Origin of the sequence: Halocatena salina (assembly GCF_023115355.1) — an archaeon.
Classification (GTDB): Archaea; Halobacteriota; Halobacteria; order Halobacteriales; family Haloarculaceae; genus Halocatena; species Halocatena salina.
This window is the reverse complement of record NZ_CP096019.1, coordinates 57,672-172,588: the sequence shown is the minus strand read 5'-3', so window position 1 is coordinate 172,588 and position 114,917 is coordinate 57,672. Positions and strand designations below refer to the sequence as shown.

Genomic DNA, 114,917 nt, shown 5'->3' with positions numbered 1-114,917 from the left:
GGCGTGTCGGCTCGCGCTTGAGCACCACGACATCGCCACCCATATCGAGACCGTGATCGGACGGGACACAGTCGTAACGCGGAAACCGGATCCAGAGCCGCTGCTCGCTGCCGTTCGAGGGCTCGACAAAACCCCAGAAAAAACGCTGTTCGTCGGTGATTCACGACGGGACGAACTGACCGCAGACCGAGCCGGGACGGCGTACAGATACGTCTGAGACGCTACGTTTGCCCTTGCGTTTGGCGAGCGTACAGAAAGACGGAAATCGCAGTGACGATCCACACGACCGAACCGACCCGAAGGGCGAACGCTGCACGGTCGGTCCACGTGGGGAGTGGCCCGACGTTCAGAGACAGCACTGCAATCGCGGGCGCGCCAAGGAGGATCGTTACCACGAACGTGACTTGCATCACCCAGCCGTAATCTACCCCCTCCGGTGTCGTCGTCTCGATGTGCTCGGGCATAGTGCTCTTCTTGGATCTAGATGGACGTACATGCGACGTGACGGCGAATAAACCTACTCGTTCCGTCGTGGACACCGACGTTAAGCGCACAGCGACCCAACTGATCGTATGACCACCGACGAGGGGCGAGACTTCGATCCGGAATCCCCCGAGGAGCGCGAAATCGGCCGCGAAATGGTGGATCAGAGCGTCGGTCTCGGCTCGGTTGCCGCGCATCTTTACCGGGGGGAAATGGACCGCGTCACAACGTGGCGGCAGCGTCTCGATGAAACGATCAACTGGGTGGTTACGATCCTCGCGGCGATCATCGTCTATGCGTTCTCGGCGCAAGGCAGAGACGAGATCATCCTAGCTGGCATCGTAGTCATCACTGTCTTCTTGGGAGTCGAAGCGCGCCGGTACCAGGATTACGACGTGTTTCGCGCCCGTGCGCGTATGCTCCAGCAGAACCTCTTTGCGAACGCGCTCGATCCCTCTCTAGGAGTCGAACACCGGACGTGGCGGCGTGACCTCAGCAACGACTACCGCCACCCGACGACGAAAGTCCCGTTCGCCGAGGCGCTTGCTCGCCGGCTCCGTCGGGTGTATCTCCCCCTCATCACGCTGCTGATCGCGTCATGGTTGTTCAAAGTTACGGCGCTCTCGACTGATTCGTGGGAATCGACGGCCGCCGTCGGAACTGTTCCTGGGACCGTGATCGGTGTCGTCGTCGCACTCTACTACGTCGCCGTCGTCCTGATCACGGTGTGGCCACGAGATCGACAGGCCAAAGGCGAATTCGAGGATCGGGAGTACGGCGAATGGAAGAGAAACGAGTGATGCGTGATCGCAAAAGCGCGAATCGAACACGTTTACCTGACGCGGTAGTCACTATCGGTTATGCCGTCAGTGACAGCGATCCGTTCGATGGCAGGATCCGAGTCGGTAACGATGCTCACAGCCTACGACGCCCCGACAGCACGTCTCGTCGAGGAGGCTGGGATCGACATCATCCTCGTTGGTGACAGCATGGGCAACGCTGCGCTCGGGTACGAATCGACGTTACCTGTGACCGTCGATGAGATGGCGAGTCATACGGAAGCAGTCGCTCGTGCCACCGAGGAGGCGCTCGTCGTTGCCGACATGCCGTTTCTGTCCTTTGGGGTCGAACAGGCCGAGAGCGTGCGCAACTGTGGCCGGATGCTCAAAGAGGCCGGTGCCGGTGCAGTCAAACTCGAATCGGGACCCCACACAGTCGATCTGACCGAACGCCTCGTTCAACTCGGCATTCCAGTCATGGCCCACCTCGGGTTGACGCCCCAACGGGTGAACGAACTCGGCGGCTACACCAGACAAGGCACCACTGAAAAAGCGGCTGAGGAGATCCTCGATCTCGCCCATGCACACGAAGACGCCGGTGCGTTCTCGCTCGTTCTCGAACACGTGCCCGCGAATCTCGCGGCCCACGTCACTGACGAACTCGACATCCCGACGATCGGCATCGGAGCCGGACCCGATTGTGACGGACAGGTGCTCGTGTTCCACGATGCGGTCGGACTCAGCGAGAGTCCACCCCCGTTTGCGACGGCGTTCGGGAACGTCCGAGAGGAACTACAGCACGCACTCGACGGATACGTTGAGGCGGTCGAATCCGGAACCTTCCCAGCCGAGGAACACAGCCACGTCGAAGACGCCTTGGACGAGCTGTATTGAGATATTACACTGTTGAGACGAACGATCGAACGGTGTCGTTCCATCGTTCAGGCTGTTCGAGCATCGAGAGGTGTGCTGCGTCCGGAACCGTCACTTGTTGACAGTTCGGGATATTCTCCGCGAGATATTCGTGGAACCGCACGGGAGTGAGCCGATCGTGTTCGCCTGTGATAGCGAGACAAGGTATCGAAATCTCTCCCAACCGATCCCGCACATCGAAGGCATCACAGCTCAGGAAATCCCGCCGAAGTACGTCTAACCCCACAGCACGCATTGCTTCTTTGGAAACGCTCTCGATGTCCCCGTCGGCGTCGTGAAACAGCATATCTGTTCCGTGGAGCAGTTCCGTCGATCCATCGAGATCCGACGCGAGCAATTCGAGAAGCCCATCGTTCACACCCAGTTTCGCGCCCGTTCCGCACAGAACGAGTCCATCGATGGCAACGTCCTCTTCGAGAGCGAGCCACAACCCGACAGCGCCACCGAGGGAATTACCGACAACCACACCGCCATCGACCGCACGGACGACGGCGCACACGTCATCCGCGTACGCCGTGATCGTTTCAAGTCCCGGTTCGGTGTCGGTGTCCTCGCTTTTCCCGTGGCCGCTCAGATCGAGAGCCACAGCCGGACGGTCGATCGTGTGGGACCCGTACTGCTTAACCCACACCTTGTGAGTGCCACCGCTGCCATGAACGTACACCACTGGCTTTCCTTGTCCGAGATCTGTCCGTCGAAACGCCGTCTCACGTCCGTCGTGACGAACGGTCTGCATACCGAAACTACGCCGACAGTTCCATAAACACCGCCCCTCTAGATGTAACCCACTTTTCGCTCTCGATGCGTCCGAAGATCCGAACCGCATTTCTATCGATGTTCGGATTGACGATACCGTATTGCGTCTTTCGGCAGAAGATTTATATAGTGCTATGACTAACTTAGAGTTAGCATGAACGACCAACAGCGGTTCACGAACAAGGGAGCACCCGTTTCCACATACGAGTACGACGATGCGATCGTGTTCGTAATGGACGTCGGTGCTGGTACCGACGCCTCGATCGACGTCGTCGACGGAACAGCAATGTTCGCCGTTGCGGACAAACAGTACGATATCGACCTTCCAACCGGTGATGCGCAAGCGTTTATGAAAAACGGGATCGTTGGTGTAGAGGTGGAACGATGAAACTCACAGTTAAATTCCTCAAACAAAAAGACGCAGGGCGAGGACTCGCAGCGATCGACCGCGAAGCGATGTCCGAACTCGATCTCGAAAACGGGGATTACATCGTGATCAGCGCAGGTGATGGCCGTGCCGTCGCCCGCGTCTGGCCGGGCTACCCGGAGGATCAGGGCCAGGGGATCATCCGGATCGACGGTCGCCTCCGACAGGAGATCGGCGTCGGGATCGATGACAGCGTCACCGTTGAGAAGGCGGACGTCAAGCCCGCAAAAAGCATCACAGTGGCGCTGCCCCAAACCCTTCGAATTCAGGGTGATGTCGGGTCATTGATTCGAGATCAGCTGAGTGGCCACGCGGTGACGACCGGGCAAACCGTTCCGATCTCGTTCGGTCTGGGACCATTATCCAGCATGTCCGGACAGAGCATCCCACTGAAGATTGCAGACACCAGCCCGAGCGGGACGGTGGTGATCACCGATTCGACGGAGATGCATGTGAGCGAGAAACCCGCCGAACAGATCGTTTCCGAGGAACCAAGCGATCGGGAAACACCCAATGTCACCTACGAGGACATCGGCGGACTGGACGAGGAGCTAGAGCAGGTCCGAGAGATGATCGAGCTGCCGATGCGCCATCCGGAGCTGTTCCGGCAGTTGGGGATCGACCCGCCAAAGGGAGTGCTGTTACACGGTCCACCCGGAACCGGAAAGACGCTGATGGCCAAGGCGGTGGCCAACGAGATCGACGCGTACTTCACCAACATCTCCGGCCCGGAGATCATGTCGAAGTTCTACGGCGAGTCCGAAGAACAGCTCCGAGAGATCTTCGAGGAGGCCTCGGACAACGCACCCGCGATCGTATTCATCGACGAACTCGACGCCATCGCGCCAAAACGTGGTGAGACGACTGGTGACGTCGAGCGCCGCGTCGTCGCCCAGCTTCTCTCGCTGATGGATGGGCTTGAAGAGCGCGGACAAGTGACTGTCATCGGAGCAACCAACCGCGTCGATGCGCTCGATCCCGCGCTTCGCCGTGGTGGTCGATTCGATCGAGAGATCGAGGTCGGGGTGCCCGACCAAGAGGGACGCAAAGAGATACTTCAGGTCCACACCCGGGGAATGCCCCTCACCGACAACGTAGATCTCGACGTGTACGCCGAAAACACCCACGGATTCGTCGGGGCGGATCTCGAATCACTCGCCAAAGAAGGAGCCATGACCGCGTTGCGACGGATTCGCCCCCAGCTGGATCTCGAAAGCGACGAGATCGACAGCGAGATGCTCGAAGACTTGCGTGTGATGGACGACGATTTCCGGGAAGCGCTCAAGGGCATCGAACCGTCCGCGCTCCGGGAGGTGTTCGTGGAAGTCCCAGACGTCACGTGGGACAGCGTCGGTGGACTCGAAAACACCAAAGATCGGCTCCGGGAGACGATCCAGTGGCCGATCGACTACCCCGAGGTGTTCCGGACGATGGACATGGCTTCGGCCAAGGGGGTTCTCCTGTACGGCCCACCGGGAACAGGGAAAACGTTGCTCGCAAAAGCCATCGCCAACGAGGCCAACAGCAACTTCATCTCGATCAAGGGACCGGAGCTGTTGAACAAGTACGTCGGTGAATCCGAGAAAGGGGTCCGAGACGTTTTCTCGAAGGCCCGAGAGAACGCACCAACCGTAGTGTTCTTCGATGAGATCGATTCGATCGCAGGCGAACGCGGGCAGCGCATGAGCGACTCCGGTGTCGGTGAGCGCGTCGTCTCACAACTGCTGACGGAACTTGACGGCGTCGAGGAACTCGATGACGTCGTCGTCATCGCCGCGACCAACCGACCGGATCTCATCGACAGCGCCCTGCTTCGTCCCGGACGTCTCGACCGGCACGTTCACGTGCCAGTTCCTGACGAGGAAGCCCGGCGGGCGATCTTCGAGGTCCACACCCGCGACAAGCCACTCGCTGATGCTGTCGATCTCGAACGGTTAGCACGGATGTCTGATGGCTACGTCGGAGCGGACATCGAGGCCGTCTGTCGGGAAGCCGCGATGATCGCTACCCGCGAGTTCATCGGCCGTGTCGATGCTGAAGAGATCGAAACATCGGTCGGAAACGTCCGCATCACGATGGATCACTTCGAGCAGGCGCTTGAGGAAGTCAGCCCGAGCGTCACCGATGAGGTTCGCGAACAGTACGACGAGATCGAAGATCAGTTCGGACGCGCCAGCGAACCGACCGACAGAGAAAAGATCAGCCGAACGTTCCAGTGACGTGACCGGACCGATCGGATTTCGTCCCTCAGGTCCGGACGGGAACGTCACGCGCATCGAGGTGGGATTTGACGTCCTCGATGGTGTACTCCTCGAAGTGGAAGATCGATGCTGCTAGCGCCGCGTCGGCACCGGCTTGGGTGAACACGTCGTACATGTCTTCGGGACCGCCACAGCCCGATGACGCGATTACGGGCGTCGAAACGGCATCACAGATGGCTTCCGTGAGTGGAATATCGTATCCGTCCTTCGTTCCATCAGCATCGATGGAGTTGACAAACAACTCGCCTGCTCCGCGTTCGTCGGCTTCGCTGGCCCATTCGATGGCATCGACGCCGGTGCCTTCGCGGCCGCCCTTGACCGTACATTCGAACCAACATGACTCTCCATCGATCTGAGTGTACTGTTCGCCCGCTTCGTCGAACCGACGCCGAACGTCGACACTGATAACGACACACTGGCTACCAAAGGCCGCTGCTGTCTCCGTGATGAGTTCGGGCTGTTCGAGGGCCCCCGTATTGATCGACACCTTATCGGCCCCGGCACGGAGTGTCTCCTTTACGTCCTCTCGAGTCCGGATCCCCCCGCCAACGGTCAGTGGAATGAACACTTCGTCCGCAACACGCGAAACCGTGTCCAACATCGTCTCCCGTCCTTGGGCACTCGCCGTAATATCCAAAAACACGAATTCGTCCGCGCCCGCCTCATTGTACCGGCGTGCCATCTCGACCGGATCACCTGTATACCGGAGATCCTCAAAGTTGACGCCCGTATAGACGGCGGCGTTCCCCTCATCGTCGAGATCCACATCGATACAGGGGATGATCCGCTTGGCCAACGTCATGTTTGGAGATACGATTCGCGGTATTAAAACGGCCCCGACTCACACAGCATCCAGCGCACGGCTGTTCCAACCCAGTAACGATGGCTACTCGACCGATTTGAGCCGTACTACGCGCTTTACCCGGTTTAAACCACAGTACAGTGTTCGAAAATATGTAATGAGATATTAGTTATCGGCTGCTGATTTACTCCGTGTGATGGAACGATCCCGTGTGGGGAGCTGGTATGCCGTCGTTGGCATCCTTGTGTTCGTCCCTATCTACGCCACCTACGTTCTGACCCACGAGTATCCATCGCTCGGTGGTGGCCTGTTCTTGATGATGAGTGAGGAGATCACGGCCCATGGATATACGCTGCCTGCGAGGATTCCACACTACACGTCGGGAGGAATCCCCTTCAGCTATCCGCCGCTCATGCTGTTCGTCGTCGGACTCTTGCTCGACATCGGAGCGCCACCGCTCACGCTCGCGCGCCTCCTTCCGGGAGTGTTGGTCGCGTGTGCGCTCGTTGTCTACGCCGTAGCGACAGCGGAACTGCTCCAGAGCCGTCGACAGGGAGCGTTTGCGGCGATCGTGGTTGCAACCGCCCCGTCGGTACTCCATCTGACCCTTACTGCGGGTGGAACCGTTCGTGCAGCGGCGTTGTTGTTTACGAGTGCTGGGATCTACACTGGCGTTCGTCTCTTTAAAACCGGTTCACGGACGTGGCTGCTCACTTCGATCGGTTTGTTCGGAGCGACACTGCTCACCCACCCGTTGTACACGATATTCTTCGGCACGAGCTATCTCGTTTTTTACTTCTGGCTCGATCGAACGGCATACGGACTGCTTCGGGGGGCTGCCGTCGCGGCTGGTGGCGTCGTTCTCGCTGCCCCGTGGTGGTTGCCCGTTGCCAGCACGCACGGATTCGAGGTGTTTCTGCAGGCGAGCACTACCCACGACGGTATCGGCTATCTCAGCTGGTATCAGGAGTTTCCCACGGAGACGGTGTCGGTACCGTCGCCGTGGCCACCGCTGGCCATCCTCGGTGGGCTGTTTCTCCTCGTGCGTCGAAAGCCGTTGCTCCCTAGCTGGTTCATCACCGCCGGGGTTCTCACTGGACGCGACGAATTCCTGCTCGTCATTGGCGCGATGATGGTCGCTGCGTCGCTGTTCGAGGGAGTAGTCCCCCTCCTTCGACGAATCGAAACCACAGTTTTAGAGACGATCGAAACAAAAGACGGGACGGCATTGTCCGTCTGTAAGCGAGGAATAGTGCGACTGCGATCCATCGGACCACACGTTTGTGTGCTGGCGATCCTCATCCTCGGATTGATCGCAACCTACGGCACGTCGTCGGCAGCGGTGTACGTTGCTGGAGGGGAAGCGGACGATGAGTTACCGATGTTCGTTCACGACGCGGATGTAGCAGCGACGAAGTGGATTCGATCGAACACGACGAAAAACGCTTCGTTCGTCGTCATCGGCGACGTTGCGGAATGGTTCCCACTGTTCACTGATCGGACGAATCTCGTCGTTCCCCAAGGGAGCGAGTGGGAGGGAACGAGAGACCGACAGATGCACATGCGAGACCAGTTACGGCCGTGTCGCGACGCTTCCTGTCTCACGGCACGGTTCGATCAGTTCGGCCTCAAACCGGACTACGTGTATCTCACCGCTTCGGGATACGCTCGCAAACAGGGCCCCCGAGCAGGAGAACACCGCTGGACACGTCTCGGACACAGTTTGCGTCAATCACCCGAGTACGAAGTCGTCTTCGAGAACCAAGGCGCGTTGATCGTTCGGCGGAAATGAGTGACCTGCACAGAAATCGCGTCTCGATCCCGGATACAGGGATCTCCAAGCGTACGCCGGATCGACCGATTTCGAGGTGTGCCACCCAGAACAGTACTGACCATCACCAAACACGGTGTGTACAATCATTATCGCACCAGAAACATCGGACCGACAGCCCAAAGTACAGTCCCGCCACAGCACAGACATGGCCGAACACGAGAGCACAGCGATCGATACGGACCACATTGAGCGCCAAACCGCCCCTCAGCAGTCGTACACCATGCGCGACGTCGGCATTGGCATCGTCGTTGCGATCGTCGGGATGGCGATCGTCTTCGGCGTGCCGGTTCTCACTCACCTCTGAACCCAAGCACGAGACGGAGGCTCACCGGAACGTCGGTCTTGGTGTCTACGTCAGCCTTGACGCTGCCCTCGAACTGAGCGGTCCCAACGGCGTCGACGGTCCCATCACCGTTCGCGTCGACCCTGACGGTCACCGTGTTCGTCGTCGTATTGCGCTTGATGTCGACATCCGTAGCTGAGGCGTTTTCGGCTTTGACCGTAACGTTGACGGTGTTGTCAGGAGGGAGTTCCACCGTCGTTTCGTTGGCCACCTCGTCAGGATCACCGGTGCTGACAACCGTACTGATCGAGGCGCTCTGGACGGTCATCGGAACGGCCGTCACGCCGACGAGACTGAACAACACAACGGTTACCACTGTGAGCGATGTGAGCGGTCGGCTCATACTACAACCCACACCATGATCCGGAATATCTTAAATTCAGTTCATGGTCTTTTATGCAATTATTACATCGAGTCGAGGTCAAAAAAGAGTTCTCAGCCGATCATCGGTTACTCGAGTTCTCGATCGAGCACTCCCCGAATCGCCCGAACGGTCCCCGCGTCGTATTCGAGCCGTTCTCCGTTCACCGTCAGCGTGAGTTCACCACTCGCGTCGGTGTGACCGACGTTCTCGACCGGAGTATCGTCCGGGAACGCTGCTTGGACGGCGTCTGGTGCGGTGGTTTCGATGACAGCCCGCCCCGTTCGCTCGTGGAACAACAGCCCTGCGCCGTTTTCGTCGCCGGTGAGCGTCACCTCTGCGCCCCTGCTCTCGGAGATCATCTCCGCAAAGGTGACGGCGAGACCGCCGTGGCTCACGTCGTGCACCGCTCTTGTGTGCTCGTCGGTTGCGACCGACGCGATCGCCTCGATGAATCCCGTCGCTTCGGTCTCCTCGGGTGGGGTGGGAAACGCATCGGTGCCGTCGAACTGGGCGAGATACTCCGATCCTCCGAGTCGCGGCGTTCGTCCGGACGCGACCGCGTGGTCTCCGACGAGGAGGATCGTCCCCGGTTCGGAGGATTCGGGGAAGCCGAGTGGAGGCGCGTCGTACTCCGTTGTGGTCCCGACCATTGCGAGCGTCGGCGTCGGGGGGATCGGACCGCTGGTAGAATCGTTGTACAGAGAGACGTTTCCCCCAACGACCGGCACCGACAGCGTTCGGCACATGTCGGCTAGCCCGTCGACGATCCCCTTGAATCCGCCGTACACGCTTGGTGTTTCGGGATTGCCGCCGTTGAGACAGTCCACGGCGGCCAACGGCGTCGCTCCTTTGGCGGCTAGGTTCGTCGTGACTTCAAGCGCCACCGCACGAGCGCCCTCGTACGGATTGAGCGACGTCCAGTTGGGATTGCTTCCGGCGGCAATCGCGATCCCTCGCTCGCCGTCACATTCGCGGGCAGCCAGCACCGCAGCGTCATCACCGGGACGAACGATCGTCCGCGTTCCGACCTCGTGGTCGTACTGACGGTACACCCACCGCTTGCTCGCCGTGTTCGGGCTTGCGAGCACCGACTCGAACGCGGTCTCTAGCGTCGGTGTCGGGAGTTCGGTCTCTTTGGGTGGCGTTGGTGGAACGCTGTCGAGATCGTTCATCGGCGCACCCTCGGCCAGATACTCGGCCGGTACGTCGACGACCGTTTCTCCATCGAACGTACAGACGTAGTTGCCCTCCGTCACGGTCCCGATGACCGAACTTCCGAGATCGAACCGGTCTGCGATCTCCCGAACGCGATCGACATTTTCGGGAGCGACTTCATAACACATCCGCTCTTGGGATTCGGCGAGTAGGATTTCGAGCGCGCTCATGTTCGGCTCACGCTGGTGGACGCTGCCGAGTTCGATACGCGCACCCAATTCACCCTTTGCGACCAGTTCGCTCGATGCCCCACCGAGTCCCGCTGCGCCGAGATCGCGCGCCGACTCGACCAATTCCTCATCGAGTAACGTTTCGTTCGCTTCGATGAGGAGCTTCTCGGTGTAGGGATCACCGACCTGTACCGCCGGTCGGTCCTCGGTTTCGGCATCCTCGCTCAGATCCTCGCTCGCAAAGCTGGCTCCACCGAGACCGTCACGACCAGTGGCGTTGCCCACGAGCATCAACGCGTTGCCCGATTTCTGGGCTTTGGCAGTAACCAACCGATCAGGAGACACCACGCCGACACACGCAACGTTGACCAGTGGGTTTCCCTCATAATCAGGATGAAAAACGACGCTGCCGCCGACAGTCGGAACGCCGATCGAGTTGCCGTAATCGGAGATGCCCTCCACGACGCCCTCGAACAGATACCGGGGATGTTCGTCCTCGAACGGTCCGAAATAGAGGCTGTCCGTGAGTGCGATCGGATACGCCCCCATCGACATGGTGTCACGCACGATTCCCCCGACCCCTGTCGCAGCACCGTCGTAGGGATCGACGTACGAGGGATGGTTGTGGCTCTCGATCCCCAGCGTGATGTACACCGAATCGGAAAGAGCAACCACGGCGGCATCATCGCCCGGACCGACGACGACATCCTTGCCGTTGCTATCGAACGCCGACAGCAACGGACGTGAGGAACGATACGCGCAGTGCTCGCTCCATAGATTCTCAAAGAGCGCTTCCTCTGCTGGTGTCGGATCGCGGCCGAGTTCCGAAACGACGAGTTCGTAATCCGACGCGGAGAGGCTCATTGCCCGATGTCGGCCAAGCCCGGTGAAAGCCCTTTCTATGTCGTCCAACCCTCTGCTCCAGTGCAGCGGTGATCGTCGGGAATGATATTGGGTGACATCTATCGATCGAATCGAGTATCGTATCGCTTTTGCCAGCAGCGACCAACTGCTGGATGTGCTTTCGGTCGAGCTACACACCCACTCCGACCGTTCGTACGACGGCCGCGATCCGATCGATATGCTACTCACGCAGGCAGAAGCGATCGGACTCGATGCGGTCGCAGTGACAGATCACGATCAGATCGACGCGAGTCTCAAAGCCTCGAAACTGGCCCCCGAATACGGATTGATCGGAATCCCGGGGGCAGAAATTACGAGCACTGCGGGCCACGTACTCGGATTGGGTATCGAAGAGCGTGTGCCGTCGGGACTGACATTCACAGAGACGGTCGAGCGAATTCACGATCTCGGGGGGATCGCTGTCGTTCCCCACCCGTTTCAGGGCGCTCGTCACGGTGTCGCACCGAACGTCTCGTGCGAACAGTTGGCTCGCGCTGATGCCATCGAAGTGTACAATTCTCGACTGCTCACCGGACGCTCGAACCGGAAAGCAAAACGCTTTGCAGCCGACCGTAAACTACCGATGACAGCCGGCAGCGACGCCCACATCGCAGAGATGGTCGGACAGGCAATCACCCACGTTGGCAGCGAGAAACGGACGATCGACAGCATCCTTCAAGCCATCGCCGACGGGGAAACCACGGTCGTCGGCGAGCGGACTCCGTGGCGGATCAGCCTCCGTCAGGCTGGTGGTGCCGTCAAACGACGCATCAAATACGCTGCGGAGGATTTTTTTACTGACGTCGGGCGAGGCTTGCTCTGATCGGGGCACACGGCTCCGTGAATCCCCGATCGTAGTGGAACGATCTCTCCGTCTCCATCGAAATTCGTAGGACGTTTGCGGTATCGAAACGCTTAGTGGTCGGCCCGGACTGATCCCGTGTATGAGTGAGGACGCCGTCGACGCCGATGCAGTCCATCACGTGGCGGATCTCGCACGGGTCGCCCTGACGGAGTCGGAAGCCGAACGGTTCGAAGCACAGTTTGGAGATATCCTTGGTTACTTCGATTCGTTGGATGAGGTCCCCGAGATCGAACGGGAGAGCGATCTCGTGAACGTCATGCGACCGGACGAGCAACGCCCGAGCCTGAATCAAGACGAAGCGCTCGACAACGCTGCTGAGACCGAAGACGGCTATTTCAAAGGCCCCCGGGTATCATGAGCACGGAGTACAACGCCTTCATCACCGAGACGACGATCGAACCCACCAGCGAAGGACCGCTGTCCGGTCGAACCGTCGCCGTCAAGGACAACATTTCGACTGCTGATGTCCGTACGACCTGTGGTTCTGCGATGCTCGAAGAGTACGTCCCATCATACGACGCCACTGTTGTCGAGCGACTCACAGCGGCAGGTGCGACGATCGTCGGAAAGGCGAACATGGACGAGTTCGGAATGGGTGGGACGACCGAAACCTCCGCGTTCGGACCGACCGAGAACCCACGCGCTCCGGGACGTGTCGCCGGTGGCTCCTCGGGTGGGAGTGCTGCCGCCGTCGCGGGGGGAAAAGCGGATCTGGCGCTCGGAACCGATACTGGAGGCTCGATCCGTAACCCGGCAGCGTTCTGTGGCGTTGTGGGTCTCAAACCGACGTACGGTCTCGTCTCCCGATACGGGCTGATCGCGTACGCCAACAGCTTAGAGCAGATCGGACCGATCGCGCCGACCGTCGAAGAAACCGCCATGCTGTTGGATGTGATCGCCGGACCCGACGAGAACGACGCGACAACCCACCAGAACGGGACCGACGCTGACTACGCCGCTGCTGCCGATGGCAACGTCGATGGCATGACCGTTGGTGTGCTTGAAAGCCTCCGGGACGGAGCCGACGACCGAGTCGTGGACGCATTCGATGACGCAGTGGCCGAATTGGAAGCCCAAGGTGCCACCGTGGTCGAGATCGAACTTGATTCGATCGACCACGCCCTCGCGGCATACTACGTTATCGCCATGTCGGAAGCCTCCTCGAACCTTGCACGCTTTGACGGCGTCCGGTACGGCGTCTCCGGAGGGTACGAAGGCGACTGGAACGAGGCGTTTGCCATGTCCAGAGAGAAAGGGTTCGGTGAGGAAGTCAAACGCCGCATCCTCCTTGGAACGTACGCACTCTCAGCCGGGTATCACGAGAAGTACTACAAGAAAGCACAGGACGCCCGTGCCTGGGTGAAACAGGATTTCGACGCCGCATTCGAGAAGGCTGACGTGCTCGCCTCCCCCACGATGCCCGTGTTGCCCCCAGAAATCGGCGACAGCCTCGATGATCCGCTCCAACTGTATCAGATCGATGCTAATACAGTTCCTGTAAACCTCGCTAACCTCCCTGCGATCTCCGTACCGGCGGGCCGTGCTGATGGATCCCCCGTCGGCGTGCAACTCGTCGGTCCCGCCTTCGACGAACACCGACTCATCCGCGCTGCGAGCGCACTTGAGTGACCGATTCGATCGATCTGGCGACATACAGCAGGCAAATCGGAAACGGGAACGACGAAACCCCGACTGATTTTAATATGGCTTGTTATAGTGGAAATAAAACCAAATCGAATATGCATAAACTATTAAAATACACTCATGTGTATTGGGGAATATTGTTTGGATGCGATGTCCGAGCACACGACACTCGTGGAGTATCTACACGATCGTCCGAGGGTAGCTGGTGTACTATTTATGACGCTGTTGTTGTTGTCACAGGCTGGTGCGGCCCAAGCCAATGCATTGACGTATTACGCCGGACCGTAGTCGACGCTACAGTTCGTTCAGAGCGACCGCATCGCTCCAGAGCAGATCGTCGTCCATGATGATGGGGATCCGTTCGAGGCTGAGAAAGCGTCGGATTTCCGCTGTCGACAGTTCATAGCTGTTGCTATTGCTAGAGAGGAGCCGATACTCCGTTTCCCCGTCGATGAACGGGTGAACGATCGTCCCCATGCCGGTGTGGGTCGTGGGATAGGCGGTGATATCCAGCTCGAATCGTTCGTTTCCGGTGGGTGTGATCTCACCGAGTATCGGGATTCCGCTTTCGGACTGGGTGATCGCCAAGCTGCCATCTCCTACGACGAGATACTTGTTGCTGATGAGACTCTCCCGACGAGCGATGTTCAGTGCGGCCCGGAGTGGAAAGCCACAGTTGAGCAACTTCGCTACGCTGTATCCGATCGTGACCGCGCCAGTATTGATGACGTTGCCAAGCGTGACGACACCACCGATCGCACCGGCATCGATAATCCCCATTCCCTGCTCGTAGGACTGACAGGCGTTCAAAAAGAACGCATCCACGTCGACCGTATCGAGCGTTCGCGCGTCGAACCGGCCGTTTGGACACCGAAAACCGTCCTCATCGATGTGTCCGATGTAGTGAAGGAAGTCGGTCGGTCGTTCAAATACTGCGGCGAGTTCGTCCGTCGATAGTCCTCGATGGATTCGAACCGTCAAGGGGTGGTCCGACTGGGAGTCGTACACGCCATCGATGGCGTCGCATTCTTCAGCCATCGTCGGCTCGTTACACACGACCGTGATCGTGATGTCACCATCGGTCGGTGTTCGATCGAGACGGTTCCGAAAGGCGGTCGAAGTCGCTTTGCTTGCTCCTAGCGGCGTTGCGTCCCCGACCCAAACCTGTTCGAGCGACTCTGTCGTCTCCGGTTGGACGTACTCTCGCTGGTCGATTGTGTCTGTCATCGTGCTCCGTGTCATTGCACCGTCCCGTACGAACTCCGAGATGGCATCTATCTGTTGGTGATGTCGGTCGACTTGTTTACATTCTGGGGTTCGGATGACCGCCAGATCGTTCACGAGAAATGGGATCGTCTCGATGGTGTCGGGGCAGAGAGCGACGTGTGAAGTTATCTTCCAGTTGGGAACGTACTGTTCGATGTCGGCGTACGGAACTGAAAGATACGCTTGGAGCTGGTCGGCAATGGAACGGTCGTACAACTCCGGTAGTGCGATCGGAAGGCTCGCTTCGAGCTTCCGCCGTTCGTACAGTTCGATCCCGGCTTCCCCGGTCGTTCGGGTTAGACAGTCGAGAAACAGGACCTGCTTTAACACGCGTTCGATTTCCGCTTGCACGCCCCTTTCGGAGTCGAGCCGGTGTTCGAAACCGGTTGACGTGAGTATTACGGGCGTGCTTCCAGGACGGACTCTCGCACCGAGATAGTACGCTAACGATGCGACAGCATACACGAATCGGTGTTTTGGGGGAAGTTCGATCGTTATCCCCGTCTCTGGAGGCGTCAGTCCCTCCGGAACATCGAGCGTTTCCCCGTGTTCGATCAGCGGTGGATGCCCACGAAGCGTGGGATAGGAGCGCTCACACGCCGTGGTCTTGAGTGCCGAGCTGAACGTGGACACCGCGGTCATCATGTCCGTCGGACAGTCGGTCGTGACGACCGTTCCAGCAGGCGATTGGTGACGTGAACGCGCACCGATCGCCACAGTGGCCACGTTCTCGAATTCGATCCGGGTTCGGGTCGTATCCGTAGAAACGCTGACAGCGCTGTCGACGACGAGATACAACTTGAGTGGTGTGGACAGTTCGAGTGCGTACCGGTCTGGTGGACGCGATTCGTCTGCACCCTCCTCGATCCTCGTAAGCACCGCTCCCTCCGCATTCCGGATGTTTACACCGGGGACCATAGGCACCGTGATGGCAGACGTACGAATTGTGAAAGCGCTATCGACCGGGTAGTTGAGTCGATCAGCAGCGATGGGCACCGGTGTCGCCGGAGACGGCGTGTGGAGTGTGCATCGACACCGATCGATCTCGTCGATCACCACGATTCCGGGGGGATTTTCCGTCCGGGTCCACGAAATCGTTTCCTGATTATTCATCACTTCGCCTCCCTTCAGACGGTGGCTGGACAGTGATAGCCAGCGGATCAAGGAGGCTGTGTGATTCGGGGGACCGAACGAGGAAGCGACGCAGAGCAGATCGGTTACAGGCAAGAAGAGTCATTCCGTTCGAAGTCTGGACGACATCATTCATTGAGATCCGTCCAATTCGACGTTATCGAGGGATCGGTGAGATGCCAGCGCTGCTGGGGTGTTCCATCCGCAACGCGGAGCTCTACGACAGCGTCCACCAGCGGCTCGAACAGCGTCGTAATCTCCGAGTCCCGAGCGATCGGAAGGTGAACGTGGACCATTCCGCTCCGTCGCTGTGTTGCGATGCCCGTGTACCGGACGAGGCGTAGGGACACGTCTCTCTCGTTCGACTCGATAAACGTCGACAGCGAGTCGACACACACCCGAAGCTCTCCGGCCGCGAGTGGCTCAGCAGCGCGTTCGATGGAACGAATCGTGCCGATGATCTTGGCGACGAGCGACGATGGAGTGTCCGCTGTGGTGTGTGAGACGTCTACCGAACCGGAACTACTCAGCTGACAGTCCGTACTTCTGAACTGCGTTACGTAATCTACGATATGATTTCGGTGGTAGGTGTCGTCCGTAATGGCCGATCGCGCGTCCGTTCCTGAGCCGTCTGTCGTGACGTACAATCGCTGGCGATGCATACTTGGATCGCCCATGAGGTGCCGACACGCCAGCTGGTGAACCTCGGGCGCGACGTTCCCCACCACGAGTAATGTACTGCCACGCTGCTTCAGACGGCTGAGAGCTGCCGCAAACTCGGCTGATCCCAGCACTTCCCCATCGAATACCATCAACTATTCCCTGTGAACAGCCTGAAAATAAACGTTATGGTCGTCTCGTCCCTACACCGGCATTATCTTTTAATGGAATAATTGCACGGAAAATATTCGCCAAGACGATATTATTCTAGTGAAGCTGTCCTGGAGAGACAATCGTCGAATAAATCTATAAGTGATCGTCGATACTACTCGATATCGTATGTGTTATCGCTGTCCCAGTTGCGAAGGAGAACTACAACAAGAGTATCGGTCGTGGATCTGCCAGGAGTGTGGTTATGTGCCGGCTCACGGCGCGGATTGATCAAGCACGGATCGAATCAGTGATGAGAGGGACACGTCCGTAAGCATCGCTCGGTGAACGTGCGTACAACGCGTTCATCACATCCAATCTCACGCGACAGATACTGTGTATAGTCCATACTATTCCATAACCATAGTATATATTATAATTATAAATAAAATATACTTTTGAATCACATATGTAGTATGATATCGTGGTGTAATAGCTGTATCGCATCAACAAACGCTGTATTTCCTATATTATCGTCTTATCTGAATTAGCTACCCACATATCACCCAAAACTTTAATAACTGTTCTTTCGAGGTGTTCATCATCATATGCTCGAAAGAAGTAATGACATCAATATTTTACGTGTGTCGTTTTCCGACGAACGGTTATTTCCACGGAATTGGTGGGGTGGTCCACGAGTCGATACGGCGACGAGCGCACAGACACCATCGATTCACTCAGACAGCCGATGACGAACACAGATATAGACGACATCAGTTCGAAACGAGGACGACGCGATTTCCTTCGATCGATGAGCGGGCTGGGTTTGTTCAGTTCGATCGGTCGGCAGTTCGATGTGGGTATCGATAGTCTCATCCCAGTAAACATCGGCTACCGCGATAGCGGTGGATACAACGCTGCGACGGAGATCGCAGACGAGGTAATTCGAACCTTCGGGTTCAACGCGGCGACGATGACGATTCCCCAACGACTCTTGACGGAGCAGGGAATCGATAGCATCCTAACCGATCAGCCGATTCGATACCTCGAACTGGATAGACCGATGGTTGCCCACCAACAGTACACGCCGTGGGGCATCGATCGAGTCGGTGCCAAGCAGGCTCATACTGGGAGAATCAGCGGTCGGAACATCGATATCGCAATCCTGGACAGCGGGATCGACGAGACGCATCCTGATCTTCAAGAGAACGTCGGTGCTGGAAAGTCGTTTCTCAACACCGTTGGATTGTTGTCAGGAAGTGAACAGTCGAACGGCACGTCCATTTTCGAGGGCGTTCGGTCGGCGTTCGAAGCACCTCACGGGTTGCTCGACGCCCGATCGAGAGCTCGAGACCGATCGGAGGAGTTCAGTTCTAACGCTCCCGAGTGGCACGACGCCGTCGGTCACGGCACTCACATCGCAGGGATTGCTGGAGCGATCGACAACTCGGATGGAGTCGTTGGTGTCTGTCCCGACGCGACGTTACACGCCATCAAGGTCTTGAGTTCTTCCGGTGTTGGGTCGGCCTCCGACATCGCGGCTGGCATCGACCACGTCACAAACCAGGGATGGGAGGTCGCAAACCTGAGCCTCGGCTCTTCGTACGATTCGAAGCTGGTTCAGGACGCGTGCTCGTATGCGGTCGAACAGGGCACACTCCTCGTCGCAGCGACGGGGAACATCGGGCCATGTACGGACTGTGTGCGCTATCCCGCCGCGTATCCCAGCGTTGTCGGTGTCGGAGCAACCACCCCCGACGACACGCTCGCGTCTTTCTCGGCGACCGGACCCGAGACCGATCTCGTCGCACCCGGCCAGAACATCAGATCGACGTACACCACCGATATTCGTCCCTACGAAACGCTGTCTGGCACGTCGATGGCAGCGCCACACGTCGCGGCAGCCGGTGGACTCCTCATGGCGGAGGGGTATGAGAACACGACTGCAGCCGATCGCCTCATAGAAACGACAGAGGATATCGGTCTCTCCGAAAACGACGGCGGAACCGGCCTGCTCGATATCCCCGCCGCACTCGGGCTGTGAGTGGTGGTCCGATGTGACGGTCGTCAAGACGGCTCCGTGAATCCATCGAGCAGGGTGAGCGCTTCGATCGTTCCGGCGTGGCGTTGCATGGCCGTTTCACCGGTGTAGAACTCGCGGTCGGCGAATCCGCCGGCAGTGGTCTGTCGTGCGCCGAGGAGGCGACGGGTGGACTGATGATCGATCGAGTCGACCGCACCGGCCACAGCCAATCCGGCCACTACGTGCCGTGCTTCGGCTCTGTTGGTGTACTCATCCTCCTGCTGTCGGCTTCTGAGATAGGCGATCGCCTGCTTTCTATCGATGTCGTCGAATCGATCGATGTGAGCGAGCGTTTCGAGGGCGTATCGTGTCTCACACACCGCGCTCATCGTGTCGGGTGATGACTCGGAGACGTGTCCTCGGTCTGCCTGCTGATCGGCGAGATACGTCCCGACGCCAGCGAGATCGATACGGGACAGCTTTTCGGCGGCGGCGAGCGCACGGACCGCGAGCCATGTCGTCTGCGGGGAGGGCGAACCAGTCGTGGTGTCGGTTCCAGCCGTGTTGGTGAACCCGCCACGTTCGTGTTGGTGATCGATGATGAACGTGGCTGCCGCCGCGTGATCGACGGCATCGAGTCGGTCGAGGCGATCGAGTGCGAGCACTGCGAGAGCGGTCTGTTCGACAGTCGACTCAGCGGACCGATCAGGATGGGTGAGCGCACCGTCGTCGCGCTGTCCGTTGGCGAGGGTGGCCACGAGAGCGTCCCGTGGCACCCGGCCTCGTTCATCGAGCAGATCGAGCGCACGAATCGCTGCCTCCGTATCTACCAACGACGACAGACTGCTCGGCCACGGACCGAACCCCTTCGTTCCCGGGTGTTGACAGGCTGTGAGGAACTGTTCTGTGGCCGACCGATCGATCCGTCCGAGCGCGCCGACCGCATCGAGTGCGATCGCTGCAAACGCCGTGTTGGGCAGATAGTTCGTCACTGCCGGAGACCGGTCCGGTGCCGTTTCGAACCCGCCGTACAGCCGTTCGTCCGTCGGATTCTGAAGCTGTCGATCGGCGAGCCAGTCTGCGTGCACGTCCTCTGAGAACCGGGACAACCGATCAAGCCACGAGAGTGTAACGAGTGCTTGTGCGGTGGATCGCGTCGTTGCCGCCGGATCGAATCGACAGATCAAGGACGAACAGTCTACAGATTCGAGGGTGTTTCGGAACCCCCCTGCGGGTCGTTGTACCGTGCGCAGGAATCTCGTCACCGCCCGAGTCGTAGCAGGAGTTAACTCTCCCAACACCGATAATGTGATGACAGCATGATATGTTCCTTCGACGGTTGGGGCGTCCTGCCGTCGAACGGACGGCCATCCACCAGTCGAGTGCTGGGTGTCATTGAGAAACGTTAATACCTGCTCGCGGACCGACTGTGATACCGCGTCCTGCTCGGTGAGCGCGACTATTGACTTGTGGGTAGCTTCAAGCGTGCTGACGATCGATCCACCCGCAAAACCGGACCGGGGAGCGAACCCTCCCGCATCGGTCTGGTGATCGAGAAGAAACTCGACGGCAGCAGTCTCATCCACGGAGACAGCGGACTGCCGGGCCAACGCGAGAGCGTGGTATGTGGCAGTGGTCCACGGTCCCAAAAAATCCCCGTGTTGGCGAAAAAATCCTCCACTCGACTGGTCTTGAAGGCGGGCAGCTGCGCGCGCTGGCCCGTCTTCGAGGGCTATCCGGGAATCGATCGCTTGGATCGCTTTGAGGGCAATGTGAGAGTATTTCGGAAAGACGACCTGTCCGGGGAACTCCGTCGAAAGCCCCGTCTGTCGCCACAACGCTCCCGTGAGCCATTCGATCGCAGCCGTCTTTGAGGGTGACTCGGGATCAGTCGCTGGGTTCGCATCATCCGTTCGACGGAATGGATGAGCGTTCGCTTGTCCGATCGCCGTGAAACCGGCTGATCCCGCTACCTTCAAGAGCAGACGGCGCGACACACCATACACATTATTATTTGTCATTTCAGATCAGCGTAGATACCGGATGGATCGTCGTCCCCGGTGTTAAAAGTCGGCTATTGGGATCGTTCTCGGGGTACTAGAGTCGGTTATGGACAGGGGCTAGTTCGTTCTAGGATGAGTGTGTACTGCTCGGGACCGAGATCCTGTTCGTCGCCGTACTGTACCGTACGAGGGATCACCCCGACACGAAGCAGTTCTGGGAGAGGTGACTGGGACCGATTTCGATCGAGAAATCGGGGTCGCTGTCCGAACTCGGCAGCCACTTCGTAGCTGTCGTTCGGATCGGTCACGAGCGAACGAACGTACTCGATTTCGCGGTGATGGTCCGCATAGAAGTTTGCTCGTCCGTTCAGATCCGGTGGGGCGAGCCGAAGCAGATCCTCGCGCGTGAGCTCGATGTACTCGGGACAGCGATCTGGCATGTTCTGCATCCACTCGCTGTACGTTTTTTCGGTTCGGGTGAGCTCTCCGTCGGCTCTGTGAGTGTAGTGGCTCATGTTCATCCCGTGTGGGACCGCTGCGACTTGTGGATGGATCTGGTACAGTTCGATCGTCGCGTCTTCGGGAGCGTTGGTAGCCAACCAGTCAGTAGCCTCCGCCCTCGGCTGGTCGGCATATCCGAGAGTTCCGTAGCCGGTGTACAGCGCGCTCGATACGAGCAATACGACAACGACAGCGCGCGCTACCGTCTGTGTGCGTTCGCGGAGCTGTTGTACCACGATCGAGACGAGAATCACGAGCGGTGGGATCGTCGGAAGAAGATGATGCATCCGGATGTACCGCCACCACGAGAGCAGCCCGAGACAGCTGACGACAGCCACGACCAACAGCACTAGCCCGTCAGTCCTGTCGGACCGGGTTCGTAACTGGGGAAGGATCGCTGCCACGCTCCCGATCACGGCGAGAAAGAGCACAACCCCAAAGCCGTTGAGATAGCTCCGAACTATCCACCACCACGATGGCACATCCCGTCCGCCCGGGATCGTCGCTTTGTGTGTCGTTCCCCGCGTAATCCGATCGAGGAGTGCCTCCGGTCCCGACAGCAACACGGAGGGATATCCGACGACGATCGCCCCTAGTCCGATGAGCGCCCCACCCACCAGAAATCGGGGACGGAGCAGCGCCCGGATCCACTCCGACTCGACCTTTCGGGCGCGGAGGAGATGTGCCGTTGCGAGCAGTATGACACCGATGCCCGCCGTGAGCTTGAACGCCATGGCCATCCCACCGACGCCACAGCCACCGTAGAAATACCAGTCTTCACCCGTTTCTACGTATCGGAGCGCGAGATAAATGATGAGCAACAACAAAAACACCGATGGGACGTCTTCGCCCCCCTCATGGGCCATCACGACGAAGCCGAACGTGAGCGACAGAATGAGGGCAGCCAGCCGTCCGGTCGTCCGATCGCGGATCTGGGTTGCGATCCGATAGACAAGATACACACACCCGAGGGCGAACCCGACCGAAAACAGCCGGATGATCACTAGACTAGATGTCCACACCCACCGCGGTGTGCTGTGCCAGAGCAACCATAGATCCGTATCGGTCGTCCAGACGTTCGTCGCCGTATCCGGGCGGTAAAACGGTTCGAACAGTGCTAGCTGGTCTGTAACGGCTGCGAACAACGCTGCTGGAAGGAGCGCGATCGCGTTCAGATAAAACGTCGCACCGTATATTCGGCCCTGAGTCACCCCGTCTTGGACCGCTTCGAACCCGGAATCACTGGCGAGCCCTCCGATCGCTGGCATCACGTCAATGAGCCGTGTGAGCTCGTCGTGGGTCGCGAAATTCGGAATCAGATGCCAAAACCAAAACCCGAATACCACGACCGGGATCACGAATACGTACCGGAGATACGGATCCGTCCTGACGTCCCGTATCACGCGTCGCTTCGTATGACCCACCAAACGCACGACTAACCGCAGATCCATACACGTACCTCTCCAAACAGAGATAAAAATTCGTCTATCTTATCCGTCCAATACTACGTATCTACGATCGTGTTCGAAACCGGCGTCACCGGAGCCAGGTGACGAAGATCGTTCGGGTGAGACCGAACGCGTACCCGAGTTTGGGCTTTTTCGTTTCGCCGGCCGCTCGCTGTGCGATGGTGATGGGGATCTCCTTGATTCGGAGACCGTTTTTGCGGGCTTCGATTAGCAGCTCCGGCGCACTGAACCGTTCCTCCGAGAGAGTCATTTTATCGAGCTGCGTGGCTCGAATCGCTCGGTATCCGTTGGTACAGTCCGTGATATCCGCCTTCGTCATCACGTTTATGAGTGCTGTGAACACCCGAATTCCGAGCCGTCGAGTGGCGCTGTTGTTGGATTCGTCCACTCCCGTGTACCGGGATCCGACGACGTAATCGGCTTCATCGTCGATGATCGGTTCGACCAGTCGCGGAAGTTCTTCGACGGGGTGTTGCCCATCGGCGTCCATCGTGACGACGATGTTAGCGCTGTGCTGTTCAGCGATCGAAAAACCGGTTCTAAGCGCGCCACCCTGTCCTTGATTGATCGGATGATCCACGACGATGGCGTTCGTTGAGCGAGCGGTGTCGACGGTCGCGTCGGTCGACCCGTCCGAAACGACGAGCGGTTGCAGCACATACCCACCGATCGCGTCCGGCAGCGACTCCACGACGCTCCGGATGCTCTCAGCCTCGTTGTAGGCAGGGATCACGACGTACACCGACGCTGATTCGGCGTCGTCTGTGGTCGCTTGATCGATCGCCAAGTTTCGTGTAAGCGTCGCCACCGACTGCTGGTTGTTCCGCGTTCGCGCGAACAACACCAACACCAGACCGACCAGCGTGACGTTCGTGATCAACGAGATCGCAAACGGCCGACGGTCGATCGCGAGGATCTCTCCGAAGGCCTCGAACAGATCCGGAAACAGCCCGATGGCGAAGATACCCACTGCAAGGACAACTGAGACGAGAAACTCCGATTTCGAGAAATTCGTGCGGTATCGCTCGAAACCCCACAGTAACACACCTCCAGCAAGCACGATGAAGGCGGCCGTCAGTTTGAGACTGTCCAACCCGGAGGTCTCCATCACGATCGGACTCAAGGCCACCCCCTCGACGCTGATAGCTTCCGATACTCCCTTCATGCGCTTCTATTGCTGAGATCTTGACGACGTGGTATATGCATTGTGGAATCGCGCTTGTGGGACAGCGAGCGCTGTCGAACACTGAGATGGTTCGAATACCGAAGCCTCGACGCGAGGGAAAGAGCTAAGTAGGTGTAAAGTTTCCTTTACTGTAAAGCTTCCTTGACGACAAGAGAGTTTTACACCAATCATGATACGAATTGACATAGCATCAATGAATCGACTCGAAACGAGACGCTTTTACCGTCGTTTGATGAACGCTTGCATCAGCGGGGGGATAGTCGCGTATCTCGCTGGGGTGCTGTCGGGATACGTCACCCTCGGGACGATCATCTACTGGGCAGGCTTTCTGGGGATGGTCGGGATTTGGAGAGGGACTTCGATCGAGCTGTACGACGAGCGCGAGCAACAGATCGACCGCGAAGCCGCTGGATTGACGCTCTGGGTGTTTTCGTTCGTGCTCGTTCTCGGTGGCCCCGCGCTGTTCGCGCTCGAAACAGTCGGCTCCTATGATATGCCGCCGGAGTTGTGGGGTGCGTTCTACGCGTACTGTGTGGTGTATCTGGTCTTTGGTGCGATCTACACCGTGCATCGGAAGCGATCATGAACAACGAACTCAGTGAGTACCGGGCAGACGCCGGTTTGAGTCAAGCCGATCTCGCAGAGCGCGTCGGTGTCTCTCGTCAGACGATCAACGCCATCGAGCGCGAACGGTACGATCCCTCACTCGAACTCGCGTTCGAGCTGTCCGATCATTTTGACTGCCTGATAGAGGATCTCTTCGATCCGGAACCGGAGAAAATGGATGACTGAGACCACACGTAATACGCACCCCCTGCCGAAACTCGCCCTCGGCGTCGTTGTCGGATGGATCGCTTTGGAACTACTGTTGCGCCGCGGCGTCGTTTCCGTGGTGGTTTCCTCGGTCGGTTTCGGCTTCACGGCCGATTGGACCATCCTTCTCCTCGGATTCCCAGCGATGGCCGCCGTGCTGTCGGCGGTCACACTCCGAGCCGGCCGCGACTCAAGTCGATGGGGATACGAGTGGTCGCTTCGGGCGGTCGTCGCTGGTTTGCTGGGCGTCGTCGTCGCCATCGGTCTCATGATAATAACCAGCCAGATCGACGCCGTCCTGTTCGGATTGGAAGAAACTACTGCTACCTTTGGTACTGCGGTCACCGAAGTGCTCCGGAGAACACCACCGCTAGCCGTGGTGTTTCTTCTCGGGAACGGCGTGGCCGTCCCGATCGCTGAAGAACAGGTGTGGCGTGCCGTCGTCCAGTCCGAATTCGTTGCCAGTTGGGGAGCGGTGGTCGGCATACTGCTCACGGCGGTTCTCTTCGCGTTGAAACATGTCGTGGTTGATGGATCGGTCGTGCGCCTCACGACACTTGTCGGGCTGGGTCTCGTGCTCGGACTCCTCCGCCACCGGTATGGAACCGTCAGCAGTGTCGTCACACACATCGGAATGAACCTCTACAGCACCGCGGCGATCGTGCTGATCGCGCTGGCATAGCTCCAGCGCAACGAGCGGCTTTTTTCGGCGGAGATCGTATCGAGCACCCAATGGATCGCCCGAATGCTGTACTTTCGGTGGATATGGAGTGGTTCTCTCACATTCCGGCGTACCGCAACGCCCGTGGATCGATGACGGAAAACGATGTGGGTCGCTCAGGAGTAGAACTGCTGTTGGAACTGTTCGGGAACGCGGACGCCACCTCGACGTTTTTCGTCGTTGCGAAGATCGCAGAGCGCCACCCCGAACTCCTCTCGCGCATCCTCGAATCCGGACACGAGATCGGCTCACACACGTACGATCACGTTCATCTCACAGAGGTAGACGAAAACGACCGTCACGAGCAACTCCAAGCATCACGAGAAACGCTCGAAGACGCGACGGGCGCGTCGGTCACGGGGTTCCGCGCGCCGTCGTTCGACATCGCAGAGGACCATTTCGAGACACTCGATGTGACTGGTTACGACTATGATTCGAGCATCGTGCCGTGTCGGTCGATCCCCGGGTGGTACGGTGGCACACACACCGTTCAGAGACCCGTTCCGGCCGACCAGGCTGTGGACGGCGCATCATCGTCGATCACGGAGCTACCGGTCGCTGTCATGCCCGGACTCCGGTTACCGCTGACTGGAACGTGGCTCCGATTTTTCGGTGTCAGATACGTACTGTGGGGAATGCGGCTTCTCTCCCATCGGGGAATCACCCCGATCCTCTACGTCCATCCGTGGGAGCTGGTGGATCTGCCTGCCGTCGATGGCGTCCCCCGGCGCGTTTACTGGCGCACCGGGGCGTGGATGCGACGGGCGATCACGAGAATCCTCAACTCGCGCTTTGCGTTCGTGCCGATGCGGTCGCTCACGGAGACTGACTGAGCCGTCGCTCACCCGGCGTCCGTGTAGCCGAGATTCCGTAAACGCTGCTCGATTTCGGGAGACACGTCCGATCGACTCGCTTCTGCCCGTCCCGCGTCGCTATCGAGGGAGACGTCCGCGTCTTGGGCAACCAGCTTCTTGGTGCCGTCCTGGATGGCAACCGTTGCCTCCTCGTGCCACGGGGCGACCGTGATCATCGTGTCCGAGCCGCCGTCTACAAGTCGCCGTCCGTGCCACTCCTCGGGAATGTCACCGCCAGCATGGTCGACGATCGTCGGTGCGATGTCGAGCGCGCTGAACCGTTCAGGTGGCTCGACATCGAACCCGTCCATCACGACCGGCACCTCGATCAGCGTATCTACGACCCGCCGACGGAAGCCCTGGTGGTAGAAATACCCCTCCTCGCCGAGTTCGTCGCCATGGTCGGACGTGAACACGAACGTCGGATCGGCGTTGATCTCGGTAAGCAACCGATCGATCTCGCCGTCGACCCGATCGATCGCGTCCCGATAGTATCCGTCTATTTCTTCGATCTCCTCGTCGGTGACGGAAACCGACCGAAGCAGCCCCTCGTTGCCCGCTGCGCCGGCTCTCCGGTCTAGATCCTTCGGAAGCGCTTGCGAACCGGTTCCGTACGGGCGGTGGCTCTCCATCAGATGCACCCAGAGAAAGCGGGGAGATGTGGCCTCGTTGAACCGCTCGATCGCCATGTCGATCACTTCCTCGTCGCTCGGGATGTCCGACAGTACGGCTTCCATCGGAACCAATCGCCGGTACAGTCGTCGAACCGAATCGAACCGCCCGAGCGACTCCCGGAGCCAGCTCCGTCTGTTTTTGAGTGGGTTGTCACCACCCCCTTCGCTGAACGTCTCGTACTCATCGAAGCCGTCGCCGAAGCCGAAAGCTGGATCGGTTTGTGGCGTCGGAGCCAGTCCGATACAAGTGTATCCCAGATCGCTCAACACGTTCGGAATCGTCGGACCAGCGATCCGTGACTCGATCGCGGAAACCAAACTCGATGACAGCAGTCCTGCAATGCTCGGTCGGGTGTAGTGAGCGGCTGTCACCCCGATCTGCGAGCCGAGCGATGAAACGAACTCCATCTCGTCGACGTGATCGTATCGCACCGAATCGGCGGTCACGAGAACGATGTCGTTCATTGGTCTATACCGATCCCTACCGTGAAATACGTCTTGGGATTCGCGGTCGGACTGCGTCCCTGAGGAATCGAACTGGCCACGCTCAAACTGGTGTGGAAGACGGAGGAGACATATCGATAGAGAGTCGTGTTGGCAATGAATAACGAATGCGGTGGCATGCTTCGCTCCGATCGGTTGGTACGTTCACGAGTAAATACTTCGTCGTCTGGGTGGTGATCGCCGTTCCTATCGCGCTGTATTCGCCCCAGACGTTCACACCGATCGCGGCGTACATCACGCCGCTTTTGGGGATCATCATGCTCGGGATGGGACTGACGCTGACACCCGCGGATTTCCGGCGGATCGGAGAGCGACCGCGGGACGTGTTCGTGGGCGCGATGGGCCAGTGGCTCTTGATGCCGGTGTTCGCGGTCGTTCTCGTCGGAGTACTCGGGTTGCCGGAGGAAGTGGGGTTGGGGCTGCTCCTCCTCGGTGTAGCTCCGGGGGGAACCGCCTCGAACGTGATGACGTATCTCGGCAAGGGTGATGTCGCACTCTCGGTAACGATCACCTCGGTGACGACGATCGCTGCGCCGCTCGTGATGCCGACGTGGATCGTGGTGCTCGCAAACGAGTCTGTTTCTGTCACGTTCGGACAGATGGCCGGTTCGATCGTCCAGATCGTCCTACTTCCGGTCGTCGCGGGGGTGTTTCTGCGCATTGTACTCGACAGATACGCCCCGACTGCTGCCTCGATCGGGCTTTCGATCTTCCCAGCGATCAGCGTGCTCACGATCGTCGGTATCGTCGCGGCCATCGTGGCGGTCAACACGGGGACGATCCGTAGCGCCGGAAGTATGGTGTTTCTCGCGGTCGTTTTACACAACGCGCTCGGTTTGGCTGGCGGCTATGTCGTCGGACACACATCCGGAATGGATGAGGATCGGGCGCGAGCGTGTGCGTTCGAAGTCGGTCTCCAAAACAGCGGACTGGCTGTGGCGCTCGCGGGCGAGTTCTTCGCTTCGCCCGCTGTCGCCCTGATCCCGGCGCTGTTTAGCGTCTGGCACAACGTCTCTGGGCCGGCGCTCGCAACGCTGTTCGTGCGGCTCGACGACGACTCATCCGTCGACGAAGCCATAACGCCCAGCGACTAACCTACCGAGGTCGCTTGGAGCTTAATCCCCGGATATATCCGGCCGAAGACTTCCCCACTCCGGGGATGAAGGCGGACTGATGAACGATGCGATGCCTTCAGTCGAGCTGCTGACCGACGTTCACGACGTCACCCACGTCTACGTCGATGGCACAGACGACTACGTCGAAGAAGAGGAACTGTACGCGCTCTCGTATGCTAATGGCTACGTCCAAGCGCGTGACCGGCTGTTCGAGATGGACGCACTTCGCCACATCGGCTACGGCGACAGCGCCAGCGTGCTTGGTCCGATGCAGCTCGCATCTGACATCCAAGTCCGGCGCGATCTCTACACCCGTGAAGAACTCAACGCCCAGTACGAGGCTGCGAGTACTACTGTGCAGGTGTCGCTACAAGGGTTTGCCGACGGCGTGAACCGACAGCTCATACAGCGCCTCGTTGACCGGGAGCTCCCGGCCGAATTCGTTGCGCTGGGCCATCCCCCTGAACCATGGTCACCGGTCGACAGCATTGCAGTGGTGGCGTACATGGTCGGCTACTTCGGTGTTGACGGCGGCACGGAGCTGAAAAACGCAGAGACGTTCGCCCAGCTGACCGACAGCCTCGGCGATGAACGAGCGGCCTATGAAGCCTACGAGGATCTGAACTGGCTGTCAGTTCCCGAAAACCACTACACCACGATCGACGCGTCGGAACTGACGGTGACGGACAGTGAATCGATTCCCGACTACGAGACCGTTCCCGACGAACAGATAGCGCTCGCACACGCCGCAGCTGACACAACACCATGGGGCATCGACGGCGACCTGCTCGATGGAGCCACCCCGTCGGTCCGTCGGGCGATCGGCGCGCTCTCTGGCTTTCGGTGGGGGAGCAACGCACTCGCCGTCGACGGAGAACACACCGAAACGGGAGCACCGATGCTGTTCGGTGGTCCACAGATGGGGTATTTCGCCCCACCAGTGATTCACGAGATCGGGCTGCACGGCGCGGGGTTCGACGTTGCGGGAATCGGTGTCGTCGGTACGCCCGGAGTGGTGATCGGCCGGACACCCGAGTTCGCATGGAGCGTCACCAGCGGCTACGACGATCAGGTCGACACGATCGCTGTCGAACTCCATCCCGAGGACCGACACCGATACCGATGGAACGGGGAATGGCGACGGATGGAAACCGAAACGGTCGTCCACCGTCCATCGATGCTCGGTGCACTCAGCAATGGCGATCGGCCACGAGGCGCTGTTGAGCAGGAGATCGCCCGCATCGAGGAACGAGGGGATTCGATGCCCGTCATCGCGTGGAACCCCGACGAACGGATCGCGTGGTGTCAACGCACCACGACGCGCGGTAACGAACTAACTGGCGTGTTCCAGTGGGCCGAACTCGGTCGACAGGAAAGCTTTGAGGAGTTCGAAACCCAACTCGCTGAGTTCCCGTTCACGTTCAACTTCATCTACGCCGATGACGAAGCGATCGCGTACGTTCACACCGGATCGGTCCCGGATCGAAACGATGCGCTCGATCCCCGATTTCCTGCACCCGGCTCGACCCACCGTTGGAAGTCGATCACAACCGGAACGGGGCTGACGATGTCCGTTCGAGATCCCGAGCGGGGATACGTTGCCCAGTGGAACAACGCGCCAGCCGCGGGATGGCGGGCCGGCGATGTCGCGGGACGCTGGGGATCGATCCATCGCGTCGAACTGCTCGACCGGGTGACACGGGACACGGTCGACGACGGACCGCTCTCGATCGAGGACGTCGCGGGGATCGTTCAAAAAACCGCGACCCGGAGTCCGATCGCAAACGCGACGACACCGGCGTTCATCGAAGCCGCTCGTGAGGGAGGAATGGACGCACTCGGGAACGAGCTCGAACGATGGGCGAACGCGGAGTACACGTGGCGTACCGAGAACGGTCGCCACCATCCCGGTCTCGTCATTTGGGAAACGGTTCGTCAGGAGCTACAAGAACTCGCTTTCGAGGAGGAACTCGGGAAGCTCGCGCCTACCCTCCAGTTCGACCCACCAACGGAAATCGATCTCGACGAAAACGAGGATCCCCACGCCGGCGACCACGGTCGAGCGTTGCGGGAAGTGACCATCGCCGATGCGCTTGCCGAACGCACGAATCACGAGTGGCTCGGCGAGAATCCTGATGGCACCGTCCGGACGGCGATCGAACGCGCACGGAACAGTTTAGCCGATCGGTTCGGTACTGACGACCCGACAGCGTGGCGGATGGAACGACGGACGACCGGCTTCAAGGCGATCTCCGCGGCGGATGGGCCGGAGATCGATCTCGTCAATCGCGGGAGCTGGAACTTCCTCGTGTCGTTGGGCACTGGAGCCGGCCGATCCGTCCTGGCCCCCGGGAATTCGGGACATCTCTCCGTCGGTGAGCTTTTCGGGACGATCAGGGGATCGCCACCGGATCGACTCACCGATCAGCTCGAACTGTACGAACGCTTCGAGTACAAGCCGTTCCCAGTCGAGCGGGCGGCCGTCGTGGCCAACGCCGAGCGGAGCGGCGATCTCTCCGTATGGCGTCGATCGGGAGCCAACGGTCAGGCGTTCGCATTGCTCTCTCGATGGCTCCGAAACTGATCGTCGTCGATCGGACGCTGATGTGTCCTCGAATCAGGACTCCGGCTGAGAGGAAGTGACTGCCTGGTCCCCGCGCCCACCACTCACGTAGAGATACGCTGCGGCGACGATGAAGACGGCTTCGGCCGTTTTCGAGGCGATCGCGAGATTGCTGAGTGGTCCTTCCAACACGAAAAACGCGATAATTTGGGCGAGCGAGAACAAGATCGCAACCGGATAAAACTCCTGCCGCCAGTACCGGGTCAGAAACACACCGATTCCGCCGATAAACCCGAGCGCGGCCAGAACGAACAGGACCGCTTGCATCGTATCGAACTCGATCACCACTGGGGCGAGCCACAAGTGAATGGCGGCTGAGACGAGTGCAGCGAGGATGGCTACGTACGGAACGATACCCGACGGAAGCCCGGTGAATGTAGACGATTTTCCTGTGGTAGCTGCTTGGCTGTTAGACATGATTCAAATAACACACAGCCACAGGAAATACGCTATCGAAGCGGCAGACACCACCGAAACCACACAACGCATATTTCTCCCTCGTCGGCAGATCGGAACCGGAACAGCCGAGTAGTTCCTCCGACCATCACACGGATGAAGGGGACGATGATCGCATGGGATTGATCTCGGGATCGAGCTACCGGTGGCTGCTCAAACTGTTTCAGTACGCGCTCGGTGGAGCTGCGTTGCTCTGGTTGGTCGTCAACGCCGAATGGGAGCGTGTTCTGACAGTGATAGACGGAATACACTACGGCGTCGTGGCCGTGATTCTCGCCGCAAGCGTTGCAGAAACCCTCTGTCGGTTCTCGATGTGGCACGTGTTGCTCAACGGCGTCAGCACGACACCGTTTTCCACTGCGGCTCGCACGACGTTGATCACCAACTTCGTTAACCAGATCCTCCCATCACGCTTGTCCGGTCGGTCGATCGCACCTCTCGTCCTCCGTCATTACACCCGGTACGACTGGAGTGAGGTCGTCACGATCGCCGGCGTTCATACGGCGCTGTACGCCGTTTGTAACGGTTTCGTCGCGGCGATCGGACTGGCGTTCTTTTTGCCTGAATTTTCTCCCGGACTGTTGATCGTACTCGCTGGTTCGATCGCGCTGTATCTCTTCGTCGGCGTCGGTTCCTTGCTAGCTGGCTGGCAGTTCGACAGTGTCACCCAGATTATCGGCAACGTTCGTAGTCGACTCGAACGGATACCGTTGGTTTCAGGGGGTTTCTCTGCGGTGGCGGGACGACTACCCTCGTTCAGCGACGGGGTTGCCGACGTGTTCGACACGCTGCTGACCGATCATCGCGTTATCGGACTGTACACCGGCGGATGGATCGCGTCACGAATGGTCTTTCCAGGGCTGCGAGTGGGGCTGTTGCTTGACGCGCTCAACGTCGGATTCTCTCCGGTGATGCTGCCAGTCGTGTTGGTGACGGCCTATAGCGTGACGTTGCTACCCATCACGCCCGGTGGAATCGGCGTCGCGGAAGCATCCGCAACGCTCGTATTCGGCGCACTCGGCGTAGCTGAGCCGATCATCGCGCCGGTGATCCTCGTCGATCGCTTTCTCAGCGTCTACCTCCCCTCGCTCGCTGGCTGGTATCCCGTCACGCGTCTCGACCTCACCGCGATCGCGGCCGGAGAGCAGTAGTCTCGGAGCGCGCTGAGGACTCTTCGAAAAGGCAAGGACTATCACCAGGTGGGTGGTCGCTGTGGACATGAGCCGGACGTTCGTCGTTGGTCTCGATGGAGCGAGTTGGCGGCTCCTAGACCCGTGGATCGAGGCGGGAGACCTCCCAAACCTCGCTTTACTCAGAAATGAAGGCGTGTGGGCCGAACACAGGAGCTGTCTTCCTCCAGTGACGTTTCCGAACTGGAAATGTTATTCGTCGGGAAAAGATCCAGGTGGCTTCGGCGTGTACTGGTTCGAGCGTGTCGATCTTGCCAACGGTGAGATCACGACGGCCGACAGCCGGGACTACCGAACCGCTGAGCTGTGGGATTATCTCAATGATGCAGGCCTGTCGACCGGTGTGATCAACATGCCGACGATGTATCCGCCCCGCGAAATCGATGGGGTCCTCGTTTGTGGCGGTCCAGCGACGATCGAAGGTGAGTATCGGTCGATCGAGTCGGGGTACACCTATCCCAACGATCTCGCAGACTATCTCGAAGCGGAGTTCGACTACCGCGTCCATCCCGAGCCACTCATCTCCTCAAACGATGAGCGTGGCGCGGAAGTCGAGGAAATCCTTTCGCTGTTGGACGCGCGCTTTGAGGTCGCGCTCGATCTCTTCGAACGCGAAGAGCTGGATTTCATGCACGTAACGCTGTTCTATCTCAACGTGCTCCATCACTTCTTCTGGGACGACACGCCGACCAAACGGGCGTGGACGCTCGTCGATGAGTGGCTTGGACGACTCTCCGAGCTGGAAGATACGAATCTCGTCGTCGTCTCCGATCACGGGAGCGCAGCGACCACGACGGAGTTTTACATCAACGAATGGCTCGCCGAAAACGGATATCAGGCGCGCCAGCGCACGATTGAGGATCTGTTCCGTCCGCTGGGTATCAACCGTGAAAACGTCCTTTCCGTGGCGAAACGGATAGGAATCGTGGATCTGCTAGCCGAAACGGTTCCAGAACGCATCCAACAGCTGGTGCCTCAGAGTGCAGGCGTCAAACGGGGGCGCAAGCTCGATGCGATCAATCTAGACGGAACGAAAGCTGTGGCGAGCGCCCAAGGTCCGATCTATCTCAATCCCGAGTTCGACACTCAGTCGGTGGCAAAACAGCTCATCGACGATCTCAAGGACGTCTCCGATGCGGACGGACCGTTGTTCACTGCCGTCAATCACGGCCACGATGTCTACACAGGACCGTACACCTCCGAAGGTCCCGAAATCGTCGTGGATCAGCGGCCGGGCGTCCACGTCAATGACGGCGTCGGTGGGGGAACGGTCCAGACGGGACCCGACCGCTGGGCCGCCGAAAACACGCCCCATGGCATCTTTCTCGCCGCTGGACCTGAGTTCGACGAACAAGGCGAGATCGATCCAATCAGCATCCTCGACATTGCACCCACATTGCTCGTCTCCGCCGGTAGCGATGTTCCATCCGATATGCATGGTGAGGTGCTCCCGATCTTCGATTCGACGCCGTCCTGGGACAGAAGGGATCCGATCGATCCCGAGAAACGGGACGACCCACAACAGGACGACCACGTCACTGATCGGCTCAAACAACTCGGCTACATGGAGTGATGCTTCTCCCCATCGACGGACATCGCACATCACTATAAACATAAATAAATACACCACCTATATAGCGAGAATTCTTGAGAATTACATAGAAACTCCCTAAACACGCTCATCAGCACTATACACTATAAATAAAATAAATATTATAGAGAAATCGTCGAAGGATTGTCCATACGCCAGAGAAGTGCAATAACATATATTTATTCATCTGAATATCCTATAAACCTATAATATATTAATATAGAAACAAATCTGGAAATAACCCACAATCCATATGTATTGATTGACCATACCACACGACTGGAGGCATGACTATTTCGTATCGATATCCGTTGGGAGACGGGAACACGAACGTCTCATCGAAAATCGCAGATGATCGACTGTACAGCAGATCGAAAGATGCATATTAGCTACCAACACGCAAACCCGTTTACAGGGCGTGAATCGGCGGTTATTCGCATCGAGGGGCTTCTTCCCGACCAGACTGTTTGTCTTCTCATCGATGCTGGGGAGGGTGTCGACATCGACGATCTTCTCGAAGGAGATGATGAGTATCTCACGGCGATCTGTTTGACACACGCCCACCTCGACCACTACACGACGCTCGCGGAGAATCTCCGTGATGCAGCACCGATCTACACTGCGCCTGACACCGCGGCGATTCTCGCCGATGTGATCGATGCTGGGGGTGGATTTTCCGACCATCAGACACGGGAAACGGTTCTCAATCGGTTGACGCCGTTAGAGGACTGGACGACGATCGTCGATGGGCTACGCGTTCGTCCGGTCCCGGCGGGTCACACGCCGGGGGCAACCGGAATACTGTTATCAATCAAGGACGGCAACGAGCACCGGACGATACTCATGACGGGCGATTTCACGCTGCGACGGGCAGCGGGATATCCGGGGTTTGAGCCGGAGCTACCGGTCGACGTCGATGTACTCCTACTAAATGCGGCCGCAAGTGATGACATCGAAACCACGCTAACAGAGACGGTATCACAACTCATCCAGCGCGCGCTCGCGGGTTCGACTGTCCTTGCGACCACCAGCGGACTGACCGGGATTCACCTCGCGTACCTGCTCGGCCACCTCGCTCACCAGTACGATCTGTATCTGCCAGTGACGCTCGTCGGTCACGCTGGGACGCTGGCCGATCGGCTGGGATACGACATTCCTTCGGTCAATACCCACATCGAGTTTACCGATCCCGACGCCGTTCTTGAATCCGGAGCCATCACGATCGCCGGTCCCGAGGTACCGACACGCGGAGAAACGAAAAGTGCCGATCGGCTGTTTTCGGCGATCGAGGACGACCCGGGCGCAACCCTCGTTCAAGTGCTGTCGGGAGCCGATTCTCCCGTTCGAACCGCCAGTTGTACCGTTCACGACGAGTTTCTCAGCAACCATCCGTCCCGCGACTCGATCGACACGGTAGTGGACCAACTGATGCCGGTCCACGTCGTCGTCATGCATCAGACGGGCCCTGCGGCCGATCGCTACAAAGACAAGTTTGCTAGCTACGTGTGGGTTACGGACGATCAAACCCACCATACACTTCTCAACGATCACGGGTGGACGCCGCCGCCGTGGGTGACGTCGATGACCCGTAAACGAGTCGAGTCATCAGGACACACGACACGACGGATCGGTGAGAGTCTTCCTGACGACGATGACAACTTGTCGTTTCCTCCCACTGATCGCTACTCGGATGTAGATCTCACCGCCGAAGGACTCGACATCGCAGTACTCACAGAGCACATTCCCCAGCTAACAGGCGACTCATCCCGCGTGGATGCATCTGAAACCACACACGGCCCGTCAGCTCCCATGACACAGAAAAACGAGGCATCCACCTTACAGCAGGTTCTCGATCGACTCGATAAACTCGAAAATATGTTACAGGAAGATAGATATCCGGCACGGGTGCTCGATACCCGCGACGGAGTGACCATTCTTCGCGTCGATACGGAGATTCCCGATGTCAACGTCGGTGACACCCTCGGCGTCGTATCCGAGTCCGACACGGAGGCGAACGTGAACTAATCGAGGTCACACATGATAGATTTATACTGTATTTACGAATATAGAGTAATTTAGATACGATATTTTGTCGAAAAATTTCTCTGGCAAGTAAGCGATCGGAGAGTGATTTTCCCCATACTAACACTAACACCACGGATTTGGTCTGATCTAAAGATTCTTTGATCGTGAATAACATATCAGTATTATTTCTATCGAGTAACTAGTTGAAAGGCTACGAATCGACATCGATACAGCGATACTACTATTCTATCTCACTGTTCGAATACGATATTGATGCTACTATAGAATCTCATCCAAGAGATCACGTCTGATATAATTTTATAATCTCATACTTATATTAGTATAATTTAATAACCTTCTGTCAAGTTTGTTCCGTCGGCAGCCGTTACTGTCCGTGTCGATCCGGACGTGCAGCGATGACTTCGATTTCCACGTCGATGTCGACCGGCAGTTTCACGACTTCGACCGCGCTACGGGCCGGATACGGGTTGGAAAGCAGCGCTTCGTACGCTTCATTGACCGCATCGTAGTAGCGCATATCATCGATGAACACCGTCGTTTTCACCACATTGGCGAGTGACGTGTCCGCGGCTTCGAGGATCGCTTCGACGTTTTCGAGCGTTTGCCGCGTCTGTTCGCCCGGTGAGGTACCCACCACGTCCCCGGTGTCGGGGTCGATCGGTCCCTGTCCGGAAACGTACACCGTATCTCCATGGACGATACCTTGTGAAAACGGTCCTATACTCGCTGGTGCGTCGTCTGTCTGGATTTCTCTCATTGATTTTTCGCTGTTGACACAGCACATGTATTGGTCATCCGATCGACTACCAAGTACCGATCCCATCGCAGTGTTCCTCATCAAACTAGATACTCCTGAGCGAGTTCGTGGAGCGGGAGGAACCCTTCCGCGGCGTCAGCACCCACCTGTGTGCCATACACCATGTCTTCGGCCCGAACGCTGTCGATCAGGTTGTCGAACTCCGCGTCGATACCTCCGTGTTCGGTGAGAAATTCGACCTGTGAGTCGTGTTGTTTGATGGCCTCCGTTTTCCGATCTTCGTAGCCGGAGATGTCGACCAAACAGGTCGGTTCGAACGTCGATGTCGGCTTACCGAAGAAATACACGTTATCCGGATCACACGGGGGGTGTTCGGTCTCTACCAACGGCAGCGACGCCATATAATACGCGTCGGTTACGAGCCGTGACGTCGCCTGATGGTCCGGATGCATGTCGTCTTGAAAGTGGGTGAGAACGATGTCCGGAGCGTAACGGCGCATCACGTCGACTACTCGGAGCCGATTTTCCAGCGAGTGGGTGATGCGACCGTCCTCGAACTCGAGAAACACCACCTCCTCGGCACCCAACACCTCACCCGACGCTCGGGCCTCCGATTCCCGAACCGTAGCGATCTCCGCTTCCGTCTCTGATCCGAGTCCGCCGTACTCTCCACGTGTCATGTGAGCGATCGTCACGGTGTCGCCACGATCGGCGTGCTTTGCGATCGTTCCGCCACAGAAGATGTCGGCATCGTCTGGGTGGGCAACGATGGCTAACAGATGCATACGAGTTTACATCTATAAACACAGAACAAATACTTTATGATCGGATGGAGACGTGAGAATAAACGCTGCTTTCGATCGTTCACTACGTATGAACGTCCTCAGAGTGGACACGCAGCGTTCGAATAACAGTTGTAATGGTGTTATTCTATCTGCGAACCGAGCCGAGAAGGGAACTGATCTAACGGTAGTACTCTCACTGACCGGGAGGCATTTTCTCCTCGAACGCCTGTATCGGATCGTGACCGCTTCGGATTCATCGACATCGAAACGAGCAGAACGAACGAAGGTCGGCAGATTGATCGCAGAGTACGATCTTACGGAGGTCGGTGCGGAGTTAGAGCGTCGGTGGACGAAACCGAGCGGGGAACGAGACGGACTCCGGACGCTAGCAGATGTGTTCAACCGGCGGCTCCTCACCCGCGCCATGTCCGATGTGGGCCTGAATCCCCTTGATGGCGAAGCAGACAACTACTACCGGCTCCTGACGGATGACGTCGGCCGGAGCCGGAAGATCGAGGCACAACGGCGACTCGAAGGGGCAGGAATCGACGTCGAAGAGCTACGCACTCACTTCGTCACCTACCAGGCGATCAGAACGTATCTCACAGAGGTTCGAGGAGCATCTTACGACGCTACGGACACACAGATAAGCGTCGAAACCACTCAAAACAGCCTCGGGCGTCTCGTGGGCCGGACGACGACCGTCGTCAAGCAGAAGCTCACACAGCTCAGAGCGGCCGACCGCATCGTTCTTGGTCCGTTCCACGTTCAGGCGTCCATCACCGTGTACTGCGAGGCGTGTGAAACACGCCACTCTCTTACGGAACTGCTCGCTCGCGGAGGCTGTAATTGCGATCAAGAGCAAACTCCTTCATCCTCCTTGGAGTGAATCCCATCGCCGAAAAGGAGCACACCCACTGACTGTTCACACGTTATAAACGATCACGTCCTTGCTCTGCCGGTCTGTTCCCGACAGTCATCTAAAGTCGTACACCGAACTGGGTGGTGGTCAGCCGACCGGAGCCCGGTCCATCACACGTGAACATAATGACAGAATGAATACAATATAATCGTCGTCGTTTCCCCTCGTGGTTGTTCCCAACCCGTCGGAGGATTTATTATTTGGTGGCTGAAACAGTGGTTCATGTCAACTACCCCTATCCGGTTCGGAGTGGGAGCGCTACCGTTCGATCGTTCCTCGGTCGGAGGGCGACGATGAACGCGATCGCAGTCGAGCGCGGTGAGCATCAGCCAAGCGTCATCGAGGTCGACCGACCGAGTCCGGATCCGGGTGAGGCACTGCTCCGGACGCTCCGAGTCGGGATTGACGGCACCGATCACGAAGTCATAGATGGCAATCACGGCGGTTTCCCGACCGAGGACGACTATCAGATTCTCGGCCACGAAGCCGTCGCAGTCGTCGAAGACGCGAACGGGACCGGCCTCCGAGAAGGATCGCTCGTGGTTCCGACCGTCCGGCGACCAATCGATACTCCGAACAACCATTTCGAACGGGGCGAGCCGGACATGGCTCCGGAGGGAACGTACGTTGAGCGCGGTATCGTCGGCGCACACGGTTACATGGCCGAGTACGTCACGAGCCAACCGGAGTATCTGGTTTCGGTACCGGACTCGTTCGCTCGCCACGGCTTTCTCGTCGAACCGATCAGCAACTCCGAGAAGGCGATCGAGCATGCGATAGCTGCGCGGTCGGCATTCGAGTGGGAACCCGAGAGTGCTCTCATCCTCGGAAACGGTCCGCTCGGGCTGTTGACGCTCGCCATGATGACTGTCAAGGGGTTCGATACCACGTACTGTCTCGGGCGACGGGACCGACCGGATCCGACGATCGACATCATCGAGCGGCTCGACGGCATCTACATCGATTCCCGTGAGACGCCCGTGGCATCGATCCCTGAGACGTACGAGGCTGTGGATTTCCTCTATGAGGCGACCGGCTACGCGAAACACGCGTTCGAATCGATCGCGGCGTTGGAATCGAACGGCGTCGCTGCGCTGTTGGGGCTTCCCGACGACTGGACGTTCGAGATCGACGGCGGGCAGCTCCACCGCGAACTGGTGTTACACAACAAAGCGGTGTTCGGGAGTGTCAATTCGAATCAAAGCCAGTACGAGCAGGCAAGAGAAACGCTCACAGCGTTTCCCGACTGGTTCGTGGACGCGCTCATCACGGATGTCTACGCGCCCGATGACGTCGGTGCGGCGTTCGAGACGGGAAACGAGCGGATCAAAACCGTCATCGAGTTCGATACTCCTTGACTGCTGCTGCCGGATTACTCTCCTCTGACTACTGACGGCATCGCACCACATCACGCAGTCAGCAGGTGAACGTTTTCGACAGGGGCGTCGCTGTTTTTGAGTGCGGCTCCTGACACTCGATCGAACAGATGGATCCGTTCTTCGGGGAGCGACAGTCCGAGTGGTTCGTCTCTCGGAACGGCTGTACCGGCCGCAACGGTGACAGTAACCGTATCGCTCCCGATCGACGCGTGAAGGTGAGAGAAATCCCCGAGTGGCTCGATTACCTGCGCGGATGCCTCGATACCGCCCGTCTCCGCGAGTTCGATATCCTCGGGTCGAACTCCCAAAACGAGATCAGTCTGTCCATTCAGGGTTTCGAGCGTCGGCTCCGCTAAATCGTATTCGAATTCGGGATGGACCAACGCACCGTCTTCGAGGGTGACGTCGATGAAGTTCATCGACGGTGAGCCGATGAAGCCCGCGACGAATCTGTTTGCCGGTCGATTATAACATTCTAGCGGTGTCCCGATCTGCTGGAGTTCGCCGTCGTCAAGCACGGCAATTCGATCGCCCATCGTCATCGCTTCGGTCTGATCGTGAGTCACGTAGATCGTCGTCGTTTCGAGATCCTCCTGGAGTGCCTGAAGTTCGGTTCGCATCTGGGTTCGAAGTTTTGCGTCCAAATTCGAGAGTGGTTCGTCCATCAGGAACACCTCCGGATCGCGGACGATGGCGCGCCCGAGCGCCACGCGCTGTTGTTGTCCACCGGACAGTTCGCTCGGCTCGTCACCCAGAAGTTCCTCGATCCCCATGATCTCGGCGACCTCCTCGACGCGCTCGGTGATCTCTGTCTCGGATCGGTCGGTGTTCATCTTGAGACCGAACGACATGTTCTCCCGAGCCGTCATGTGGGGATACAACGCGTAGTTCTGGAACACCATAGCGATGTCCCGATCTCGTGGCTCCCGGTCCGTGACCGATGTGTCGTCGATCCGGATGTCGCCAGCAGTGGCCGTTTCTAGTCCGGCCGTCATTCGGAGTGTCGTCGACTTCCCACACCCGGATGGCCCGACTAGTACCAGAAACTCGCCGTCTTCGAGCTGGATCGAGAGATCGTCGACGGCGACGATCGCGTTCTCACCGCTACCGAACGTTTTCGTGAGATTCCGCAGTTCGACCGTTCCCATGTATACGTGTATTGGCAACTCTCCTATATAATAGTTTTCTGTACGATCGAAGGTTCGATCACTGCTTGACGCCTCCGGCGGTGAGTCCCGAGACGATCTGTCTTTGAAAGAGGACGAAGATCAACAGCAACGGCACGGACGAAACCGTTGCGGCGGCCATCATCTCGGTCCAGTAAGTCCGTGTGTTCGTATTGAACTCCTGAATACCGATCGCAAAGGGTGTCACGTTGTCCGATGCCATCACTGAGGCGAACAGCACCTCGTTGAACGCGATAATGAATACGAACATCCCCGTCGCGGCGATGCCGGGCAAAGCAAGCGGCAACACGATGTAAAACAGCGCTTGGGTCCGCGTACAGCCGTCGATGCGCGCGGCCTCTTCGAGCGCCGTCGGGATGGTGTCGAAATACCCACGAAGCATCCAGATGGCAAACGGGACTGTGAACGTCGAGTAGATGAAGATAATCCCGTGGTAGGTGTTCACCATATCGATCATGAGTCTTTCTTGTATCGTGATAAACATCATGAACATCGGAATCAGAATGAGCACTCCGGGGATCATCTGCGTGCTCAAGATCGTCAGTCCGAACAGGTCCTTGCCTGGGAAGTCATAGCGGGAGAACGAATACGCTGCCAGACTCGCCACCAGTAGACAGATAACCGTCGTCGCTCCGGAGATGATGAGGCTGTTGAGGAAGTAATCAACGAGGGGGAAACGGTTCCACATGTTGATGTAGTTCTCCACGTGGAACGTGGTGGGAATCAGCGTTACACCCGATTGTAACAGCTGTGAGCGTTCGTTGAAGCTCGTTATGATCATCATCCAGATCGGAAACAACGCGAATAACAACACGATCCCCAATAGGAACTTTGCGACCGCGTCAGCGATGAGTTCCCGTCCAGTGGACGACAGCTGAAACTCCTCTGGCAACACCGACATCTCAGATCGCACCCCCTTGTACGTTCGACTCCATCGTCTTCTTGTAGTAGAGATACGAGAGCACCATTGCAACGACGAGCAGGATCACTGACAACGCCGCGCCGAGACCGTACGTCAGGTTCTTGAACGCGTAATTGTAGATGAATAACATCAGTACCTCACCCGATGGACTCGGCTGTTGTCCCAACAACAGGTAGGGGATTGTGAAGTTGATGAACGACCAAACGATCATCAACAGCACGATAACGGCCGTGACTGGTTTGAGCTGCGGGAACGTGATGTGACGGAACGTCGCCCATCGGCTGGCACCATCGATGGCAGCCGCTTCGTACAACTGCTCGGGGATCGACTGTAATCCCGCGTACAGCATGATCGCTGCAAACGGGAAATTCTTCCAGATGTTAACGATGATAATCGAATAAATGGAGTTCTCACCGACGAGCCAAAAGATCTCATCGTTGATGAGACCGAGAGTCATGAGCATCTCGTTGATGATCCCCGTTTCGGAGCTGAGCATCATGCGCCAGATGAACACCGTCGCAACCGCTGGCGCGATGTACGGCACCAACACAACCGTTCGTGCCATGAGCTTCCCGCGAAAGTTTCTGTTCAACAACAGCGCAGTTACCAACCCCAACACGTACACGCCGATCGTGGTCCCGATGCCGAACAGAAACGTCTGCCGAAGCGCGGTCCAAAACGATGAGCCGACAGCGGTGTTCATATCGAAGATCGCAAGATAATGTTCCACCCCGATGAACGGCGCTTGGGTCCAATCGGTAATGTACTCCGCATCGACTCGCATGAAGCTGATGATAACTCCCCATACAATCGGGATGAAATGAATGACGAACATCATCGCCAGCGCCGGTAGCAACAACCAGTACGCGAACGACGTCTCATCGTCCATCCCGAAATCCGGAAGCGGTATCCACTCTCGGAGTGTCTGCGTGATGGTAACTATCGATGGCAGCATATCGTCATCTTTCATAGCCAACTATATTTTACTATCGGTTTTTCCGATAGATATTACGTTCGAAAAAACACACGGACAAGCCCGACTCACACCGGTATCCGTATCAGTCGCCACACGGAGGGTGGGCTTCCGACCAGCTTAGTTTCCACCGTTTTCGAACTGGTAGAAGATCTCCGATTGGGCTACGGAACTGGACTTATACAGCGCCCAGAACGTGAGTAGCCCGATGTCCTGTTGTTCTGCCCATTCGACGACGGCGCTGGCCGTATCCGTCGTGAATCCTGATTCACCGATGTTCGGTGTGACACCGAGCATTTCCCAGCGTTCCTGGGTCGATTTGTTGGGGTAGATCTGCTCGAGCCATTGGACTGTGCCTTCGCCCGCCGAGCGGATGATCTCGGCGGTCGTGGGGTTGAAGTCCATGGTCATGATGTTGACGTACTCGAGATCGACGCCCGCGCTGACGGCGTCACTGACCATCTCCTTGGCGGGCGAGTAGTTCCGGTTCTCGATGCCGTTCCGACCGGCAGGAACCGTATAGGAAACTTTCACGTCCGGGCGCTCGGCTTGGAGCATTGCCAGGGCCTCGTTCCGGATCCGGTAGACGCTGTCGGGCCGTCCACCTTGTGCGTTCTCGTCGTCGATGTCGATGTGTGTAACTCCAAGCGTGTCGATGATCTCCTCGTAGCCCTGTTTCGCCTCAGTTGCATCGCTCGCGTCGCGGGCGACCGTCCGTCCGTGCCACCCGCCGATGGCGACCCACACGTCGATTCCCTGTTCTTGGAGCGTCTGGATCTCGTCGGTGAAATCCGAGAGCGGTCGCTGACCGGCGGACGTGAGCCAACCGGGATTCACTCCGTCGCCAGCCGTCGCGTCACCGACGAACGAGGCGATCACGCGATTTGTGCTCGCCGCCCGTGTGTTTCCGACGAGATCACCCCATGTCCCCTCGTATGGAGCGAACACGTCGTTTTCTTTCCCACCGTCGTCGCCACCGCCACCGTCGTCGCCACCGCCACCGTCGCCGTTGCAGTCACCGACCTTAGACCAAACGCTGTCTGCGGTGTCGGGCTCGTTACCCTGCGTCCACCACTGCGCCTCCCAGAGCGCCTCGTCGTACACCACGCGATCACCGCCGCTGTAGGCCGTGTTTGAATCCCACTGTGCCTGTCCACTACAGTCCGCCGCCGCGGCGATCCCGCTCGTGGCGAGCGTCACTGCTGACAGTGCCGATACCTTCCGAAGGATGGTGCGTCGTGTGTATTTCATCGTGTTAGGTTTGTTATTTTCCACGTGTCTCTGATCCGCGTCAGTACCGTTCTCATTGCACTTGATTGTAGATCTGGGAGAATTCGTAGGGGGACTGTGAGATGCCGCTACAGGTGGCCGACACCGAGCCGTCCGGACAGCCACCGTTGTCCCGGTCGAGCGACCAGAACGACACGAGGCCGACACCCGTGTTCTGGACGAACGATGCGACGTCCTGTGCGTCCGCTAACGCGTGGGTGCCACCGACGTTGTTGACGCCGATCATCGGCGTGAGTCCGACCATCTGCCAGATCTCTGCGGCGGATCTATTCGGGAAGATCGACGCCAGATCGGAGTGCGTGCCGTTGGCCGAATCCGTGATCGTACTCGCGCTCGGCGGAACCCAGCCGTAGTTCATCGTCATAACGTTGATGAACCCGAGATCGACGCCGTGGCGTTTCGCGCTTTCGACGACGTACTGGCCATGGCTGGTGAGTCCAGTCGTCCGACAGCGCAAGGTATAGGACACCTGTAACTCGGCGTTTTCGTCCTGGAGTTCCGAGAGCGCCTGGTTGCGCCGATCGACTGCCGCCTGGTCGACCGACTCGATATCGAAATCGAGGTGAGTCACGCCGTAGGTGTCGATGACATCCTGATACTCTGTTTTGATCTTGGCGATGTCAGAGGTGTCCTGTGCGATCATCGTCCCGACCGCCCCTCCGAAGGAGACGATCACGGTGCCACCCTGATCCTGATAGGCTTGTATTTCCGATGCTAAACCAGCCTCGCCGACGTGCATGTCTGCCGCCCCGTCCCACGCCGCGTTTCCGTTGCCATCTGAGAGGACGAACGCCGCTGTCACCGCATCGTTGCCAGCCTGCTGGTACTGATCGAGGAGGCTAGTCTCCGTGTTCGTCGTCATGTGGTTGTACGGAGCAAACACCGACGCGCCGGCGGTTCCGCTGTCTCCATCGTTTTCACCGCTCTCACCGTTCGAAACTTTCCAATACGCCGACGACGCCGATGGTTCAGCATTCCGTGATGGGCCTGTTGCCTCCCAGACCGAGCCATCGTGTGTGACGCGATCACCGGCGTTGTACAACGTCTCCGAATTCCACGCTGGATACTGTGTTGCTGATACTGTTCCGATACCGCCCATAGCGAGCAGGGTCGCCGTCGTGCGGAGCATTCCACGACGGGTTTGTTCGAAGGATTCTCGTGTCATTGGTCGTGTTCAGTGTTCTAATCCGGTGCTGGTTGATCTTCCGAACCGTAACGGGCGACCGGGTATGTGATCCATCAAGCGCAAACAGCCCGGATGGGAACTGTCGACGGATCTCGTTCGGCCCCCGTTAGCAACGCTTCCTCGTTCACAGCAGCGTGTCACTGAGCCTCGTCAACAGCGTGTGGTCCACTGTATCGTGTGATAGCGCCCAGAGCATCGTACCGCCGTAGTCGCTGTTCGAAAGCCACGCCATCTTCTCCTCGACGGTTTGTGGGGTTTCGTGGCTGATCACGAGCGATTCATCCTGGTTGTAGCTCCACGCTGACACCGCGGTGTCGTCGTAGGTGGTTTCCCAGCCGGGTTGGGAAAGATCGACCTGTCCCCCCGAACGCTCACCCCCCGAGGTGGCGATGTCCCAGTAGTCGTAGATGCCGCTCTCTTGTGTGTCCGGTGGGAAGGAGCCGCTCCCCGTTCCGCTGAAGTTTTGGAAGAGCCCGTCATCGACACCGTTCCCAACGTCTCCGCTCGGCGCTTCGACGCCCGCAAAACTGCGGCCGTAAAACGGCATTGCCATGTTCAGCTGCCCGGGATCCCATCCCTGATCGACGTACCACTGTAGCGCGCTAGAGACGTTCCACTCCGCAGAGTTTGACGCCGGGTCGGCTGGATTCTCATACAGCGGCGACTGGTGACCCGTGTAGTCGCTGAATCCGCCTCGGTAGTCGAACGTCATGATCGACGTGAAATCGAGTAGCGACGAAAGCGTGCCGTGTTCGAGACCGCTCGCTGTCTCTGGGTCTGCACTCATCGCCGTGCTGAGGTGGTACTCCGTTCCATCCTCCTGACCAGCCACATCAAGCGCATCACGGACAGCCTGAAGGAGCAACGTAAAGCGCTCTTGATCACCGTCACGGACTGTGTTGTCCGGGTGGCCGCCCCCGCCGGGATACTCCCAGTCGATGTCAACACCGTCAACCCCACCGTCCCGAATGATCCGGACACACTCATCCGCGAACGTCTGACGTGAACTCTCGGTGAGCGCAGCGTCCGAGAAGTTCTCCGAATCGTTCCACCCGCCGATGGAAATGAGGAACGTGACGTCTGGGTGCTGTTCGTTCAGATCGGCGATCGTCGTCACATCGTGCCACGATTCAGGGAAGAGGTAGCGCTGTCCATAGCTGTCTCCCACACCGGAGATCGATCCGTCCTGTTCGGGTCGCATGAACGCGTACTGTAAGTGGGTGATGTCCTCAAACGGGATGTCGGCAGGCACGTAGCCACGATCGTACTGCGCCCACTGCATCCAGTACGCCACGATCCGGTTACTGGTGGTTCCACCCCCGCCGTCAGTCCTGACGACGACTGTCGTGGTGTCTGAGCCGGTCGCGCCAGCGTCGTCGGTGACAGTGAGCGTCACGGTGTACTCACCCGCCGAGCCGTAAGTGTGAGTGATCGACTGGCCGGTCGTCGTGGTGCCGTCACCGAGCTCCCACTCATAACTACTGATGGTGCCATCAGCGTCAGTGGAGCCACTCGCGTCGAACGTGATCGATTCGTCCGGTGTTGGTGCTGTGGGTGTGGCCGTGAATGAGGCGGTCGGCGACTGGTTGCCACCGCCATCACCGTTACAGTCGCCTACCTTGGACCAAACGCTGTCTGCGGTGTCCGGTTCGTTACCCTGCGTCCACCACTGCGCCTCCCAGAGCGCCTCGTCGTACACCACGCGATCGCCGCCGCTGTAGGCCGTGTTCGAATCCCATTGTGTCTGTCCGCTACAGTCCGCCGCCGCGGCGATCCCGCTCGTGGCGAGCGTCACTGCTGACAGTGCCGATACCTTCCGAAGAACGGTGCGTCGTGTGAACTTCATCGTGTTGCGTTGTTCGCTGTCGTATGCTGAACTGTCATTCGTTCGTCGTCCGATGCTCTCCGCTACCACCGGTAGAAACAGCCCTGTTGTCGGAGCTGATCCACAGTCAACAGTACCGAACGTCAAACGACGGATCGGCAGTCGATGCTATCTTCACTGGAGCGTGTACTGTGTCCCCAACCTCCTGGGTACCATTTAGTATGATATACCCACACTATATAATAATTTCCTAAACGATATTGTCATTTTTTAAGAGTTACTGCTGGAAGTGGGTGTCGGCGTCTGTGGTCGATCGAATCTATTCGAGTTCCTTGTTCGCCTGCTTGGCCGCTGTTTTGAGTGCTTTTCTGGTGTCGCCCTCGGACCACTTGCCGGTTGCTGCGTCTACGAGTACTCCCGATACAGCGTCGTTGATGATCGCCTCGACCTGTGACCATCCATCAACCTGGGGGAACGTCTTGCCGGTCGAAGTGAGCTTTTTGAACCCTTGCCAAACGGGGGTTTGGAACCGATCCCGTTTGAATGACTCTTTGACTGCTGGGAGGAATCCAGTCATTTCGGCGATGTCGGCGTTCACTTCCGGCCGAGCGAGATATTTCAGCCACTTCGCCGATTCTTTGGGGTGATCGGTCCACGGATGGATGCCGATCAACTCAAGACCGTAGAACGTGGCGGACTCACCGTTCGGACCCGCCGGGAGCTTCGAGATGGTGATATCGGACTCGGAGATCTCTTCTTCTTCAAGGAACACATCGACGGTAGCGAGAGAAGCCCACGTACTCTGGATCTTGTGACTGGTGAAGGCGTTGTCTCGTGCGTCACCCTTCCATTCGGCCGTCTCTTTGGGCATTACAGAGTGGTTCGACTGAAGGTCCTTGTAAAAGTTCAGCGCCTCAACAGCGCGGTCGCTGTCAAATGCGGCCTTCGTATTGTCGTCTGTGAGTAGCGTTCCACCGTTCTGCCAGAGGAAATCGGCAAAGAAATGACTGACGTTCTCCTGAGCAGGGATCCCGAACAGGTAGCTGTCCGGATTCTCATCGTTGAACGACTTGCCTTGTTGTACCATCTCATTCCACGTACTAGGTGGTCCGTCGATTCCTGCTTTCTTCAGCGACGGCATGTAGCTCAGATGCGCGCGTGGTCCCCAAAACCACGGCATTCCGATGAATTCCCCCTTGTAGTTGCCGATCTCGTTCGGGCTGTCGAAGAACGAGGATTTGTCGATGTCGACATCGATCGTCGTAATGTCTTCAAAGCCATCGAGATTTGCGAACGTCGGGATGTACGTCGAGGGAATTTCACCGACATCCGGTCCAGACCTGTTCTGCATACTGGTAGTCTGTTTCGTTTTCCCGTTGGCCCACTGCATCGTCTCGTACTCGACCGTGATGCCCGTCTCGTCTTTGAATTTCTTCGTGTGTTTGTCGAGGAACGCGTCCATCTCGCCCGTCGGATAGTGGCGGGTTTTGATGGTCACACTGCCGGAATCGGAGCTACTTCCCCCGAGAAGGCTCGTACAGCCCGAAAGAGCGATTCCCGCCGTCGTCACACCCGCGGTCTGCAGAAACCCACGGCGTGATCGCTGTAATGAATTATTGTCAAACATGTACATCATTGATTAGGATATCTACTATATAATTCTTATCATGCATACAAATAGGAGAGAGGTTCGCCTCCGATGCTCAGGTGGGTTCGGATTCACGCCATGAACTCGGTTGCAGTGGCGTCGTATTCGGCGTTAATGGCGGTTATGATCCGGTCCAGCACGTGATCGACTTGGTCGTCTTTGAGGCACATCGGATTGAGGACGAGCTCCTCTCGATGAAGCCGGTCGCTGCCGAGAAACACCCGGGGATCGGCTTTTTGTAACGTTCGGGTAATTTCGATCGCAGTCGAGCCGACCACGTCGGCGTCGATGGCCACGACGACTTCGGGCGCGATCGACTCCTCAGTGTGTTCGATACGAGAATCGAGCCCGTCGATTTCCGAGAGCTCGCCGTCAAGATACTCTGCCCGGCGGAGCCACCGCTGGCGCTGTTCATCCTGATCTTCCTCGAGGAACAGTTCCAACGCTCTGAGCAGTCCGATGAGTTCCTCTTTGCCGACCTTCAGCGGCCGACCGATCCCTTGCCGTGGAACGCCGTTCGAAAGATCGACGTCGTCCAACAGTTCGGGCGGATTCCAGATCTCACCAGCGATATGCATGTCTAGATTCTGGAGTGCTATCGATTCGATCAGGTCTTGCCGTCCAGCGACGATCCCAGTCGTCTGTGGTCCGCGGATCGCCTTGCCACCGCTGAAGACGACGAGATCAGCCCCCTGCTCGATGAATCGCGAGAAATTCCGCCGAGGCGGAAGTTCGGCAGCCGCATCCACGATGACTGGCGTGTCGTGCTCGTGGGCGATGTCGGTAACTACCGACAGCTCCGGTTGGGTGTACGATTTCTCGATGTAACCGACTGCTGCCGTCTCCTCGGTGATCGCCTGTTCGAGTTCCCATGGCTCGACGTTCGTCGAACCGGTCCCGAGATGGTAATCGTTGGTTCCGACGTCGACGATCTCTGCACCCGCAGCCCTGAACGCGTGATCGTACTCGGTTCGGTGTGTCCGAGCCATCACGATCTCGTCGACTATCCCCGCCGTCTCCGGCAGCCGAGACATGGCACTGAAATCATCCCGTGCGAGGACGGCAGCCCCCGCGAGCATCAGCCCCGCTCCCGCACCGCTGGTAACGTACCCTGCCTCTGCCCCCGTCAGCTCCGAAATAAGACGGCTGGCTCGTGATTGTAAATCAGACAAGACGGCGAACGATTCGGCCGCTTCTCGCATGGCCTCGACTGCCTCGGGCCGAATGAGACTCCCTCCGATCCGAGTCTTCGTTCCCGCAGCATTGATCACTGGCGAAACGCCGAACTCATAATATATCGAGTTTTTATCACTCATTCGTCATCCTCGTCGAACGTTTATCAGTTTTCCAGTAAACTCTTTTGATCTTTTAACCGATGAGCGGATCGCAGCGTTCGGTCGTGTGTTCACGGTAACTCCTCGAGATACGCTGACCAGACCGCATCCGGCCGTTCACAGGCGATCGAGGAGATGCTGCGACAGGCGTCATACCCCCACATGAACACGCTGTCGACACCGCTATCGATTGCAGTTCGTGTTGCGGTGCGGACTGCCTCGGTAGCGTTTTCTCCGCCTTCGAGCCGGAACCCCTGGATCCATATCTGGCTATCGATGTTGTGTGTTCGTGCGAGCGAGGCGACCATATCGGCAAAGTAGCCGACGAACTCCGCCGGCGTTTCGTTCCCGTGAACGGCCCAGTAGGGATCGGTCGACAGCACGTCGAGCAGCGGATGCTCAGCGAGATCGCTCCAGTTTCGAAGCCCATGATCGCTGTCCTCACTCGGGAGCAAACAGACCGCGTTTCGAGCCCCCCGGTCGTTGGCTACTTCCATCATCTCGGTGAGAAACGACAGCAGTGATTGCTCACGGAAGCGTTCGATCCGCTCGGTGGGGACGACGGGCATCGGTTCGTCGAACTGCTCGCGGTAGGCGGTTCGACAGTGGGTACACCGACAGCTCCATGCGTTTTCGGGGAACTGGTCTCGTGTGTCGTGCCACGCGGGAATGTACCAGTGCGGTTCGTCCCAGAAGAGCACATCAGCACCGAGATCGGCGGCATCGCGTGTCCACTCGCGCATGAACGAACGAAAGCGAGGAGCGTTGAAACAGGCTGCGCCCACACGGTCGCCGGTTGACATCACCTGACACTGATCGGGATGGCGACCGATGAACTCCGACAGCGCTTCACCGCCGAACACCCGCCCCACTGCCCACGGATTGACGTACACCGTGAGATCCCGATCGTGGCTCGCTGTGACGATCCGTGCCATCGTGTCTTGGTAGTACTCCCTGTCCGCCTCGCTAAACGTGTGTAACACGGCATTCAACCCTGATTCGACGAACCGATCGAGATCGCGTTCGACGTGTCGTCGATCGCGGACGCCGAAATAGCTCGTCCCCGTCTCTATCCCGCTCGTTCCAGGAGCCGACTCCTTTGTCATCTTGAATGAGACCCGTGTTATTGTCAATCAATCCGTCGGCATAGCCTTTTCGGCCCGTTGAGGATTCCGCAGGTGTCTACCACTCGGCGATGCTTCCGTCTTCGTGTCGCCAGACAGGATTGTGCCAGTCGATCTCCTGTTGTGATTTCTCCCGGACTGCGTCCTCATCGATGTCGAGTCCGAGACCTGGTTCCGACAGCAACGACAGAAAGCCCGCTTCGAACTCGAAGGCATCCGGGTCGGAAAGATACTCGTGGGGCGGCCCGGAGGTCCCTTCGGAGAACGCGAACCCGTGATCCTGAATCAGGAGGTTCGAGATCGAGGCGCACACCTGCATCGAAGCCGCGAGCGCGATCGGACCGATCGGACAGTTGAGTGCCACTGAAACGTCGTACGGATGGGCCATCGACGCGATCTTGGTGACTTCCGTGATACCACCCGCGTGTGAGATGTCGGGTTGCACGACGTCTACGTTCCCCGATTCGAGCAGTTGCTTGAAATCCCACCGGGAGTACATGCGTTCGCCGGTTGCCAGCGGAACGGTGGTGGTGTCGGCGATCGAACCGAGATTATCGTTGTATTCGGGTAACACCGGCTCTTCGATGAACATCGGTTCGTACGGTTCGAGTGCGTGAACGAGACGTTTTGCCATCGGCGTCGAGGCTCGACCTCTGAAGTCCACGACGATATCAACCGTTTCACCGACCGCTTGGCGGACGTTCTTGACCCGGTTTGTGACCGTCTGGATCGTCGACGGTGAATCGATCGGCCGCATTCGCTCGATCGCATCCATCTTGATGGCGGTGTACCCCGCCTCGACCAGCGCTTCAGCCTCACTTGCGATCTCCGCGGGCCGGTCACCGCCGATCCACTGGTACACCCTGACCCGATCTCGACAGCGCCCACCCAACAGCTCGTAGACGGGCATCCCGTACTGTTGGCCCTTGATATCCCACAACGCCTGATCGATCCCTGCGATGGCACTCATGAGGATCGGTCCCCCCCGATAGAAGTTGTTACGGTACATCGCCTGCCAGTGATCTTCGATCCGAAGCGGATCCTTTCCAAGGAGATAGTTATCCATCAGCTCTGTCACTGCCGTACACACCGTTTTGGCTCGGCCCTCAACGATCGGTTCTCCCCATCCCGTGAGACCAGTGTCCGTTCGGATAGCCAAAAACACCCAACGGGGAGGAACCTCGTACAGTTCATAGCCAGTGATGTTCATAGGGAGTGGATTCATCGCACGCCAATATAGCTATCGGGCCACTTTTTCCACCCAGGTGAGTCTCACTGGCGGTGAGCACACTCACTGTTACCGTACCGCCTTCGTTCCCCAGAAGCGCTCGTTCGTCAGGCATGAACAATCCTTTTGGTTGTCGAGAATAACGTTCAGCAACATGTTCGATTCGAACCACCAACGGACGGTGAATGCGACCCAGACCAGTTTCACGGTCGTCGAAGCACTCGCAGAGCGGGACGGACGTATCGGTGTTACCGAGTTAGCATCCCTGCTCGACATCCCCAAAAGCACGGCGTACAAACATCTCATCACCCTCTGCGAGCTCGGGTACGTCCGTAAGAGGGGGCACGAATACGAACTGGGAATCGGGTTCACGGATCTCGGAGAGACTGCCCGGGCCAACGATCATCTCTACATCACAGCCAAGCAACACATCGATCGGCTCGTGTCGGTCACTGACCAACCTGCGGGGATCGTGGTCGAACAGCGGGGCTACGCTGTTGATCTCTACCGATCGTGGCCAACCAGCCGATCTCCAGAGGGGTGGACGAACTCGCGGTATCTGCACTGTAGCGCACCCGGAAAGGCGATTCTTGCGGGACTTCCCGACGACCGCGTCACCGAGATCATCGAGCGTACTGACCTCCCGGCGAAAACTGACCGCACCTTAGCCACGCCATCGGCGCTTCGAGAGAAACTGAACCGGATCGCAGAGCGGGGTATCGCGTTCGAACGCGGCGAACAACGGGACGGACGGCGGGCGGTGGCGGTACCCGTAAATCGGGAGGGACGCGTGATCGGGGCCGTTTACGTGGCCGGGAGTACTGATCGGATGAAAAGCAAGCGATTCGAAGAGGATATCCCAGGCATCATCATCAGCACTGTCAAACAGTTCGTTTCCGATATCTGATCTGCGTTTCGATGGCGTGGACGCCGTGGGAACGCCGTTTCCGGATGCGCCCCGGTAACTGGAAACCGCTACACCGTCTCAGGCGGGCGTTTCTTCTTGGTAAACATCCACCGTTTCGACCGGCTTCCGTTCCGGGTCCCTCCATACCCATTACAAATGTACATTTGTAATTACTACAGCTTCGCAGAGCTTCCTTTCTAAAGGACCTCGATATAAGCGTACTATTACATACACTATCCCATTCGAACCATATACCACATATTTATTTTTTACTCCTTCAAAGATCAATAACTTTATGATCTCCTATTTTCTACTATATTATGGTTGTTTTTATAATATTCTAGCCTATTATACTAAATATTCAAATAATATTACAGAATATTATATAAGCTACGAGATGGCAGGTGATATTTGTATATCATATCATGGATCTATATTATATGTATATAATTTGTATTTAGTTTTATTCGTAGTTGCTCTCGCTCAGCAAGCTCCAGTCGGTCGTACGTTCGGGGCGAGAGCGTGAGACGAACGGGGTCAGTCGAGTGTTTTAGCTGGACGGAAAGATGATGGGAGCTACCCTGATAGATGTTCTTCGTGATCATTCCCCTGAAGACGTTCGGGTGGTCCACATCCGATGGAGCGACGGAGACGTGTTCCGGTCGAATACAAAACCGAACGTCCTGCCCGATATCGTGCTCATCGGTGGGGGCATGGATCTGTCGACCACTCCATTTGAGACGGTCGTGATCGGTGACCCGTGCGCGGAACACGTTCACGTTCCCGGTAAAAGACGCGACAAACGGCGTCTCGGGATTGGCGAACAGTTCAGGGGGGGTGTCGACCTGGTGTACCTTCCCATCGTGAATGACGGCGATCCGATCGCTGACCACGGTGGCGTCGCGTTGATCGTGGGTAACGTACACGATGGGGATGTCGAGCGAGGTGAATAACTCCCATAGCTCGTGACGCAGTCGTCGTCTGATCGGTGCATCGAGGTTAGCGAGCGGTTCGTCAAGGAGCAACGCATCGGGTTCCGTGGCGAGCGATCGCGCTAGCGCGACGCGTTGGCGCTCACCACCCGAAAGCGTCTCTACGTTTCGATCCAACATCCCCGTGAGTTCCAGCGTTTCTATGAGCGCGTCGATGCGCGCGGTTCCCGTTGTGGCGTACCTGATATTCTCTTCGGCGGTCATGTGTGGGAACAACGCACCGTCTTGAAACACGAGAGCGACGTCGCGGTCTTCGGGCGGACGTTCCGTGAGTTCCGTGCCGTTCAGGGTGGTCGTGCCGCCGTCGGCATCAACGATACCCGCTATCGTCGAGAGGAGCGTGGTTTTGCCGCTTCCCGATGGACCGAGCACAGCGAGCACTTCGTTTTCGACGGTGAGATCGATCGGTCCGAGTTCGAACGCGTCGTACGATGTTACGAGGTCAGTGAGTTTGAGCATGTGTTAAGTCCAGGGGTTGGAGGCAACAGTGTTCAGAACGACGAGCACTACGATCGAGACGAGCACGAGTAGTATCGCGATGGGAAAAGCCGTGTCCACTCCTCGCGCGCTGAACGCCAACCAGATCCGCACGGGCATCGTTTCGGGGTGGTAAGCCATGATCATCGTCGCACCGAACTCCCCCATCGCGCGGGCGAACGCCAGTGCCATTCCAGCGACGACTCCCGGCATCGCGAGCGGCAGCGTGATCCGGTAGACGGTCGTGAGACGGTCTTTGCCGAGCGATCGGGAGGCGTCTTCGAGAGTCGGGTCCACTCCGCTGAAGGCAGCCAGTGAGGTGACGACGACGAACGGGGAAGCGACGAACGTCTGTGCGAGCACGACGCCGAGGAGTGAGCGCCACGTCTGTACGCCGACAGCGGCAGCCAACCGGCCAATAGGTGCGTTCGGACCGAACACCATGTGGAGAACCATACCGCTCACGATCGGCGGAAGCACCAACGGAAGGATCACGATCCCGGCGATCACGCTCGATCCTCGACTCCGGCTGTGTGAGAGCCAGTAGGAAAGTGGCACCCCAAACACGGTGGCAACGATCGTACTGATCGTGGCGCTGCACAGCGACGTAATCACCACCTGCACCACTGAGGGATCACTCATCTTGGCGATGACATCTCCTAGCGGAACCGACAGAACCAACGCCACCAACGGACCGAGATAATAACAGACCAACACGCCGCCGAGCACCAGCGTTACTGTCAGCCAATCGATGGAGCGAATCGATCCTCTCTTCATACAGAAATGGGGATAACCGACTGTTCTGCGGTCGAACGATCGGCGGGGGTTCCCGAGTTGTTTTCGATCCGCTCTGGAACGCGTCCGTGATGGTTCGGAAACGATTCGTGCAGAATGAACCCGTGCCGTTGGAGATACGAACCCCGAACAAGGCGGTCGAACACCGATAGAACGTCGTCAGTCATCGTCCGAGCGGCCGCACCGTAGCTGATCGTCCCGCCCTGAACCGCCGTTCCGTCCGGTAACGTGTACGTCACTGTCGAGTACCAGTCCTCGGTATACTCCGGAGCACTGAGATCGATCGGATCGGGAAGATCGATGTAGTCGTACCCACGCTCCACGGCCATGTTCCGATATGCGATCGCCACGTCGACCGCACCGGTTTCGAATCGAGTCATCAACGATGATTCGGGATAGATCTGTTCGTCTGCGAGGATTGTTGACGCGAGACCATCCACCTCGTAGTATCGAGCGGCGAGATCGATCACGAACAGCGTTCGATAACCCAAGGGGTCCGCCTTCGGATCCGTTCGTCCGAGATTGATGTCGTCGTCGGCTACTAGCTCATACCACGCTTGGGACGTTCTACCGACTCGTTTTCCGTCTTCGGTCGCCGTGTTGGACGCGATCACGACGGCGTTACTCGTAAACACCGAATACCATGAGGGGTTTAGTGGCGCATTGAACAACGCCGTGTCGGCCACCACGACGATATCCGGATCACGGATGCCTTCCTTGACCATTCTGGCGATCCGTGCCGAACCGTGCGTTTCGATCTGTACCGGTGTATCGAGCTCCGGCGCAAGCCCGTTCGACAGCGCGTTTGTGAGACTGCCCGCGGCGAGGATCGTGACCGGACTGGTGTGACGATCGCCAGTCGGTATCCATCCCTTTCCGAGACAGCCCGATAATCCGAAGACTCCCGTCCCAAACGCTTGTATCACTGCTCGCCGCGACCGTTGTTTCGTCATAGACGTAACGGATCGTTATTGTGAGTTAGACATAAAGGCTTTCTAGCTTGATCCTGGATAGGAACGTATGGATGCGGGATTCGAGACCCGGTTACGGGCGGAGGATGTATCGTTCGAGGCCGCAGACGCGCGTTTGTTGCGGGCGGTCGATGACCACCGCTCGCTCAATGCCGCCGCAGACGCGTTGGGACGGTCATTTTCCCGCTCACACCGCCGGATCAAGGCGCTAGAGGAGGTGTTCGGACCGCTCGTCGAACGCCAGCGGGGTGGCATCGATGGAGGCGGGAGTGAACTCACTGACAACGCCCACGAGTTGCTCGCACGATTCGAGCGGCTGCGAACCGCGTACGCCGGGACGGCCGAAACCGAGAAAACGGTCGTTCTCGGCACGATCACCGAGCGTAGCTCGGAATTGGCAGTCGTCAAAACGTCCGTCGGCTCCGTCCGTGCGCTGGCGTCGACGCCTACCGACCGGGTGCAGGTGGTGCTCCGAGCGGATGCCATCACGCTTCACACACCCGACGCCGTGCCGTCGGTCGACGGAATGAGCGCCCGAAATCGACTTTCCGGAACGATCTCCCACATCGATTACGGCGAGTCGATCGCTCGGGTGGCGTGCGATGTTGGACTCGATACGCCGATAATCGCGCTCGTTACCCGTGAGACGATCGAAGAACTCGGGTTTCAACCAGATGACCCCGTCGTCGCATCGTTCAAGGCGACCGCCACCCGGGCAATCCCCACAGAGAGTGATCGGTAGCGCTCGCTGCGATCGTACAGTGTATCGACGACCTGCACGCGGTCACTGAGCGAAAAACGCTTCGATCGGGTCGATCTGGTCGTCGGTGTTCAGTGCCGGAGCATGTCCACAGTCGACGGTGATCGTCTTGGCAGTCGGTTGGTGGTCAGTCATCCGTTCGAACGATTCTTGAGGAAGGATTCCGGACGCCGTTCCGCGAACGATACAGACGTCGGCAGTGATTCCGTCCCACACTGCCCACGGATCCGTTTCTGTCCCGGTCGTCGTTTCGAGGGCTTCGATGATCCGTGGATCGTAAGCGGGCGTAATCCGCCCGTCGTCGGTCCGGCGTGCTGACGTTATCGTGAACCGTCGCCATTCGGTATCGGTCATCTCGCTGAACCGCGGTTCGTAGATCTCCCGGTAGTACGCCTCCAACGTCGTCACGGTGTCGACGGTTGGTGGCTGTGGAACGTACTCGTTGATGCGTGCCAACGCCTGATCGTCGGCGTCGTGGATCGGATCGGGACTGACGTCGTTCACGACGAGATGGGTGATTCGGTCGGACAGAGATCCACCGGCCAGCGCCATACCGAGTCCTCCGCCCATGGAGGTCCCGATCCATCGGATCGATTCGAGTCCAAGCGCATCACAGAACCCGACCATTCGCGCCGCGGAAGCTTCGCTCGTGTACGCCGTGGGATCGTCCCATCCACTCAGCCCTCGTCCAGGAAGATCCGGACACAGCACCCGGTACGTATCAGCGAGTCGCCGCGCGATCGGGTCGAAATCTCGACCCACGCGCGACAGGCCGTGCATACATACCACCGGCGGAGCTGACGCCGCCCCCCACTCCGAATAATGTAGTTCGATCCCATCCACCGAACAGAACCGATCGGTCCGTTCCATCGTCATCGGTAGACGGACACGACAGTATAGTGTGTTTCGCCGATCTAATCCGATTCGTGAAGCGATGTTTCTCAGAAGACATAAAGGAACGCCGTTAGAAACGCCAGATAGGTATGTCAAGCACGAATAGATGGGGTCCGTTCCTGATTCGGACTGGACTCGGTGTCGTCATGATCATCCACGGAGTCGGAAAACTGATGGGTGTCGGTCCGGCCGCGATGTCGATCTCGGATTTTGCAGCGACTATCGGCGGTTTGGGTTTTCCAGCGGCCACTGCCTTGGCGTGGTTGGTCGCACTGATCGAGTTCGGTGGCGGCGTGTTGCTAGTGGCGGGGTTGTTCGTCCGACACGCCGCGATCGGAATAGCGATCAACATGCTCGTTGCGACCGTCCTGGTCCACCTTCCACAAGGATTCAGCGGGTATGAGTATACACTCGTTCTCTTTGTGATGGCGCTTTCGCTCGTCGCAACCGGTCCCGGCCAATTCTCGCTCACCCACGCGCTCTTCGATGGAGAACTGTACTGGCCGACGGTAGATGGATGACGTCTCGATCGTAACGGATTGATCGTCCATTGCAGCCCACTTTTGCCGAGTGTCTGAGCAGAACCTCAGTCGGCAACGACGCTGGGCCGTGCGACCGGCGTTTGGAACGGGTCGTTTTCGGACGTGAGCGCGGTGTACCGCCACGGGTAGCGGATATCGTTGATCAGATCGTCGATGTGCTCGGTGAGCGGCGTCACGCTAAACTCGTATGGGACGGTTCCGATTTCGTTGGGACGAGCTGCCCACGTGGCTGTGGTGATGATTCGATCGTACTCCGATCCCTCGAAAACGTCGTACCACGTTTCGTTCGTGGAGCCAGTAAACGTTCGGGCATCCATCTGTTTGACCTCAGCTGTACCGTTTTCAGTTATTCCAACGGCCGTAAACTGGTATTTGACGCGTTCGTCGTGTACTTCGCTACTGTCTCGGAACGGATCGGTGTCCGATCCGTCGTGGGAAATCCCCACTTCCGGTATCTCGACGTTTCGAAGATACCAGCCGGTTCCTGGAGTCGAACTGGAATTACCGTTGGTCGCGTAGTCGGTCATATACCGAAAGGAGATCAGCACTTCTTGACCGCTGTACGCCGAAAGATCGAACGACTCGGTGGTCCACTCGCCGTCTGTATCGCCGGTGAATCCGGGTAGGTGTTCGGTGAGTGGCTGATATGCGCTTTCGGGCTCGGCCAGATATTCGCTCGTGTTTTCGTTCGACAGCGTGGTCCACGTGTCGCCGCCGTCGGTCGACACCTGAACGAAACCATAATCCCACCCCTGTTCGATGTTGTAGTACGTTTCGAACGACAACGTCGCCGACTCGGTATCCCGAAGATCGGCCGTCATGATGGCGTTATTGTCCATGAGGTTGCCACGACCACCCCACAACACAGTCTCGTTCGAACGGTTCGACTCATTGGCAGTAGTCTCTGCGTTCGGTGGCGGAACCGTCTCCCACGGAAGGGGTCGGAACTCCGTTCCGTTGGCACTGAACTTGACGAGAGAATCGTTCACAGAATTTTCGAAGACGGCGAAGGAACTTCCCCACGCCGGTGTCCGTTCGTTCGTGGTGTTCGTCATACTCACATTGATGTCGATCCCTTGGAACCGATACTGATCGGAATCGTTTGTCCGAACCGAACCGTTGGCACTCTCTACGATCAACGCCGTTGAAAAGTCCTGATACACCCCATAGAAATCCTGGTTCACGCCCACTTCATCGAGCGTCGTTTCGATGCTCTCGATCCCGTTGTCGGGATTACGGGCCAACTCTTGTGTGAATGATTCACCATACTGCTGTGTGAGATACATCTGGAACAATGCCGCCATCCCGTAATCCGAGAGGATGTTGATAGCTCCTTGGTCACCCCATTCGACGAGGGAATTGTTCGGCCGTTTCTCGAACGCATCGATATGGTTCTGTGGAAATCCGTACCCGGCAGCGTACTCCACGTACTCGGACATCCCCTCGTTGATCCACGTCGTCTCGTTGGGGTCGTGATCGTCGTGAATCAAGTGCTGAAGTTCGTGTGTCACGGTTCCCTCGATCGCGTGGACGCTCGCCTCGCTCGTGTTCGTACTCTCGTTTGTGTCCGGACGCCACGGTGCGTCCATCGATCCGAGCCGACTGTCCCAGTCGTAGGTATCGACGGTCAAAACGTTCCGATCGATTCGGCGCTCGATGACTGACGAGTAAAACCCGGACGTGAACACCGGATAGCTCTCGTTGAAATAGTTCTCATCGCGGACGTTATCCACGAGAATGATCGTTCGATTCTCACCGTCCGGCGATCGGTAGTAATCCTCCGGGACTTCTCCCTCTTCGGATAGGTTAGCATCGGTCCCATCTCGGACGTCCGGAGCACCGAAAAGTCGTTTGTTTGTGGGATACATCGTCTCTTCGTACTCCGTAGTGAGATACTCGATCTGCGCGTCCGTGACAGTCGGCGTCTGACGGGAATCGTTTTCTGGCCACGAGAGATCCTCTGCTACCCACACCGAACTGTTTTCGGTGTAGTTCCGAAGTGTAAAGTTCCGAAACGAATACTCCCCAGCCGTGTAGTTCAATGAGGGAAACGTCTTCGTGGTCCCGACCGTCGGACTGTCATTCTCTGCCATACTGTGATACCCATCGGACGTTTCAATCGTTTCGGGCACTGAGGACGGATCGAACGTGACGTTTTGGAGTTCCCTCGGTGAGAGTCCACGAGAACGATAGTCTGTGGTGGTTTCGTTCGATGATCCCGGCTTCTCGACTCCTATTTCGGTGCCATCCGAAAAACGGTTGGAGATCATCCGTTCGTCGGTCGAGTCTATATGTGATGTATCCGTTTGACTTTTTCTCTGCTCTGATATTACTTCCTCATTATATGTAGATGCAGGAGATATACTAACAAATACGATTGAGCTGGTGAGTATCACCATCGACATGACGACAACCATCGAGCGTTTCATGAGATATACGCCATCATTACGAACAGACAGATATAATGATAACCCATTTATGCTTGGGACGTTCCGTCACTAATGAAAAGTGATGTGTGCACTAACTTCTTTGATCTATTTATTTTATCGATCGTTTTCTCAACTGCGGTCGGCGCGCCGCTTGCTCGAGCGAAACGTGATTACGATTGTGCTCGATCACCTGACAGACGATGGAAACCGTCAGCATCGAAGAGGCGAAACGCACCAACGAACAGCCTCGATCCCATCTTGTGGTTTCTCGATCGCTTTATTATCGTCGCACGAATGCGGTTATGAGTATGGGTATCGTCCAGATAGTTGGATTCGTTTCTGCGGATTTTGCGTACGGCACGATCCGGATCGGGATGTTCAGCCTTTGGTTGGGATTGTGTGCATCACTCGTAGCGGTGCCGTTTCTCGTGAGTAACCGTATCCGTTCGTTGTTCGGACGTGTCGGTCCGTTCGGTGGGTGGGCCGGAAACTACGTGGTGTGGATGACGATGGTCGGCGGCGGCGAGATCGCGGTATTTGCACTCACTGTCGACGTGATCGCCGTCGAGTACGCCGACCCAGCAGTCGTCGAGCAACTCATTCGCACTGCGAGCGCCGGGTTGGTTGCTGGATACGTCCTCGTCTCATTGGCGCTGTTGCTGGTGATCCCTCGCTTTTGGAGCGGATGGCCCGCTCGGTACGACCGACGAACGATCAGTCTGGTTATCGGTGGTGTTCTCTGGTACCACGCTGGTACCGTGTTGCTCTCGCCGTACGCGTTTGATTGGCTGTTGGCCCTGTCGCGTCCGGTGTGAAGGCGACTGTGTGCGGTAGTCTCTCACCCTAGCGAAACAGCCATCAACGAACGGAAACAACCCTCCGCTAATGAAGCAGATCACGGGAACGCACACCGACGCTCGCTTCATGGTCGACGACGAGTCTCTTCTCGAATCGGAGGTCGTCGATCAAGTTCAAGAGCTGATCGATCATCCGGCGTTCACCGAGCCGATCGTGATGCAGGCCGACTGTCACCCCGGCTCGGGCGCGCCGATCGGATTTACGATGTCGCTGTCCGATCGCATCGTTCCGAACATCGTCGGCGTCGATGTCGGCTGTGGTATGGCTGCGACGAACATCGGGAACGAGCTGCCGTGTACGGATGCCGAGCGCGAGCGCCGGGTGCGCTCGGCGATACCGATGGGGCGGTCAGTACACGATTACGACGACGCACCGCACCTGATCGATACCTTCCCGTTCGAGCGAGCCAACGAGGTGTTCGACCGATTCGACAACGCCTACCGCGAGCGGTTCGGACAGGAGATCGATCCCATCGAATTCTCCTTCGATGGGTATGACGGGGCGTACTTCAAGTCTCTCTGTCAACGCGTGCTCGGTGGGCGATCGGTCGGGATGGGTCACGTGATCAAAAGTGCCGGTACCCTCGGCGGTGGGAATCACTTCGTCGAGTTCGCTCGCGCGCGTGAATCGGGAGAGTACTGGTTCGTCATTCACAGCGGCTCTCGGTACCTCGGGATGGCGGTCGCCCAGCATTGGCAGTCGATAGCGACCGATCGTCGGAACGCGGCGGCGGTTCGGGAATCGATTCCCCAGGAGTACTACGAGTACCTCAAATTCGACCCGGCGACGGTCAGCGACGAGAAACTACACATGTGGGTAACGGGCGGAATGGGTGAGTCGCCGCTCAAGAAAGAACGGATCCGTTCGGAGTTCGAGGATGCCGAGGTCGATAGAGTGTTCCAAGCCCTGACGAACCTCCACCCCGAGGACCGAAACGAGGCGCTCGACTGGCTCGAAGGTCGAGAAGCCCACGGCTACTACGTCGACATGCTGTTCGCACAGCAGTATGCCCGCTGGAACCGTGAACTGATGAGCGAGGCGATCTGTGAGGCGCTGGAGATTGAACCGGTCGAAACCGTATCCAGCATTCACAACTACATCGATTTCGAGGATCTGATCGTTCGGAAAGGCGCAACTCCGGCCCGAGAAGGACAACGACTCGTCATCCCCTTCAATATGGCGGACGGATCGATCCTCGCTCGCGGGCGCGGAAACGAACGCTACCACCGAACTGCTCCTCACGGTGCCGGTCGAGTGATGAGCCGTCGGGAGGCTAAAGAGAACGGCTCGATGGACGCCTTCACGACGGCGATGGACGGAGTGTACTCCGAATCAGTGGTCGAAGACGTGCTCGATGAGGCCCCCATGGCGTACAAATCCGCTGACGCGATCGCTGCGGCGGTCGAACCGACGGCGACGATCATCGATCGACTCGATGTCGTCCACAACCTGAAGGCGCTCGACTGATGACTAGATCGAATCGCTTTCCCCATTCAGCCCCGAGCGAACGGTCCTCAGACGGTTCCAGTGACGACGCGACACCCACCCCCCGGAGACTGTCGCGGCGAGCAATGCTCGCCCTTAGCGTGGGAACCGTCGGATCGCTCGCTGGCTGTACCGTTCCGTTTCTCGGTGGACCCGATCCGCCCGACTGTACGGGCGATCAGATAACGGAGCTGCCAGCCCCTGCTTCCGGTCCCGAGGAAGCTCCCGTCACGGTTGCGATCTACACGGATTTCGACTGTCCCCACTGCCAAGACTTTTTCACCGAAGCGTATCCAACTGTCCGCGACCGAACCTCAGCAGACACAGTCCGATTCGTTCACCACGACTTCCCGATTCCCGTTTCAGAATGGTCCTACCCCGTTGCAAGCGCCGCTCGCGCGGTCCAAGACGCCAGATCCGAGGCGGCGTTCTGGGAGTTTACCGAACAGGCGTACCAACACCAATCAGAGTATTCGACTGCCGTCCTCGAAGAACTCGCCCAGAAAACGGAAACCGATCCGAAAACTGTCCGGAATGCGTCCGAACAGCTGCCGTACTGCCAGCTACTCAAACAGGAACGCGAGCACGGCACCGATCGGGGTGTCGAGGGAACGCCGACCGTCTTCGTCAACGACCAAAAACTAGAAGCGCCGTCTGCGGACGAACTCACTACTGCAATCACTGATGCCACTGACTCTTGATCGACGGTCAATTGTGGCTGAGATGTCAGATTCTGCTCTTGAAGAAAGACAGTTGAGGCTGTCGAATGGGAACCGGTTTCCGTCTTCCCTCGATACTGTTCGTGTATGTCACCCGCCGACACGTCGACTGGTAGCACGATCGAGCGTTCGTATTCCGACTGCGAACAGTTGCGGGATCAATCTCCTAGCGCGAAACTGGTGTATCGTGTCCTCGATGAGAGCGAGTCACCACTCACGACGCGAGCACTCAGTGATCGCACGCTGCTCTCACCGCGCACGACGCGGTATGCTCTTCGACGGTTGCGAGAGGTGAATCTCGTTATCCGGCAAACTTGCCCCGACGATCCGCGTCAGTACCGGTACCAAACCGCCGAGATCGACCGCACGCGCTGATCGTTTCTGTGAAACACCACGAGGGGGAGTGAAAAAACCGTATAACCATCCCTTACCAACCCTCAGACCGCTCACTCATTGATCCCGAACCCGAGCAGTTGTGATCCCGCCCAGACAGACAGCTCCATCACCCGTTCAGAATCAGGGATGTGTGTCTCGATATCTAACGCTTGCAGCCCTTCGATCGGAATTTCGAGTTCGAGAGATTCCCGGTTTGGCGATGGCCGCCGAACGGTTCGGGTGAATCGTGTCCGTTGATTCGGATCTAAAGTCGGTTCGCCGAACGCAAGGAGCAGTCCAAGCATATCGACGGACGTCGGATCGAAGTAAAACTGTGCACCGGGTCCCAAACCGGTCGCTCGGATTGCATCAGTTATCACGAGCGCATCGATCCTATCTATCGTAGGACGTGGGAGGTTCACCGTCTGTATTTTCGTGAGGGTCGTGGCAATGGATGACACGGGATAGCGAAACCCACAAACGTATCAATGATAGTTATTCACACCCATTACTGCGCTTATCACGTGGCTCTGTCTACAGTAGTGGAAGTAACCATCCAATACAGTTTTATACAATATTAATACTTACGAATAAAAATTGTCATAGATAATAATACATGTTAGGTATTAACTAGTATATTACCATAAAATATTTACTGTATTGTAATTAATAAACACCAGTGCACAGTGACAGACCGCGTGGCGACATCGACGAGCAATGACCCGAAGAGATCCGACAGCACACGTTGAGCGACTGCGTGAACTGTCCGATCAGGAGTCGTTTCTCGAACCGATCAGCACGCTGCGTCGGCGTACTGTCATCCGTTATATGAACCGCCTAGCCCCAACCGCCTCGGTCAACACCAAAGAGCTTGCCCGTGTGTGTGCCTCGATCGAGCAGAACGAACCCCTGTCAACGTTGGCTCGATCCGACTTCCGACGGTCCGTCCAAGGACTCCGCCAGCGGGACCTGACTCGACTTTCGATCGCAGGAGTTCTCGACACACAGGGCACCGACTCCATCGTTCGAGGCGAACGGTTCGAACTGTACGCCGATGTACTCACGGCCATTGACGCGAAACTCTAGTGAGCTGTCGTCAGGGAAACGACGCTCCATCCCATCCACCGTTCTTTGACCAGTGGTGGCCGAACTGTCGGCGGGTACAGAGAAACCTTCATTACGTATGGCGTCACAACAGTCAACAGTTGACATGGTTGGGCCGATACAGACCGGAATCGTTGGCTTAGGCACGATCGGACAGTACCACGCGGATCAGCTCACGTCGCTTGCTGCCCAGCACGACGTGGCGTTGTCCGGTGGAATGGACATCGCTGCATCGGCGCGCAAGCAGTTCGGAAAGATGTTCGACGTTCCGACGTTTGATTCGCACGAAGCGTTGTACGACCACGTCGATGCAGTGATCATCACGACACCGAACCGGTATCACGAGGAATACACGCTCGCCGCCTTCGAGGCTGATCTCGATGTTCTCATCGAAAAGCCACTCGCTCATACCACCGAGAGCGCCCAGCGTATCACACGCGCAGCGCGAGATAACGACCCCACCTGCCGGGTAGGATTTCACAACCGCGTTGCCAACCCCGTAGAAGTGTTGGTGGACTACCTTCGTAGCGGACGGTTCGGCGACGTGTACCACATCGAGGCGAACTACCTCCGTCGACGTGGAATCCCCGGTCGTGGGTCGTGGTTCACGAGCGAAGCGACAGCGGGCGGTGGCGCGCTCGTCGATATCGGCGCACACGCGATCGATCTCGCGTTGTACCTGCTCGAATTTCCGGAGGTGACGGACGTATCGGGCGTAACCCGGTCGGTGTTCGGCGATCGGTCGGAGTACACGTACCTCGACATGCACGGGACGGAAGGAGACGGGTCGTTCGACGTCGACGATTCTGCCAGCGCATTCATCCGATGTGGGGACGACACGACGATCTCGCTTGACGTCGCGTGGGCAGCCAATCGTCCACCAGATACCACGTTTGTCGTCCATGGGACGGAAGCTGGTGCACAACTCGATCTCCATTCTGGGGAGTTGACGATCTTTGAAACCGCTGCCAGCGGCGCTCCACACTTCTCGGATAGTACTATCACCACGCGCGAAGACAATGCTCACCGGACCGAACAACTCCGGTTCCTTGACGCCATCGCCGGCTCCGACTCATCGCTTGCCACCCCTAACCAAGCCCTCACTACCCAGCGCGTGCTCGAAGCCATCTACCGATCGAGCGATGGCGGAACCGGTCAGTCGCTGGAAACGAAACCGTTGCTCACCGTTGAGTAACGGCGACCACTCTCGGTTTGGCGGTAAGCCGAGGTAAATCACCTCGATTGTGAGACAACGGAGTTAGGACGCTCCGATCGAAAGTGCTGGCATGACGGAGATAACAGTCAGCCGTGACGACGAAACAGCAACAGTAACGATCTCGAATCCCGAACGAATGAACGCGCTTTCGACCTCGGCGTGTGAAACGATGGCCGAATCGTTGCGGACGCTCGCCCACGATCGTTCAGTGCGGTGTGTGGTCGTCACTGGGAGTGGAGAGGCGTTCTGCTCTGGAATCGATCTCGCAGGAGGGGCTGGAGCCGGAGGACCGGCAGCCGAACTCGAAGGCGGGTTAAACGCCATCGCAACGAGTCTCCTCCGGATGGAAAAGCCGACCGTGGCGTCAGTATCCGGCCCAGCGATCGGTGCTGGGGCTTCGATCGCCACGGCGTGTGATTTCGTGTACGCTGCTACGTCCGCCGAGTTCGGATGGGGATTCACGGACATCGGACTGGCTCCCGACACCGGCGCGACATACGTTCTCCCCCGGCTCGTGGGAGTGCGGCGGGCGATGGAACTACTCACTACTGGCCGACGGATCAGTGCCGAGGAGGCCGTCGATCTCGGCGTTGCAACCGAGGCCATCCCGGATCCACAGCTGGATGAAGTCGTCAACCAACGAGTCGAGATGCTGCGTTCACGGCCGACGCGAGCGGTTGGTGAAGCAAAACGACTCCTCTTACGGAACACACACCGTTCACTAGAGGAGGCGCTTGCCGCCGAGACACGCGCCCAGAAACGCATGGTTACCACTGATGACTTCTCAGAAGGAATCCAAGCGTTCGCCGAACAACGAGATCCTGAGTTCACCGGGCGATAGCAATCCCTACCTCGAACGCGATCTCGAAGTCGATGTCGTCACACCTTCTATCATCTACGATATTTGTTTGTATATCTGTACCAATAATATATATGTAGAATGAGTGAACCCTGCCTGTGTTTATTAACCCATCAGAAGCAATTTATGCGCGTGTGTGTAACTAGCAGGCATGAGTCAGGGCAGTGCTGTTCTGTTCCCCGGGGAGAACATCCACGATCCGAGCCGTGTGAACTCTTCCACCGATACGGAGGCGATCTCTGCAAACAGTATTGTCTCTCGAAGCCGACGAAAACGGATCGTGATCGCTGCGATAGGCCGCCCGTCCGGAGTGTGGTGTTCGCGTGAGTGAAGACGAGCCACCGGTCGTGGAGCCAGCGACGTACGACACCGAACTGAACGACGAGGTGGGGTGTGTTCTTCTCGCCGCGGGACAGGGAACCCGTTTTACCGAAGGCAACAAACTGTTACACGAAATCGACGGCGTACCGGTCGTCAGACGAGCAGTACAGCCGTTTCTTGCCGTACTCGACGATGTCGTCGTGGTCGTTGGCCACGACGCGCCTGCCGTTCGAGCCGCGTTCGATGGACTAAACATCACCTTCGTGGTAAACGAGGAGTACACTCACGGCCAGAGTACCTCCCTCCACTGTGGGATCGTCGTGGCCCGCAACCGAGGATGGGATGGAGTCCTGTTCGGCTTAGGAGACATGCCGTTCGTCGATCCCGAATCAGTACAACGACTGCTGAAAGTACACGCAGCATCCTCATACACCATCCTCGCGGCTGCTTACCAAGGGGATCGAGGAGATCCGACCCTATTCGATGCTAGCCATTACGATGCACTCTCTGCCATCGAGGGCGATCAAGGAGGTCAAACGCTCATCGAGGAATCGGAGGGAGCTGCGCTCGTCGAAACGAACGATCCCGGCGTCATCCGTGATATCAACACAGTTTCGCAGTTCGAACAGTACTGCTAACCACCACATAAAATATGTATGAATTATGTATTATAAGAGAGACAAGATACAGTACTAATATGTAGCCACCACTTGGAGAATGGGCATGGACATCAGCGACGCCACCGCCCGGTGTGATGCTGTCCTCGAAGCGATCGAAACGGCCGTCATCGCTGATCGAGAGGTGCTTGAAACGGTGTTAGTGGGGCTCATCGCCCGTGGTCACGTCCTACTAGAGGACGTTCCCGGGACAGGAAAAACGCTAACCGCCCGAAGCATGGCCACGGCACTGGGACTTTCGTTTTCGCGTATCCAATTCACACCCGACCTACTACCCGCGGACATCACTGGTACTCACATCTTCAATGAACAAGACCGCACGTTCGAATTCTCGCAGGGACCGATCTTCACCCACATACTCCTCGCCGATGAGATCAATCGTGCGCCGCCGAAAACCCAAGCTGCGCTCTTAGAGGCGATGGAAGAGGGACAAGTCACGGTCGACGGCGAAACCCATTCGCTTCCGGACCCATTTTTTGTCATCGCAACTCAAAATCCGATCGACATGGAAGGCACGTTCGCCCTTCCGGAAGCACAAGTCGACCGCTTTATGATTAAAGCAAGCCTCGGATACCCTGACACTGCTGGAGCGGTCGAACTGCTCGATCGCCGGCTCACACGTGACCAACAAACTCCCTCTGTCGAGGAGATGGTTACGACCGACCACGTACGGACACTCCAAGCCGTGCCCGAATCGGTCCACGTCGAATCGGATCTCCTCGAATACATCGTTGCAATCACGGAAGCGACACGGCAGAGCCCTCACGTCTCAGTTGGCGTATCGCCACGAGGAACCCAACGGCTGCTTGAGGCAGCCCGTGCGTACGCCGTGCTTCAGGGCCGAGAGTTCGTCACGCCCGATGACATCAAAACGCTCGTGCCACCTGTACTCGCCCACCGACTCGTCCGTACCCCGGAGGCAGCCGTCGAGGAGCTGTCAGAACGAGAAATAGTTCGAGATATCCTTGCCAACGTCTCCGTACCGACTGTGTAGGACCCGATACCCACCCCCTCACTCTTCAGTGACAACATCTCGAAATCCGCCGAAGAACCGAGAAAGCGATATTATATTACATATATCGAACGCTTATAGCAAGGCACGTACGGTAGAGATTATGGAATGATGGAATATATTCTCGCTTCACGAGACAGTTGAGAGGGGAGCTTATCCGAACGAGGATTCTACCCCTTCTGGTGTATCCATTCGTCCGTTCGCATCCTGAGACACTGAATCAGCTGACACCCGTTTTTCCGTCTTGGTTCGGAGTAACCCGTTTACAGTTACATTGCCCTATGCTAGATCCATCCATATTATTTTACTATCATTTAATGTCACATATTTATTATATTTTATTCATACTACCGGAAGTGTTATATTAATAGATACAATACTGAAACAGTGGATGTTGATCTGGAGCCGAGAAATCAATGCGGATGACATTGATGTGTGGATTGCTGCGTTACGCTCGGAGGACGAAGAGAGCTGGGAGGTAGAACTAGAACCTATCGTACGGACGACGTTGCTCGCAATGGCAGCTAGCGACGCTACGTACACGGGCAAAGATCTATACCGGGTGTTTCACTCACCCGTTCGACGCAGACAGTTCATTTCGGATGAGCGGGACGAATCCACGGTAAGCGGACGTTCGATGATCGAGCTTTCGATGGTCGATGAATCGACGTACTCCCGACTTGCGAGCCGGGTCCTCTCGTGTTTCCGATCGAGCACGGGGCACACGCCGTCGTCAAGTCATCGTGGAGGTCGGGCTTCCTGATCTCGGCCAGAGGTCGGTGTACTAACCGACTACATCGTTAACAAACGACAGCACTGCTATGGAGATTACTTCCCAATGAGTGTTTCGGCGCCGTTACAGCACTACGTTTGTAACCTCTACATTCACACATATAACATTCTTAGATAGTATATTAAATTATATAATTATATGTAATATTATGTGTTTCTAGTTTTGAAGAGTAGCTGCATGGGATCGGAAGGTGATATACAATCAATTATATTAATAAGGTGTATTTTGGAGCAGTGTTAAATATCACTTATTAAGTATATGCCGATTTCACGGCGGCTACAGCCCAATATTAATTAATATGGTTTGTATATGTGTGATACTGGTGCGGGTGTATGTATAAATTCAAACAGAATTGTTCGGAGGGAGGACGGCAGGCGATCGATGTCACCGAGCACGAAGGCGGCGAAGCATCGTTCGGATCCGTTCGCGGTGAACGAAGAGTTCTCCACTACCCCACATAATGCCAATGAACAGTCCACAGCTGAGAAGGAAAAACGCGTTGGGACTCAGCCAGACGGGACGAACCCACGGAGCAACTTTGCTGAACCGATCGAGACCCAGCGCGATCGTGTAGCCCCCTGGGATCTCCTTGACAGAGGTGGCGATCCGGTCTGTGAGTTTCGGTGCGGTGATATCCCGTCCAACGTTCGCCGATCCGTTCGTGAGCGCGTAGCTCCCCGTTTGGTTCAACTCCTGCATCGTCGGTCCGGCCGGTTCGTGTCCGTGCACGGGTCGTTCGACGTCGTACGGAAGCCAGGGCGCGCTGTACTCCCAGACGACGGTACCGTTAGGGGCGATCTCGATGACTCGGTGATTGAGAGTGTCTGTTATCAGAGTGTTACCACTTGGGAGGCGGTCGGCGTCCCGTGGCCACGAGAGTTCATCAACACCGGCTTCCCACGTCTGGTTCCACTCACAGTTTGGTTCCATATCCCCATCGAGCACGTGATCATTTGCCGCCCGGTCACAAGAGTATTCGACGACCCGATCGTTTTCACTGTCGGCGACGAGGAACGTCGGCCGTCCATCCGGACCTTGGAGATACGAGGGATTGTGTTGCTCATCGAGCGTCGAATAATTCCCGTCCTCACCCAGCCGCATGACGATTTCATCAGTCGATCGATTGATAACGATGACTTCGTCGAAATTACGGGGTGAAACCATGTACAATCCGGGAGAAATGACGTCGACGTCGTTGACGTGAGTCCAATCGTCGGATGAGACTCCCTCATCTGTTTCGTTCGGATAATGATCACGGAAGCGCCATTCCCAGTTGACCTCGTCGGTCGTTCGGTTGTAAACGAATAGGCGATCGTCGCTGGTACCGTTTTCCGTGTTGCGCATGTTCGCAACGAGCAAATTCCCGTTTTCGGTCAGGGTGATGTCGTGGGTGTCCCACAACGGAAGTGTCTCTGACCATTTGACAGTACGCGTATCCGGATCCACCCGCAAAACGCGAGTTTGTTTTTCGACTGTACCGACGACGAGTAGATCACCGTTCGCAAGTGGATCCACATCGTAAAACCACGATACATCGAATTTCTCACCAGGTGCGAGCCACCCGAGTGAACCGTTCGGTGCAACTGAAAGAAGGCGTGCTGGTTTCTGGGGATTCGTCTGCCCCCAGATATTGTATCCCTGAACGGAGATAACAGTGTCACCAGGCGGTTCCCGATCTATCGAGACTGGATGTACTTCCGGCGGTGAGTAGTCTATCGTCGCCGAAACTGCTGAAACACACAGTAGAATGACCACCAAACCGAGACAGAGGCGGATCATACTCCGCCGCCCTGCCACTATCGAATAGAGTCTTCTCATTGCGAATTCACTGGTGTGTTATTATTAAATATATGCTGGTTCGGTGTAAGTCGCATCTAATTCGATACGCCACCGAGAGCCGTATTAGAGCCTCCGTCTTCGAAACGCGTCCGGACGGTCGTTGATCGTTCGACGACGAGACGGCCCCTCTTTTTCAAAAATACCATCTCACCAATCTCATAGTCAATTTCAGGGAAAATTTAATATACGAAAGCTATTGATATACAATACAGGGAATGGTGTTTAACGATCACGCAACACGGTGTCACGGACAGCAATAACGCATTCTTACTGATAATATCGAGAATATTGTTCAAACGTAATATGACACAATCAGTGATCGATCACGACTGCTGTCGTACCGTTCGCAGTGCAGCACTGCGATCTCTCACCAAACGACGCGATCACCCGACACCAGAAACGGTGAGGACAATCACCCTCCAAGCGTTGTATGATCATCATCCACACGTGGCACTCGAAGACGTACTAGAGCTTCGCGTGTTACTCGATGGGCCCCGTCACGAGACTCCGGTCGACGAACAGGTCGATGCTGTCCTTGAAACCGCGTTCAGCGAACTTACCAAGTGGAATATGGTTCCGGCTGTGTCCGTGTGACTGCCGCAGAGATCGAGAACGAACCGTCAGTAGAACAAGACATCACCGGGATTCCCGTTGATGGACTTTGTTTATCTCGATGAGCAGTCTGAAAATGGCTTTCACAAGGTTTGCATCCACATCGAAGCGGGCCGCGTTCTCGCCTGCCCGCTCCATCACCTGCTGTTCCTGCGATTCGTCCGTCGTCGGAAGCCCTCGTTTGCGCTTGACTGATGCGATCGATTCGGCAACGTATGTGCGTTGTGCGATCAGTTCCACGATTTCGCGATCGATCGTTTCGATCTCATCGCGCAGTTGTTCGAGAGTCATTTCCTCTGTGCTCCGTCCGTCCGTGTTGTCGTCAGCCATGTGTTTCCTTCGTACGTGCTCCACCGTTCTTGGATCCGTTCGAGTTCCGATCGATCACCGACTGCAACGAAGCTCGGACCCGTCCCCGATACGGTGACACCATCGGTGTGGGGCATGGCTGTCACGAGGGGATCAGTCGGGAATTCTAGTGCTGCACAATAAGCCAACCCGTTCACGGTCATTGCCCGTCCGTAGTCGCCCGCCATCGCTAGATCGGCAACGAGATCGGCCATGGGTGCGATCGTTTTACACCGATCGACATCGGCATCGGTACTGAACGCCCGTTCGTTCGGTGTCCAAACGAGCACGTCCCAATCGACGGTATCGTGATCGAGTAACTCATCGCGTGTGTTGTCGGTGATCGTCAATCCGCCGAGCATGCTTGCGCTGGCGTCGTCGAACGCTCCTGTGACGGTGACGCCGGTGTCCCTGGCAGCAGTAACGCCGATTCGAGCAGCGTCCTCGCGGGAACAGGACGTGTCGAGCGCGTCGAGTGTCGCAAGCACTGTCGCGTTGGCGGCTGCGCTCGAACTCTTCAATCCGGCTGCCATCGGAATCTCACTCTGCGTTTGCACCGTCCCACCTTGCTCATCGCCGAACCGTTCGACGACCAGTTCGACACACCGTTCGATAAGTCGTGTATCGGCGTCCGGTGCGTCCGCTATCTCGCCGGTGATCGGCCCGTCGGGCGTGAGTTGGACGCTCGCAGTTGTCTCACTGTCGATAGCGAACGCCGATCCGATCCCGGTTGCAAGCGCGTTCAAAACAGTGCCAGCAGCAGGGGCTATTGCTCGGCCGTTCACACGTATTCCTGACGGTGGGTACACTTACCACTGGTGGTCCTGGCCAAGGTTACACGGAAACACACAAAACGTTTGATAGGATGCGAAAAGGAGCCAGTGCGTGGTTCTCTTATAGGTATCTCGAATACGTGTTGTATGGGCAAACGAAGCGAGATTTCTCCGGATACTCTTCGGATCGCTCTTGAGCCGGAAGGGATCGAAGTAGAATACCTAGACGATCGAAGCGTGTTCTATCACGGCGTACCGGAGAAAACGAGTGAATCAGTCCGTGCACCGCCAGGCACGCAGGTACACGTCCTTATCACTGATCCCACAGAGACCGAAGGCGTGATGATCTACGTGAACGACCGGAAGACTGCCGACGAGATCCTCCGTAACACCGGTGTCGGACGAGTGTTGTTGGAGTCAGATGAAGAGCGATCGATCTTTCCGGGCGTTACAGTGCAACGATCCGGCTACCAGATCGAAGTCGCTTCCGATCCGTCGGCTACGCGCGGGCGCGTATTCGTCTTCAGCGAAGACGAACGCGCAGAACGATCGTGGGAGATCGTCGCCGAAAGCGAGTGAAAGCTATTGTCGACGGATCATCTCTCCCGTTTACTCGATCCCGATCGCGGCAGGAACGTCGAGTAGTCCACCACCGGCTTCGGTCTCCGAAAGCCCGATATCTTCGGCTGTCGCGGTGAGTCGTTCGGCTGCTTCGGTGTTCGAATAGCCGTCGGCCATCAATGTCCCACCGACACCAGCGACGTGTGGACAGGCCATCGACGTTCCTGAGAGGGACTGATACGAGCTTAGGAAGGAGAGATACGTTGATCGGATGTTCGCTCCCGGCGCAACCAGATCGACCTCTGGCCCGGTCGAAGAGAACGAAGCGAGGTCGTCGTCGCTGGTCGTCGCCCCGACGCCGACGACCTCGGGATAAGCGGCTGGGTAGCTGACACAGTCGGTACAGGGACCGCTGTTACCGGTGGCGGCGACCAACAAAGTTCCCTGATCGACAGCGTACTGACAGGCTTCCCGGAGAAGCGACGAATCCTGCCCCATACCGAGACTCAGACTCCCGACATCCCATCCCTGATCAGCGACGTATTCGATTCCAGAAGCAATATCCGACGCGGTACCACTTCCCAGTGCTGTGAGCACTTTTACACCATGGAGTGTCGCATCGGGACTCACACCGACGACACCTTTCGTGTCGTTCATGGCAGCCACGATGCCGGCACAATGCGTTCCGTGACCGTTGTCGTCTTGCCAGTCGCTGATGAGTCCGCCTTGTGTGGTTGCGCCAGCGCGCGTTGCCTTCTGATTGACCCGCTCGCGCTTGCGTTCAGCTCGCTTCTGCTCGCTCGAATCAGAAAGGATCCCGATCCCAAGGGTAAACGAATCGCCTTCACCGATGTTTGCATCGAGATCCGGGTGGTAACTATCGATGCCAGTGTCGATAATGGCGACATCACTGCCTGTACCAGTCCGTCCGTGCTCGTGAGCGACGTTGCTATCGACGCGGTCGATCCCCCATGGTAGTTGCTGCTCGAACGCCTGAGCAGTTTGATCCCGTTCGACATACCGCACCGAATCGTCTGTCTGAAGAGTCTGGACCGATCCGTCCGAAAGGAACAGTTCGGGGACCGCAACGGTCGCTGCACCCCATGCGTACGTGCGAAGAATGTCGATGTCGTTCGCCAGCGTGACGATCGTATCGAGGACGCCGTCATCGTGGTATCCCACGTTGATCGCGACGAGATTTTCCTCGATTTCGTCGATGACATCGGAAACCAACCCGAACGCTCCGACACCGGCGACAGACCGAAGGACGTCACGACGGCTTGGATCGAAACTGTTGGAGGGACTTTCTGTCATATATGGTAATACAACTACAATAAATCCACCAACATATAATATTATCTGAATTCATTTTATGTGTATTTGTTAGTGTATACTATTGATATAGTTCCAACTAATACCATTTTACTATAATGAGGCATGAGAAGGGACATCATATTATATAAAAGATAAATTGAAACGGGTGATGGCCATCAACCCCGAACCTCAGCAACGGTAAAAACACGTTCGAGGTCGGCAAGGTCGTCCGTCTCCGTCATTCCCATCCGATAGATACGGGTAGAACAATCAATGACAGCGAACCTTTTCGACCTGTTACCGCTGCGTGAGACGACGCTTTCGAATCGGGTGATGGTCTCCCCCATGTGTCAATATTCCTGTAATTCAGAAGACGGTGTAGCGACGGACTGGCACTTCGTTCACCTTGGAAGTCGTGCGATCGGCGGAGCGGGCGTCGTGATGACCGAAGCGGCGGCCGTCGAGCCACGTGGGCGAATCACGCCTCAAGACTTGGGTATTTGGGACAGTGAGCACGCTGACGCGCTCGCCCCGATCGCATCGTTCATCCGTGAGCAGGGAAGCACTCCAGCGATTCAGTTGGCCCACGCCGGGCGGAAGGCATCGAAGCGTCGTCCGTGGGAAGGGAGCATGCCGCTTTCTCCTGACGACGGTGGATGGGAAGTGATCGCCCCCAGTTCGGATCCGTGGCCCTACGAAGACGACGCGCCGCCGACCCGCGCGATGAACCAAGACGACATCGAGACCGTCATTACTGCGTTCGAGAACGCTGCACAGAACGCACTCACTGCGGGGTTCGAGATCGCAGAGGTTCACGCTGCACATGGATACCTCCTCCACGAGTTCCTCTCTCCGCTCACGAATCAGCGGACCGACGACTACGGAGGGAGCTTCCAGAACCGTACTCGACTGCTTCGTGAGGTAGTTTCTGCTGTGCGCTCGGTGTGGCCCAACGATCAGCCGGTGTTCGTTCGGATCTCAGCAACCGACTGGCTTCCCGACCGGGATGCGTGGACTGTCGAGGAGTCGATTCGTCTGGCAGACCATCTTGCCACGAGCGGTGTTGATCTCATCGACGTGAGCGGCGGCGGCATTCATCCCGACCAGCAGCTCCCCGAAACTGGGCCGGGCTACCAAACGACCTACGCTCAGCGGATCGGAGCGGAAACGACTGAAGACATCCGTGTCGGTGCCGTCGGAGGGATCACAACGCCCGAGCACGCCGACGCGCTCGTGCGGACCGGGCAGGCCGATCTCGCCATTATCGGTCGTGAACACCTCCGTGATCCACAGTTCACGCTCACCGCTGCGTCCGAGCTCGGTGCTGAGGAGATCACACCACCACCACAGTACTACCGGGCATACCCCGGAATCGCCCCGGAGTAGATTCCGTTTCGCCGACGCCGATCACCCATGCTCAGTGTTTTATGCGCTCACGGAGATCGATCCCACTATGCACGTTCTCGTTAACGCCGCGATGAGTGTGGACGGTAAGCTCGCTACCTACCGCCGCGAGCAGCTTCGTATCAGCGGTGACGCTGATTTCGCTCGCGTCGATCGCAGGCGAGCCGAAGCCGATGCGGTCGTGGTAGGTGTCGGAACGGTGTTGGCCGACGATCCGTCGCTGCTCCGTTTCGACCGCGAACGTCGATCCGAGATCGAGACGACAGGCGTTCCGGCCCGCGTCGTAGCGGATTCGCAAGGACGGACCCCTCTCGACGCTGCGCTGTTTTCCGGCGACGCACCCATCTACCTGCTCACCAGCGAGGCTACCCCGCCAGAGCGACGCGATGCGTTCCGAGACGCTGGTGCACAGGTCATCGTCGCCGGTACCGATCGCGTCGATCTTACTGACGCGTTCGATACCCTCGAACACGAGGGGATCGAGCGGCTGTTAGTCGAAGGGGGCGGCGAACTGATCTTTTCGTGTTTCGAAGCGAATCTCGTCGACGAGCTTTCGGTGTACATCGGATCGCTCATCATCGGGGGCCGAGACGCGCCGACGCTCGCTGATGGAAACGGATTCCTCGGATCGTTTCCGGAGTTGACACTCCGTCGTGTCGAACGCCTCGATGACGGTGTCGTGCTCCGGTGGCGCGTTGAGAACGAGGGATAGTCCGCCCCACGAACGGACTCAGTGATCGTGTCCGGTCGCTTGGGCAAACGTCATACCGAAATGCTCTTCGAAGACAGCCATCATCCTGTCTTCAACAGCAGAAAGGTCTTCGTCTATCTCCTCGTCACCGTGATGAACGAGCGCGTGGACGCGTTGTGCACACGAAAGGACGAGGATGTCACTGACCACTTCGGAAGCAGTCTCATCCTCGTTCGAAAGCGCATCGAACAACGATCCCGGTAGCGCGACCTCTGTTTCCTCGGTCGGACCTGCGATCGTAATGACAACGTCGTTTGGATCTGTCGTCATACCCCCCGTTTGATCGACGCCCACTAACCTCTGTTGGGTGCGAACGGCGGAAACGAGGCTAAACGACATCAAACCCCACTGTACACGTGGCTTACATCGATCTCCTTCGTCGGTTTCGTCATCTCCGCTAGTAGAACGTTTCCTTCTCGAGAGAATGATACACCGCTTGAAGCGTTGCTACGGACGTTTCCTTTCACTCTCGACGCGTTCTCACCGTCGCTTCCGAGCACGTACACACGCCTGAGGGTGGACGTTTCACCGTCTATCGAGATGGCCCGGCCATCGATCTGTGCCAACGGAGAGTACAATGGATACTCCGGTCTCACGCCCGACCAGACGATATCGCCGGAGAGATGGTCGCTAAGCGTCGCAAACGCCTCGTTCTGATCGCCGTACCGATCTATCTCTCCATTTTTTGCATTAATAATTTTCTTTAAAATATCCTTACTAGTTGAAGAATACAGTAGTGTATTGTCGCTGACGGCTATAGGTGCTCTCTGGGGTTGAGTGAGAATCGTATACCCGTTGTACGTCCCCTGTTCGACGTACCCACGCCCAGTGGTCTTAGAGACGACATCTGACTTCGTGTGCGATCCTTGAATGACGCCGTTATAAGCTACGTTCAGAATTGACTCTATCGATTCGAACTGAAGAGATTCGAATAACTCACTCCCAGAAGAACGAAGCCCATGCAGCGAATCGCTGAGATGTTGCTCGTGTTCTTTCAGTACCTCGGGTTTGAACATGACAATCGGATAGCGATCATCGGTGCCGTCTTTCTCAGGGGCGTACAGCCAGTCCGTGTACGTCGCCCCTCCGTTCGAGAACGGCGATAGTCCGCTAAGACAACCCGCGGAGATAGCCGTCGCACCCACAGCGCTACCGTGTCGCAAAACTGTCCGGCGGGTACACTGTTTCACCGTGCCCACCTCGTATTACATATTATAACTGACTTTTTTGCAGATGACAGTATCTCGGTGGAAGCAGCACACCTATCCCAGCGCATAACGATGATATGTCTATGATGTAATAATATGTTATGGTTTATGTCGATGAGAATGTATGGGCGAGTCGTGTAATGTAGGTGCTCAGTCGTCGGATTCGGCGGCGGCTACCTCGGCTTGCTGGGTCCTGTCGAGTTGATCGAGATAGTCGTCCGCGTCGAGCGCAGCTTTGACCCCCATTCCTCCGGCGGTTGCGGCCTGTTGGTAGTGGAAATCGACCACGTCGCCGGCACCGAACAGACCCTCAACATCGGTACTGGTTTGGCCGCTTCCGCGACCACCGTGGGTGATGATGTATCCATCTTCGTCGGTTTTCACGCCCGTTCCATCAAGGTACTCGGTGTTTGGCGTGTGACCGATGGCGAGAAAGACAGCACCCACGTCGTGTTCGGTGGTTTCTGTCTCCGGTTCGTCGAGCTGTTCGGAAGGATAGCCCGACTCGTTGTGTGCGAGTGTGACGTGAGAAACGCCATCCGATTGGCTACCGTGAATCTCAGTTAGTTCCGTGTTGCGTAAGATCTCGATCTCCCCGTCGTCGACTTTTTCCTGAACGCGATCAACCCAGTACTGTTCGGCGCGGAACGACTCCCGACGATGGATGAGATACACTTTCGAGGCGAATTTCGTGAGAAAGCTGGCTTCTTCCATCGCGGCGTCGCCACCACCAACGACAAGCATCTCTTCACCACGGAAAAAGGCCCCATCACACGTTGCACACGTCGAGACACCGTATCCCATCAGCTCGTCCTCACCGGGAACTCCGAGGGTTCGCGCGCTTGCTCCCGAGGCAACGATCACCGCGTCGGCGGTGTACACTGTCCCATCTTTACATTCAACCCGGAACGGGCGATCGGTGTCGTCGATCTCGGTGACCACGCCGTGTTCGATATCGGCTCCAAAGCGAGTTGCCTGCTCTTTCATCCGATTGACCAGCTCTGGCCCGGAGATCCCCTCCGGAAAGCCGGGGTAGTTGGCGACGTCAGTCGTGAGCGTGAGCTGTCCGCCTGGTTCGGTCCCCTCGATCACGAGGGGATCGTTGTTTGACCGTCCCGCGTAGATCGCCGCAGACAGGCCAGCGATCCCCGTCCCTGTGATAATGAGCCGTCGGTGCGTGGCGTCAGTCATCGGTATCAGTAGTAACCACGGGCGACATTAGTAGCTTGTTCAATCACGTTGGGATAGTATCGGCAGGTCGTTCCATCGATCGGACTCTTGAGCACGGCTATCGACTGAACTAATCGAAGGTTCGCTTTCTGCAACGGTCCGCCGGATATGAGCCGTCAGTACAGACGGTTTCGACTAGTTCAGTTAGGGTGGCCGTCGTTGGACGGTGAACGGTCGCGATCAGTCTTTTCTCTTGTCGCGCCACGATTTCTACACCCCCCGGTACTTCCCGAGTTTGTGGCATTCGTTCTTCCGATCGACGACATCGATGGCGTAGATCGTCTCGTTGTCCAGTCGATGAGGACGCGGAAGCCATCGACACCAGTTCGTCGAGTTCCTCTATGAGACGCTTTGGGACTTCGACGTTGAGCTTCACCATCTCGCCGTTGTCGCCCGTGTCTGTGCTCGGACACCGGGATGGTATTGATACAACCGTCGCTCAATCGTCTCGCGGGTCATCAACCACTACACTCGGTTGGATTTCTCAGAGAGTACGCTCAGACGTGGGCAGAAGTTACGTTTCTGAATTCCTCGTCTGTCGTCTGTACACGAAGTGGGCAGGAGAAACAGCACGAATCCCACGCCGGACAGCACACATCCGCCAGCAACGAACGAAGTCGTCACCGTGCTCCCCTCACCTGTGTATATTATCTCAAACGTGTAGTAGCTGCCCTGGTACTCAACCGCGTTGTTGGCGTAAAACGCTAGATCGCTCCCACTGACTGGTGCTGATTGCCTGTCGATAGTTCTTTCCGAATTAGGAACGATCCGGTCAAAAACATCCATTTGTGCGGACGAAAGGCTCTCGTACGGTACTGATCCGTTCACGGACGAACGCTCCTCATCGACTTGCACTCCGTATGAAGACGACTGCGATTCAGTGTAGATGGAGAAGCTTGCGACGGCGATCCCGACGAGAAGCATTCCGATGGCAACCACCTGAACCGCCGTACTCCAGTTGATTTTCTGTAACATACTAATGAATTTCATTATTCGTTGTAAATGATTCCGATCTAGAGTTTTATTCTATCACAGGAACCACGGACTCGACGGATCCAAACCATTAATCTGATATGCCGGCTGACGTCCGGTATGTCCGCCGATCTCGAAGAGAAGACCGATCGGTACGAGCGCCTGCTGGCTCGAGCGCTCGAAGAAGCCACGATCTCGCCGCCGGAGGGGACGCCGTTAGAAGAGAGCGCGGCCGAATGCCGCGAGATGGCCCGTTCGTACCTCGAAGACGGACGACATTTCTGCGATGAGGGCGACATCGTGAATGCACTTGCGGCCTTTTCGTACGGCCACGCGTGGCTCGACGCGGGCGCTCGGATCGGACTGTTCGACGTTCCGACCGACGGCCACCTCTTCACACAGTGACCGTTCAGCCTACACGACGTCGTACTCGGCCAACACTACGTACATCTCATACAGGAAGAGAAGCCCCACGAGCGCGATCGATCCCCACGTCACCACCGCGAAGACGGTCGGCCCGATCGTAATCATCGCTCATCACCACCTCTGGCATCATCAACGCCCTGATCGAGTCGTGTGATGGTCCGATCGAGCCGATCGAAATCGATCCGCGATCGTCCAACGACTGCGGCTAGAGCCGTCATACCACCCGATACGACCGCTGCACCCAGAAACGATCTGAAATACGTCGCGGCTGGCAGGGACAGCTCTAGCGCCGACAGCAACGGCCGAGCGATCGGGAAAAACAATACGCCGACGAGCAGTCCGGTGAGGCTCGCCAGTAGCGCCCCATGGCCGGACAGCCGCCTTGCGTACAGCCCAGCCAGCAGCGGGATGAACGTTGCCACGGCGAGCAGATCAGCTACGAAAAAGAGTGTGAGTACGCTGTACCCCTGTGCGCCGATCACGATCGACGCCAGTGCGACGACCACCGTCAACACGCGCGCGCTGGTGGTGAGCGTTCTCTCACCCGGATCGATTACCCGCGGGAGATCAGCGGTTACGATGCTCGAAATCGCGTTAAAGAGCGTATCTGCGCTGCTCATTACGAGCAACACGGCGAGGATCACGATCCCTACAACGACCGTATCGGGAAACAGTTCGGTGGTCACGAGAAAGAAGGCGATACTCGCGTTGCCCTCCACCAAACCGAGTCCTTGCGCAGCCAGTCCGAACAGTCCGGCAACGAATATCATCGGGACGACGGCGACGGCCGTTACAACAAACGATCGTCTGAGCACTCGTTGGTTTTCAGCCGCGTAGACGCGCTGCCACCACGCTTGGTTCAGCATTTCTGCACCGAGGACCGATACGGCGATGTAGACGCCTGATTCCACACCGACGGCGAAGCCCAGATCCAACAGCTGTGGGTTCGATGCTGTGACGCTCTCATAGACGGCGTCAGTTCCGCCGAGTTCGAGCAGCGCGACACCGAAGCTAACCGCGAGCAGCGGAAGGATCACCAACGCTTGGACAGTATCAGTGAAGATGCTCGCTCGGAGTCCGCCGTACGTGGTGTATGCGAGAACGAACGTCCCGATCAAGAGCGCGGTCTGCCACATCGGGACTTCTGCGACCAGCGACAGTGCCCCCGTGATGCCCGTCATTTCCGCCGCCAGAAACACGAACATGTAGCTGACACTCACGACGAGCACGTATCCGTACATCATCCGACCAAACCGGGCGTACGTGTACTCCGTCAGCGTGTGTCCCGCCGGAATCAGCTCCCGGATTCGAGGACCAATTATCGCGTAAAGCACCATCGGAAGGGCGCTTCCGACCGCGTATCCTAAGACGGCAGTGATACCGCCGAACGCAGCGCCCGCCTCGGCGGGTGACAGCAAGATCCACGCACCCATGCTCGATGCGACGAGCGTCGCTGTGAGCGTTCCCGTTCCGGCGCTATCTCTCGCAGTGATATAATCTTCCACGCTATCGATCCGACCACGCACAGCCCACATTCCCAACACCGACACCCCTCCTACCACGAGCGCAGTCACACCGAGCGCAACCGTTGCGGAAATCACTCACGACCACCCCTTCGAAACATTACTCGGTGATATTTCTTTCCGATACATAGATGTGGTGACTGGGACACGGACGACGAAACATTCATATGATGGTCGATACCACATCCCACCATGTTCGATTCGCACCACTTCGAATAACCGACACTCATCACTTCGCAGTCGAGTGGTTTTTTGTCTCCAGACAGCGAAACATTTATATACCTTACGGACTTACTGTGAGTAAGGCGATGGGTGCGGTTGACGGGTTCCTGATTTATTTACCCGCGAGCCGCGCCCATCAGATGTAATCATGAGTGATACGACAATCCGAGAATACACGGAAGAGTCGAGAGAATCGACCACCGAACGAGAGGACGAAGAAGAACAAGAGTCAGTCTCGACGTGTCCGGAGTGTGGCGGTCGACTGATAAACGACAGCGAACACGGAGAGACCATTTGTGAGGAGTGCGGTCTGGTCGTCGAGGAGGACTCGATAGACCACGGTCCGGAGTGGCGGGCATTCGACGCCCAAGAGAAAGACGAGAAAAGTCGTGTCGGTGCGCCGACCACCACGATGATGCACGACAAGGGATTGTCGACGAATATCGGGTGGCAGAACAAAGACGCGTACGGCAACTCGCTGTCTTCACGCCAGCGCCAGAAGATGCAGCGGTTGCGCACCTGGAACGAGCGCTTTCGCACTCGCGACTCCAAGGAGCGCAACCTGAAACAGGCGCTTGGTGAGATCGATCGGATGGCATCGGCGCTCGGCCTGCCCGAGACCGTCCGTGAGACTGCGAGCGTTATCTACCGACGCGCGCTGTCAGACAACCTCCTACCGGGACGATCGATCGAAGGCGTCGCTACCGCGGCGCTGTACGCCGCTGCTCGTCAAGCCGGTACGCCGCGGAGCCTCGATGAGATCACGCTGGTGTCCCGGGTCGATAAGATGGAGTTGACACGGACCTACCGGTACGTCGTGCGCCAGCTCAACCTCGAAATCAAGCCTGCTGATCCCGAGAGCTACGTCCCTCGATTCGCCAGCGATCTCGATCTCACGGAGGAGGTCACGCGTCGTTCCCGGGACCTCATCAGCAACGCTCGTGAGGCGGGCATCCTGAGCGGGAAAAGCCCGGTCGGACTGGCCGCAGCAGCGATCTACGCCGCGTCCCTGCTGTGTAACCAGAAGGTCACGCAGAGCGAAGTGTCGGAAGTTGCAAACATATCGGAAGTGACTATCAGAAATCGGTATAAGGAGATCCTCGAGGCAGATGCCAGCCCGACGGTCTAATCTGACTTATCCTATTATATAGATACTAGAGAAGACGATCAGTTCTGCGTAGCTGGTCAACCTTTTTACTACTGCGTGCTCATCCTCTGAGTATGCCGACAGAAACGTACGTGAGATTGCTTTGTCCGGAGTGTGGCAAACAGTGGACCGCATCACCGGGGAATCTCCCGACACCCAGCACGACCTATCACTGCCCGGGCTGTCACGCGAGTCGACGTCTGTCGGAATTCGCGCGCACCGAACACGAGCTTGAAACGCTCAAAACGTTCGGGTAGGTACGTCGTACGGACACGTTTATAGCAACTATCGACCACTATATTGATATACATTGTTTGATGAATCAATCGCCTTTCTTTCCACTGGTTAATCGCCAGAAGTATGAAACGGCCATGAGCAGCCGTCACAGGGCTTCTATCGCAGACATGTGGTAACATGGCTCAGGGTAATACTATATGCCCGGAGTCACTATGTGTTTCCGACCATGAAAAAGCAGGAACTGATCCACCTTCACGGTCTGCTTGCAGAAGTATGCAATCACTACGAACTTCGAAGCGAGAACACGGTCGATCATACGGCATATGACGAACTCGGTGTACAGCCGACATCCATTCACAAATCAAAAACCGACCACAAAGAGGCTGTTTTTGCATTGGCTGAAGGAATTACGGGCGAAATAACGATCGTCGAAGACGAGCAGCCCATTTCGGCAACTGCTGACTGATATCGTCGCCAAGCATTCTGCGGATACCGATCAACAGCACATTTCTCAGTTGTAAGTCCGCAATTCGGCAAGTAACGTCGTCCTACCGGACGCTCGACTGGGAAATGTCGGATTATGTAATCATCATTCATCAATAGTCGAGAAATACAGTCTACTTCGGACAGTTCGGACAGGCAGCTCCCTAAAGCGCTATCTGGTCGTTATGAATTCGTTTGTGCGCCGCTCTCGACGTCGTTCGCCGGTGAGGGTGACGATCAGTTCTCCTCCATCAGATCTTGAAAATCGGGGAGCAGATCCTCGTCGGGCTCTTCGGCTTGGTCCGTCTTCTCAGGTGACTCCACGGATTCCGATCCTGATTCCGATTCCGATTCCGATCCTGACTCTGACTCTGACTCTGATTCTGAATCGGTGTCATCGTCGGAGTCGATCGTTTCGACGCCGATGATGTCGAGCGGTACTTTCTGCATTCGCTGGCCGATTTCTTTGCGTGCGATGCGCGATGCGTGTTCTTCGTCTTCGACGTTGAACACCGTCATTTCGAGTTCGAGGGCGACCAGTGCTTCGTCAGCGGCGACGAACGCCGGTTCCATATCCTCCCCACAGTGAGGACACGAGCGCGTTCCCATCGATATCTCGACGTAGTTGAGATCGGGATTGAGCATGTCCCCAGTTTTCGAAATCGCGATGCGCACGGCTTCATCGGCGGAACCGACATCGTAGACGGGTATTGCCGCCTCGACGACGACACGACAGTCCATAGTTCCTTTTCGCTGTCTGACCGTATGAACCTTCGCCTCGATCGAAAGCTCGAAAACCTCTTCGATCGTTACTGAGGGTGATGGAGCAGGGCGTCATCTCGCTCGATTCTGTCGGCCCGTTCGATCTTCAATCGACGGTCGAGAGCGGACAGAGCTATACATGGTCGCGTGAGGATGGTCGGATGTACGACCAAACACACACGTATGGAGGATCAGCGTGGTATTCCACCGTGCTTCCCGCTACGATGGTCGGTCGGCCCGCCGTCGTCCGCGTACGGCAACACGACGGACGACTGGAATGGGAATCGACGATCGACGCTTACGAACCACTCGTCGATCTACTGCGTCTCGACGACGATCTCGAAGCGATTATGGGCGAGACGGCAGACGAGCCGTTGATTCGAGAGGCATACGAGGCGTACCGGGGGCTGCGCCTCGTCCGCGATCCCCCGTTTTCCTCGCTCATCTCCTTTATCTGTTCGGCACAGATGCGGGTATCGCGCATTCACGACATGCAGCACTCACTCGCCCGTACGTTCGGTGACGCAGTCGAGTTCGATGGACGAACCTACCACGCGTTTCCGACACCCAAACAGCTGGCAACTGCGACGGAAGCAGAGCTCCGTGATCTCAAGCTCGGCTACCGGGCACCGTACGTCGTGGCGACCGCAGAGATGGTCGCAAACGAGGAACTCCACCCCACAGACGTGCTCGACATGGAGTACGAGCAGGCGCGAGAACGCCTCACCCAGTTCGTCGGTGTGGGACAGAAGGTTGCTGACTGTGTGTTGTTGTTCTCGTTGGACTTTCTTCAGGCCGTCCCACTCGATACGTGGATCCGAGGAGCAATCGCTGATCGGTTCCCTGGCTGTGACCGTGACAGCTATACGGACACGTCGCGGGCGATTCGAGAGCGATTCGGACCAGCGTACGCGGGTTACGCGCAAACGTACGTGTTCCATTACCTCCGGGAAGCCGAACCGACGGACGTTTCGGCGTGAGCAGGGGATCGTCCCCGACGGTTTTGTCCGTTCGGATGGAACCACACACCATGTCTGACCGAACACGTGCACACGTTTTCGTCTCGGGACGAGTCCAAGGCGTGTATTATCGTTCGACGACGCGCGAAGAGGCAACCGAACGAGGCGTCGACGGCTGGGTCCGAAACTTGGACGACGGCCGTGTCGAGGCAGTGTTTGAGGGATCATCTAACGCGGTCGAGTCGATGATCGAATGGTGTCACACAGGAAGCACACGGGCCGACGTGACCGACGTGACAGTCGAATACAGCGATCCCGAGGGCATAGCGGACTTTCGGATACGGCGGTAACGCGATCCGATAGCCCCGTAGGTTTAACCCCCGAGCAAGCAAACGTCCGGCCATGATTACGATCGAAGAGATGGCCGTAGTGGACGCGAACGCGGCCGCACTCGGAGTTCCACGAAAGCAACTGATGGAATCGAGCGGTCGTGCCGTCGCACGCGTCGTTCGAGAGTACGCCGACCCGAAGGACGACGTCGTGATCGTTGCTGGCCGTGGAAACAACGGCGGAGACAGCTTCGCAGCCACACGGTTTCTCGACGCGTACGATCCGACGGTGTTGTTGCTCGGTCGTGCAGAAACGATCAGCACGGAGATCAGCTGGGAGAACTGGGTGGCACTCAATCGGGGGGAGTACGATACCCGAGAGGTGCGCGATTCGCGGGATCTCGACCTCGGGACTCCGGATCTCATCGTGGATGGGATCCTCGGAACCGGCGTGCGAGGCGCGCCCCGTGAACCCGCGCACACGGCAATCGAACGGATCAACGAGAGCAATGGAACGGTCGTATCCGTCGACGTTCCATCCGGAATGGACGCGAACACCGGTACCGTAGCCTCCGTCGCCGTCGATGCGGATCACACAGTTACGTTCCACGACGTGAAACCGGGGTTGGATTCCATGGAGGGGTCGGTGACAGTCGCCGACATCGGGATTCCCGCGATGGCCGATACGCTCGTCGAACGTGGTGATCTGCTCCGACTCGGGCGGGCACCCGACAGTCACAAAGGGGACAACGGAACCGTGCTCGTCATCGGTGGGGGTCCGTACACGGGTGCACCCGCCCTGACCGCACAAGCTGCGCTGGCCGCCGGTGCCGACATCGTACGGGTCGCCTGTCCCACGTCGGTAGCGGCGACCGTTCAAAGCTTCAATGAGGGGCTCATCATGACGCCGCTAGACGGTGAACGTCTGGGTTCCGACCACGTCTCAACGCTCCTCGAAGCAGCTACCGAGATGGATGTCGCAGTTATCGGCCCCGGACTTGGTGCCCACGAGGAAACACTCACTGCTGCCCAATCGTTCATTTCCTCGTTCGACGGCACGTGTGTCGTTGACGCCGATCCACTCGGCGTGGTCCCTGATGCGGCTAGTACTGACGCCTCACTCATCTGTACGCCTCACGCCGGCGAGTTCCACCGTATGGGAGGTGATCCGAGCGACGGCTGGCGCGACCGGATGGATGACGTCCGAACGGTTGCGACGGATCTCGATGCAACGGTGTTGTTGAAAGGTCGGTACGACGTGATCGCCGATGGGTCTACCGGACGGACGCGCGTCAACCGCAGCGGAACGCCCGAAATGACCGTCGGTGGGACGGGCGACGTGCTCGCGGGCATCGTCGGGGCGTTTGCATCGGTTCTCGAACCGATCCATGCCGCTGCGATCGGCGCGTACATCAACGGCCGGGCTGGCGAACGCGCTAGCAACGAACGAGCATCGATTTCGCCGCTCGATATCATCGACCGCGTTCCTGAGGTGCTAGATGCGTGACCGATGGGTTCTCACACATCGACGAGGAGCGATCGGTCCAGATGGTCGACGTGGGTCGAAAACCCGATACGAAACGCCGAGCGATCGCTACCGGAACCATCGAGCTTCGGCCCTCGACCGTCGACGCCGTCCGTGCCGACGAAATCGAGAAGGGGAACGTCCTCGCTACTGCCCGCGTCGGAGTCGTCCAAGCGGTCAAGCACACGTGGGAATCGATTCCGATGTGCCACCAGATCCCGGTCACGAACGTCGAGAGCGATTTTGAGATACAAGAGGACTGTGTGACGCTGACAGTCGTCGTCGAAACAATCGGCAAAACCGGTTGCGAGATGGAAGCTCTCACTGGTGTTACGACCGGACTGAACGTCGTCTGGGACATGGTGAAAGCCGCGGAAAAAAACGAAGACGGCGAGTATCCTACTACCCAGATCAGGGACGTACACGTCCACAAAAAAGAGAAAACGACGCTTGAGGACTGAGTCTCTCAGCGTGACGTCGATCCTCAGTCCCCTAATCTGAGCGGTCCGGATCGATCGTCGCCAGCGTCCGCATCGAACAGCCAGAGAAAGGTCGGCGCATAACAGACCCAGGCGAGGAGATACCCACCGCCTATGAGGATGCTGCGTGTGTCAACGGTAGCCACAAATCCGTCGACGATGCCAATGCCGAGAACGCCCCCGATCAGGACGGAGCACGACGGATGGTCGAGCCAGTCGTACAGAACGCCGATGAGGCTACCGGTCACGTACCCGAGGGTGTACCGAGCGATTATCGTGAGAAGGGCGTTCCACCAGAACAGAGCCGAGACCGGAAACCAATCGATCCCAAACAGACCGAGTATCGCAGTCATCTCCCCGTAGTAGGTCCCTTGGATCTCTAACAGGCTCACGACGGCGAGCACTCCCGTCAGGAGACCAACGAGGCGACCGGCTTTGACGCCGGCTCTGGCTGGATCGTTCCGTTCGACCATAGAATCGTTGACAATTAGGGACTGTTGTCTCAGTCCAACGTGACGGCGGTGCCATAGGCGATCACTTCCGATCCCCCGTTGGCGATCGCGGAACTTTCGAGTCGAACGTTGACGACAGCATCGGCATCCAACGACTCGGCGTCATCGGCCATACGTTCGAGGGCTTCATCGCGGGCGTCGCTCAGAAGCTCGGAGTAGGCTTTCAACTCGCCACCAGTGATATTTCGGATGCTCTGGGTGATATCCCGTCCGACGTTACGCGCTTTGACGGTGTTGCCACGAGCGATACCGAGTGTCTTTTGAATCTCACGGCCGGGAACCGTTTCAGTGGTGACAAACTCCATATTAGATATGTACCACAGATCATCATTAAACTTCGGAATACGTTTCTATCGGTTTTAACGTCCAGTAATGGTGCGTTTCGTTCGGTTGATCGGACCAGATTATTCTACCGTTGATATGTCATTGTCACACGAATTTATATTGTTAGTAGTCCGGGTAGGAAATCAGGGTTTTTTTGTTGAGTCGTGAGGTATGGTGGATATGGCATTCGATGAAGACGACAACGTGGTGCTACACGATGAGCACAGCGAGCATGACGGTGATGTGGGAACGATCACCCAAGTAATGGAGACGATGTTTGGTGATGCGACGTACACCGTGAGTTTCGAGGACGGACAGGAACAGGGCGTTCCGGAAGACGCCCTCGAACCCGCTTCGGATTCCGAGGAGTAACGACCAGCCGTGTCGGGCGTTCCATTCCACTACGTCGATCTTCAGGCGTTTTGTTACGCCACCGAAGATGAGCCCCGTGTCGAGCGTGCCCTTCGAACGTTTCTCCCGGAGGAGTTCGAGATCGAACGCGTCGAGAATACGGGGTATGCTGGCGACCGCATCGTCGTGTTGTCGGCGCGGGTCGAAAACGCGGATGCGATCCGACACGTCCTCGCACAACTCGATCGGATGTCCCCCGAGGAGTGGGCGCAGGTGGGTAGCGAACTCGATCGGCGAGTGACCGAAAACTGCGAGTTGTATCTGTATCTCGACAAGCAGGCCGCTCTAGCTGGAAGCGTAGCGCTCGGAGATGGACTGTCGTTCCGTGGGAAGATCGAAGCGTATCCAGCCAAAAAGGAATCCGCGATCGAAAACGTGATCGACGCGTTCGATCCACTTTCGGAGTGATCCGACCATGTATGAGGCCGCTCACGCGCGTCCCGACGGGACGAGCACAGTCGCCCGCCTCGCTCTCACCGTCTCCGAGCTGGAGTATGACGGTCTCGTCGTTCGGTGTCACGACGACGCGATGGCGGAGTACGATCCAGACGGGATCGCGGCGGAATTCGGAATCGACGTGGTTGAGGGAGTCGAGATTCGCGCTAACGACCGGTCGTCGGTTGCGAGCGAGATTACGCGCCATCGATCGCGTCGGACGATCGTCTGTGTCCACGGCGGACGGCACAATCGGTTGGCCTGTGAGGATGAACGGGTCGATGTCCTCGCTCATCCCATGGCTGACGGGGAGTTCAATCACGTCCTCGCGCGCGCTGCAGCGGATAACGGCGTTCACGTCGAGTTCAATTTCTCTCGCGTGCTGCGCGCCGACGGCGGTGAACGCGTCAAGGCGCTCCGCGGGCTTCGACGGCTCCGAACGCTGGTCGAAAAGTACGATGTCCCCTACGTCGTGAGCGGAGACCCCCGGAGCCATCTGGAACTGCGGGCCCCCCGAGAGCTCATGGGCGTCGGGACCACAATCGGGTTCACAGACGATCAGATACGTCGTGGACTGCAGGCGTGGAAGGTGATAGCAGCGCGCAACCGGGACCGGCGGTCCGAGTCGTTCATTGAGCCCGGCGTCCGTACTGGACGGTATGAAGAAGACGATTGAGGAACACGCAGCCCGGTTCGATGACCACGCAGCAGCCTACGACGATCAGCAGCCCGAAAACGAGGAGTATCGCGCGTGTGTTAGCCTCGTCATCGATCATGCGGCTCCCGAACCGTCGGATATCGTTCTCGACCTCGGCACCGGGACGGGCGCGATCGGGCTTTCACTGGCAGCTGATGCGGCGCAGGTCGTCGGTCGGGACATCAGCGACGGGATGATGGACCAAGCTCGAGAGAAAGCAGCCGCTCACGACATCGAAAACGTGACGTTCGGGTCGGGCACGTTCCGCGAGCCGAACTACAATGGGCCTGTCGACATCGTCGTTTCGAATTTCGCGCTCCACCACCTGAGCGACGACGAGAAACGGGCAGCGATCGAAACGATCGCTGCGCTCGGTCCCCGACGATTCGTCCTCGGAGACGTGATGTTTTTCGAGACGCCGGATCCCGACGAACCGTACTACGATCCCGAGGTGGACGACCCCGCGACTGTAGGAGTGCTGGCCGACGCGCTGACTGACACCGGATTCTCGCTCACTGCCGTTGAACGGGTCCACGGGCAAGTCGGTGTGTTGGTCGCAGAACGAGCTGAGCGAACTGAGGGCGAGTGATCTGTGCGCCATCTCCCGAAACACCTTCGCCCACGATGGCGATATCTCGGCGTCGATATCGAAGCGTGGCCAGACGCACGGATCGACCGCGGACAGTTCCAACGAGAACTGTACTACAATGCTCAGAATCTCATTGGAGATGTCGGAAGCACCGAGATCGACCTGAGCGTGTTCGGGTTCAGGTTCGAGAACGGTGACGGCGCAGCCGTCGTCCGTGTGCGGCGTGATGCAGTCGAACGCGGGCGGGCGGTGCTCGCGTGCGTGAACAGCGTTGATGACCAACCAGTGCGGGTGACCGTACGCGGCGTGAGCGGCACGGTACGAGCCTGCGAAGAAAGGTATATACGGCGTCCGTTGGAAAGGCCAGAGGAAAGAACCGTTGCGTTCGAGAATGCCGATCGGTTCGCGTTCGTTCGGGAGCGACGTATCGCGGTTCGAACCGATAACGGGTTCGCGGGTGCGACCGACTTCGATATCGAGTAACTATGCAGGGACAATCGCAACAACAAGCCTACGACCGGGGGATCACGATCTTCTCACCGGATGGACGACTGTATCAAGTAGAGTACGCCCGTGAGGCGGTCAAGCGAGGTTCGGCGAGCATCGGTGTCAGAACTGCTGATGGGGTCGTTCTCGTCGCTGATAAACGGATCCGATCGCCGCTGTTGGTGGGCGAAAGCGTCGAGAAGCTCCACAAAGCAGACGATCACGTCGGTATCGCCAGCGCAGGTCACGTTGCGGACGCTCGACAGCTCATCGATTACGCCCGGCGCTACTCACAGGTCAATCAACTACGCTACGACGAGCCGATCGGGGTGGAAACGCTGACGAAAGCCGTCACCGACAATATCCAACAGTACACACAAGTCGGTGGCGCACGGCCGTTCGGTGTTGCGCTCATCATTGGCGGCATCGACGACGGACAACCACGGCTGTTCGAAACGGACCCGTCGGGAACGCCGTACGAATGGAAGGCGCTTGCGGTCGGCGCGAACCGCTCGGACATCGAGGACCACCTCAAAGAGCAGTACCAAGAGGGAATGGATCTCGAAAGCGGCATCGGACTCGCCCTCGAAGCGCTCGCGTCGGTCAGCGATGAGGGGCTCGATGCGGAGGGACTCGGTGTTGCTACCATCGACACCGAAACCGAACGGTATCAGGTACTCGATGAAACCGAGGTCGAATCGTATCTGGAAGAATACGACCTGCTTGCCGACGAAACGGACGACGAAGAGTAAGTGCATTCACGTTTCGACGACGACACTGCAAGACGTTGTCCGCGGATGGCACCGCGATTTCCGTTCGATCGATTATTTCTATGAAGACCGTGGATATTCATTGAAATAGTGGTTAAGAATATCGAAAAGAATTTAATACATTATTATAGAGAGTGATGTTATCCTTTGTCGAATTCATCCCCGTCTTTTAGGGCGGGACTTTCTCCTCGCACTTCCGGAAGATTCGCATGTTCTCGATCCTCGATGGCTTCCTCGATCGACGGTTCTCGGAGGACTGATCTCCCTTTCCAAGGGAGAACACACTTTACTGCGCCGCGAATACCCAGAGTCATCCCATGATATCCCTTGACGAAGCGGTGACGGCGCGGCTCGAATCCCACGGCACCCGATTCGAAGTGCTCGTCGATCCGGACGCAGCGCTGGCGATCAAGCGCGACGAGTTCGAGGACGACCTTGAGGACGTGATCGCTGCCGAAGACGTGTTCGAAGACGCCTCAAGCGGCGATCGTCCGGCAGCTGCTGATCTCGAAACGGTGTTCGACACCACAGATCCACTGGAAATCATTCCGGAAGTGATACGACGCGGCGACATCCAGATCACCGCCGAGCAACGGCGGGAGATGCAAGAGCAAAAGCACAAACAGCTCGTCAATCGCATCGCTCGCAACGCCGTCAATCCACAGATGGACGACGCACCCCACCCACCCGAGCGCATCGAGCGCGCGCTCGAAGAGGCGGGATTCACAGTCGATCCGATGGAACCGGTCGAAAACCAGGTCGACGACGCGCTCGACGCGCTCCGGCCCATCATTCCGATCCGGTTCGATGAGGTGATCATCGCGGTGAAGCTACCGGCCCAACACGCCGGAAGCGGACAAGCACAGATCCGAGAATTTGGAGATCTCCAGCGCGAAGAGTGGCAGTCCGATGGCGGATGGGTCGGCGTTCTCGAATTTCCTGCCGGACTGCAAAACGATTTTTACGATCTCGTCAACGAGGTATCTAGTGGTGAGGCAGAAACCCGCGTCGTCAAAGATGAGGACGAACTCAGCACGCGGTGATTCCCGTTTCGGGATCTCGTGAGTGAAGCCCACTCGATCGTCCCGGAGGATTAAGTGAACAGACAGCCTAGTTTCCCGCGAGTGACGGGAACACCACACGATCCGGAAAGCGCGGTCATCGCAGCACGCGGGCCGTCGGGGTCGTCCGATCCCGAGACCGACGAGATTCGGGATTTGGCCCGTTCCGCTGGCTACCGCATCGCCGGCGAGATCACCCAGACACGAACGGAAGATCCGGCGCTCTGTCTCGGCTCGGGAAAAGTCGACGAACTCGCTCGGTTGCTCGAACGGACGGACGCAGGCGTCGTTGTTTTCGACAACCGATTGGGTCCGTACCAGACGTACAATCTGGGAACCCGGCTCCCAGATGGTGTAAACATCGTCGACCGGTTCCGGCTCATCCTGGACATTTTCGGACAGCGCGCCCAGACGCGGACGGCACAGCTTCAGGTCGAGCTCGCCGAACTCAGATACGAACTCCCGAGAGTCGAGGCCAAGGTAAGCCTCGCAAAGCGCGACGAGCGCCCTGGATTCATGGGTCTCGGTGAGTACGACGAAAGCCGAGAACAGGACATCAAAAACCGTATCAGCCGAATCCGAGAGGAGCTGGCTCAGATCGAGGAGGAAGAAGAAAAACGCCGGGAACAACGCCGAGAATCGGGTTTCGATCTCGTTGCACTCGCGGGCTACACCAACGCTGGGAAGTCGACACTACTGCGCCAGCTTGCCCGCGATCTTACTATCGACGAGAACGAAAACCAACATCCGGATCTCGACGCGACAGCCGAATCCGAAGATCGACTGTTTACGACGCTTGGAACAACCACGCGACGGGTCGACATGGATCGACGAGACGTGCTCATAACCGATACAGTCGGGTTCATCTCGGAGCTTCCTCACTGGTTGGTCGAGTCGTTCAAATCTACCCTCGATGCCGTCTACCGAGCTGATCTCGTGCTTCTCGTCGTAGACGTTACGGAGCCGATCGAGGAGATCCGCGAGAAGCTCATCACCTGCCACGACACGTTGTATGAGCGCAACGAGGCTCCGATCGTCACTGTGTTGAATAAGATCGACTGTGTGGACGAAGATGAGTGGAAGCGAAAGATGAACGCCCTCTCAGCACTCGCACCCAACCCCATTACCGTGAGTGCCGTCGAGGGGACCGGCACGGACGGGCTCCTCGATCGGATCGATCGTGAACTTCCGCCGTTCGAGCACGAGCGGTTGGTGCTTCCAATGACAGATGATACGATGAGTCTCGTCTCGTGGATCCACGACAACGCTCGCGTCAACGACGTTACTTACGGGGAACAGGTCATCATCGACTTCGAAGCACGACCGTCCGTGGTCGAGCAGTCGAGATCGAAAGCTGGGACGCTTACCATCCCCGCCGAGTAGCCCTCACAGCAACCGTTTCTCGTTCGATCTCAAACGGTCCAGCAACACCAGATCACTGATTAGACGACTGATCGTCGAGCTCGCCGTTCGCTGGGGTTGATGGCCCCAACGTAGTCGTTACGCTTTCTTCACGACCCTCAGACGGTTCCTGTTCGGGAGTGTCTGACGATTGTGGCGATTGGTCGTTGAGAGACGAATCCGATGACGTGGACAGACCGCTCCAGTTCGTTCTGAGATACCGGTCGAAGTCGCCGTGTTTGCGACCCGCGTAGTTCCAGACGAGATCCTCGAAGGGGCTGGCTTCGATGTGGCTCTCCCACCATCCTTCTCGGTCTTGGAAATGGATGAGACACTCCGAATACTGACGTTCCGAGCTGCCGGTGACGGCGGAGTTCCTGACGAAGTCGGCTTGATTTCGGTTCTGACCCAGTCCCTCCATGAGCAGTTCCGGTTCGATCCGAGGCGTGCGGAACGTCTGGATGGTCGAACACTGGTCCAAGATAGTCCGGCGCTGGTTCTCCTGGCCCTCGCCGATCGACTGTGCGCGTTCGATGAACTCACGCGGTGATTGGGTTACGAACCACAATGCCGCGTCGTATCGCGCCCAGCTCCGAGCTGCGTCCTGCAAATATTCGATCATCTCTTCGCTGTGGAGCAGGAAGTGGGCCTCGTCGATCAGGAAGATGATCTCTCCTTGGGTCCGTTTGACCTTCTGATAAACCTGTCCGAAAATCAGGTGGAGCATGACGGACTTTTCGGCTTCGGATGCCTCATTGAACTGACTGAGATCGATGTACACCATGTCCGTTTCCCGGTCGAGAATGCCGGTCTCGGTTTCACCGACCATATGGTGGTATTTCCGGTTCTCTTTGAATCCACTGAGTTTATCGAGGAGATCAGAAACGACGCGAACGCGCTGTTCGGCCTCGCGCTCGTGACCGGTGAAGGTAAAGCGCTCGGGCGTGTTCAACATTCGTTCGAGCACCGAGACGAAATCCTCGATGGTTGGGCTTGCCTTGTCGTGGGTATCTGGATCGTGGGTGATCCCGATCGATTCGTACGTTTCTTGGACCGCGTCTTCGATGGTGGAAATGTATCCGGATGGATCGATCCCCTGTGCCCTGAGGATTCCGGCAAAGAAACTCGTGACCTCATCGATTTTCATTTGGAAGTGGTTCGACTCCCCGACGCTCGATTCCCGGATGCGCTTTGGTGGACGTTGGATATCGAATGGATTGATCGTCTGTTGGCCGTCAACGACGATGTGTTTCCCACCACAGAGCTGGGTGAGACCTTCAAATCCTTGTTCAGTGTCACAGACGATGAGCGTCCGAGAAGGATCCGAACAGTACCATTCTGCGAGTGCCGTTTCGACCGAGTACGTTTTTCCTGAACGGGTCTGTCCCAGTGTGAGAAGGTGTGGAGCACCGCGCTCGAACGGATCCGCGAAGATGGCCGACCCGTTCTGTTTGTTCCGTCCGAATCGCAACCCACCAGGTTCTTGCATGACACCAGCACACCACGGGAACATCGCCGCGATCGCCCCGCCGAGCATTCGTGTTCGCTTGGGTTTGTCGCCTTTCTCGTGGTAGAGATCCGCTCCAGTCGGAGATGACGATTCGAACATATCAAGTGCAGACATATCGGAACTGGGCTGACGAGGACCCAATCCAGCGGGTGCGCTCGTCAGCACTTCGAGGACATCGTCACAGGCGTCTTCGAGTGCTCGAACCTTCGCCAGATACAGATTCTCCGTTTCCCGACCCATCTGTTGGGCGTACTCGTATGCCTCCTCCGGTCCGACCCGAACCGTTACGTACATGCTCACTTGCCACGGTTGAGCAGTCGTGTTTCGGAGGAGCAGATACATCTTCCGGACCGCGTCCTTGTCGTTTTGGATCTGTATCTTACTTGCGTCCATGTTCTGGGCGCGCTCCATCTCCTCGGATTCGACATCGGCGTACAGCCGTTCGAGTTCCTCGATCGACCGCTGCTTGTACTCCGGCTCGACGTGAACACGAACATCGACGTTCGCCTTTCGCATGGTGAATAGGTCTCCGAGGAACAACGGTGGCGGTTCGACCGGCCATCCCATGATACAGAACGTTTTACAGAGTTCGTCTCCGACCATGATACGGCCGTCTTGGGAATCGAGCTCGCTTGGAGTGAGCATGCGTTCGGTCGGGGTTTCCCCGACGCTGACTCGGTTATCGTCGTTTGCCATCGCTTCTCTCACTTCCGTTCCGAGAGATAGTGACGGCTCTCCCGACCAGTACCGTAACAGCAGACGGGCGTGATCGAGGACGCCTGCTCGACCGCTGTCGATCCCTTCTACCGAAGCGAGCGCGCCTTGAATAGTACTCATTCGATCGTCGAGCTCTGCGCGCAGTTCCGAGTCCAGTGCTTGATTTTCTTCGGTGTTGTCGGTCGATGAGAACATCCCAAACAGTCCGGAGTTGTTCGAATCGGTAACTCTTGACCCGGCAGCGACGTCCTCGGGACTGACCTCGACAACCACGTAATACTCCCACTCGTTGGCATCCCATTTGGGTGATTCCGTCTCGACGAACCACGAGGAAACGTCGAGCAACAGCTCCATGATGTACTCTTCCGCCCGAGCTGTGCCCGCGAGGGATTGGTCCGTCCGTTCACTTTCTTCGACACACTCCGTTATATGCTCGATCAACTGCTCCGTCTCGAACGTGTCTGATGTTGCGTATATGGAAAATGGGATGTCCTTGATCTGTTCGTCGATACCGCTCGTGAGTGCCCCAACGTAGGTTTGGGCCTCTTGGGACGTGATCCGACAGGCATTCATCCCTTTGACACCGATGAGACCGACGCGGCGACCATCGGTCATCTTAGCAGTTCCATCCGGATACAAACGTTCTACCCCGTGTATTTGTCGTCCTAGGGTTTCGTGATAGTGATAGGGGAACTTCTGTTGCAGACGACGCGATTCGATAAACCGTTCGATCCGCTCTCGCGAGGAGAGATAGTACGGATTGGTGTACGCAAGATACAGTATTATTGGCAATACGACGAGAGTAATCGCAAACGAAACGACGGCGACTATCGTGGCATCGATCGACCATGCTAGTAACGCGATGATCAGTGTTGCGACCGGAACGGCGAACGAGTAGATGTTATCGAGCGTTACGGCACCTTTGATCGTCACATCCGTGTCAACATATGGTAGTATCAAGCCAGTCTGATTCGATTGTGTATTCGAGCTCTGTGAGTTCGTACTCATTGTTGATCGTGTACTTGCTGTGTATTTGGATTACTACCGCTCTCCCCAATAAATAGCCGGTATCTCACTTAATAGTATGGACACTTACCGGCCAGGCCTCTCACTTGTTGCCCCGATCTGCTCGTCCTCTGTTTCTTCGGAGATGTCGTCCTCGTCGCTGGAATCGGGCTGGGCACTACGACTGGTGGTCCCATACCGAGAAGATCCCCTTCTCGGAGAACTCCCTGTCGTTCCAACGACATTTCTTTGATTGTTAGCATCGAACGATGGTCGACTAGTGGGCGTTTCGCTCGTTGCGCCGGGCTGTTTGTACCCGCCGGGGCTGTTAGCCCACTGCTGCTGTTGTCCCGTGTATCCCCCGCCGGAACCTCCAGGTGGCCCCCCCGGTCCGCCAGGAGGACCACCACCACCGGAGTTGAACGGAGATCTTCCACTGGGAAGGATGATCGTTCTCGGAAATAGTTTCGTGACGAATACGTACGGTAATCCGATCAATGCGATCGAAAGACCGGCGACTATCGCTATTACCTTGATCGCCAAATCCCCAAGACTATCGTAGGGCAACTGATGAAGGAGTCGAAGGATGCCGCTTTGGGTGAATCGTAATAGAATAATCAAGGGGAGCATGGAAATACCAACAGTACCGTACGATTGTAGATCAGACTGTGGCTGCACACGAAGCGCCCAAAAGAGCGGCCAAAATGCAACCAAAATAAAAACAGACATATATATCATAATAGCGATTATGAGACCGATTCCGACGATAGTGCCTTTAGCCCAGACGAGTAATACTCCGAACAGAAGTCCGAGACTGAGGTCCGAAACGCCGGCTGTGGATGATATGAATTCGTATCCACTCGGAGCGATCGCTTGTATGAGTTCGTTTCCGAGATGGAGACAGAACGCAACCACGGGAATACCGAGTAGGATGAAAAACGCTGCCTTGCCGAGTTCGAGCCACCGCTCGCGTCGTTGTTGAGGATCGACTGTGTCCGTCGCAACCATAAATGAAGGTGTCAACAGGGCGATCGCCACCGTCGTCATGATCCCATAGACACCGTAGACGGCCGGCCATGGGTTTTCCGCCGATATCCACGTGGATACCTCGGTCGGATTCCCCGGCGCGGGTACCCCTATGATGTAGTCGTTGAACGTATTGATCCCCAATTCGATCATATCGATCGTCAGACTAGCGGTGAATTCGAACGTCTTTCGGATTATTTCCCCAATATCGACGTCGACAGGCCCGATCTTTATCGTATAGTCTTCCTCATCCTTGTCGTCCTCTTGGGGGTAGATATCGTCACCGGATGGTCCACCGAGACGGTTCGTTCCGGAGTCCGGTTGCGCCATTTCATGAACAGTGAAAAACGAAGCGAAAACGTTTCCTCCTGTCTGTTGACTCGCTTGGTGCTGAGCACCCGTCGACAATGAACCGTCAGGCCCAGTTGGAGCGCCGACGATGGGATTCGCAACTCCACACAAGCAGATAAGACAGAGTAACACGACTATATGACGGGTACTAGCATGCATCACGGCGATCCCTCCTTTATGTTGGGAACAGGCATGAAGCGACGTCGATACCTGCTGTGTTCAGGAAGACAGGTACGAGAACGGGAAGAAGCGCCGCTACGAGCGAGTAGATGCCACCTTTCGCTTCCTGTTTCCCTTGGGCTTGTGCTCCGGAATCAGTGCTGCCGGCTTTATCGAGACCGGTCATCATCCGGAAGAGGAATTTCAATATGAAATACATAGAGATCAATCCTAACCCTACTGTAATGATCTGTGCGATATTGACTCCTGCCGAGCCATCACACAACACTTGTTCGGCTTCTGAAACTCCTATCTGAGCCGAAACTGGTGTCGCATACAGAGGAGCGAGGAACAACGCTACGGCACCCATCGATAGATACAGGTCGTGGCGACCCGGCTGCGTAACGATTCGTATAACTTTATGGGTAATACTACTGATAACGTTTCTGGCACTTTTCATATGCCTTGACAGAGGCGTCTTTTTGATCATGATATGAGTTAATATTAGAGTGAGGGTATAAAAAAGTACCGGAAAGAGCACCATAAAGGTTATTTATTATAACGATGTAGATTCTGTTCTAAACGATGATAATGCGACAAACCGTAGATACTTGTTACAGATAATACAATAGAGTGTTTCATCAGCATAGATTTATGCCAGATTGGAAGGTATCGTTACATACGAAAACGAGATGAGCGAAACATCGATCACCAGGCGTATTCCCAGTGGGAGCGTGAAACGACATGGCTACGTATGATAGTCTGATAGTGTACAGTAAAATCCTTATCGATATCCACATCATATCACGTTTATTGCAGTCTGGAACCGTGACTCGATACTTCCAGCTTGATTCATTACCAATATGAGCGCTAAAAAGCCGATTAACAGGCGTCGATTTCTCACAGCTGTCGGAACTGCCGGAACGGTCGGGATGTCGTCAGTTAGTGGCTGTCTGTCGATGTGGACCAGCGGTGGCAGCGGGGAAGGAAACTATCCGTCGATGGAGTTTGCGTCCCAGCAACACCGTGTGACACGGGAGATGGCAACACAGGTTGCCACGGATCGGTCCTCTCTTCTTCAAGCGATTCGTGTTCCTGAAGCAACGGTGTGGATCCCCAACTCAGTCACGATCGACATGACGGGCGTTGTCAACGCACCCGTCGCGCCGAACGTGACGATCGCCAGTGATCGACATTTGAACAGCCAGAATGGTGGATTGATCAAAACGGATGGCTACGACAAAGGGATTTTTATCAACGATACCGGCGGGTGCCGGATCACTGGCCTTCGACTGAAGGGACCGCGAACGGATAACTTCGAGCCATGGCAAAACAATAAAGACGAAGAAGATTTCGCAGCACTCGGTTTCAATTTTCAAGGACAGACCGCAATCGTCGATCACTGTGAAGTGTTCGGTTGGACGTTCGCTGGCATTGCTCTCGGAGCGGAAACCAAATACACGCAGGGGTGGATTCATCACAATTTGATGCACCACAATCAGATGAATCACCTCGGATATCCGATGGAGCTGTACAACGGACTGCATCTGATCGAGTGGAACACCTTCGATTACAACCGTCACTCCATCGCCGGATTTGGCTATCCAACCAGCGGGTACGAAGCCCGGTTTAACCTCATCGGACCGAACGCGATTTTACACGCATTTGATATGCATTATCTTGGTGAAAATCTCGACCATCTCGGTAAGTCCGGTCTTGGCATGGTGGCCGGCACATTTGTTAATATACACCATAATGTGTTCAAACTGACCACATATCCAGCGTTTTCCATCCAAGGCTATCCGGAAGAATATGCTCGCTTTTGCAACAATTGGTGCGCTGAGCAGATAGATGGGGGCGAATCGGACGCTATAGGTGATGTCGTTCTCTTTCCTAATCAGGCAGATGTACGCGTAAAAGGCAACACGTACGGTTCAAACGCGATCAAATCGGGGCAGGACCGCCTCCGAGAGATCGAGCTCCAGTTGGCAGAATCGCAGGATACCTCGACTGACGATCCGCCTGAGCCGACGCCTACACCGATGAATCTCGAGCAGTTGTTACAAGAATCCACTTAGCACGATCCGACGTCACGACAGTGATCTCCCGAATATTCTCTCGAGTACAATAGTGATATATAATCGGTAAATTATAATTAAATGGGTGCTATATTATTGACAACGGCTGTAATACGATGTTATCAGTACATGATCTCGACTATACCCGATCGCTGTCGTTCATCATCATCGGAGCAGTTATTCTTTCCGGACTAGCTATGCCGGCGAGTCCAGTTACGATGAGTAATCAATCTGCTGCCACACAAAATATCAGTGACGAGCACACGCTGATCGTCGAAACCACGGGTGATCCCGTCCAATACACCATTTCGGCGACAGAGAACATCTCTGGCGAAACGGATGAGGGCGATGCTATTCAGGGCAGAACACTGAGCGGTCGGGTCGGGGGCGTTCCATGGGACAATACGACTGACGATACCACAGACACGGTGACGTACACCGGCTACATCGACTCGTTCCAACACCGGGGCGACGATCTCCAGTTACGACTCGGTGGGCAGGAGATTTCACCCGCAATACTTTCGGGCAACCATCTCCAGATCGTACGTTCGAACTCCTCGAACGGCAGTCCCATCAACTACGAAATCACAGTCACTGGTGACGCTACACCGGGAGAATCCACCGAGAATCAGGATCAGACGACAGTACTGGGTGGAGCGAATGGGACACAGATTCAGGGTCAGCTCACTGATCAGTACGATTCGTTCTATTTCACTGGCAACGCGACTGTGACATCGATCGATCAACAAGCACTCGTATACATCAATGGGAGGAATGTCACTGGCCAGAACACTGGTGCTGGAACGCCGACAGTTACTCAGCCGACGCCGATAGGTGGTGCGGCCACGGGAACTCCAATTACCACAGCGGCTGGAAACACAACCCATACCCAATCAACGGACGGTGCAGGAGCCGATTCCGCACAGTCGTCGACTGGTGGTGACAGAGCGGATTCCTCGGGATCCACTTCGCCACTCGACTTTCTCTTGCGCTTGGCCAGTGGTCTCATTCTGGTAGCGCTCGTCGTCGTCGCCGTCTGGTATTTCTTACCCAGACAGCAGCGCTGGTAGCTTCAGTAAATGAACGTACGTCCAGTTTCTGTGCTGCTCCGATATCGGTTCTGAGACGCAACCAACCGTTTTCGGATCTGTACAGTTCGTTAGCTGTTGGGTTCGATCCGGGACCGGAACTCGGGAACACCGCTCACATCGGGAGTAAAGCGAAACACCGCACCAGCACCCTTTCCTTCGACAGATCGGTCGTTGCCCGCTGTCGCAGTCGTGACGTAAGCGTGTTCGTAGTTAGGGCCGCCAAACGTGATACAGGAGACTTTCCGCGCGGGCAGGGAGAAGCGATCGACGACACGACCGTCGTCGGGATGATGACGGACCACACATCCCCCATTCCACCGAGCCGACCAGACGTAACCCTCTGCATCCACCGTCAATCCATCGGGAAATCCAGCATCTCCGACGGTGCTGACGAACGGTTCACGATCGGACAGGGTGCCGGAATCGGCGTCGTATTCGAACGACCAGATCGTCTCTGCTTCAGTTTCGGCGAAATAAACCCGCGTGTTGTCCGGACTGAACCCTAGTCCGTTCGACACGGCGAGATCCGAGATGAGCAGCGTCAACGAACCGTCGGGATCGAGTCGATACAGCCGTCCGTCCGGTGGCATCGTCCCACAGAAGACCCGTCCGTTCGGTCCCGCGATCACGTCGTTGAATCGTGAGCCTCGCTCTTCGGGGATCTCCGGGATGACTGTCTTTTCATGACCATCGTTCCAGATCGTAATCGAGCCGTTTTCCTTGAACAAGAGGAGCGAGCCGTCCGCTTGAATCGTGAACCCACCGACCGACGGACCGGAGTAACACTGCTCTCGTTCGTCCGTTTCGAAGTCGTACCGATACATGTGCCCGTTCGGGATGTCAACCCAGTACAGACGATCTTCGTCGGGGTGGTACAACGGACCCTCCCCCGTTTCATAGGCATGGTCCACGAATCGTTCCGGTTCATCTAGCATTACCGATCTACTACTGAGCGCTCGGTTATAAAAGTTCGAGACGAATCCGGTCGCCTTCGGGCGACCGTAATCATCGAGCCGATCAGCGATCGCTACTCGATTTCAATCCATTCACCGCGTTCGTCGGACTGTTCGATCGCATCCAACACGCGTTGAACCGCCAGTCCATCGGCGAAACTGGGCGTGTAGGACGTGTCGTTGTGGACGGATTTGAGGAATTCGTAGTTTTCGTGGACGAACGTGTGTTCCCAGCCGATCGTGTGGCCGGGCGGCCACCAGTGGTCGATGTAGGGATCGTCTGGGTCGGTGACCATGATCGTCTGGAACCCTCTGTCGCCCGGTTCGAGTAGTTCTAACTCGTTCAACCGTTCGAGTGAGAATCGAAGGCTGCCCGCAGAGCCGTTGATCTCGATCGTGTTGTTGTTTTCGTGTCCGGTCGCAAATCGTGACGCCTCGAACGTCCCCATCGCACCCGAGGCAAACGTTACTTGTGCCGAGTAGGCATCGTCGACCGTTACGGGACGGGTTCGTTCGTTTTCGGCACTAACCGGGCGTTCATCGATGAACGTCCGAAGTTGTCCGGAAACGCGGTCGATTTTACCGTTCTCCGCGCCGAGAAGAAAGCGCGCGAGATCGATGGAATGTGCTCCGAGATCACCCAGCGAACCACTCCCAGCCATTTCCTCCGACAGCCGCCAACTCCACGTCGCGTCCGGATCGACGAGCCAATCTTGGAGATACCGCGCTCGGACGTGATGAATCTCTCCGAGGTCCCCGTTCATGATACGCTGGCGGGCGTACTGGACGGCGGGTAGATACCGGTAGTTGAACGCGATTCCCGCGACTGCGTCCGAATCACGGGCAGCCTCAGCCATCCGTTCCGCTGCCGACAGTGTCGGCGCGAGAGGCTTTTCACAAAATACAGATACATCCGCGTCGAGCGCCGCGATCGACGGCTCGACGTGAACGTGATTGGGCCCGAGATTGTACAACACGTCGACCTCGGAAATGACGTCAGCCCACTCCGTCGAGGTGTGAGAGAAACCGAGCTGGTCGGCTGCCGATTCGAGTGCCGTCTCATCGCGGCCGATGAGGACATGGCGGTTCACGTCAGGGGCATCTGGAAAGAACATCGGCAAGCGGGCGAGGGCGTTAGCGTGCGCTTTCCCCATAAACCGGTAGCCGAGGACACCGATATCGAGTGTCATGCTTTTGGATTCCGAGAACTACCTCTTAGTGTTTTCCATTTTGACGGTTCGTTCCGGTGTGAAATGGAACGTAATCAGGAGTCCTCGTCACTCCGCCCAGTAGGCTTCGCCCGACGTCGTCTCGAAGACGGCTCGGTCGAGGAGATCGACCGCTTTTTCTAGTCCTTCCCGTCCGCTCGTGAGTGAATCCTCGTGTTCGATGGATAGTACGTCGTCGTATCCAACCATCCGAAGCGTCGAGACGATATCCTTCCAGTGGGCTTCGTCGTGGCCGTAGCCGACCGATCGGAACAGCCACGATCGGTTCGGCTCATCGGTGTAAGCGGTAGTATCGAGCACGCCTTTCAGTCGGGCGTTCGACTCGTAGACGCGGGTGTCTTTGGCGTGAACGTGGTGGATGGCGTCGTGTTCACCGAGATACCGGATCGCTTCTAGAACATCTATCCCCTGCCAGTAGAGGTGGGACGGGTCGAAGTTAGCGCCGATGTGCTCGTTGGTCGCTTCGCGCAGTTCGAGTAGACCGGTCGGTTCGTACACTAGCATGTTCGGATGCATCTCGATACCGACGTTCACGTCGTGGGACGCCGCATGGTCGGCGATATCGCTCCAGTAGTCGGTAGCGACTTCCCACTGATACTCGTGGCTCTCGGCGTGCTCTGGGGGCCACGGCGCAGTGATCCAGTTTGGTGTCTCGTCGTTCGGACTGCCACCCGGAAGCCCTGAAAAACACGTTACGGCGTCGACGCCGAGTTGATCAGCGAGCCGAATCGCTTCCCGGAGTTCGGTGTCGGCCCGATCAGCGCGTGCTTCGTCGGGATGTAACGGGTTGTTATGGGTTGCAAGCGCCGAGATCGAAAGACCGTTGGTTTCGAGCGACTCGTGGAGTTCTTTCTGTCGATCCTCCGCGTCGAGAAACTCCTCTCGCGGGAGGTGATCGGATTCGGTGAAGCCACCGGTGCCGAGTTCCACCGCTTCGACCCCGAGGTCCGACAGATATTCGAACGCGTCGTCTCGTGGTTGATCGTCGAGGACCGCTGTCAGAACACCGATCTGCATGAGAGTTGAATTATTTCTAATACCAATAAACGTTTTGGGAATCTGATCCTCTAACACACAGACGGTCAGTGGACGGTCCGGTCGTCGGTCGTGTCGATCGGCTCGATCGGGTCACTGTTGCCAAACGTCGAGACCGGGCCGTCACCGGGTGCAGCCCACGCGACGGCGTTGGCGAGAATCTGCTGTACGGTCTCCTGGTGGTAGATCGGATACGTTTCGTGGCCGGGACGGAAATAGAAGATGCGTCCGCGTCCCCGGGTGTAACAACAGCCCGACCGGAACAGTTCCCCGCCTTCGAACCACGAAAGAAACACGAGCGTCTCCGGTGGCGGAACATCGAAGCGCTCCCCGTACATCTCCGCTTCGGATAGCTCGACGTACTCGGGAAGACCCTCTGCGATCGGATGGCTCGGCTCAACGACCCACAGTCGTTCGGTTTCGGCTGCTTCGCGCCACTTGAGCGAGCAACTCGTGCCAAGCAGTCGCCGAAAGATCTTCGAGTAATGACCCGAGTGGAGGACGATCAGTCCCATGCCTTCGAGGACGCGTTCGTGAACGCGCTCAACCACCGCATCGCTGACCTCCTCGTGAGCGTCGTGGCCCCACCACGTCAACACGTCCGTCTCCTCGAGAACGGTCTCGCTCAACCCGTGTTCCGGTTCATCGAGGGTGGCCGTCCGCGTCTCGAACCCGTGATCGGCAAGCTCATCGGCGATGACCGTATGAATCCCATCCGGGTAAACGGAGGCGACCACGTCAGTTTCGCGCTCGTGTCGGTATTCGTTCCACACAGTGACCGTCGTCATACCATATCAACCTCTACCGTCGTGTTAACCGTTCGGGTCCTCATACCAGAACGCCGAAATTATGTTTCGGGTCCGTATGTCGATCGTCGGGGTCCCGACCGCCACTTCCGACACCGGTTCGGATTGACCGTCTCTACCTGGTCGATACACTGTTGTGCGACTGTATGGAGCTGCTCGCTGACGGTATGGATCTCGTGGCGTAAATGCTGGGTTTCTAGGGGGTTGGTCGTATCGTTGTGTCGTTGGAGGAGCGTTTCGAGTATTTCGAGCAAGTGGAACACGGCGTCCACATTCTTGTATGGAAACGTGTGTCCACACGGGCGCAACGTCCGTACAGGCTCCAGTAGCTCCGTTCCAAAGGAGGGCTCGGACGGTTCCAGATCCTCATCGAGGAGCAGTTGGATCGTGGGAGCACCCTCGTCGGTCCCAGTGGAACGGACGCGGAGCCACGTTTCTATGGCATCTGGGGCGCCTCCACATGATGGACAGACGAATCGTACCATGTCAGGTGATCACCTGTATATCGCTAAAGCTTCGTTGCCTGCACTCACAATGAGTATTTCTGGTGGCATCTCGATCGGCCAGTAACAGCCGTGACGAACAAGCGCTGGCGGTATGGAATGACAGCGGTTGGACCCATTTGGGATGGATACGGTTGCCAGCGACGATTATCCATTATAGATTGGTTGCAAAAACCGTTGTGATGGTTCAACCAATGGTTTGATTGCTATCCGTGTGAGGGGGGCTTTATCGTGTTGGGAGCGGAATCTGGGATCGTGTTAGCGTACACTGGGGTCGAATGGTTGGGTGAGACGTTCGGACCGTTTCTCATTCCTCCCGCCTTGTTCGTCGCAGGCGGCATCGGATATGGCGTCTTATTGGTTCTCAGCCGTCGAGGATGGTCTCAGTTTGGATAATGACCGATCCGATGCGACAGCTAACGTTTAGTTCATCGAGGGTAAGAGGCATGATATGCAGCCCGATACTTCGGATTTGGATGGGTTCCTCGCTGATCGGAACGACGACGGCTATCTGATCGATGCGGACGGCGAGATCCCTGATCAACGATATCTGTCCGGGTTCGACGCACCCGATCCGTTCGTGACAGTGTACGCGGACGGTGTGCATCTGTTGGTTTCGAGTCTCGAATACGGCCGGGCGAAACGAGAGAGTAACGCGGAGACGGTATCCCGATACAGCGATTTCGACTATCGAACGAAACGAGAGCAATACGAGCAAACCGAGGCAAAAACCCGCGTCATCGCCGAGTTTCTGGAGCAACAGGGAGTCACGTCCGTTTCGGTTCCCGAACGGTTCCCACTGTCGAGTGCTGACGGACTACGCGACCTCGGTGTCTCCGTGGCAGTCGACACTGAGAGCGTGATCACGCAGTTGCGCGCGGTCAAAACAGACGAAGAAATCGAGCGGATCCGCACCGCCCAGCGGGCGAACGAGGCGGCGATGGGTCGTGCCGAGACGCTCATCAGGGAGGCAACGATCGAATCAGGGACACTCGTTCACGACGGAGAGGTGTTGACCAGCGAACGCCTTCGCCGGGAGATCGAGATGGAACTCCTCCGGAACGACCACGCTCTCGATGAAACCATCGTCGCGTGTGGGGCCGACGCAGCAGATCCCCACGATCGAGGGAGTGGGCCGCTTGAGCCACACCAAAGCATCATTATCGACATCTTTCCGCGCGGAAAAGAATCGAAATACTTCGCGGATATGACTCGGACGTTCGTGAAGGGAACGCCGTCCGAGACGATCCGGGAGTGGTACGATCTTACCCACAAAGCCCAACGCGCCGCGTTCGACGTCATTGAAGCTGGAGTAACTGGTGGAGACGTTCACGATGCCGTCTGTGACGTGTATGAGGCCGCTGATGAGCCAACGCTCCGGAGCGATGAGGGAACCGAAACGGGGTTCATCCACAGCACCGGTCACGGAATCGGCTTAGATATCCACGAACGGCCGCGGCTCGCGCCGGGTGGAGAGCAACTCGAAGCGGGCCACATCGTCACTGTCGAGCCGGGACTGTACGATCCTGCCGTGGGCGGTGTTCGGATCGAGGACTTCGGCGTCGTCACCGAGGACGGCTTCGAGAACATCACCGAGTATCCCAAACAGCTAGTTGTGGAGTGACGCCGTCGGTCGGACAGGCTTTTATATACCGCAGAGGAATCGCGCAGCATGAACGTACTCGTCGTCGGCGCTGGCGAGATGGGAACGTGGTTCGGTGGGACTCTTCATGCGTCGGTCGCGTACGCTGACCGCGACAGGAAGGCGGCAGAGTCCGCTGCGGCCACGACAGGCGGCCGGGCTGTCGATCTCGACACGACCGAGCGGTTCGATGTCGTCTGTTTCGCGGTGCCGATCTCTGCCGTTTCGGACGCGATCGCTACCCACGCTGAGCGGGCCACCCACGCCGTGGTTGACGTCACTGGAATCATGAAACCAGCTGTCTCTGCAATGCGGACACACGCGCCCGAGCACGAACGCGTGAGTCTGCATCCGTTGTTCGGAGCCACATACGCACCGGGTCGGATCGCCGTGGTGTCTGATGAGTCCGGTCCTGTCACCGACCGGATCCAGTCGACGTTGCTCGAACGCGGTAACGAACTGTTCGAGACCACTCCGGACGAACACGACCGATCGATGTCGACCGTTCAGGCCAAAACTCACGCCGCAATTCTCGCGTTCGGACTTGCGAGCGAACCGGTCCGAGAAGAGTTCCACACGCCAGTGTCCGAGCAGCTTTCGGCTCTCACCGAACGGGTCACTGGCGGTGATCCGGACGTTTACGCGGAGATACAAGCGGCGTTTGGGGGTGCCGAGGACGTCGCGGCCGCCACACGCCGTATCGCCGAGGCGGACGCCGAAACGTTCGAAACCCTCTACCGCGACGCCCGATAACTGGAGGGTATCCGAGGCGATGAACGACGACCAACGAACACAGGTGCGTGACACTGCTCGCTACCTGCACAACGTCCGCCCGATCGATCCCGAAGAGCTGTATGAGTACGTCGAAGGACAACCGCACCCTGCAGCTGTCAGGCAGGTGCTACGCGAACAGGCGTTCGATCTCGAACTCATCGAACGGGATGAGGTTTTCGTCCCTGTTCCCGATGATCCCGTCGACGTTTCGTTTGACGGCGGAAGCGTTCCGACGGAGTACACCGAACGACTCGATGCCCTGCTGTGTGAACGGTTCGGGACCGACTGGCCGACCGGCGAATCGGGCGAACGCCTCCGGCAACTGATCGTGCAGATCAAAGACGACTACCTCCACCAACGCCCGGTCGAATACGATCGTGACACCGCGCTCGCGTACGCCATATACCACTTATATGATAATTATGCAGTCACACAGCACGCGCTGATGGAGTTGGTTCGCGGGGATCTGGTGGATCACCGGCTTCGGGTGTTAGACGTCGGGGCAGGCATCGGCGGACCGGCGCTGGGGCTGCTTGATCTCCTGGAGCCGTGTCTGATCGACTACCACGCCGTGGAGCCGAGCGCAGCCGCATCCGTGTTCGAGGCGCTCGTAGAGCCGAGCCGCAATCAGTCGGTGACGGTTCACCGCACCCGAGCGGAAGCGTTCGAGCCGCCAGAAGAGTACGACCTGATGCTGTTTGCCAACGTTTTGAGCGAACTCGATGATCCGGTGTCGACGGTCGATCGCTGTTTGGACGCGCTCACACCCGATGGGACGTGTCTGTTGCTCGCACCGGCCGACCGAAACACAGCGACAGGACTTCGTGAAATCGAGCGGACGTTGGCCGATGAGCTGGGCTGTACGGTGTACGCACCGACGGTTCGACTGTGGCCGGACTTAACGCCTGGTGCCCGAGTCGAGGGATGGTCATTCGATGTCGAGCCTGACGTTTCGGTGCCATCGGTTCAGAGACGACTCGCGGATGCAGTGTCAGAAACGTCGGAGCCTGACTCCTCGGCGTTCGTCAACACCGACGTCCAGTACGCCTACTCGATGCTTCGACGGGACGATCGCCGGCGGATTACGGTCACTCCTGATTCGTCACGGTTCACACCGATGGCTGACGCAGAGACCCACGTTTCGGATCGGATCGATCTCCTCGCTGTGAAGCTGAGTCACGACCTCGGCGGGGAGCACCCGCTGTTTTTGATCGGTGATGGAAGCCAGCAGATCGACCACTTTGCGGTTCTCGTCCGCGAAACCGGACTCAACGACGCGCTCATCCACACACCGTACGGCGGGCTGCTCGCGTTCGAGAATGCACTCTTGCTCTGGAACGACGACGAAACGGCGTACAATCTGGTCGTAGACGGAGAAACAGTCGTCGATCGACTGGCGTGACGATCCCGAGACGGGTTCTTTTTCGTTATCCACTCGAATTCACCACAAAATGAACATCCTGCTCACGAACGACGACGGTATCGAGGGAACGGGGCTGTATGCGCTGTACACCGCCCTGTCGGAGGTTGGTGACGTGACGGCGATCGCGCCCGCGACCGACCAGAGCGCAGTGGGCCGTGCGATGTCGCGGCGAGTCGAAGTCGACGCTCACGAACTCGGATACGCGGTCGATGGCACACCCGCCGACTGTGTCGTGGTCGGGATGCAGGCTCTCGATACGGCGTTCGATCTCGTCGTCTCGGGCTGTAATCGGGGCGCGAACCTCGGGGCGTACGTACTCGGTCGGTCGGGAACGGTGAGTGCCGCTGTCGAGGCGACGTTTTTCGACGTACCAGCGATGGCTGTTTCGATGTACATTCCGGGCGGTGATATCGACTTTCGCTCGTTCGAGCCGTCCGTCGAGGAGTATGAGGAACCGGCGCGTGCGGCACGGTATCTCGCAGAGACGACCCTCGAATCAGGGGTTTTCGAGCACGCGGATTATCTGAACGTCAACGCACCGATGATCGATGAGGGTCCGTGTGAGATGAAGATCACCAAACCGTCACAAATCTACGAAATCGATGCGATCGAGGACGAAGATCACATCGTTCTCCGGGATCGGATCTTCGATCAGCTCGCGGATGGGAGCATCGATGATCCGGATGGTACCGACCGACGAGCCATCGTCGACGGCCACGTCAGCGTCTCACCACTCACCGCGCCACATTCCATGAACAACCACGAAACGCTCACGGAACTCGCCACTAGCTACGCACACAGAGCGACACCGGATTGACGATCTCCTCGTTTCTCTGTAAAACAGTTTCGAAGCCAACCGATCAGATCATATCGAACAAATCACACACGTCATCGGGGTGTGCGACGATGAACTCGTTATCTCGGCGTATTCGGTTGGACGAAGGGAGGAATACGAGATGTTCCTCGCCTTTGCAATGGGTGTCCGTTACCTCCCAACTGTCGAGGTCATAGCCTAAATCCTGTTCGAGATCGGGATCAGGCGGTTGTTTGTTCCATTCTGAGATGTCGTTTTCACTCGTCATCGTCCGTATCCCGTTTCGTCTGACCGGATGGAGCGATCCGGCAACCGATATCTCGAGTTGTGACTTTCGTGGCGTACATCTGTGTCCGTTACTGTTGACCAAAGCTGATGGTGGCGTCACCATCGATGTCAAGCTCGGTAATCTGTCCGGAGAACCTGAAGCTGTCACGGCAATCGCGTACAGTTCCTCGGGCTGTCGATCCTGAAACCGTATCACTGCTCTCCGCAAACTTCCCTTTTTCG

General features: G+C 57.3%; 115 protein-coding genes (2 of these 115 cut by a window edge). 63 read left to right on the top strand and 52 right to left on the bottom strand.

Annotated features, from left to right (window positions below; translation table 11 throughout):
• Positions 1 to 217, top strand: partial view of an HAD family hydrolase gene (locus MW046_RS00820; protein WP_247993680.1) — the 3' end only. 299 nt of this gene lie to the left of the window's left edge; 217 of the gene's 516 nt are visible here — the last part of the coding sequence; the start codon falls outside the window, past its left edge; its stop codon occupies positions 215 to 217.
• Positions 218 to 221: 4 nt separating this feature from the next.
• Here the strand turns inward: MW046_RS00820 and MW046_RS00815 are convergent, their stop codons facing one another.
• Positions 222 to 464, bottom strand: coding sequence for a DUF5822 domain-containing protein (locus MW046_RS00815; protein WP_247993679.1), 243 nt, complete (start codon positions 462 to 464; stop codon positions 222 to 224).
• A 108-nt stretch (positions 465 to 572) separates the two neighbouring features.
• On the opposite strand from MW046_RS00815, the gene MW046_RS00810 reads away from it, so the two are divergent.
• Together MW046_RS00810 and panB are read left to right on the top strand one after the other, a co-directional pair.
• A complete protein-coding gene (locus tag MW046_RS00810; protein ID WP_247993678.1) occupies positions 573 to 1,283 on the top strand; it encodes a DUF2270 domain-containing protein in 711 nt (236 codons plus the stop codon).
• A 60-nt stretch (positions 1,284 to 1,343) separates the two neighbouring features.
• The gene (gene panB / locus MW046_RS00805) at positions 1,344 to 2,156 is read left to right on the top strand and encodes a 3-methyl-2-oxobutanoate hydroxymethyltransferase (protein WP_247993677.1); all 813 of its coding nucleotides are present in this window, start codon (positions 1,344 to 1,346) and stop codon (positions 2,154 to 2,156) included.
• Positions 2,157 to 2,160: 4 nt separating this feature from the next.
• Here the strand turns inward: panB and MW046_RS00800 are convergent, their stop codons facing one another.
• Complete coding sequence (locus MW046_RS00800; RefSeq protein ID WP_247993676.1) at positions 2,161 to 2,931, bottom strand: alpha/beta fold hydrolase; 771 nt, start codon at positions 2,929 to 2,931, stop codon at positions 2,161 to 2,163.
• Positions 2,932 to 3,105: 174 nt separating this feature from the next.
• On the opposite strand from MW046_RS00800, the gene MW046_RS00795 reads away from it, so the two are divergent.
• The gene (locus MW046_RS00795) at positions 3,106 to 3,339 is read left to right on the top strand and encodes a DUF7127 family protein (protein ID WP_247993675.1); all 234 of its coding nucleotides are present in this window, start codon (positions 3,106 to 3,108) and stop codon (positions 3,337 to 3,339) included.
• Positions 3,336 to 5,597, top strand: coding sequence for a CDC48 family AAA ATPase (locus MW046_RS00790; protein ID WP_247993674.1), 2,262 nt, complete (start codon positions 3,336 to 3,338; stop codon positions 5,595 to 5,597). Before MW046_RS00795 ends, MW046_RS00790 begins: the two co-directional genes overlap by 4 nt.
• Positions 5,598 to 5,625: 28 nt before the next feature.
• Here the strand turns inward: MW046_RS00790 and hisF are convergent, their stop codons facing one another.
• Complete coding sequence (gene hisF / locus MW046_RS00785) at positions 5,626 to 6,441, bottom strand: imidazole glycerol phosphate synthase subunit HisF (RefSeq protein ID WP_247993673.1); 816 nt, start codon at positions 6,439 to 6,441, stop codon at positions 5,626 to 5,628.
• A 196-nt stretch (positions 6,442 to 6,637) separates the two neighbouring features.
• On the opposite strand from hisF, the gene MW046_RS00780 reads away from it, so the two are divergent.
• A complete protein-coding gene (locus tag MW046_RS00780; RefSeq protein ID WP_247993672.1) occupies positions 6,638 to 8,233 on the top strand; it encodes an ArnT family glycosyltransferase in 1,596 nt (531 codons plus the stop codon).
• A gap of 187 nt (positions 8,234 to 8,420) precedes the next feature.
• Positions 8,421 to 8,579 carry a DUF7550 family protein gene (locus tag MW046_RS00775; RefSeq protein WP_247993671.1) on the top strand — a complete coding sequence of 53 codons (159 nt, stop codon included), beginning with the start codon at positions 8,421 to 8,423 and terminating at the stop codon, positions 8,577 to 8,579.
• Here the strand turns inward: MW046_RS00775 and MW046_RS00770 are convergent.
• Positions 8,566 to 8,961, bottom strand: a complete 396-nt coding sequence (locus tag MW046_RS00770) for a hypothetical protein (protein ID WP_247993670.1) — start codon at positions 8,959 to 8,961, stop codon at positions 8,566 to 8,568. The two genes, MW046_RS00775 and MW046_RS00770, sit on opposite strands and share 14 nt — an antisense overlap.
• A gap of 107 nt (positions 8,962 to 9,068) precedes the next feature.
• Positions 9,069 to 11,231 carry a phosphoribosylformylglycinamidine synthase subunit PurL gene (gene purL / locus MW046_RS00765; protein WP_247993669.1) on the bottom strand — a complete coding sequence of 721 codons (2,163 nt, stop codon included), beginning with the start codon at positions 11,229 to 11,231 and terminating at the stop codon, positions 9,069 to 9,071.
• A gap of 154 nt (positions 11,232 to 11,385) precedes the next feature.
• Here purL and MW046_RS00760 point away from each other — a divergent pair, with 154 nt between their 5' ends.
• From MW046_RS00760 to MW046_RS00745, 4 genes are all read left to right on the top strand, one after another.
• Complete coding sequence (locus tag MW046_RS00760; protein WP_247994788.1) at positions 11,386 to 12,093, top strand: PHP domain-containing protein; 708 nt, start codon at positions 11,386 to 11,388, stop codon at positions 12,091 to 12,093.
• 121 nt (positions 12,094 to 12,214) lie between these two features.
• On the top strand, positions 12,215 to 12,493 hold the full coding sequence (gatC, locus tag MW046_RS00755) for an Asp-tRNA(Asn)/Glu-tRNA(Gln) amidotransferase subunit GatC (protein ID WP_247993668.1): 279 nt from the start codon (positions 12,215 to 12,217) through the stop codon (positions 12,491 to 12,493).
• Positions 12,490 to 13,764, top strand: coding sequence for an Asp-tRNA(Asn)/Glu-tRNA(Gln) amidotransferase subunit GatA (gene gatA / locus MW046_RS00750; protein ID WP_247993667.1), 1,275 nt, complete (start codon positions 12,490 to 12,492; stop codon positions 13,762 to 13,764). Before gatC ends, gatA begins: the two co-directional genes overlap by 4 nt.
• Positions 13,765 to 13,929: 165 nt before the next feature.
• Entirely contained in the window at positions 13,930 to 14,067 is a 138-nt protein-coding gene (locus tag MW046_RS00745) for a DUF7503 family protein (RefSeq protein ID WP_247993666.1), read from the top strand.
• Positions 14,068 to 14,073: 6 nt separating this feature from the next.
• Here the strand turns inward: MW046_RS00745 and MW046_RS00740 are convergent, their stop codons facing one another.
• Entirely contained in the window at positions 14,074 to 16,158 is a 2,085-nt protein-coding gene (locus MW046_RS00740; protein ID WP_247993665.1) for a hypothetical protein, read from the bottom strand.
• Between the two features lie 146 nt (positions 16,159 to 16,304).
• The gene (locus MW046_RS00735) at positions 16,305 to 16,988 is read right to left on the bottom strand and encodes a DUF7504 family protein (RefSeq protein WP_247993664.1); all 684 of its coding nucleotides are present in this window, start codon (positions 16,986 to 16,988) and stop codon (positions 16,305 to 16,307) included.
• A gap of 746 nt (positions 16,989 to 17,734) precedes the next feature.
• Between MW046_RS00735 and MW046_RS00730 the strand changes: the two genes are divergently transcribed.
• On the top strand, positions 17,735 to 19,030 hold the full coding sequence (locus MW046_RS00730) for a S8 family peptidase (protein WP_247993663.1): 1,296 nt from the start codon (positions 17,735 to 17,737) through the stop codon (positions 19,028 to 19,030).
• Positions 19,031 to 19,053: 23 nt separating this feature from the next.
• On the opposite strand, the gene MW046_RS00725 is transcribed toward MW046_RS00730, so the two are convergent.
• The 3 genes from MW046_RS00725 to MW046_RS00715 form a co-directional block, all read right to left on the bottom strand.
• On the bottom strand, positions 19,054 to 21,006 hold the full coding sequence (locus tag MW046_RS00725; RefSeq protein ID WP_247993662.1) for a prenyltransferase/squalene oxidase repeat-containing protein: 1,953 nt from the start codon (positions 21,004 to 21,006) through the stop codon (positions 19,054 to 19,056).
• A gap of 110 nt (positions 21,007 to 21,116) precedes the next feature.
• Complete coding sequence (locus MW046_RS00720; protein ID WP_247993661.1) at positions 21,117 to 22,964, bottom strand: ArnT family glycosyltransferase; 1,848 nt, start codon at positions 22,962 to 22,964, stop codon at positions 21,117 to 21,119.
• 85 nt (positions 22,965 to 23,049) lie between these two features.
• Entirely contained in the window at positions 23,050 to 24,090 is a 1,041-nt protein-coding gene (locus MW046_RS00715) for a DUF2304 family protein (protein WP_438268191.1), read from the bottom strand.
• 247 nt (positions 24,091 to 24,337) lie between these two features.
• On the opposite strand from MW046_RS00715, the gene MW046_RS00710 reads away from it, so the two are divergent.
• The 4 genes from MW046_RS00710 to MW046_RS00695 are packed head-to-tail and all read left to right on the top strand — an operon-like array spanning position 24,338 to position 26,535.
• Positions 24,338 to 24,754, top strand: a complete 417-nt coding sequence (locus MW046_RS00710) for a DUF2178 domain-containing protein (RefSeq protein WP_497007299.1) — start codon at positions 24,338 to 24,340, stop codon at positions 24,752 to 24,754.
• A complete protein-coding gene (locus tag MW046_RS00705; RefSeq protein WP_247993658.1) occupies positions 24,751 to 24,960 on the top strand; it encodes a helix-turn-helix transcriptional regulator in 210 nt (69 codons plus the stop codon). Before MW046_RS00710 ends, MW046_RS00705 begins: the two co-directional genes overlap by 4 nt.
• A complete protein-coding gene (locus MW046_RS00700) occupies positions 24,953 to 25,663 on the top strand; it encodes a CPBP family intramembrane glutamic endopeptidase (protein ID WP_247993657.1) in 711 nt (236 codons plus the stop codon). The genes MW046_RS00705 and MW046_RS00700 overlap by 8 nt, the downstream gene beginning before the upstream one ends.
• A gap of 50 nt (positions 25,664 to 25,713) precedes the next feature.
• Positions 25,714 to 26,535 carry a polysaccharide deacetylase family protein gene (locus tag MW046_RS00695; RefSeq protein WP_247993656.1) on the top strand — a complete coding sequence of 274 codons (822 nt, stop codon included), beginning with the start codon at positions 25,714 to 25,716 and terminating at the stop codon, positions 26,533 to 26,535.
• 8 nt (positions 26,536 to 26,543) lie between these two features.
• On the opposite strand, the gene MW046_RS00690 is transcribed toward MW046_RS00695, so the two are convergent.
• Positions 26,544 to 27,695: a sulfatase-like hydrolase/transferase gene (locus MW046_RS00690; protein ID WP_247993655.1), complete on the bottom strand. Its 1,152-nt coding sequence runs from the start codon at positions 27,693 to 27,695 to the stop codon at positions 26,544 to 26,546.
• A 146-nt stretch (positions 27,696 to 27,841) separates the two neighbouring features.
• Here MW046_RS00690 and MW046_RS00685 point away from each other — a divergent pair, with 146 nt between their 5' ends.
• Complete coding sequence (locus tag MW046_RS00685) at positions 27,842 to 28,828, top strand: bile acid:sodium symporter family protein (protein ID WP_247993654.1); 987 nt, start codon at positions 27,842 to 27,844, stop codon at positions 28,826 to 28,828.
• Positions 28,829 to 28,907: 79 nt separating this feature from the next.
• Positions 28,908 to 31,433, top strand: a complete 2,526-nt coding sequence (locus MW046_RS00680; protein ID WP_247993653.1) for a penicillin acylase family protein — start codon at positions 28,908 to 28,910, stop codon at positions 31,431 to 31,433.
• Between the two features lie 33 nt (positions 31,434 to 31,466).
• Here the strand turns inward: MW046_RS00680 and MW046_RS00675 are convergent, their stop codons facing one another.
• Complete coding sequence (locus MW046_RS00675) at positions 31,467 to 31,889, bottom strand: DUF7475 family protein (RefSeq protein ID WP_247993652.1); 423 nt, start codon at positions 31,887 to 31,889, stop codon at positions 31,467 to 31,469.
• A 155-nt stretch (positions 31,890 to 32,044) separates the two neighbouring features.
• Here MW046_RS00675 and MW046_RS00670 point away from each other — a divergent pair, with 155 nt between their 5' ends.
• From MW046_RS00670 to MW046_RS00660, 3 genes are all read left to right on the top strand, one after another.
• On the top strand, positions 32,045 to 33,079 hold the full coding sequence (locus MW046_RS00670) for a lysylphosphatidylglycerol synthase transmembrane domain-containing protein (protein ID WP_247993651.1): 1,035 nt from the start codon (positions 32,045 to 32,047) through the stop codon (positions 33,077 to 33,079).
• A 67-nt stretch (positions 33,080 to 33,146) separates the two neighbouring features.
• A complete protein-coding gene (locus MW046_RS00665; protein WP_247993650.1) occupies positions 33,147 to 34,691 on the top strand; it encodes an alkaline phosphatase family protein in 1,545 nt (514 codons plus the stop codon).
• Positions 34,692 to 35,060: 369 nt separating this feature from the next.
• Positions 35,061 to 36,734, top strand: a complete 1,674-nt coding sequence (locus tag MW046_RS00660) for an MBL fold metallo-hydrolase (RefSeq protein WP_247993649.1) — start codon at positions 35,061 to 35,063, stop codon at positions 36,732 to 36,734.
• A gap of 385 nt (positions 36,735 to 37,119) precedes the next feature.
• Here MW046_RS00660 and MW046_RS00655 read toward each other — a convergent pair whose 3' ends face one another.
• Positions 37,120 to 37,512, bottom strand: coding sequence for a Rid family detoxifying hydrolase (locus MW046_RS00655; RefSeq protein ID WP_247993648.1), 393 nt, complete (start codon positions 37,510 to 37,512; stop codon positions 37,120 to 37,122).
• An 80-nt stretch (positions 37,513 to 37,592) separates the two neighbouring features.
• Entirely contained in the window at positions 37,593 to 38,297 is a 705-nt protein-coding gene (locus MW046_RS00650) for a PIG-L deacetylase family protein (RefSeq protein WP_247993647.1), read from the bottom strand.
• 238 nt (positions 38,298 to 38,535) lie between these two features.
• On the opposite strand from MW046_RS00650, the gene rdfA reads away from it, so the two are divergent.
• Both rdfA and MW046_RS00640 read left to right on the top strand, forming a co-directional pair.
• On the top strand, positions 38,536 to 39,186 hold the full coding sequence (gene rdfA / locus MW046_RS00645) for a rod-determining factor RdfA (protein ID WP_247993646.1): 651 nt from the start codon (positions 38,536 to 38,538) through the stop codon (positions 39,184 to 39,186).
• Positions 39,187 to 39,512: 326 nt separating this feature from the next.
• Positions 39,513 to 40,577, top strand: coding sequence for a glucose 1-dehydrogenase (locus MW046_RS00640; protein ID WP_247994787.1), 1,065 nt, complete (start codon positions 39,513 to 39,515; stop codon positions 40,575 to 40,577).
• A gap of 50 nt (positions 40,578 to 40,627) precedes the next feature.
• Here the strand turns inward: MW046_RS00640 and MW046_RS00635 are convergent, their stop codons facing one another.
• The 10 genes from MW046_RS00635 to dgoD form a co-directional block, all read right to left on the bottom strand.
• Positions 40,628 to 41,746, bottom strand: a complete 1,119-nt coding sequence (locus MW046_RS00635) for an ABC transporter ATP-binding protein (RefSeq protein ID WP_247993645.1) — start codon at positions 41,744 to 41,746, stop codon at positions 40,628 to 40,630.
• Between the two features lie 58 nt (positions 41,747 to 41,804).
• Positions 41,805 to 42,686 carry a carbohydrate ABC transporter permease gene (locus MW046_RS00630; RefSeq protein ID WP_247993644.1) on the bottom strand — a complete coding sequence of 294 codons (882 nt, stop codon included), beginning with the start codon at positions 42,684 to 42,686 and terminating at the stop codon, positions 41,805 to 41,807.
• Position 42,687: 1 nt separating this feature from the next.
• Positions 42,688 to 43,677, bottom strand: coding sequence for a carbohydrate ABC transporter permease (locus tag MW046_RS00625; RefSeq protein WP_247993643.1), 990 nt, complete (start codon positions 43,675 to 43,677; stop codon positions 42,688 to 42,690).
• 123 nt (positions 43,678 to 43,800) lie between these two features.
• Entirely contained in the window at positions 43,801 to 44,931 is a 1,131-nt protein-coding gene (locus MW046_RS19380; protein WP_282190219.1) for a carbohydrate-binding protein, read from the bottom strand.
• Positions 44,932 to 44,983: 52 nt separating this feature from the next.
• Entirely contained in the window at positions 44,984 to 46,135 is a 1,152-nt protein-coding gene (locus tag MW046_RS00615; RefSeq protein WP_247993642.1) for a glycosyl hydrolase family 18 protein, read from the bottom strand.
• A 145-nt stretch (positions 46,136 to 46,280) separates the two neighbouring features.
• Positions 46,281 to 48,002: a glycosyl hydrolase family 18 protein gene (locus MW046_RS00610; RefSeq protein ID WP_282190218.1), complete on the bottom strand. Its 1,722-nt coding sequence runs from the start codon at positions 48,000 to 48,002 to the stop codon at positions 46,281 to 46,283.
• Between the two features lie 298 nt (positions 48,003 to 48,300).
• Entirely contained in the window at positions 48,301 to 49,608 is a 1,308-nt protein-coding gene (locus MW046_RS00605; protein WP_247993641.1) for a substrate-binding domain-containing protein, read from the bottom strand.
• Positions 49,609 to 49,700: 92 nt separating this feature from the next.
• A complete protein-coding gene (locus MW046_RS00600) occupies positions 49,701 to 50,945 on the bottom strand; it encodes an aminotransferase class V-fold PLP-dependent enzyme (RefSeq protein WP_247993640.1) in 1,245 nt (414 codons plus the stop codon).
• Positions 50,946 to 51,034: 89 nt separating this feature from the next.
• Positions 51,035 to 52,069 (bottom strand): hypothetical protein, encoded by a 1,035-nt coding sequence (locus MW046_RS00595; protein WP_247993639.1) that lies wholly within the window; start codon positions 52,067 to 52,069, stop codon positions 51,035 to 51,037.
• A 76-nt stretch (positions 52,070 to 52,145) separates the two neighbouring features.
• A complete protein-coding gene (gene dgoD / locus MW046_RS00590; RefSeq protein WP_247993638.1) occupies positions 52,146 to 53,297 on the bottom strand; it encodes a galactonate dehydratase in 1,152 nt (383 codons plus the stop codon).
• Between the two features lie 172 nt (positions 53,298 to 53,469).
• Here dgoD and MW046_RS00585 point away from each other — a divergent pair, with 172 nt between their 5' ends.
• Positions 53,470 to 54,222 (top strand): IclR family transcriptional regulator, encoded by a 753-nt coding sequence (locus tag MW046_RS00585; RefSeq protein ID WP_247993637.1) that lies wholly within the window; start codon positions 53,470 to 53,472, stop codon positions 54,220 to 54,222.
• A gap of 431 nt (positions 54,223 to 54,653) precedes the next feature.
• On the opposite strand, the gene MW046_RS00580 is transcribed toward MW046_RS00585, so the two are convergent.
• From MW046_RS00580 to MW046_RS00570, 3 genes are read right to left on the bottom strand one after another with little or no spacing between them, the layout of a single operon-like run.
• Positions 54,654 to 55,673: an ABC transporter ATP-binding protein gene (locus MW046_RS00580; protein ID WP_247993636.1), complete on the bottom strand. Its 1,020-nt coding sequence runs from the start codon at positions 55,671 to 55,673 to the stop codon at positions 54,654 to 54,656.
• A gap of 3 nt (positions 55,674 to 55,676) precedes the next feature.
• Entirely contained in the window at positions 55,677 to 56,468 is a 792-nt protein-coding gene (locus MW046_RS00575) for an ABC transporter permease (protein WP_247993635.1), read from the bottom strand.
• Positions 56,465 to 57,439: an extracellular solute-binding protein gene (locus tag MW046_RS00570; protein WP_247993634.1), complete on the bottom strand. Its 975-nt coding sequence runs from the start codon at positions 57,437 to 57,439 to the stop codon at positions 56,465 to 56,467. The genes MW046_RS00575 and MW046_RS00570 overlap by 4 nt, the downstream gene beginning before the upstream one ends.
• Positions 57,440 to 57,506: 67 nt before the next feature.
• Between MW046_RS00570 and MW046_RS00565 the strand changes: the two genes are divergently transcribed.
• Entirely contained in the window at positions 57,507 to 58,199 is a 693-nt protein-coding gene (locus MW046_RS00565) for a TOBE domain-containing protein (RefSeq protein WP_247993633.1), read from the top strand.
• Between the two features lie 42 nt (positions 58,200 to 58,241).
• On the opposite strand, the gene MW046_RS00560 is transcribed toward MW046_RS00565, so the two are convergent.
• Complete coding sequence (locus MW046_RS00560; protein ID WP_247993632.1) at positions 58,242 to 59,093, bottom strand: alpha/beta fold hydrolase; 852 nt, start codon at positions 59,091 to 59,093, stop codon at positions 58,242 to 58,244.
• 107 nt (positions 59,094 to 59,200) lie between these two features.
• Between MW046_RS00560 and MW046_RS00555 the strand changes: the two genes are divergently transcribed.
• A complete protein-coding gene (locus MW046_RS00555) occupies positions 59,201 to 59,632 on the top strand; it encodes a DoxX family protein (RefSeq protein WP_247993631.1) in 432 nt (143 codons plus the stop codon).
• A 65-nt stretch (positions 59,633 to 59,697) separates the two neighbouring features.
• Here MW046_RS00555 and MW046_RS00550 read toward each other — a convergent pair whose 3' ends face one another.
• Complete coding sequence (locus MW046_RS00550) at positions 59,698 to 61,923, bottom strand: immune inhibitor A domain-containing protein (RefSeq protein WP_247993630.1); 2,226 nt, start codon at positions 61,921 to 61,923, stop codon at positions 59,698 to 59,700.
• A 359-nt stretch (positions 61,924 to 62,282) separates the two neighbouring features.
• Here MW046_RS00550 and MW046_RS00545 point away from each other — a divergent pair, with 359 nt between their 5' ends.
• From MW046_RS00545 to MW046_RS00530, 4 genes are all read left to right on the top strand, one after another.
• Positions 62,283 to 62,897, top strand: a complete 615-nt coding sequence (locus MW046_RS00545; RefSeq protein ID WP_247993629.1) for a DUF8162 family protein — start codon at positions 62,283 to 62,285, stop codon at positions 62,895 to 62,897.
• Between the two features lie 70 nt (positions 62,898 to 62,967).
• Positions 62,968 to 64,407, top strand: coding sequence for an RtcB family protein (locus MW046_RS00540; protein WP_247993628.1), 1,440 nt, complete (start codon positions 62,968 to 62,970; stop codon positions 64,405 to 64,407).
• Positions 64,407 to 65,126: a DsbA family protein gene (locus MW046_RS00535; RefSeq protein ID WP_247993627.1), complete on the top strand. Its 720-nt coding sequence runs from the start codon at positions 64,407 to 64,409 to the stop codon at positions 65,124 to 65,126. The genes MW046_RS00540 and MW046_RS00535 overlap by 1 nt, the downstream gene beginning before the upstream one ends.
• Positions 65,127 to 65,231: 105 nt before the next feature.
• The gene (locus MW046_RS00530) at positions 65,232 to 65,519 is read left to right on the top strand and encodes a helix-turn-helix domain-containing protein (RefSeq protein WP_247993626.1); all 288 of its coding nucleotides are present in this window, start codon (positions 65,232 to 65,234) and stop codon (positions 65,517 to 65,519) included.
• Positions 65,520 to 65,590: 71 nt separating this feature from the next.
• Here MW046_RS00530 and MW046_RS00525 read toward each other — a convergent pair whose 3' ends face one another.
• Positions 65,591 to 65,980, bottom strand: a complete 390-nt coding sequence (locus MW046_RS00525) for a hypothetical protein (protein WP_247993625.1) — start codon at positions 65,978 to 65,980, stop codon at positions 65,591 to 65,593.
• Between the two features lie 256 nt (positions 65,981 to 66,236).
• Here MW046_RS00525 and MW046_RS00520 point away from each other — a divergent pair, with 256 nt between their 5' ends.
• From MW046_RS00520 to MW046_RS00495, 6 genes are all read left to right on the top strand, one after another.
• A complete protein-coding gene (locus tag MW046_RS00520; protein ID WP_247993624.1) occupies positions 66,237 to 66,605 on the top strand; it encodes a DUF7344 domain-containing protein in 369 nt (122 codons plus the stop codon).
• A gap of 124 nt (positions 66,606 to 66,729) precedes the next feature.
• Positions 66,730 to 67,818, top strand: coding sequence for a Gfo/Idh/MocA family protein (locus tag MW046_RS00515; RefSeq protein WP_247993623.1), 1,089 nt, complete (start codon positions 66,730 to 66,732; stop codon positions 67,816 to 67,818).
• A 91-nt stretch (positions 67,819 to 67,909) separates the two neighbouring features.
• Positions 67,910 to 68,680, top strand: a complete 771-nt coding sequence (locus MW046_RS00510) for an enoyl-CoA hydratase/isomerase family protein (RefSeq protein WP_247993622.1) — start codon at positions 67,910 to 67,912, stop codon at positions 68,678 to 68,680.
• Positions 68,681 to 69,021: 341 nt separating this feature from the next.
• Positions 69,022 to 69,657: a nucleotidyltransferase family protein gene (locus tag MW046_RS00505; RefSeq protein ID WP_247993621.1), complete on the top strand. Its 636-nt coding sequence runs from the start codon at positions 69,022 to 69,024 to the stop codon at positions 69,655 to 69,657.
• Between the two features lie 85 nt (positions 69,658 to 69,742).
• Positions 69,743 to 70,690: an AAA family ATPase gene (locus MW046_RS00500; protein WP_247993620.1), complete on the top strand. Its 948-nt coding sequence runs from the start codon at positions 69,743 to 69,745 to the stop codon at positions 70,688 to 70,690.
• Positions 70,691 to 71,099: 409 nt separating this feature from the next.
• A complete protein-coding gene (locus MW046_RS00495) occupies positions 71,100 to 71,471 on the top strand; it encodes a hypothetical protein (protein WP_247993619.1) in 372 nt (123 codons plus the stop codon).
• 414 nt (positions 71,472 to 71,885) lie between these two features.
• On the opposite strand, the gene MW046_RS00490 is transcribed toward MW046_RS00495, so the two are convergent.
• Positions 71,886 to 73,280 carry an aryl-sulfate sulfotransferase gene (locus MW046_RS00490; protein WP_247993618.1) on the bottom strand — a complete coding sequence of 465 codons (1,395 nt, stop codon included), beginning with the start codon at positions 73,278 to 73,280 and terminating at the stop codon, positions 71,886 to 71,888.
• 363 nt (positions 73,281 to 73,643) lie between these two features.
• Here MW046_RS00490 and MW046_RS00485 point away from each other — a divergent pair, with 363 nt between their 5' ends.
• Positions 73,644 to 73,934: a hypothetical protein gene (locus MW046_RS00485; RefSeq protein ID WP_247993617.1), complete on the top strand. Its 291-nt coding sequence runs from the start codon at positions 73,644 to 73,646 to the stop codon at positions 73,932 to 73,934.
• A 42-nt stretch (positions 73,935 to 73,976) separates the two neighbouring features.
• Here MW046_RS00485 and MW046_RS00480 read toward each other — a convergent pair whose 3' ends face one another.
• Complete coding sequence (locus MW046_RS00480; RefSeq protein ID WP_368411337.1) at positions 73,977 to 74,282, bottom strand: chorismate mutase; 306 nt, start codon at positions 74,280 to 74,282, stop codon at positions 73,977 to 73,979.
• Positions 74,240 to 75,085: a shikimate kinase gene (locus MW046_RS00475; RefSeq protein ID WP_247993616.1), complete on the bottom strand. Its 846-nt coding sequence runs from the start codon at positions 75,083 to 75,085 to the stop codon at positions 74,240 to 74,242. Before MW046_RS00475 ends, MW046_RS00480 begins: the two co-directional genes overlap by 43 nt.
• 135 nt (positions 75,086 to 75,220) lie before the next feature.
• On the opposite strand from MW046_RS00475, the gene MW046_RS00470 reads away from it, so the two are divergent.
• On the top strand, positions 75,221 to 75,652 hold the full coding sequence (locus MW046_RS00470; RefSeq protein ID WP_247993615.1) for a DUF5796 family protein: 432 nt from the start codon (positions 75,221 to 75,223) through the stop codon (positions 75,650 to 75,652).
• A gap of 30 nt (positions 75,653 to 75,682) precedes the next feature.
• On the opposite strand, the gene MW046_RS00465 is transcribed toward MW046_RS00470, so the two are convergent.
• Complete coding sequence (locus MW046_RS00465) at positions 75,683 to 76,948, bottom strand: S8 family peptidase (RefSeq protein WP_247993614.1); 1,266 nt, start codon at positions 76,946 to 76,948, stop codon at positions 75,683 to 75,685.
• Positions 76,949 to 77,221: 273 nt separating this feature from the next.
• On the opposite strand from MW046_RS00465, the gene MW046_RS00460 reads away from it, so the two are divergent.
• Entirely contained in the window at positions 77,222 to 78,334 is a 1,113-nt protein-coding gene (locus MW046_RS00460; RefSeq protein ID WP_247993613.1) for an NADH:flavin oxidoreductase/NADH oxidase, read from the top strand.
• Between the two features lie 67 nt (positions 78,335 to 78,401).
• Positions 78,402 to 79,064 carry a 2,5-diamino-6-(ribosylamino)-4(3H)-pyrimidinone 5'-phosphate reductase gene (locus MW046_RS00455; protein ID WP_247993612.1) on the top strand — a complete coding sequence of 221 codons (663 nt, stop codon included), beginning with the start codon at positions 78,402 to 78,404 and terminating at the stop codon, positions 79,062 to 79,064.
• Positions 79,065 to 79,082: 18 nt separating this feature from the next.
• On the opposite strand, the gene MW046_RS00450 is transcribed toward MW046_RS00455, so the two are convergent.
• The 4 genes from MW046_RS00450 to MW046_RS00435 all read right to left on the bottom strand — a co-directional run bounded on the left by MW046_RS00450 (position 79,083) and on the right by MW046_RS00435 (position 82,516).
• Positions 79,083 to 79,373 (bottom strand): DUF7545 family protein, encoded by a 291-nt coding sequence (locus tag MW046_RS00450; RefSeq protein ID WP_247993611.1) that lies wholly within the window; start codon positions 79,371 to 79,373, stop codon positions 79,083 to 79,085.
• Positions 79,374 to 79,441: 68 nt separating this feature from the next.
• Positions 79,442 to 80,293 (bottom strand): hypothetical protein, encoded by an 852-nt coding sequence (locus tag MW046_RS00445; protein ID WP_247993610.1) that lies wholly within the window; start codon positions 80,291 to 80,293, stop codon positions 79,442 to 79,444.
• Between the two features lie 168 nt (positions 80,294 to 80,461).
• Positions 80,462 to 81,502 carry a thioredoxin-disulfide reductase gene (trxB, locus tag MW046_RS00440; RefSeq protein ID WP_247993609.1) on the bottom strand — a complete coding sequence of 347 codons (1,041 nt, stop codon included), beginning with the start codon at positions 81,500 to 81,502 and terminating at the stop codon, positions 80,462 to 80,464.
• 504 nt (positions 81,503 to 82,006) lie between these two features.
• Positions 82,007 to 82,516 (bottom strand): DUF7979 domain-containing protein, encoded by a 510-nt coding sequence (locus tag MW046_RS00435; protein ID WP_247993608.1) that lies wholly within the window; start codon positions 82,514 to 82,516, stop codon positions 82,007 to 82,009.
• A 117-nt stretch (positions 82,517 to 82,633) separates the two neighbouring features.
• Between MW046_RS00435 and MW046_RS00430 the strand changes: the two genes are divergently transcribed.
• On the top strand, positions 82,634 to 82,918 hold the full coding sequence (locus MW046_RS00430; protein ID WP_247993607.1) for a DUF357 domain-containing protein: 285 nt from the start codon (positions 82,634 to 82,636) through the stop codon (positions 82,916 to 82,918).
• A gap of 122 nt (positions 82,919 to 83,040) precedes the next feature.
• Here MW046_RS00430 and MW046_RS00425 read toward each other — a convergent pair whose 3' ends face one another.
• Positions 83,041 to 84,540 (bottom strand): sodium:solute symporter family transporter, encoded by a 1,500-nt coding sequence (locus MW046_RS00425; RefSeq protein WP_247993606.1) that lies wholly within the window; start codon positions 84,538 to 84,540, stop codon positions 83,041 to 83,043.
• Between the two features lie 292 nt (positions 84,541 to 84,832).
• On the opposite strand from MW046_RS00425, the gene MW046_RS00420 reads away from it, so the two are divergent.
• The 3 genes from MW046_RS00420 to MW046_RS00410 all read left to right on the top strand — a co-directional run bounded on the left by MW046_RS00420 (position 84,833) and on the right by MW046_RS00410 (position 86,534).
• Positions 84,833 to 85,813: a transcription initiation factor IIB gene (locus tag MW046_RS00420; RefSeq protein WP_247993605.1), complete on the top strand. Its 981-nt coding sequence runs from the start codon at positions 84,833 to 84,835 to the stop codon at positions 85,811 to 85,813.
• Positions 85,814 to 85,905: 92 nt separating this feature from the next.
• Positions 85,906 to 86,088, top strand: a complete 183-nt coding sequence (locus MW046_RS00415) for a DUF7836 family putative zinc-binding protein (protein ID WP_247993604.1) — start codon at positions 85,906 to 85,908, stop codon at positions 86,086 to 86,088.
• Between the two features lie 206 nt (positions 86,089 to 86,294).
• On the top strand, positions 86,295 to 86,534 hold the full coding sequence (locus MW046_RS00410) for a UPF0058 family protein (RefSeq protein ID WP_247993603.1): 240 nt from the start codon (positions 86,295 to 86,297) through the stop codon (positions 86,532 to 86,534).
• Between the two features lie 254 nt (positions 86,535 to 86,788).
• Here MW046_RS00410 and MW046_RS00405 read toward each other — a convergent pair whose 3' ends face one another.
• Complete coding sequence (locus MW046_RS00405) at positions 86,789 to 87,292, bottom strand: DUF555 domain-containing protein (RefSeq protein WP_247993602.1); 504 nt, start codon at positions 87,290 to 87,292, stop codon at positions 86,789 to 86,791.
• Positions 87,293 to 87,372: 80 nt separating this feature from the next.
• Here MW046_RS00405 and MW046_RS00400 point away from each other — a divergent pair, with 80 nt between their 5' ends.
• The 4 genes from MW046_RS00400 to moaC are packed head-to-tail and all read left to right on the top strand — an operon-like array spanning position 87,373 to position 90,587.
• Positions 87,373 to 88,293 carry a DNA-3-methyladenine glycosylase family protein gene (locus tag MW046_RS00400; RefSeq protein ID WP_247993601.1) on the top strand — a complete coding sequence of 307 codons (921 nt, stop codon included), beginning with the start codon at positions 87,373 to 87,375 and terminating at the stop codon, positions 88,291 to 88,293.
• Positions 88,294 to 88,343: 50 nt separating this feature from the next.
• Positions 88,344 to 88,622 (top strand): acylphosphatase, encoded by a 279-nt coding sequence (locus MW046_RS00395; RefSeq protein WP_247993600.1) that lies wholly within the window; start codon positions 88,344 to 88,346, stop codon positions 88,620 to 88,622.
• 52 nt (positions 88,623 to 88,674) lie between these two features.
• On the top strand, positions 88,675 to 90,108 hold the full coding sequence (locus MW046_RS00390; protein ID WP_247993599.1) for an NAD(P)H-hydrate dehydratase: 1,434 nt from the start codon (positions 88,675 to 88,677) through the stop codon (positions 90,106 to 90,108).
• Positions 90,105 to 90,587: a cyclic pyranopterin monophosphate synthase MoaC gene (gene moaC / locus MW046_RS00385; protein WP_282190217.1), complete on the top strand. Its 483-nt coding sequence runs from the start codon at positions 90,105 to 90,107 to the stop codon at positions 90,585 to 90,587. The genes MW046_RS00390 and moaC overlap by 4 nt, the downstream gene beginning before the upstream one ends.
• 23 nt (positions 90,588 to 90,610) lie before the next feature.
• On the opposite strand, the gene MW046_RS00380 is transcribed toward moaC, so the two are convergent.
• Positions 90,611 to 91,078, bottom strand: a complete 468-nt coding sequence (locus tag MW046_RS00380) for a hypothetical protein (RefSeq protein ID WP_247993598.1) — start codon at positions 91,076 to 91,078, stop codon at positions 90,611 to 90,613.
• Between the two features lie 29 nt (positions 91,079 to 91,107).
• A complete protein-coding gene (locus MW046_RS00375; protein ID WP_247993597.1) occupies positions 91,108 to 91,422 on the bottom strand; it encodes a YbjQ family protein in 315 nt (104 codons plus the stop codon).
• A gap of 199 nt (positions 91,423 to 91,621) precedes the next feature.
• On the opposite strand from MW046_RS00375, the gene MW046_RS00370 reads away from it, so the two are divergent.
• The 8 genes from MW046_RS00370 (at position 91,622) to hflX (ending at position 97,273) form a co-directional block, all read left to right on the top strand.
• Positions 91,622 to 91,813, top strand: a complete 192-nt coding sequence (locus MW046_RS00370; RefSeq protein WP_247993596.1) for a DUF1918 domain-containing protein — start codon at positions 91,622 to 91,624, stop codon at positions 91,811 to 91,813.
• Positions 91,814 to 91,822: 9 nt separating this feature from the next.
• The gene (locus MW046_RS00365) at positions 91,823 to 92,260 is read left to right on the top strand and encodes an RNA-binding protein (protein ID WP_247993595.1); all 438 of its coding nucleotides are present in this window, start codon (positions 91,823 to 91,825) and stop codon (positions 92,258 to 92,260) included.
• A gap of 7 nt (positions 92,261 to 92,267) precedes the next feature.
• A complete protein-coding gene (locus MW046_RS00360) occupies positions 92,268 to 92,963 on the top strand; it encodes an RNase P subunit p30 family protein (protein ID WP_247993594.1) in 696 nt (231 codons plus the stop codon).
• Positions 92,947 to 93,573, top strand: a complete 627-nt coding sequence (locus MW046_RS00355) for a class I SAM-dependent methyltransferase (protein WP_247993593.1) — start codon at positions 92,947 to 92,949, stop codon at positions 93,571 to 93,573. Before MW046_RS00360 ends, MW046_RS00355 begins: the two co-directional genes overlap by 17 nt.
• A 3-nt stretch (positions 93,574 to 93,576) precedes the next feature.
• Positions 93,577 to 94,056, top strand: coding sequence for an Rpp14/Pop5 family protein (locus tag MW046_RS00350; RefSeq protein ID WP_247993592.1), 480 nt, complete (start codon positions 93,577 to 93,579; stop codon positions 94,054 to 94,056).
• 2 nt (positions 94,057 to 94,058) lie between these two features.
• Entirely contained in the window at positions 94,059 to 94,811 is a 753-nt protein-coding gene (psmA, locus tag MW046_RS00345; protein WP_247993591.1) for an archaeal proteasome endopeptidase complex subunit alpha, read from the top strand.
• A 335-nt stretch (positions 94,812 to 95,146) separates the two neighbouring features.
• The gene (locus tag MW046_RS00340) at positions 95,147 to 95,872 is read left to right on the top strand and encodes a ribosome assembly factor SBDS (protein WP_247993590.1); all 726 of its coding nucleotides are present in this window, start codon (positions 95,147 to 95,149) and stop codon (positions 95,870 to 95,872) included.
• Positions 95,873 to 95,953: 81 nt separating this feature from the next.
• Entirely contained in the window at positions 95,954 to 97,273 is a 1,320-nt protein-coding gene (hflX, locus tag MW046_RS00335; RefSeq protein WP_247993589.1) for a GTPase HflX, read from the top strand.
• Between the two features lie 52 nt (positions 97,274 to 97,325).
• Here hflX and MW046_RS00330 read toward each other — a convergent pair whose 3' ends face one another.
• From MW046_RS00330 to MW046_RS00320, 3 genes are all read right to left on the bottom strand, one after another.
• A complete protein-coding gene (locus MW046_RS00330) occupies positions 97,326 to 100,451 on the bottom strand; it encodes a VirB4 family type IV secretion system protein (RefSeq protein ID WP_247993588.1) in 3,126 nt (1,041 codons plus the stop codon).
• A gap of 159 nt (positions 100,452 to 100,610) precedes the next feature.
• Positions 100,611 to 101,879 (bottom strand): TrbL/VirB6 family protein, encoded by a 1,269-nt coding sequence (locus tag MW046_RS00325; RefSeq protein WP_247993587.1) that lies wholly within the window; start codon positions 101,877 to 101,879, stop codon positions 100,611 to 100,613.
• 196 nt (positions 101,880 to 102,075) lie between these two features.
• On the bottom strand, positions 102,076 to 102,246 hold the full coding sequence (locus MW046_RS00320; RefSeq protein ID WP_247993586.1) for a hypothetical protein: 171 nt from the start codon (positions 102,244 to 102,246) through the stop codon (positions 102,076 to 102,078).
• Between the two features lie 853 nt (positions 102,247 to 103,099).
• Between MW046_RS00320 and MW046_RS00315 the strand changes: the two genes are divergently transcribed.
• Together MW046_RS00315 and MW046_RS00310 are read left to right on the top strand one after the other, a co-directional pair.
• Positions 103,100 to 104,137, top strand: coding sequence for a hypothetical protein (locus tag MW046_RS00315; RefSeq protein WP_247993585.1), 1,038 nt, complete (start codon positions 103,100 to 103,102; stop codon positions 104,135 to 104,137).
• A gap of 218 nt (positions 104,138 to 104,355) precedes the next feature.
• The gene (locus MW046_RS00310) at positions 104,356 to 105,207 is read left to right on the top strand and encodes a hypothetical protein (RefSeq protein WP_247993584.1); all 852 of its coding nucleotides are present in this window, start codon (positions 104,356 to 104,358) and stop codon (positions 105,205 to 105,207) included.
• An 89-nt stretch (positions 105,208 to 105,296) separates the two neighbouring features.
• On the opposite strand, the gene MW046_RS00305 is transcribed toward MW046_RS00310, so the two are convergent.
• From MW046_RS00305 to MW046_RS00285, 5 genes are all read right to left on the bottom strand, one after another.
• Positions 105,297 to 106,163 carry an SMP-30/gluconolactonase/LRE family protein gene (locus MW046_RS00305; protein ID WP_247993583.1) on the bottom strand — a complete coding sequence of 289 codons (867 nt, stop codon included), beginning with the start codon at positions 106,161 to 106,163 and terminating at the stop codon, positions 105,297 to 105,299.
• Between the two features lie 92 nt (positions 106,164 to 106,255).
• Positions 106,256 to 107,371 (bottom strand): Gfo/Idh/MocA family protein, encoded by a 1,116-nt coding sequence (locus tag MW046_RS00300; protein ID WP_247993582.1) that lies wholly within the window; start codon positions 107,369 to 107,371, stop codon positions 106,256 to 106,258.
• An 87-nt stretch (positions 107,372 to 107,458) separates the two neighbouring features.
• Positions 107,459 to 108,427, bottom strand: a complete 969-nt coding sequence (locus MW046_RS00295) for a sugar phosphate isomerase/epimerase family protein (protein WP_247993581.1) — start codon at positions 108,425 to 108,427, stop codon at positions 107,459 to 107,461.
• A gap of 65 nt (positions 108,428 to 108,492) precedes the next feature.
• On the bottom strand, positions 108,493 to 109,233 hold the full coding sequence (locus MW046_RS00290; protein WP_247993580.1) for a ThuA domain-containing protein: 741 nt from the start codon (positions 109,231 to 109,233) through the stop codon (positions 108,493 to 108,495).
• Between the two features lie 59 nt (positions 109,234 to 109,292).
• Positions 109,293 to 109,736, bottom strand: a complete 444-nt coding sequence (locus MW046_RS00285; RefSeq protein ID WP_247993579.1) for a hypothetical protein — start codon at positions 109,734 to 109,736, stop codon at positions 109,293 to 109,295.
• 252 nt (positions 109,737 to 109,988) lie between these two features.
• Between MW046_RS00285 and MW046_RS00280 the strand changes: the two genes are divergently transcribed.
• From MW046_RS00280 to surE, 5 genes are read left to right on the top strand one after another with little or no spacing between them, the layout of a single operon-like run.
• Positions 109,989 to 110,150, top strand: a complete 162-nt coding sequence (locus MW046_RS00280; protein ID WP_247993578.1) for a hypothetical protein — start codon at positions 109,989 to 109,991, stop codon at positions 110,148 to 110,150.
• 55 nt (positions 110,151 to 110,205) lie between these two features.
• Positions 110,206 to 111,378 (top strand): M24 family metallopeptidase, encoded by a 1,173-nt coding sequence (locus MW046_RS00275; protein WP_247993577.1) that lies wholly within the window; start codon positions 110,206 to 110,208, stop codon positions 111,376 to 111,378.
• A gap of 48 nt (positions 111,379 to 111,426) precedes the next feature.
• On the top strand, positions 111,427 to 112,149 hold the full coding sequence (locus MW046_RS00270; RefSeq protein WP_247993576.1) for a prephenate dehydrogenase/arogenate dehydrogenase family protein: 723 nt from the start codon (positions 111,427 to 111,429) through the stop codon (positions 112,147 to 112,149).
• Positions 112,150 to 112,168: 19 nt separating this feature from the next.
• Positions 112,169 to 113,572, top strand: coding sequence for a small ribosomal subunit Rsm22 family protein (locus MW046_RS00265; RefSeq protein WP_247993575.1), 1,404 nt, complete (start codon positions 112,169 to 112,171; stop codon positions 113,570 to 113,572).
• A gap of 49 nt (positions 113,573 to 113,621) precedes the next feature.
• Complete coding sequence (gene surE, locus MW046_RS00260; protein ID WP_247993574.1) at positions 113,622 to 114,410, top strand: 5'/3'-nucleotidase SurE; 789 nt, start codon at positions 113,622 to 113,624, stop codon at positions 114,408 to 114,410.
• Positions 114,411 to 114,453: 43 nt separating this feature from the next.
• On the opposite strand, the gene MW046_RS00255 is transcribed toward surE, so the two are convergent.
• Positions 114,454 to 114,675, bottom strand: coding sequence for a GIY-YIG nuclease family protein (locus MW046_RS00255; RefSeq protein WP_247993573.1), 222 nt, complete (start codon positions 114,673 to 114,675; stop codon positions 114,454 to 114,456).
• A gap of 88 nt (positions 114,676 to 114,763) precedes the next feature.
• Positions 114,764 to 114,917, bottom strand: partial view of a hypothetical protein gene (locus MW046_RS00250; RefSeq protein ID WP_247993572.1) — the end only. It continues 1,955 nt past the right edge of the window; only the last 154 of its 2,109 coding nucleotides appear in the window; its start codon lies off the right edge, out of view; its stop codon occupies positions 114,764 to 114,766.

Bases quoted from the DNA above. Each gene is read 5' to 3' on its own strand.
- MW046_RS00815 (WP_247993679.1), bottom strand. From the start codon at position 464: ATGCCCGAGCACATCGAGACGACGACACCGGAGGGGGTAGATTACGGC.
- MW046_RS00810 (WP_247993678.1), top strand. From the start codon at position 573: ATGACCACCGACGAGGGGCGAGACTTCGATCCGGAATCCCCCGAGGAG.
- panB (WP_247993677.1), top strand. From the start codon at position 1,344: ATGCCGTCAGTGACAGCGATCCGTTCGATGGCAGGATCCGAGTCGGTA.
- MW046_RS00800 (WP_247993676.1), bottom strand. From the start codon at position 2,931: ATGCAGACCGTTCGTCACGACGGACGTGAGACGGCGTTTCGACGGACA.
- MW046_RS00795 (WP_247993675.1), top strand. From the start codon at position 3,106: ATGAACGACCAACAGCGGTTCACGAACAAGGGAGCACCCGTTTCCACA.
- MW046_RS00790 (WP_247993674.1), top strand. From the start codon at position 3,336: ATGAAACTCACAGTTAAATTCCTCAAACAAAAAGACGCAGGGCGAGGA.
- hisF (WP_247993673.1), bottom strand. From the start codon at position 6,441: ATGACGTTGGCCAAGCGGATCATCCCCTGTATCGATGTGGATCTCGAC.
- MW046_RS00780 (WP_247993672.1), top strand. From the start codon at position 6,638: ATGGAACGATCCCGTGTGGGGAGCTGGTATGCCGTCGTTGGCATCCTT.
- MW046_RS00775 (WP_247993671.1), top strand. From the start codon at position 8,421: ATGGCCGAACACGAGAGCACAGCGATCGATACGGACCACATTGAGCGC.
- MW046_RS00770 (WP_247993670.1), bottom strand. From the start codon at position 8,961: ATGAGCCGACCGCTCACATCGCTCACAGTGGTAACCGTTGTGTTGTTC.
- purL (WP_247993669.1), bottom strand. From the start codon at position 11,231: ATGAGCCTCTCCGCGTCGGATTACGAACTCGTCGTTTCGGAACTCGGC.
- gatC (WP_247993668.1), top strand. From the start codon at position 12,215: ATGAGTGAGGACGCCGTCGACGCCGATGCAGTCCATCACGTGGCGGAT.
- gatA (WP_247993667.1), top strand. From the start codon at position 12,490: ATGAGCACGGAGTACAACGCCTTCATCACCGAGACGACGATCGAACCC.
- MW046_RS00745 (WP_247993666.1), top strand. From the start codon at position 13,930: ATGTCCGAGCACACGACACTCGTGGAGTATCTACACGATCGTCCGAGG.
- MW046_RS00740 (WP_247993665.1), bottom strand. From the start codon at position 16,158: ATGAATAATCAGGAAACGATTTCGTGGACCCGGACGGAAAATCCCCCC.
- MW046_RS00735 (WP_247993664.1), bottom strand. From the start codon at position 16,988: ATGGTATTCGATGGGGAAGTGCTGGGATCAGCCGAGTTTGCGGCAGCT.
- MW046_RS00730 (WP_247993663.1), top strand. From the start codon at position 17,735: ATGACGAACACAGATATAGACGACATCAGTTCGAAACGAGGACGACGC.
- MW046_RS00720 (WP_247993661.1), bottom strand. From the start codon at position 22,964: ATGGATCTGCGGTTAGTCGTGCGTTTGGTGGGTCATACGAAGCGACGC.
- MW046_RS00715 (WP_438268191.1), bottom strand. From the start codon at position 24,090: ATGGAGACCTCCGGGTTGGACAGTCTCAAACTGACGGCCGCCTTCATC.
- MW046_RS00710 (WP_497007299.1), top strand. From the start codon at position 24,338: ATGATACGAATTGACATAGCATCAATGAATCGACTCGAAACGAGACGC.
- MW046_RS00705 (WP_247993658.1), top strand. From the start codon at position 24,751: ATGAACAACGAACTCAGTGAGTACCGGGCAGACGCCGGTTTGAGTCAA.
- MW046_RS00700 (WP_247993657.1), top strand. From the start codon at position 24,953: ATGACTGAGACCACACGTAATACGCACCCCCTGCCGAAACTCGCCCTC.
- MW046_RS00695 (WP_247993656.1), top strand. From the start codon at position 25,714: ATGGATCGCCCGAATGCTGTACTTTCGGTGGATATGGAGTGGTTCTCT.
- MW046_RS00690 (WP_247993655.1), bottom strand. From the start codon at position 27,695: ATGAACGACATCGTTCTCGTGACCGCCGATTCGGTGCGATACGATCAC.
- MW046_RS00685 (WP_247993654.1), top strand. From the start codon at position 27,842: ATGCGGTGGCATGCTTCGCTCCGATCGGTTGGTACGTTCACGAGTAAA.
- MW046_RS00680 (WP_247993653.1), top strand. From the start codon at position 28,908: ATGAACGATGCGATGCCTTCAGTCGAGCTGCTGACCGACGTTCACGAC.
- MW046_RS00675 (WP_247993652.1), bottom strand. From the start codon at position 31,889: ATGTCTAACAGCCAAGCAGCTACCACAGGAAAATCGTCTACATTCACC.
- MW046_RS00670 (WP_247993651.1), top strand. From the start codon at position 32,045: ATGGGATTGATCTCGGGATCGAGCTACCGGTGGCTGCTCAAACTGTTT.
- MW046_RS00665 (WP_247993650.1), top strand. From the start codon at position 33,147: ATGAGCCGGACGTTCGTCGTTGGTCTCGATGGAGCGAGTTGGCGGCTC.
- MW046_RS00660 (WP_247993649.1), top strand. From the start codon at position 35,061: ATGATCGACTGTACAGCAGATCGAAAGATGCATATTAGCTACCAACAC.
- MW046_RS00655 (WP_247993648.1), bottom strand. From the start codon at position 37,512: ATGAGAGAAATCCAGACAGACGACGCACCAGCGAGTATAGGACCGTTT.
- MW046_RS00650 (WP_247993647.1), bottom strand. From the start codon at position 38,297: ATGCATCTGTTAGCCATCGTTGCCCACCCAGACGATGCCGACATCTTC.
- MW046_RS00640 (WP_247994787.1), top strand. From the start codon at position 39,513: ATGAACGCGATCGCAGTCGAGCGCGGTGAGCATCAGCCAAGCGTCATC.
- MW046_RS00635 (WP_247993645.1), bottom strand. From the start codon at position 41,746: ATGGGAACGGTCGAACTGCGGAATCTCACGAAAACGTTCGGTAGCGGT.
- MW046_RS00630 (WP_247993644.1), bottom strand. From the start codon at position 42,686: ATGTCGGTGTTGCCAGAGGAGTTTCAGCTGTCGTCCACTGGACGGGAA.
- MW046_RS00625 (WP_247993643.1), bottom strand. From the start codon at position 43,677: ATGAAAGATGACGATATGCTGCCATCGATAGTTACCATCACGCAGACA.
- MW046_RS19380 (WP_282190219.1), bottom strand. From the start codon at position 44,931: ATGAAATACACACGACGCACCATCCTTCGGAAGGTATCGGCACTGTCA.
- MW046_RS00615 (WP_247993642.1), bottom strand. From the start codon at position 46,135: ATGACACGAGAATCCTTCGAACAAACCCGTCGTGGAATGCTCCGCACG.
- MW046_RS00610 (WP_282190218.1), bottom strand. From the start codon at position 48,002: ATGAAGTTCACACGACGCACCGTTCTTCGGAAGGTATCGGCACTGTCA.
- MW046_RS00605 (WP_247993641.1), bottom strand. From the start codon at position 49,608: ATGTTTGACAATAATTCATTACAGCGATCACGCCGTGGGTTTCTGCAG.
- MW046_RS00600 (WP_247993640.1), bottom strand. From the start codon at position 50,945: ATGAGTGATAAAAACTCGATATATTATGAGTTCGGCGTTTCGCCAGTG.
- MW046_RS00595 (WP_247993639.1), bottom strand. From the start codon at position 52,069: ATGACAAAGGAGTCGGCTCCTGGAACGAGCGGGATAGAGACGGGGACG.
- dgoD (WP_247993638.1), bottom strand. From the start codon at position 53,297: ATGAACATCACTGGCTATGAACTGTACGAGGTTCCTCCCCGTTGGGTG.
- MW046_RS00585 (WP_247993637.1), top strand. From the start codon at position 53,470: ATGTTCGATTCGAACCACCAACGGACGGTGAATGCGACCCAGACCAGT.
- MW046_RS00580 (WP_247993636.1), bottom strand. From the start codon at position 55,673: ATGCTCAAACTCACTGACCTCGTAACATCGTACGACGCGTTCGAACTC.
- MW046_RS00575 (WP_247993635.1), bottom strand. From the start codon at position 56,468: ATGAAGAGAGGATCGATTCGCTCCATCGATTGGCTGACAGTAACGCTG.
- MW046_RS00570 (WP_247993634.1), bottom strand. From the start codon at position 57,439: ATGACGAAACAACGGTCGCGGCGAGCAGTGATACAAGCGTTTGGGACG.
- MW046_RS00565 (WP_247993633.1), top strand. From the start codon at position 57,507: ATGGATGCGGGATTCGAGACCCGGTTACGGGCGGAGGATGTATCGTTC.
- MW046_RS00560 (WP_247993632.1), bottom strand. From the start codon at position 59,093: ATGACGATGGAACGGACCGATCGGTTCTGTTCGGTGGATGGGATCGAA.
- MW046_RS00555 (WP_247993631.1), top strand. From the start codon at position 59,201: ATGTCAAGCACGAATAGATGGGGTCCGTTCCTGATTCGGACTGGACTC.
- MW046_RS00550 (WP_247993630.1), bottom strand. From the start codon at position 61,923: ATGATCTCCAACCGTTTTTCGGATGGCACCGAAATAGGAGTCGAGAAG.
- MW046_RS00545 (WP_247993629.1), top strand. From the start codon at position 62,283: ATGGAAACCGTCAGCATCGAAGAGGCGAAACGCACCAACGAACAGCCT.
- MW046_RS00540 (WP_247993628.1), top strand. From the start codon at position 62,968: ATGAAGCAGATCACGGGAACGCACACCGACGCTCGCTTCATGGTCGAC.
- MW046_RS00535 (WP_247993627.1), top strand. From the start codon at position 64,407: ATGACTAGATCGAATCGCTTTCCCCATTCAGCCCCGAGCGAACGGTCC.
- MW046_RS00530 (WP_247993626.1), top strand. From the start codon at position 65,232: ATGTCACCCGCCGACACGTCGACTGGTAGCACGATCGAGCGTTCGTAT.
- MW046_RS00520 (WP_247993624.1), top strand. From the start codon at position 66,237: ATGACCCGAAGAGATCCGACAGCACACGTTGAGCGACTGCGTGAACTG.
- MW046_RS00515 (WP_247993623.1), top strand. From the start codon at position 66,730: ATGGTTGGGCCGATACAGACCGGAATCGTTGGCTTAGGCACGATCGGA.
- MW046_RS00510 (WP_247993622.1), top strand. From the start codon at position 67,910: ATGACGGAGATAACAGTCAGCCGTGACGACGAAACAGCAACAGTAACG.
- MW046_RS00500 (WP_247993620.1), top strand. From the start codon at position 69,743: ATGGACATCAGCGACGCCACCGCCCGGTGTGATGCTGTCCTCGAAGCG.
- MW046_RS00495 (WP_247993619.1), top strand. From the start codon at position 71,100: ATGTTGATCTGGAGCCGAGAAATCAATGCGGATGACATTGATGTGTGG.
- MW046_RS00490 (WP_247993618.1), bottom strand. From the start codon at position 73,280: ATGATCCGCCTCTGTCTCGGTTTGGTGGTCATTCTACTGTGTGTTTCA.
- MW046_RS00485 (WP_247993617.1), top strand. From the start codon at position 73,644: ATGACACAATCAGTGATCGATCACGACTGCTGTCGTACCGTTCGCAGT.
- MW046_RS00480 (WP_368411337.1), bottom strand. From the start codon at position 74,282: ATGGCTGACGACAACACGGACGGACGGAGCACAGAGGAAATGACTCTC.
- MW046_RS00470 (WP_247993615.1), top strand. From the start codon at position 75,221: ATGGGCAAACGAAGCGAGATTTCTCCGGATACTCTTCGGATCGCTCTT.
- MW046_RS00465 (WP_247993614.1), bottom strand. From the start codon at position 76,948: ATGACAGAAAGTCCCTCCAACAGTTTCGATCCAAGCCGTCGTGACGTC.
- MW046_RS00460 (WP_247993613.1), top strand. From the start codon at position 77,222: ATGACAGCGAACCTTTTCGACCTGTTACCGCTGCGTGAGACGACGCTT.
- MW046_RS00455 (WP_247993612.1), top strand. From the start codon at position 78,402: ATGCACGTTCTCGTTAACGCCGCGATGAGTGTGGACGGTAAGCTCGCT.
- MW046_RS00450 (WP_247993611.1), bottom strand. From the start codon at position 79,373: ATGACGACAGATCCAAACGACGTTGTCATTACGATCGCAGGTCCGACC.
- trxB (WP_247993609.1), bottom strand. From the start codon at position 81,502: ATGACTGACGCCACGCACCGACGGCTCATTATCACAGGGACGGGGATC.
- MW046_RS00435 (WP_247993608.1), bottom strand. From the start codon at position 82,516: ATGTTACAGAAAATCAACTGGAGTACGGCGGTTCAGGTGGTTGCCATC.
- MW046_RS00430 (WP_247993607.1), top strand. From the start codon at position 82,634: ATGTCCGCCGATCTCGAAGAGAAGACCGATCGGTACGAGCGCCTGCTG.
- MW046_RS00420 (WP_247993605.1), top strand. From the start codon at position 84,833: ATGAGTGATACGACAATCCGAGAATACACGGAAGAGTCGAGAGAATCG.
- MW046_RS00415 (WP_247993604.1), top strand. From the start codon at position 85,906: ATGCCGACAGAAACGTACGTGAGATTGCTTTGTCCGGAGTGTGGCAAA.
- MW046_RS00410 (WP_247993603.1), top strand. From the start codon at position 86,295: ATGAAAAAGCAGGAACTGATCCACCTTCACGGTCTGCTTGCAGAAGTA.
- MW046_RS00405 (WP_247993602.1), bottom strand. From the start codon at position 87,292: ATGGACTGTCGTGTCGTCGTCGAGGCGGCAATACCCGTCTACGATGTC.
- MW046_RS00400 (WP_247993601.1), top strand. From the start codon at position 87,373: ATGGAGCAGGGCGTCATCTCGCTCGATTCTGTCGGCCCGTTCGATCTT.
- MW046_RS00395 (WP_247993600.1), top strand. From the start codon at position 88,344: ATGTCTGACCGAACACGTGCACACGTTTTCGTCTCGGGACGAGTCCAA.
- MW046_RS00390 (WP_247993599.1), top strand. From the start codon at position 88,675: ATGATTACGATCGAAGAGATGGCCGTAGTGGACGCGAACGCGGCCGCA.
- MW046_RS00380 (WP_247993598.1), bottom strand. From the start codon at position 91,078: ATGGTCGAACGGAACGATCCAGCCAGAGCCGGCGTCAAAGCCGGTCGC.
- MW046_RS00375 (WP_247993597.1), bottom strand. From the start codon at position 91,422: ATGGAGTTTGTCACCACTGAAACGGTTCCCGGCCGTGAGATTCAAAAG.
- MW046_RS00370 (WP_247993596.1), top strand. From the start codon at position 91,622: ATGGCATTCGATGAAGACGACAACGTGGTGCTACACGATGAGCACAGC.
- MW046_RS00360 (WP_247993594.1), top strand. From the start codon at position 92,268: ATGTATGAGGCCGCTCACGCGCGTCCCGACGGGACGAGCACAGTCGCC.
- MW046_RS00355 (WP_247993593.1), top strand. From the start codon at position 92,947: ATGAAGAAGACGATTGAGGAACACGCAGCCCGGTTCGATGACCACGCA.
- psmA (WP_247993591.1), top strand. From the start codon at position 94,059: ATGCAGGGACAATCGCAACAACAAGCCTACGACCGGGGGATCACGATC.
- MW046_RS00340 (WP_247993590.1), top strand. From the start codon at position 95,147: ATGATATCCCTTGACGAAGCGGTGACGGCGCGGCTCGAATCCCACGGC.
- MW046_RS00325 (WP_247993587.1), bottom strand. From the start codon at position 101,879: ATGGCGCAACCGGACTCCGGAACGAACCGTCTCGGTGGACCATCCGGT.
- MW046_RS00320 (WP_247993586.1), bottom strand. From the start codon at position 102,246: ATGACCGGTCTCGATAAAGCCGGCAGCACTGATTCCGGAGCACAAGCC.
- MW046_RS00315 (WP_247993585.1), top strand. From the start codon at position 103,100: ATGGCAACACAGGTTGCCACGGATCGGTCCTCTCTTCTTCAAGCGATT.
- MW046_RS00310 (WP_247993584.1), top strand. From the start codon at position 104,356: ATGAGTAATCAATCTGCTGCCACACAAAATATCAGTGACGAGCACACG.
- MW046_RS00305 (WP_247993583.1), bottom strand. From the start codon at position 106,163: ATGCTAGATGAACCGGAACGATTCGTGGACCATGCCTATGAAACGGGG.
- MW046_RS00300 (WP_247993582.1), bottom strand. From the start codon at position 107,371: ATGACACTCGATATCGGTGTCCTCGGCTACCGGTTTATGGGGAAAGCG.
- MW046_RS00295 (WP_247993581.1), bottom strand. From the start codon at position 108,427: ATGCAGATCGGTGTTCTGACAGCGGTCCTCGACGATCAACCACGAGAC.
- MW046_RS00290 (WP_247993580.1), bottom strand. From the start codon at position 109,233: ATGACGACGGTCACTGTGTGGAACGAATACCGACACGAGCGCGAAACT.
- MW046_RS00285 (WP_247993579.1), bottom strand. From the start codon at position 109,736: ATGGTACGATTCGTCTGTCCATCATGTGGAGGCGCCCCAGATGCCATA.
- MW046_RS00275 (WP_247993577.1), top strand. From the start codon at position 110,206: ATGCAGCCCGATACTTCGGATTTGGATGGGTTCCTCGCTGATCGGAAC.
- MW046_RS00270 (WP_247993576.1), top strand. From the start codon at position 111,427: ATGAACGTACTCGTCGTCGGCGCTGGCGAGATGGGAACGTGGTTCGGT.
- MW046_RS00265 (WP_247993575.1), top strand. From the start codon at position 112,169: ATGAACGACGACCAACGAACACAGGTGCGTGACACTGCTCGCTACCTG.
- surE (WP_247993574.1), top strand. From the start codon at position 113,622: ATGAACATCCTGCTCACGAACGACGACGGTATCGAGGGAACGGGGCTG.
- MW046_RS00255 (WP_247993573.1), bottom strand. From the start codon at position 114,675: ATGACGAGTGAAAACGACATCTCAGAATGGAACAAACAACCGCCTGAT.